The 113,910-nt window shown below is 56.5% G+C and carries 106 protein-coding genes, 9 pseudogenes and 1 riboswitch (2 of these 116 running past the window's edge); of the genes and pseudogenes, 68 read left to right on the top strand and 47 right to left on the bottom strand.

Going from position 1 to position 113,910, the window contains the following annotated elements; translation table 11 throughout:
- The 12 genes from EIO64_RS13070 to era form a co-directional block, all read right to left on the bottom strand.
- Positions 1-139 carry the beginning of a DUF6442 family protein gene (locus EIO64_RS13070; protein WP_021749030.1) on the bottom strand. 170 nt of this gene lie to the left of the window's left edge, so 139 of the gene's 309 nt are visible here — the first part of the coding sequence; its start codon is at positions 137-139; the stop codon falls past the left edge of the window.
- Between the two features lie 122 nt (positions 140-261).
- Complete coding sequence (locus EIO64_RS13065; protein WP_021749029.1) at positions 262-471, bottom strand: helix-turn-helix transcriptional regulator; 210 nt, start codon at positions 469-471, stop codon at positions 262-264.
- 5 nt (positions 472-476) lie between these two features.
- On the bottom strand, positions 477-785 hold the full coding sequence (locus EIO64_RS13060) for a DUF6442 family protein (RefSeq protein ID WP_119310552.1): 309 nt from the start codon (positions 783-785) through the stop codon (positions 477-479).
- 13 nt (positions 786-798) lie between these two features.
- Positions 799-1,110, bottom strand: coding sequence for a DUF6442 family protein (locus EIO64_RS13055; RefSeq protein WP_119310551.1), 312 nt, complete (start codon positions 1,108-1,110; stop codon positions 799-801).
- 316 nt (positions 1,111-1,426) lie between these two features.
- Positions 1,427-2,200: a uridine phosphorylase gene (udp, locus tag EIO64_RS13050; protein ID WP_025545035.1), complete on the bottom strand. Its 774-nt coding sequence runs from the start codon at positions 2,198-2,200 to the stop codon at positions 1,427-1,429.
- 56 nt (positions 2,201-2,256) lie between these two features.
- Positions 2,257-2,763, bottom strand: coding sequence for a GNAT family N-acetyltransferase (locus EIO64_RS13045; protein WP_021749025.1), 507 nt, complete (start codon positions 2,761-2,763; stop codon positions 2,257-2,259).
- A gap of 158 nt (positions 2,764-2,921) precedes the next feature.
- Positions 2,922-5,315 (bottom strand): endonuclease MutS2, encoded by a 2,394-nt coding sequence (locus tag EIO64_RS13040; protein ID WP_021749024.1) that lies wholly within the window; start codon positions 5,313-5,315, stop codon positions 2,922-2,924.
- Positions 5,312-5,794: a hypothetical protein gene (locus EIO64_RS13035; RefSeq protein WP_021749023.1), complete on the bottom strand. Its 483-nt coding sequence runs from the start codon at positions 5,792-5,794 to the stop codon at positions 5,312-5,314. The genes EIO64_RS13040 and EIO64_RS13035 overlap by 4 nt, the downstream gene beginning before the upstream one ends.
- Before the next feature lie 48 nt (positions 5,795-5,842).
- Positions 5,843-6,619 (bottom strand): DNA repair protein RecO, encoded by a 777-nt coding sequence (recO, locus tag EIO64_RS13030; RefSeq protein WP_021749022.1) that lies wholly within the window; start codon positions 6,617-6,619, stop codon positions 5,843-5,845.
- A 214-nt stretch (positions 6,620-6,833) separates the two neighbouring features.
- Positions 6,834-7,430 (bottom strand): hypothetical protein, encoded by a 597-nt coding sequence (locus EIO64_RS13025; protein WP_021749021.1) that lies wholly within the window; start codon positions 7,428-7,430, stop codon positions 6,834-6,836.
- Positions 7,415-7,930, bottom strand: a complete 516-nt coding sequence (locus tag EIO64_RS13020) for a flavodoxin family protein (RefSeq protein ID WP_021749020.1) — start codon at positions 7,928-7,930, stop codon at positions 7,415-7,417. The genes EIO64_RS13025 and EIO64_RS13020 overlap by 16 nt, the downstream gene beginning before the upstream one ends.
- Positions 7,931-7,985: 55 nt before the next feature.
- On the bottom strand, positions 7,986-8,885 hold the full coding sequence (gene era / locus EIO64_RS13015; protein ID WP_021749019.1) for a GTPase Era: 900 nt from the start codon (positions 8,883-8,885) through the stop codon (positions 7,986-7,988).
- 218 nt (positions 8,886-9,103) lie between these two features.
- On the opposite strand from era, the gene EIO64_RS13010 reads away from it, so the two are divergent.
- Positions 9,104-9,928, top strand: coding sequence for a sulfite exporter TauE/SafE family protein (locus EIO64_RS13010; RefSeq protein WP_119310550.1), 825 nt, complete (start codon positions 9,104-9,106; stop codon positions 9,926-9,928).
- A gap of 259 nt (positions 9,929-10,187) precedes the next feature.
- Here the strand turns inward: EIO64_RS13010 and uvrA are convergent.
- Positions 10,188-13,015: pseudogene (uvrA, locus tag EIO64_RS13005) on the bottom strand (excinuclease ABC subunit UvrA).
- A gap of 863 nt (positions 13,016-13,878) precedes the next feature.
- Positions 13,879-14,100 (bottom strand): helix-turn-helix domain-containing protein, encoded by a 222-nt coding sequence (locus EIO64_RS13000; protein ID WP_036630140.1) that lies wholly within the window; start codon positions 14,098-14,100, stop codon positions 13,879-13,881.
- A gap of 74 nt (positions 14,101-14,174) precedes the next feature.
- On the opposite strand from EIO64_RS13000, the gene EIO64_RS12995 reads away from it, so the two are divergent.
- A complete protein-coding gene (locus tag EIO64_RS12995; RefSeq protein ID WP_036630139.1) occupies positions 14,175-14,429 on the top strand; it encodes a hypothetical protein in 255 nt (84 codons plus the stop codon).
- Here the strand turns inward: EIO64_RS12995 and ybaK are convergent.
- From ybaK to EIO64_RS12975, 4 genes are all read right to left on the bottom strand, one after another.
- The gene (gene ybaK, locus EIO64_RS12990) at positions 14,379-14,885 is read right to left on the bottom strand and encodes a Cys-tRNA(Pro) deacylase (protein WP_021749012.1); all 507 of its coding nucleotides are present in this window, start codon (positions 14,883-14,885) and stop codon (positions 14,379-14,381) included. The two genes, EIO64_RS12995 and ybaK, sit on opposite strands and share 51 nt — an antisense overlap.
- A 10-nt stretch (positions 14,886-14,895) precedes the next feature.
- The gene (locus EIO64_RS12985; RefSeq protein ID WP_119310549.1) at positions 14,896-15,285 is read right to left on the bottom strand and encodes an MmcQ/YjbR family DNA-binding protein; all 390 of its coding nucleotides are present in this window, start codon (positions 15,283-15,285) and stop codon (positions 14,896-14,898) included.
- 310 nt (positions 15,286-15,595) lie between these two features.
- On the bottom strand, positions 15,596-17,671 hold the full coding sequence (gene uvrB / locus EIO64_RS12980) for an excinuclease ABC subunit UvrB (RefSeq protein ID WP_170180092.1): 2,076 nt from the start codon (positions 17,669-17,671) through the stop codon (positions 15,596-15,598).
- Positions 17,672-18,213: 542 nt separating this feature from the next.
- Complete coding sequence (locus EIO64_RS12975; RefSeq protein WP_021747980.1) at positions 18,214-18,891, bottom strand: JAB domain-containing protein; 678 nt, start codon at positions 18,889-18,891, stop codon at positions 18,214-18,216.
- Positions 18,892-19,107: 216 nt separating this feature from the next.
- Positions 19,108-19,270: riboswitch (M-box (ykoK) riboswitch) on the top strand.
- Between the two features lie 108 nt (positions 19,271-19,378).
- Between EIO64_RS12975 and mgtE the strand changes: the two genes are divergently transcribed.
- The 5 genes and pseudogenes from mgtE to EIO64_RS12945 all read left to right on the top strand — a co-directional run bounded on the left by mgtE (position 19,379) and on the right by EIO64_RS12945 (position 22,413).
- Positions 19,379-20,761, top strand: a complete 1,383-nt coding sequence (mgtE, locus tag EIO64_RS12970) for a magnesium transporter (RefSeq protein ID WP_136891465.1) — start codon at positions 19,379-19,381, stop codon at positions 20,759-20,761.
- 419 nt (positions 20,762-21,180) lie between these two features.
- The gene (locus EIO64_RS12965; RefSeq protein ID WP_158629790.1) at positions 21,181-21,354 is read left to right on the top strand and encodes a hypothetical protein; all 174 of its coding nucleotides are present in this window, start codon (positions 21,181-21,183) and stop codon (positions 21,352-21,354) included.
- A 71-nt stretch (positions 21,355-21,425) separates the two neighbouring features.
- Positions 21,426-21,611 carry a DUF1540 domain-containing protein gene (locus EIO64_RS12960; protein WP_136891464.1) on the top strand — a complete coding sequence of 62 codons (186 nt, stop codon included), beginning with the start codon at positions 21,426-21,428 and terminating at the stop codon, positions 21,609-21,611.
- Between the two features lie 78 nt (positions 21,612-21,689).
- A pseudogene (locus EIO64_RS19260) lies at positions 21,690-22,042 on the top strand (TSUP family transporter).
- On the top strand, positions 22,039-22,413 hold the full coding sequence (locus tag EIO64_RS12945; RefSeq protein ID WP_021747973.1) for a TSUP family transporter: 375 nt from the start codon (positions 22,039-22,041) through the stop codon (positions 22,411-22,413). Before EIO64_RS19260 ends, EIO64_RS12945 begins: the two are co-directional and overlap by 4 nt.
- A gap of 159 nt (positions 22,414-22,572) precedes the next feature.
- Here the strand turns inward: EIO64_RS12945 and EIO64_RS12940 are convergent, their stop codons facing one another.
- From EIO64_RS12940 to spoIID, 5 genes are all read right to left on the bottom strand, one after another.
- Entirely contained in the window at positions 22,573-23,844 is a 1,272-nt protein-coding gene (locus EIO64_RS12940) for a S1C family serine protease (protein WP_136891463.1), read from the bottom strand.
- A gap of 7 nt (positions 23,845-23,851) precedes the next feature.
- Positions 23,852-25,330: a sensor histidine kinase gene (locus EIO64_RS12935; RefSeq protein ID WP_021749292.1), complete on the bottom strand. Its 1,479-nt coding sequence runs from the start codon at positions 25,328-25,330 to the stop codon at positions 23,852-23,854.
- Positions 25,331-25,611: 281 nt separating this feature from the next.
- On the bottom strand, positions 25,612-26,316 hold the full coding sequence (locus tag EIO64_RS12930; protein ID WP_025545561.1) for a response regulator transcription factor: 705 nt from the start codon (positions 26,314-26,316) through the stop codon (positions 25,612-25,614).
- Positions 26,317-26,463: 147 nt separating this feature from the next.
- The gene (locus tag EIO64_RS12925) at positions 26,464-27,591 is read right to left on the bottom strand and encodes a polysaccharide deacetylase family protein (RefSeq protein WP_119310545.1); all 1,128 of its coding nucleotides are present in this window, start codon (positions 27,589-27,591) and stop codon (positions 26,464-26,466) included.
- A 69-nt stretch (positions 27,592-27,660) separates the two neighbouring features.
- Entirely contained in the window at positions 27,661-28,689 is a 1,029-nt protein-coding gene (spoIID, locus tag EIO64_RS12920) for a stage II sporulation protein D (protein ID WP_136891462.1), read from the bottom strand.
- A gap of 150 nt (positions 28,690-28,839) precedes the next feature.
- On the opposite strand from spoIID, the gene EIO64_RS12915 reads away from it, so the two are divergent.
- The gene (locus EIO64_RS12915) at positions 28,840-29,703 is read left to right on the top strand and encodes a hypothetical protein (RefSeq protein WP_136891461.1); all 864 of its coding nucleotides are present in this window, start codon (positions 28,840-28,842) and stop codon (positions 29,701-29,703) included.
- 213 nt (positions 29,704-29,916) lie between these two features.
- Here the strand turns inward: EIO64_RS12915 and EIO64_RS12910 are convergent, their stop codons facing one another.
- Entirely contained in the window at positions 29,917-30,399 is a 483-nt protein-coding gene (locus tag EIO64_RS12910; RefSeq protein ID WP_136891460.1) for a nucleoside deaminase, read from the bottom strand.
- Between the two features lie 79 nt (positions 30,400-30,478).
- Here EIO64_RS12910 and EIO64_RS12905 point away from each other — a divergent pair, with 79 nt between their 5' ends.
- Both EIO64_RS12905 and EIO64_RS12900 read left to right on the top strand, forming a co-directional pair.
- Complete coding sequence (locus tag EIO64_RS12905; RefSeq protein WP_025544947.1) at positions 30,479-30,742, top strand: DUF2508 family protein; 264 nt, start codon at positions 30,479-30,481, stop codon at positions 30,740-30,742.
- A complete protein-coding gene (locus EIO64_RS12900) occupies positions 30,733-30,996 on the top strand; it encodes a pro-sigmaK processing inhibitor BofA family protein (protein WP_119310541.1) in 264 nt (87 codons plus the stop codon). Before EIO64_RS12905 ends, EIO64_RS12900 begins: the two co-directional genes overlap by 10 nt.
- Before the next feature lie 22 nt (positions 30,997-31,018).
- On the opposite strand, the gene EIO64_RS12895 is transcribed toward EIO64_RS12900, so the two are convergent.
- On the bottom strand, positions 31,019-31,363 hold the full coding sequence (locus tag EIO64_RS12895; protein WP_207754052.1) for a hypothetical protein: 345 nt from the start codon (positions 31,361-31,363) through the stop codon (positions 31,019-31,021).
- Between the two features lie 402 nt (positions 31,364-31,765).
- Between EIO64_RS12895 and rplM the strand changes: the two genes are divergently transcribed.
- Positions 31,766-32,197: a 50S ribosomal protein L13 gene (rplM, locus tag EIO64_RS12890; RefSeq protein WP_036630356.1), complete on the top strand. Its 432-nt coding sequence runs from the start codon at positions 31,766-31,768 to the stop codon at positions 32,195-32,197.
- A gap of 15 nt (positions 32,198-32,212) precedes the next feature.
- Positions 32,213-32,617 carry a 30S ribosomal protein S9 gene (gene rpsI / locus EIO64_RS12885; protein ID WP_021749304.1) on the top strand — a complete coding sequence of 135 codons (405 nt, stop codon included), beginning with the start codon at positions 32,213-32,215 and terminating at the stop codon, positions 32,615-32,617.
- A gap of 202 nt (positions 32,618-32,819) precedes the next feature.
- On the opposite strand, the gene EIO64_RS12880 is transcribed toward rpsI, so the two are convergent.
- The gene (locus tag EIO64_RS12880; RefSeq protein WP_170180081.1) at positions 32,820-33,122 is read right to left on the bottom strand and encodes a hypothetical protein; all 303 of its coding nucleotides are present in this window, start codon (positions 33,120-33,122) and stop codon (positions 32,820-32,822) included.
- On the opposite strand from EIO64_RS12880, the gene EIO64_RS12875 reads away from it, so the two are divergent.
- The 24 genes and pseudogenes from EIO64_RS12875 (at position 33,100) to EIO64_RS12750 (ending at position 56,355) form a co-directional block, all read left to right on the top strand.
- Positions 33,100-33,921, top strand: a complete 822-nt coding sequence (locus EIO64_RS12875; RefSeq protein ID WP_136891459.1) for a ParA family protein — start codon at positions 33,100-33,102, stop codon at positions 33,919-33,921. The genes EIO64_RS12880 and EIO64_RS12875 overlap by 23 nt on opposite strands.
- Positions 33,878-34,804: a ParB/RepB/Spo0J family partition protein gene (locus EIO64_RS12870; RefSeq protein ID WP_136891458.1), complete on the top strand. Its 927-nt coding sequence runs from the start codon at positions 33,878-33,880 to the stop codon at positions 34,802-34,804. Before EIO64_RS12875 ends, EIO64_RS12870 begins: the two co-directional genes overlap by 44 nt.
- Positions 34,805-34,816: 12 nt before the next feature.
- On the top strand, positions 34,817-35,095 hold the full coding sequence (locus EIO64_RS12865) for a DUF5720 family protein (RefSeq protein WP_118481071.1): 279 nt from the start codon (positions 34,817-34,819) through the stop codon (positions 35,093-35,095).
- Between the two features lie 287 nt (positions 35,096-35,382).
- Entirely contained in the window at positions 35,383-36,261 is an 879-nt protein-coding gene (locus tag EIO64_RS12855; protein ID WP_117509620.1) for a DUF6017 domain-containing protein, read from the top strand.
- 48 nt (positions 36,262-36,309) lie between these two features.
- Positions 36,310-36,672 (top strand): DUF7768 domain-containing protein, encoded by a 363-nt coding sequence (locus EIO64_RS12850; protein WP_027644087.1) that lies wholly within the window; start codon positions 36,310-36,312, stop codon positions 36,670-36,672.
- Positions 36,665-36,976 carry a DUF5720 family protein gene (locus EIO64_RS12845; protein WP_004797476.1) on the top strand — a complete coding sequence of 104 codons (312 nt, stop codon included), beginning with the start codon at positions 36,665-36,667 and terminating at the stop codon, positions 36,974-36,976. Before EIO64_RS12850 ends, EIO64_RS12845 begins: the two co-directional genes overlap by 8 nt.
- Before the next feature lie 99 nt (positions 36,977-37,075).
- The gene (locus EIO64_RS12840; RefSeq protein WP_002592129.1) at positions 37,076-37,576 is read left to right on the top strand and encodes a PcfB family protein; all 501 of its coding nucleotides are present in this window, start codon (positions 37,076-37,078) and stop codon (positions 37,574-37,576) included.
- The gene (locus EIO64_RS12835; RefSeq protein ID WP_055224632.1) at positions 37,573-39,402 is read left to right on the top strand and encodes a VirD4-like conjugal transfer protein, CD1115 family; all 1,830 of its coding nucleotides are present in this window, start codon (positions 37,573-37,575) and stop codon (positions 39,400-39,402) included. Before EIO64_RS12840 ends, EIO64_RS12835 begins: the two co-directional genes overlap by 4 nt.
- Before the next feature lie 219 nt (positions 39,403-39,621).
- Positions 39,622-39,750: pseudogene (locus EIO64_RS12830) on the top strand (Maff2 family mobile element protein); the annotation flags it as partial.
- Between the two features lie 722 nt (positions 39,751-40,472).
- Positions 40,473-42,359, top strand: coding sequence for a group II intron reverse transcriptase/maturase (ltrA, locus tag EIO64_RS12825; protein WP_136891457.1), 1,887 nt, complete (start codon positions 40,473-40,475; stop codon positions 42,357-42,359).
- A 148-nt stretch (positions 42,360-42,507) separates the two neighbouring features.
- Positions 42,508-42,609, top strand: a pseudogene (locus EIO64_RS12820) (Maff2 family mobile element protein); the annotation flags it as partial.
- A 69-nt stretch (positions 42,610-42,678) separates the two neighbouring features.
- Positions 42,679-43,548: a VirB6/TrbL-like conjugal transfer protein, CD1112 family gene (locus EIO64_RS12815; RefSeq protein WP_024724981.1), complete on the top strand. Its 870-nt coding sequence runs from the start codon at positions 42,679-42,681 to the stop codon at positions 43,546-43,548.
- 20 nt (positions 43,549-43,568) lie between these two features.
- On the top strand, positions 43,569-44,024 hold the full coding sequence (locus EIO64_RS12810; protein WP_009272665.1) for a PrgI family protein: 456 nt from the start codon (positions 43,569-43,571) through the stop codon (positions 44,022-44,024).
- Complete coding sequence (locus EIO64_RS12805) at positions 43,981-46,380, top strand: VirB4-like conjugal transfer ATPase, CD1110 family (RefSeq protein WP_136891456.1); 2,400 nt, start codon at positions 43,981-43,983, stop codon at positions 46,378-46,380. The genes EIO64_RS12810 and EIO64_RS12805 overlap by 44 nt, the downstream gene beginning before the upstream one ends.
- The gene (locus EIO64_RS12800) at positions 46,377-46,760 is read left to right on the top strand and encodes a DUF3851 domain-containing protein (protein ID WP_007045772.1); all 384 of its coding nucleotides are present in this window, start codon (positions 46,377-46,379) and stop codon (positions 46,758-46,760) included. The genes EIO64_RS12805 and EIO64_RS12800 overlap by 4 nt, the downstream gene beginning before the upstream one ends.
- Complete coding sequence (locus EIO64_RS12795) at positions 46,753-48,489, top strand: CHAP domain-containing protein (protein WP_055224638.1); 1,737 nt, start codon at positions 46,753-46,755, stop codon at positions 48,487-48,489. Before EIO64_RS12800 ends, EIO64_RS12795 begins: the two co-directional genes overlap by 8 nt.
- A gap of 29 nt (positions 48,490-48,518) precedes the next feature.
- Entirely contained in the window at positions 48,519-48,770 is a 252-nt protein-coding gene (locus EIO64_RS12790; protein ID WP_006777886.1) for a DUF4315 family protein, read from the top strand.
- On the top strand, positions 48,760-49,518 hold the full coding sequence (locus EIO64_RS12785) for a DUF4366 domain-containing protein (protein ID WP_136891455.1): 759 nt from the start codon (positions 48,760-48,762) through the stop codon (positions 49,516-49,518). The genes EIO64_RS12790 and EIO64_RS12785 overlap by 11 nt, the downstream gene beginning before the upstream one ends.
- Position 49,519: 1 nt before the next feature.
- On the top strand, positions 49,520-49,714 hold the full coding sequence (locus EIO64_RS12780; protein WP_003526245.1) for a hypothetical protein: 195 nt from the start codon (positions 49,520-49,522) through the stop codon (positions 49,712-49,714).
- Entirely contained in the window at positions 49,711-50,394 is a 684-nt protein-coding gene (locus EIO64_RS12775; protein WP_136891454.1) for a conjugal transfer protein TraG, read from the top strand. Before EIO64_RS12780 ends, EIO64_RS12775 begins: the two co-directional genes overlap by 4 nt.
- Positions 50,381-52,489, top strand: coding sequence for a type IA DNA topoisomerase (locus EIO64_RS12770; RefSeq protein WP_136891453.1), 2,109 nt, complete (start codon positions 50,381-50,383; stop codon positions 52,487-52,489). The genes EIO64_RS12775 and EIO64_RS12770 overlap by 14 nt, the downstream gene beginning before the upstream one ends.
- Positions 52,486-52,764, top strand: coding sequence for an immunoglobulin (locus EIO64_RS12765; protein ID WP_136891452.1), 279 nt, complete (start codon positions 52,486-52,488; stop codon positions 52,762-52,764). The genes EIO64_RS12770 and EIO64_RS12765 overlap by 4 nt, the downstream gene beginning before the upstream one ends.
- Before the next feature lie 6 nt (positions 52,765-52,770).
- A pseudogene (locus EIO64_RS19040) lies at positions 52,771-56,138 on the top strand (YodL domain-containing protein).
- Between the two features lies 1 nt (position 56,139).
- Complete coding sequence (locus EIO64_RS12750; RefSeq protein WP_003526257.1) at positions 56,140-56,355, top strand: transposon-transfer assisting family protein; 216 nt, start codon at positions 56,140-56,142, stop codon at positions 56,353-56,355.
- Between the two features lie 96 nt (positions 56,356-56,451).
- Here the strand turns inward: EIO64_RS12750 and EIO64_RS12745 are convergent, their stop codons facing one another.
- On the bottom strand, positions 56,452-57,219 hold the full coding sequence (locus tag EIO64_RS12745; RefSeq protein ID WP_249390671.1) for a hypothetical protein: 768 nt from the start codon (positions 57,217-57,219) through the stop codon (positions 56,452-56,454).
- Here EIO64_RS12745 and EIO64_RS12740 point away from each other — a divergent pair.
- The 8 genes and pseudogenes from EIO64_RS12740 to EIO64_RS12705 all read left to right on the top strand — a co-directional run bounded on the left by EIO64_RS12740 (position 57,206) and on the right by EIO64_RS12705 (position 69,847).
- Complete coding sequence (locus tag EIO64_RS12740) at positions 57,206-57,562, top strand: TnpV protein (RefSeq protein ID WP_081016879.1); 357 nt, start codon at positions 57,206-57,208, stop codon at positions 57,560-57,562. The genes EIO64_RS12745 and EIO64_RS12740 overlap by 14 nt on opposite strands.
- Positions 57,490-64,220 (top strand): annotated as a pseudogene (locus tag EIO64_RS12735) (SNF2-related protein); the annotation flags it as partial. The gene EIO64_RS12740 and the pseudogene EIO64_RS12735, both read left to right, overlap by 73 nt.
- A gap of 712 nt (positions 64,221-64,932) precedes the next feature.
- Positions 64,933-66,783 (top strand): group II intron reverse transcriptase/maturase, encoded by a 1,851-nt coding sequence (gene ltrA, locus EIO64_RS12730; RefSeq protein WP_136891451.1) that lies wholly within the window; start codon positions 64,933-64,935, stop codon positions 66,781-66,783.
- Positions 66,784-66,931: 148 nt separating this feature from the next.
- Positions 66,932-67,936 (top strand): annotated as a pseudogene (locus EIO64_RS12725) (SNF2-related protein); the annotation flags it as partial.
- Between the two features lies 1 nt (position 67,937).
- Positions 67,938-68,756: a DUF3848 domain-containing protein gene (locus tag EIO64_RS12720; protein WP_118083544.1), complete on the top strand. Its 819-nt coding sequence runs from the start codon at positions 67,938-67,940 to the stop codon at positions 68,754-68,756.
- Positions 68,753-69,097 (top strand): plasmid mobilization protein, encoded by a 345-nt coding sequence (locus EIO64_RS12715; RefSeq protein WP_429835893.1) that lies wholly within the window; start codon positions 68,753-68,755, stop codon positions 69,095-69,097. The genes EIO64_RS12720 and EIO64_RS12715 overlap by 4 nt, the downstream gene beginning before the upstream one ends.
- A gap of 151 nt (positions 69,098-69,248) precedes the next feature.
- Positions 69,249-69,551: a hypothetical protein gene (locus tag EIO64_RS12710; protein ID WP_118083543.1), complete on the top strand. Its 303-nt coding sequence runs from the start codon at positions 69,249-69,251 to the stop codon at positions 69,549-69,551.
- Positions 69,548-69,847 (top strand): CD1845 family protein, encoded by a 300-nt coding sequence (locus EIO64_RS12705; protein ID WP_024739077.1) that lies wholly within the window; start codon positions 69,548-69,550, stop codon positions 69,845-69,847. The genes EIO64_RS12710 and EIO64_RS12705 overlap by 4 nt, the downstream gene beginning before the upstream one ends.
- Before the next feature lie 73 nt (positions 69,848-69,920).
- Here EIO64_RS12705 and EIO64_RS12700 read toward each other — a convergent pair whose 3' ends face one another.
- Positions 69,921-71,339: an ATP-binding protein gene (locus EIO64_RS12700; protein ID WP_118083542.1), complete on the bottom strand. Its 1,419-nt coding sequence runs from the start codon at positions 71,337-71,339 to the stop codon at positions 69,921-69,923.
- Between the two features lie 259 nt (positions 71,340-71,598).
- Positions 71,599-72,879: an IS110 family RNA-guided transposase gene (locus EIO64_RS12695; protein WP_021632196.1), complete on the bottom strand. Its 1,281-nt coding sequence runs from the start codon at positions 72,877-72,879 to the stop codon at positions 71,599-71,601.
- 288 nt (positions 72,880-73,167) lie between these two features.
- Here EIO64_RS12695 and EIO64_RS12690 point away from each other — a divergent pair, with 288 nt between their 5' ends.
- Positions 73,168-74,580: a relaxase/mobilization nuclease domain-containing protein gene (locus tag EIO64_RS12690; protein WP_136891450.1), complete on the top strand. Its 1,413-nt coding sequence runs from the start codon at positions 73,168-73,170 to the stop codon at positions 74,578-74,580.
- Positions 74,581-74,802: 222 nt separating this feature from the next.
- On the opposite strand, the gene EIO64_RS12685 is transcribed toward EIO64_RS12690, so the two are convergent.
- Positions 74,803-75,159, bottom strand: coding sequence for a helix-turn-helix domain-containing protein (locus EIO64_RS12685; protein ID WP_118083539.1), 357 nt, complete (start codon positions 75,157-75,159; stop codon positions 74,803-74,805).
- A gap of 710 nt (positions 75,160-75,869) precedes the next feature.
- Between EIO64_RS12685 and EIO64_RS12680 the strand changes: the two genes are divergently transcribed.
- The 7 genes from EIO64_RS12680 (at position 75,870) to EIO64_RS12650 (ending at position 83,710) form a co-directional block, all read left to right on the top strand.
- On the top strand, positions 75,870-76,448 hold the full coding sequence (locus EIO64_RS12680; protein ID WP_008728410.1) for an MptD family putative ECF transporter S component: 579 nt from the start codon (positions 75,870-75,872) through the stop codon (positions 76,446-76,448).
- Positions 76,448-77,185, top strand: coding sequence for an energy-coupling factor transporter transmembrane component T (locus EIO64_RS12675; protein ID WP_118083538.1), 738 nt, complete (start codon positions 76,448-76,450; stop codon positions 77,183-77,185). The genes EIO64_RS12680 and EIO64_RS12675 overlap by 1 nt, the downstream gene beginning before the upstream one ends.
- 4 nt (positions 77,186-77,189) lie before the next feature.
- Complete coding sequence (locus tag EIO64_RS12670; protein WP_118083537.1) at positions 77,190-78,725, top strand: ABC transporter ATP-binding protein; 1,536 nt, start codon at positions 77,190-77,192, stop codon at positions 78,723-78,725.
- Positions 78,726-78,819: 94 nt separating this feature from the next.
- Entirely contained in the window at positions 78,820-79,677 is an 858-nt protein-coding gene (locus EIO64_RS12665) for an AraC family transcriptional regulator (protein WP_181446410.1), read from the top strand.
- 121 nt (positions 79,678-79,798) lie between these two features.
- Positions 79,799-81,580, top strand: coding sequence for an ABC transporter ATP-binding protein (locus tag EIO64_RS12660; protein ID WP_044907619.1), 1,782 nt, complete (start codon positions 79,799-79,801; stop codon positions 81,578-81,580).
- Complete coding sequence (locus EIO64_RS12655) at positions 81,573-83,324, top strand: ABC transporter ATP-binding protein (RefSeq protein ID WP_136891447.1); 1,752 nt, start codon at positions 81,573-81,575, stop codon at positions 83,322-83,324. Before EIO64_RS12660 ends, EIO64_RS12655 begins: the two co-directional genes overlap by 8 nt.
- A gap of 17 nt (positions 83,325-83,341) precedes the next feature.
- Positions 83,342-83,710: a metal-dependent transcriptional regulator gene (locus EIO64_RS12650; protein ID WP_015518831.1), complete on the top strand. Its 369-nt coding sequence runs from the start codon at positions 83,342-83,344 to the stop codon at positions 83,708-83,710.
- A 106-nt stretch (positions 83,711-83,816) separates the two neighbouring features.
- Here EIO64_RS12650 and EIO64_RS12645 read toward each other — a convergent pair whose 3' ends face one another.
- Positions 83,817-83,978: a hypothetical protein gene (locus EIO64_RS12645; protein WP_015529866.1), complete on the bottom strand. Its 162-nt coding sequence runs from the start codon at positions 83,976-83,978 to the stop codon at positions 83,817-83,819.
- A gap of 218 nt (positions 83,979-84,196) precedes the next feature.
- On the opposite strand from EIO64_RS12645, the gene EIO64_RS12635 reads away from it, so the two are divergent.
- The 5 genes from EIO64_RS12635 to EIO64_RS12615 all read left to right on the top strand — a co-directional run bounded on the left by EIO64_RS12635 (position 84,197) and on the right by EIO64_RS12615 (position 89,322).
- A complete protein-coding gene (locus EIO64_RS12635; RefSeq protein WP_118083533.1) occupies positions 84,197-84,610 on the top strand; it encodes a sigma-70 family RNA polymerase sigma factor in 414 nt (137 codons plus the stop codon).
- Between the two features lie 537 nt (positions 84,611-85,147).
- A complete protein-coding gene (locus EIO64_RS12630; RefSeq protein WP_008728422.1) occupies positions 85,148-85,378 on the top strand; it encodes a helix-turn-helix domain-containing protein in 231 nt (76 codons plus the stop codon).
- Between the two features lie 84 nt (positions 85,379-85,462).
- A complete protein-coding gene (locus tag EIO64_RS12625; RefSeq protein ID WP_055224659.1) occupies positions 85,463-86,680 on the top strand; it encodes a tyrosine-type recombinase/integrase in 1,218 nt (405 codons plus the stop codon).
- 148 nt (positions 86,681-86,828) lie between these two features.
- The gene (locus EIO64_RS12620; protein WP_015518835.1) at positions 86,829-88,040 is read left to right on the top strand and encodes a tyrosine-type recombinase/integrase; all 1,212 of its coding nucleotides are present in this window, start codon (positions 86,829-86,831) and stop codon (positions 88,038-88,040) included.
- A 301-nt stretch (positions 88,041-88,341) separates the two neighbouring features.
- Positions 88,342-89,322 carry a putative ABC transporter permease gene (locus EIO64_RS12615; protein ID WP_025544950.1) on the top strand — a complete coding sequence of 327 codons (981 nt, stop codon included), beginning with the start codon at positions 88,342-88,344 and terminating at the stop codon, positions 89,320-89,322.
- A 49-nt stretch (positions 89,323-89,371) separates the two neighbouring features.
- On the opposite strand, the gene EIO64_RS12610 is transcribed toward EIO64_RS12615, so the two are convergent.
- Positions 89,372-90,538, bottom strand: coding sequence for a cation diffusion facilitator family transporter (locus EIO64_RS12610; protein WP_174232990.1), 1,167 nt, complete (start codon positions 90,536-90,538; stop codon positions 89,372-89,374).
- 145 nt (positions 90,539-90,683) lie between these two features.
- Entirely contained in the window at positions 90,684-91,295 is a 612-nt protein-coding gene (locus EIO64_RS12605) for a hypothetical protein (protein ID WP_021748477.1), read from the bottom strand.
- A gap of 173 nt (positions 91,296-91,468) precedes the next feature.
- Between EIO64_RS12605 and EIO64_RS12600 the strand changes: the two genes are divergently transcribed.
- From EIO64_RS12600 to EIO64_RS12560, 9 genes and pseudogenes are all read left to right on the top strand, one after another.
- The gene (locus tag EIO64_RS12600) at positions 91,469-91,933 is read left to right on the top strand and encodes a hypothetical protein (protein ID WP_119310508.1); all 465 of its coding nucleotides are present in this window, start codon (positions 91,469-91,471) and stop codon (positions 91,931-91,933) included.
- A 76-nt stretch (positions 91,934-92,009) separates the two neighbouring features.
- Positions 92,010-92,405, top strand: a complete 396-nt coding sequence (locus EIO64_RS12595; protein WP_119310507.1) for a hypothetical protein — start codon at positions 92,010-92,012, stop codon at positions 92,403-92,405.
- Between the two features lie 95 nt (positions 92,406-92,500).
- Positions 92,501-93,520 carry a stage V sporulation protein AD gene (spoVAD, locus tag EIO64_RS12590; RefSeq protein ID WP_021748480.1) on the top strand — a complete coding sequence of 340 codons (1,020 nt, stop codon included), beginning with the start codon at positions 92,501-92,503 and terminating at the stop codon, positions 93,518-93,520.
- A 217-nt stretch (positions 93,521-93,737) separates the two neighbouring features.
- A pseudogene (locus EIO64_RS12585) lies at positions 93,738-95,461 on the top strand (ammonium transporter).
- A gap of 118 nt (positions 95,462-95,579) precedes the next feature.
- Entirely contained in the window at positions 95,580-95,936 is a 357-nt protein-coding gene (spoVAE, locus tag EIO64_RS12580) for a stage V sporulation protein AE (RefSeq protein WP_021748483.1), read from the top strand.
- A gap of 306 nt (positions 95,937-96,242) precedes the next feature.
- Positions 96,243-97,481: a polysaccharide deacetylase family protein gene (locus EIO64_RS12575; RefSeq protein ID WP_119310505.1), complete on the top strand. Its 1,239-nt coding sequence runs from the start codon at positions 96,243-96,245 to the stop codon at positions 97,479-97,481.
- Between the two features lie 15 nt (positions 97,482-97,496).
- Complete coding sequence (locus EIO64_RS12570; RefSeq protein WP_025545243.1) at positions 97,497-97,841, top strand: hypothetical protein; 345 nt, start codon at positions 97,497-97,499, stop codon at positions 97,839-97,841.
- A gap of 27 nt (positions 97,842-97,868) precedes the next feature.
- On the top strand, positions 97,869-98,261 hold the full coding sequence (gene cdd / locus EIO64_RS12565; RefSeq protein ID WP_021748486.1) for a cytidine deaminase: 393 nt from the start codon (positions 97,869-97,871) through the stop codon (positions 98,259-98,261).
- The gene (locus EIO64_RS12560; protein ID WP_021748487.1) at positions 98,258-98,467 is read left to right on the top strand and encodes a hypothetical protein; all 210 of its coding nucleotides are present in this window, start codon (positions 98,258-98,260) and stop codon (positions 98,465-98,467) included. The genes cdd and EIO64_RS12560 overlap by 4 nt, the downstream gene beginning before the upstream one ends.
- A 43-nt stretch (positions 98,468-98,510) precedes the next feature.
- On the opposite strand, the gene EIO64_RS12555 is transcribed toward EIO64_RS12560, so the two are convergent.
- From EIO64_RS12555 to EIO64_RS12525, 7 genes are all read right to left on the bottom strand, one after another.
- The gene (locus tag EIO64_RS12555) at positions 98,511-99,914 is read right to left on the bottom strand and encodes a GNAT family N-acetyltransferase (protein WP_021748488.1); all 1,404 of its coding nucleotides are present in this window, start codon (positions 99,912-99,914) and stop codon (positions 98,511-98,513) included.
- 175 nt (positions 99,915-100,089) lie between these two features.
- Positions 100,090-101,115 (bottom strand): rod shape-determining protein, encoded by a 1,026-nt coding sequence (gene mreB / locus EIO64_RS12550; protein WP_021748489.1) that lies wholly within the window; start codon positions 101,113-101,115, stop codon positions 100,090-100,092.
- A 130-nt stretch (positions 101,116-101,245) separates the two neighbouring features.
- Positions 101,246-101,920 (bottom strand): ComF family protein, encoded by a 675-nt coding sequence (locus tag EIO64_RS12545; protein WP_119310502.1) that lies wholly within the window; start codon positions 101,918-101,920, stop codon positions 101,246-101,248.
- A complete protein-coding gene (locus tag EIO64_RS12540; RefSeq protein ID WP_025545758.1) occupies positions 101,917-102,165 on the bottom strand; it encodes a helix-turn-helix domain-containing protein in 249 nt (82 codons plus the stop codon). Before EIO64_RS12540 ends, EIO64_RS12545 begins: the two co-directional genes overlap by 4 nt.
- Positions 102,166-102,523: 358 nt before the next feature.
- Positions 102,524-104,740, bottom strand: a complete 2,217-nt coding sequence (gene recD2 / locus EIO64_RS12535) for an SF1B family DNA helicase RecD2 (protein ID WP_119310501.1) — start codon at positions 104,738-104,740, stop codon at positions 102,524-102,526.
- Entirely contained in the window at positions 104,718-105,089 is a 372-nt protein-coding gene (locus tag EIO64_RS12530; protein WP_119310500.1) for a hypothetical protein, read from the bottom strand. Before EIO64_RS12530 ends, recD2 begins: the two co-directional genes overlap by 23 nt.
- A gap of 713 nt (positions 105,090-105,802) precedes the next feature.
- A complete protein-coding gene (locus tag EIO64_RS12525) occupies positions 105,803-106,006 on the bottom strand; it encodes a helix-turn-helix domain-containing protein (protein ID WP_158629789.1) in 204 nt (67 codons plus the stop codon).
- 91 nt (positions 106,007-106,097) lie between these two features.
- Here EIO64_RS12525 and EIO64_RS12520 point away from each other — a divergent pair, with 91 nt between their 5' ends.
- Positions 106,098-106,307 (top strand): hypothetical protein, encoded by a 210-nt coding sequence (locus EIO64_RS12520; RefSeq protein WP_021751371.1) that lies wholly within the window; start codon positions 106,098-106,100, stop codon positions 106,305-106,307.
- 1 nt (position 106,308) lies between these two features.
- Here EIO64_RS12520 and ybeY read toward each other — a convergent pair whose 3' ends face one another.
- Genes ybeY through EIO64_RS12500 form a run of 4 tightly spaced genes read right to left on the bottom strand, consistent with a single transcriptional unit; the run spans position 106,309 to position 109,304 of the window.
- Positions 106,309-106,803, bottom strand: a complete 495-nt coding sequence (ybeY, locus tag EIO64_RS12515) for an rRNA maturation RNase YbeY (protein WP_136891445.1) — start codon at positions 106,801-106,803, stop codon at positions 106,309-106,311.
- A complete protein-coding gene (locus EIO64_RS12510) occupies positions 106,803-107,804 on the bottom strand; it encodes a PhoH family protein (RefSeq protein ID WP_021751373.1) in 1,002 nt (333 codons plus the stop codon). The genes ybeY and EIO64_RS12510 overlap by 1 nt, the downstream gene beginning before the upstream one ends.
- Positions 107,804-109,009 (bottom strand): sporulation protein YqfD, encoded by a 1,206-nt coding sequence (locus EIO64_RS12505; RefSeq protein WP_136891444.1) that lies wholly within the window; start codon positions 109,007-109,009, stop codon positions 107,804-107,806. The genes EIO64_RS12510 and EIO64_RS12505 overlap by 1 nt, the downstream gene beginning before the upstream one ends.
- Before the next feature lie 4 nt (positions 109,010-109,013).
- Positions 109,014-109,304 carry a YabP/YqfC family sporulation protein gene (locus tag EIO64_RS12500; RefSeq protein ID WP_021751375.1) on the bottom strand — a complete coding sequence of 97 codons (291 nt, stop codon included), beginning with the start codon at positions 109,302-109,304 and terminating at the stop codon, positions 109,014-109,016.
- A gap of 98 nt (positions 109,305-109,402) precedes the next feature.
- Here EIO64_RS12500 and EIO64_RS12495 point away from each other — a divergent pair, with 98 nt between their 5' ends.
- A complete protein-coding gene (locus EIO64_RS12495) occupies positions 109,403-110,323 on the top strand; it encodes a nucleoside recognition domain-containing protein (RefSeq protein WP_021751376.1) in 921 nt (306 codons plus the stop codon).
- Between the two features lie 73 nt (positions 110,324-110,396).
- Here EIO64_RS12495 and EIO64_RS12490 read toward each other — a convergent pair whose 3' ends face one another.
- The 3 genes and pseudogenes from EIO64_RS12490 to EIO64_RS12480 all read right to left on the bottom strand — a co-directional run.
- Positions 110,397-111,338 (bottom strand): ABC transporter permease, encoded by a 942-nt coding sequence (locus tag EIO64_RS12490; RefSeq protein ID WP_021751377.1) that lies wholly within the window; start codon positions 111,336-111,338, stop codon positions 110,397-110,399.
- On the bottom strand, positions 111,338-112,483 hold the full coding sequence (locus tag EIO64_RS12485) for an ABC transporter permease (protein ID WP_021751378.1): 1,146 nt from the start codon (positions 112,481-112,483) through the stop codon (positions 111,338-111,340). Before EIO64_RS12485 ends, EIO64_RS12490 begins: the two co-directional genes overlap by 1 nt.
- A gap of 6 nt (positions 112,484-112,489) precedes the next feature.
- Positions 112,490-113,910, bottom strand: a pseudogene (locus EIO64_RS12480) (ABC transporter ATP-binding protein) (it continues 84 nt past the right edge of the window).

Here is a 113,910-nt window from a genome sequence, read left to right as displayed (position 1 = left end):
ACGCCTGGTAGATCATCAACAGCAGCGCCAGGACACACATGGCGTAAAAGCCCGCGTCGTCTCCCCGGCGGTTGACCTCCTCCCGGCCCTCGTCCACGCCCTCTTGGCGGTATCTTTGCAGAATTTTCTCCTTCTCCACAGAGATCTCTCCTCTCTCCGGAACGACCGGCCGTCAGTTAGGGATGCGGAAGGATTGTGCTCCGCCGCAGGCAGGATGATTTGCCCCGGTCAGCGCCGCTGGACACCCAAACTCCTAATTTCTCACTCAAAATAGAACAGTTCCTCGAACTTCTTGTCCAAGGCGATGCAGAGAATCAGCGCCAGCTTGGCGGTGGGATTGAACTGCCCCGTCTCAATGGAGCTGATGGTGTTGCGGGACACGCCCACCAGCTCCGCCAGCTGGGTCTGGGACAGCCCCTTCTCCGCCCGGGCCACCTTCAGCCGGTTTTTCAGGATCAGCTGATCGTCCATGGCGCTCACCCCAGCAGGAACATGGCCAGGTTGCCCGCGAACACCAGGCCGCAGGCCGCCGCCAGCAACGCCAAGCCCCGCCGCCGGGTCCTCCAATACAAATGCAGCTCTACGCCCGCCAGATACAGAAACACGATGGCCGTGTAGTCATAGGCATCCTGCCCGTTCACCAGCCGTATAATGGCGAGAATGACACACAGCAGTACCATCAGGATCCCGCCGATACCAAAGGACAGCCCCAGTACCTGCTGCTCCCGCTCGTCCATTCCAATCGCCCCCGCCTGAGCCTTTTTCAAAATCTCATCCCGGTCCATGCGCTACCTCCTCTCAGGCCATTTGAAAGAATTTTACCAGATTCCAGATCAAAAACGCAAGAGAGATCAGCAGCGTCACGATGTCGGAGGTATTCCGCCGCCGGGCCAGCCGGTAGACCCGGTTGGCCACGCAGGCCGTCCAGAACATGGTCAGCACATCCTCATGCGGCAGCCCATGGACCCGCTTCCAGGTCAGCAGAATCAGGCCCATCAAAAACACGAAGAGCAGGCTGAAGGACTCCCCCTCCATGCGGATGGTCCGCTCCCGTTCGTCACCCTTCTGGTTCTCCCGCCGGCTCTTCTCCAGAATTTCCTGTTTTTCCATAGCGTTCTCCCTTTTCTTTCTTTGCCAAGCCATAGGGCCTGCCTCTCATCCCAGTACGCCCCGTACATAAACGGCCAGATTCAACAACGCGGCTCCCGCCAGCAGCAGACTCAGGATCAGAACCAGTCGCCAGCCGCCCGGCTGTGCCGCAGGATCTCCTCCCGATCCATGCCGAACCATTTTGCATAGTTTACTTTTTATTTTACCAAGTTTTCTTTACAAGCAGAGCATACCATATACCAAGTAAACTTGTCAATGGGGAATCAAAAAAGATGCCCGGAAATTTCCGGGCATCTTTTTTCAAAAACGCAGCCAATTACCGGCCCGCCTTGCGGTCCGCCTCAATCAGCAGCTTCAGGGCCTCCACAGACACCTTCACGGAGGAGGATGTGTCCTCACTCATCTTCTGGTCCAGGCCGGCGGCCTCCCGTTCCTGGTTCCACACCACATGGAAGCAGGAGCCGCACCGGCAGCCCAGAGCCGCCGCCACCACGAACAGGGCGGCGGACTCCATCTCACTGGCCTTGACGCCCAGCCGCTTCCAGGATTCCCACTTCTGCTGCAGCTCGTAGTACACGGGCGAGGCAGCGGGGTCGTGCTGGCCGTAAAAGCTGTCCTTGCACTGGACGATGCCGGTGTGCAGGGGGAAGCCCAGCTTCTTGGTGGCCTCCACCAGGGCGTTTGTCACCTGGAAGTCCGCCACCGCCGGGAACTCAATGGGGGCGTACTCCCGGCTGGTGTGCTCATACCGGATGGCGCCGGTGGCTACCACCACGTCGCCGGACTGGACGTTCAGATCGATACCGCCGCAGGTGCCGGTGCGGATGAACGTGTCGGCACCGCATTTGTGGAGCTCCTCCATAGCGATGGAAGCGGAGGGACCGCCGATGCCGGTGGAGCAGGCGGTGACCTTCTCCCCCAGCAGGGTGCCGGTCCAGACGTTGAACTCCCGGTTATACGCGATCTGCTTGGCGTCGTCAAACAGGGCGGCGATGGCCGGGACCCGGCCCGGGTCACCGGGCAGGATGCAGTAGCGGCCGATATCCCCCTGAGCACAGGCAATGTGGAACTGCTTTGCAAGCTCTTGCATAAAATCACCTCATTGTGCAATTTCCAGAATGTGTGTTTTAGTGTGACTCCAGTATATCAAATCTCATCGGTTTCCGCAACCGGAGATTCCGGTTCTGCCAGCCTCTGCAATGCCGGTCCGGTAAGGCGGTAAACGGTCCAGTCCTCCATGGTCTCCGCCCCCAGGGACTTGTAGAAGCCGATGCTGGGGGTGTTCCAGTCCAGGCACCACCACTCCAGGCGGCCGCAGTCCCGCTCCGCGGCGATGGCCGCCAGCCGCCGGAAGAAAGCCTTGCCATATCCCTTTCCCCGGTGCTCCGGCCGGACATACAGGTCCTCCAGATACAGGCCCGCCCGACCCAGGAAGGTGGAGAAGTTTTGAAAAAACAGGGCGAAGCCCACCTCTGTCCCGTCCTCCAGGGCAAAGAGGACCTCGGCTCGGCGCTTTTCAAACAGCTGGTCCCGGAGGGTGGCCTCATCGGCCACCACCTGGTCCAGCAGGTGCTCGTAGTCGGCCAGCTCCCGGATGAATTGCAGGATCAGGAGCGTGTCGGTCTCCTGTGCAAATCGAAAGGTCAGTGCCATGTCAACCCCCTCATTTCAGTGTTGCCGGGCTCGCCGCCCCCATGGGGAGCACCCCACAGGAATCCCGCATTTAATTGGGGCGGTCAGGCAGAGCCCTCACACTCCAAGGTCCCGCCGCGCAGGACGCCTGATGCCGCACCGCGGCGACAGGCTCCGGCTCACTTCAGCGTCACCACGGTGACGCCGCTCTCTCCCTCGCCGTAGACGCCCAGGCGGAAGCTCTTCACAGCCTTATTCCGGCGGAGGATGTCGTGGACGGCCTTCCGCAAGGCCCCGGTGCCCTTGCCGTGGATGATGGTTACGGTCTCCAGTTTGCCCATGACGGCGGCGGAAATGAAGTTTTCCACCACGCTCTCCGCCTCCAGTGTCTCCATCCCTCGGATGTCCAGTTCCCGGGCGGCAGAAGCCCGCAGGGCGCGGTCGGCGTTCTGGCGAATGGTGACAGAGGGCGTCTTCTTCCTGGCGGCCCGCTCGTCATCCTCGATAAGACGCACTTCGTCTACCTTGGCTTTCATCTTCAAAATACCGGCTTTCAGCTGCAAGGTGCCGTCCTTGCCCACGGACACTACCTCCGCCGGCGTTTTGACACCGGGGATCTCCACCAGATCCCCCGCCCGGATGGGGCGGCTGGGCTTGGGGATGGGCTCCTGCCGGGCGTCGCGGCGGGACACGGCCTCCTCCGCCTCGTTCAGCGTGCGGCGGAGGGCCGCACGGGCCTCATTTTCGTTCAGCATCCGTTCGGCCTTGGCCTGGGCCTTCCGCATCTCGCTGAGCTCCTGGAACACCTGGTCCGCCGCCGTCCGGGCGTCCCGGAGGATGCGCTTGGCCTCCGCCTCGCCCCGGCTCCGGGCGTTGTCCTTGGCCCGCTCCATCTGCTCCCGGAACTCCCGGGCGCGCCTGGCGTCCTCTTCCCGCTGGCGCAGCAGGCGGTCCGCCTCCTGCTCCCGCTTCTCCAGGGCCTGGCGCTTCTCCTCCAGCTGGGTCAGGATGTCCTCGAACCGGACGCTCTCGCCGCTCATCTGCCCCTGGGCGGCGGCAATGACGTCCTCCGGCAGCCCCAGCCGCCGGGAGATGGCAAAGGCGTTGGATTTGCCGGGAATGCCGATCAGCAGCCGGTAGGTGGGCGCCAGCGTCTCCACGTCGAACTCGCAGGAGGCGTTCTCCACCCCTGCCGTAGTCATGGCGAAGGTCTTCAGCTCCGCATAGTGGGTGGTGGCGGCCACCTTGGCCCCCAGCCGCCGCACGTGCTGGATGACGGCGATGGCCAGGGCCGCGCCCTCCACCGGGTCCGTGCCGGCCCCCAGCTCGTCAAACAGCACCAGGCTGTGCCGATCCGCCTCTTTTAAAATCTCCACGATGTTCACCATGTGGGCAGAGAAGGTAGACAGGCTCTGCTCGATGCTCTGCTCGTCGCCGATGTCCGCCAGCACCCGCTCATAGACGGACACGGCGCTCCGGTCCGCCGCCGGGATGTGGAGGCCGCACTGGGTCATCAGCGTCAGCAGGCCCAGGGTCTTGAGGGTCACGGTCTTGCCGCCGGTGTTGGGACCGGTGATGACCAAGGTGTCAAAGGTGTCCCCCAGCTCGATGTCGATGGGCACCGCCGTCTTGGGGTCCAGCAGGGGGTGGCGGGCCTTGCGCAGATGGATAGCGCCGTCCCGGCGGACCTCCGGCCGCACGGCGTTCATCTTGTAGCTCAGCTGGCCCCGGGCGAAGATCAGGTCCAGGTGGACCAGGGTGTCGTAGTCCCACTGGATGTCCTCCCGGTGGGCGGCAGCCTCGGCGGAGAACTCCGCCAGGATGCGGTCGATCTCCTTCTGCTCCTTGGCCTGCAGCTCAATATACTCGTTGTTAGCCTGGACCACCCCCATAGGCTCCACGAACAGCGTGGCTCCGGTGGAGGAGATGTCGTGGACCAGTCCCGGCAGGTCGCCCTTGTGCTCCGCCTTCACCGGCACCACGAAGCGGCCGTCCCGCTGGGTGATGATGGTCTCCTGCAAAATTTTCCCATAGCTGGGGGAGGAGATGATCTTTTGAAGGATCTGGCGGCTCTTGGCCTGGGCCGCCCGCATGTGGCGGCGGATGTCCGCCAGCTCCGTGCTGGCGGCGTCGGCGATGGTGTCCTCGTCCGGGATGGCCCGCTTGATCTTCTCCTCCAGAAAGCGGTTGCCGTGGAGGGAGAGGAACAGGTGGTCGATGGCGGTTTTCTCCGCCGCCTCGTCGTTGAAGTACTCCTTGGCCCGGCGGGCGGCGGTCAGCAGATCCGCGATGGTCAGCAGCTCCCGAGTGTTCAGGGCGCCGCCCCGGTCCGCCCGGTCCAGGGCCTCCGCCACCGGCTTCACGCCGGAAAACGACGGACTGCCCCGCAGGCCGATGAGATTTCGGGCCGCGTCCGTCTGGTCCAGCAGGCGCAGCACCTCCTCCGGCTCCGTCTCCGGCCGGAGGCGCAGGGCCCGCTGCTTGGCCTCGGCGCTGACAGCCTGCTCGCTCAGCAGCTCCAGCACCCGGGGCAGCTCCAGGGTGCGGATGGATTTGTCAAATAGGTCACTCATGGTTCGGTTCTCCTGTCAAGGGTTTTCACTTCATCGTCCCTGTCGTCAGCTGCTTCATCTGCCGGTTCCTCCAGCACCCAGGGCAGGGTCATGGAAAGCCAGCACTGGAAGCAGGGCTCCGGGAAGTTCCGGAGGAACGGTCCCATATCTGTGGCGAACCCGGCGGTGACGCCGGGGGCAACGGGCAGCTCTCCCTCCCCCGCTTCCAGCAGGCGGCCTGCAATGTGCCACATGGGCATATACCACCGCCCGCCCTGGCGGGGACCATACTCGCCAATATCTCCGGGCCTGCGGAGGTTAAGCCCCAGGGGTTCCAGAAACGCTGCTGCTTCTGGCGGCAGGACCCCAACTGCGGCAGCATAGTTTCGGCAGTAGGCGCAGCCGCAGCCCCCGGTAGCGTTACCGTAACGGCCATACCAGGCCCGGGTGGCCTCCACGTCCACCTCCAGCCGGTAGGAGCCGAGGACAAATTCTGTCATATTCCGCTCCGTTTCGTATAAATCAGCAAAAGAAATACAAAATGTATCTTATTTCGACAACTCTTCCGGCGGCTGGAGGCTCTTGTAAAATTCCAGCGTCCGGAATCCCCGCTCCAGCTGGGCGGCCACGAAAGCCTCCGCCGCCGCGGAGAGTCGCTCCAGCGCCGGGCCTGTCAGCCGGAACGAGTAGAGCCGCTTGGGGTCCCCGTACACGATATGCCGCAGGGCCGCCAGGGAATCCGGGCACAGGGGCATGGAGAGGGCACTCTCCTTCGCGCCGCAGCTCCGGCACCGCAGGATGCCCTGTACCACGTCCAGCAGGGGCTGCTCCGGGTCCGGCCGGCCGCAGTAGGCGCAGCTGTCCGCCAAAGGTTCATATCCCGCCAAGCACAGCAGTTTGATCTCAAAGGCGGGCTTCACCAGCGCCGGCGGCTTCTGTAAAGCGGAGAGGGCGTACAGCCCGTTCAGCAGATGGGGCAGCAGTGCCCCGGCAGGGACCTCCGGCGCCGTGACGGTCTCTGTCAGCTCCGCGAAGTAGCAGCCCAGGGCCAGCGCCTCCAGATTCGTCCGCAGGCCGTTGAACAGCTCCGCCGTGGCTCCTTCATTGGCGTAGTACCACTCGCCCTTCTGATAGAGGGTCCACTCCGAATAGACCATCTGCTGGGCGCAGGCGGCGTACTTGCAGCTCTTCCGCCGGACGCCCCGGGCGATGACGGAGATCTTGCCCCGGTCCGCTGTCAGCAGCGTCAGGATCTTATCCGCCTCTTTCGTCTCCGTCTCCCGCAGGACCACGCCCTTTGTCACGATGTAGGCCCGCTCGGCCAACGCGCTCCCTCCTTATGTACGGAGAGCGTCCGCCCTCCGTTCTATGCGCTGATCCCGCCGCCGGACTCCTGGTCCAGAGCGGCCTGATACAGCAGGTACACCAGCGGTTCGCCGGTGAGGCAGAAGCACTCCCAAAGCCTTTGTGTGTCCATTCCGCAGACCTCCTCCCAGGAGTAGTCTGCGAATGTTGTCGGATTTTTATGGCTGGAAATCTCTAGCCTCCCTCGATCTCCATGGTCCGCATCTCTCCGGCGGTGATGTTGTTTTTCGCGCCGTAATCAGTCCAGTACCGGCCGGAGGCCCAGACGAACATCCGCCTGTTCAGCGGCATCCGCACCGACAGCACCTCGCTCCGTCCCGCCCGCATACCAGCGGCCAGGCGGCGCAGGCCCCGCCGCACCAGAAAGGAAAAAGGCGTATTCAAGATCGCCTCTCCCGAGCCGATCTGCAGCGCCATCCCCCAGGGAAATCCATATCGTTTGCAGAAAAAGCGCACCATTTCTACCGCAGGCCGGGTCTGCTCCGGCTCCAGAAAGCCGCAGTTCACCAGTACGTGGATCCTGGGGCGGGCCGTTCCCCTCCATACTGCGAGTTCCTTCAGGGTCCTCATCAGCACCGCCGGTATGCCGTCTGCGTACAGGGGGAACACCAGCAGCAGATCCGTACAGTCCTCTGGGGAGAGCGGTCCACCCCTCAGCGCGGTATACTGGTCCGCCGTCTCTCCCCAACACGGAAGAAACTGTTCGATATACCTCCGGGAGTTGGAACGGGGCGCCCGGGGACTCCCATTGACGATCAGGAGCTTTCCCATGCGCGTACCTCCTCCCTAATGGCCCCGGCCAGCTCCTCTTCCCGAAGGAAGCGGACACTCCAGCTCCGAAACAGCATATTATGGGCGTTGCGGGCCGCCAGCAGACGGAAGAGCGCCTGCTCCTCGTCTCCGGTATCTCCATAGGCCAGAATCACCGCGTCTTTCTCCGCCACCGCCCGCTGTATATGGTGCGTCTCTCCGTGGTGTATCCGAATAAACGCCTGCTGGATGGGAATGGCCCGCTCCAGCATGGTCTTCATCGGTACGTCATAGGACCCGCAGAAGAGACGGCTGACATAGATCACATGGTCGCTGTGGGCAATCAGGGGATATACGCCTACAGCGTCGTCCCGGATCACGCACCGCCCCGGCGTTCTGACCCAGCAGCTGAAGCAGCCCATACAGTCCGCGATTTTCAGCTGGCTCAGGTCCACATAGTGCCAGTCCTCCCGGACCGGCAGTCCGGTTGGCAGTGCCGTGTCGCTCAATACCAGTCTCATATTCTCACTCCCCGCACGGCAGCCTGCGGAATACCGGAGACCGCACGCTTCCTCCTTATTCGTCCCGGTACCCGAAGCTCCGCACGTAGTTCACGTTGTCCCGCCAGTTCTCCTTGACCTTCACCCAGGTCTCCAGATACACCTTGGTGCCCATGAACTTCTCCATATCCTGCCGGGCCAGGGAACTGATCTTTTTCAGCATGGCCCCCTGCTTGCCGATAATGATCCCCTTGTGGCTGGCCTTCTCACAGTAGATGGTGGCGTCCACGTCGATGACGCCGCTGTCCCGCTCAGAGAACTTCGTGATCTCCACCGCCGTGCCGTGGGGGATCTCCTTGTCCAGGCACAGCAGCAGCTTCTCCCGCAGGATTTCCCCCATCACCTGCCGCTCCGGCTGGTCCGTCGTCATCCCGTCCGGGAACAGCTGAGGGCCTTCCTGGGCATACTTCCGCAGTTCCTTCATCAGATCCTTCAGGCCGCTGCCGGTGTGGGCGGAGATGGGGATGATCGCGTCAAAGCCGTCCCATGCCTGGTTGTAAGCGGCGATCACCGGCAGCAGCTCCGCCGGTTCCACAGTGTCAATCTTGTTGACGCAGAGGATGCAGGGGATCTCCTCCTCCCGGATCCGGTCGATGAGTGCCTGCTCCGGGCCGCCCACATGGGGGATGGGCTCCACTAGCAGCAGGGCGCAGTCCACGTCGGAGAGGCTGGAGGTGACGACCTTCACCATGTAGTCCCCCAGGGCGGACTTGGGCTTGTGGAGGCCGGGCGTGTCCAGCAGGATATACTGGGTGTCCTCCCGGTTCACCACGCCGTAGATGCGGTTCCGGGTGGTCTGTGCCTTGTTGGAGACGATGGCCACCTTTTCCCCCACCAGGGCGTTGGTCAGGCTGGACTTGCCCACGTTGGGCCGTCCGCACACGGTAATCATGGCGACGTTTTTGATGTTTGACATAGGTGATCCTCAACTTTCTTTGAGCATTTTCGCGGGCGATCCCGCCCCGCCTGTTTCACAGTATCACACGCCCGCCGGAAAAACAACCGTTCCGGCGGCATTTCTTCGGGGAGATGCGGGAATTTCAGCAAAATTGCGGCGCTTCTGCTCTTGCCAGGGGCCTATGGAGCTGGTATACTGATAGAGATTTTGTCGAATTTACTCCGGGAGGTGCATATATGTCAGCCTCGGTCCCCACTCTCTTCACGGAAACCACGCTGGACGGCTTCCCCCTGTGGGTGGTCCTTCTGATCTGCGGCGGCGTCTTTCTGGCCGGCTTTATGGACGCCATCGCCGGGGGCGGCGGCATTATCTCCGTCCCTGTATACCTGATGGCCTTCTCCGGCCTGCCCACCCACTTTGTTTTGGGCACCAATAAGCTCTCCTCCTGCATCGGCACCGCGTTTTCCACCGCCCGCTTCATCCACCAGGGGTACGTTCACTGGCGGCTGTTCCTGCCTGCCGCCGGGCTGGCGGTGGCAGGCTCCGTCTGCGGGACCCAGCTGCAGCTTCACACGCCGGATGTGGTGCTGAAGTATCTGCTGCTGGCGGTGCTGCCGGTGGTGGCCTTCTTCACCCTGCGGACCAAAATGTGGCCGGAGGAGCCGGCCCCCATCCCGCCCCGGCGGCAGGCGGCCATCGTCTGGGCCGCCGCGCTGCTCATCGGGACGTATGACGGCTACTACGGCCCCGGCACCGGCACCTTTCTGATGCTGGTGTTCATCCACTTGGGCAAGATGGACACCCGCCACGCGGCCGGCGGGGTAAAGGTCATCAACCTGGCCTCCAACATCGGCGGTGTGTGCTCCGCCCTGATGGCGGGGACCGTCGTTCTGGGTGTGGGGCTGGCGGCCGCTCTGGCCTCCATCCTGGGACACTATCTGGGCGCCGGCCTGGCCATCAGGAACGGCAGCAAAATCGTCCGGCCTGCGGTGGTGGTCGTGCTGCTCCTGCTGCTGGTGAAGGTGATCTCGGAGCTGCTGTTTCCGAACTTCTGGAATTGACGCCCCATAGACAAGGGCCTCCGCATACAGCGGAGGCCCTTTTTGCGCGGTCTTACCGCTCCAGCAGCTTTTTCAGGTACCAGCCCGTGAAGCTCGACCGGCAGGCGGCCACCTCCTCCGGCGTGCCTGTGCGCGTCCTCGCCTGCTCCGGATCCCGCGCCCCGGCCTTCGGCTTGCTGCCTCCGCGGCCCGTCCTTTCCCCACCGGACCCGCTTCGCTGGGCTCCGGCGGGGGCTCCAAGGGGATCGTCTGCCCCGGCTTACTTTTCCAGCACCTTTTTCAGATACTGACCTGTGAAGCTCGACCGGCAGGCAGCCACTTCCTCCGGCGTGCCCGTGCAGACGATGGTGCCGCCGCCGTCTCCCCCCTCGGGACCCAGGTCGATCAGGTGGTCGGCACATTTGATAACGTCCAGATTGTGCTCGATGACCACCACGGTGTTGCCGCTGTCCACCAGCCGCTGGAGCACCTCCAGGAGCTTGCGCACATCGTCGGTGTGGAGGCCGGTGGTGGGCTCGTCCAGGATATAGATGGTCTTGCCGGTGGCGATTTTGCTGAGCTCCGTAGCCAGCTTCACCCGCTGGGCCTCACCGCCGGAGAGCTCCGTGGAGGGCTGGCCCAGCTTCACATACCCCAGGCCCACGTCGCACAGGGTCTGGAGCTTGTTGCGGATTCTGGGCAGAGGTGCGAAGAACTCCACCGCCTCATCCACGGTCATCTCCAGCACATCGGCAATGTTCTTGCCCTTGTAGCGGACCTCCAGGGTCTCCCGGTTGTACCGCCTGCCCTTGCACACCTCGCAGGGCACAAAGATGTCCGGCAGGAAGTGCATCTCGATCTTCAGCACACCGTCGCCGGAGCAGGCCTCGCACCGGCCGCCCCGGACGTTGAAGCTGAACCGCCCCGGGCCGTAGCCCCGGCTCTTGGCCTCCTGAGTGGAGGCGAACAGGTCCCGGATGTCATTGAAGAGGCCGGTGTAGGTGGCGGGGTTGGACCGGGGTGTCCGGCCGATGGGGCTCTGGTCGATGTCCACCACCTTGTCCAGATACTCGATTCCCTCGATCCGGTCGCACCTGCCGGGGTGGACCTTCATCCGGTTCAGCTCCACGCCCAGCTTCTTGAACAGGATCTCATTCACCAAGGAGCTCTTGCCGCTGCCGGACACGCCGGTAACCACGGTAAAGGTCCCCAGGGGGAACTCCACGTCGATGTGCCGCAGGTTGTTCTCCGCCGCGCCGATGACCTTCAGGCTCTTGCCGTTGCCCGGCCGCCGGGTCTCCGGCACGGGGATCCTCTTCTTGCCGGAGAGATACTGACCCGTCAGGCTGTTGGGGTTGGCCATGACCTCCTCCGGTGTACCGGCGGCCACCACCTCGCCGCCGTGGATGCCGGCGCCGGGACCGATGTCGATCAGGTAGTCCGCCGCCCGCATGGTGTCCTCGTCGTGCTCCACCACCAGCAGGGTGTTGCCCAGGTCCCGCAGGTTCTGCAGCGTCGCCAGCAACTTGTCGTTGTCCCGCTGGTGCAGACCGATGGAGGGCTCGTCCAGGATATACAGCACCCCCATCAGGCTGGAGCCGATCTGGGTGGCCAGGCGGATCCGCTGGCTCTCGCCGCCGGAGAGGGTCCCCGCGCTGCGGCTGAGGGTCAGATAGCCCAGGCCCACGGACTGGAGGAACCCCAGCCGGGACTTGATCTCCTTCAGGATCCGGTCTGCGATCAGGTGCTGCTGGTGCGTCAGCTCCAGCCGGTCCACCCATTGGAGCTCGTCCACCACGGACATCCGGGTCAGGGCGTCGATGTCCTTGTCCCCCACGGTCACCGCCAGGGACTCCTTCTTCAGCCGCTTTCCCTTACAGGTGGGACAGGGGCACTCGGCCATCAGCTCCTCCAGCTCCCGCTTGCTGGCATCGGACTGGGTCTCCTTGTAGCGGCGCTCCACGTTGTTGCAGATGCCCTCAAAGGGCTGATACAGCACGCCCTTGCCCCGGGGCTGGTCGTAGTGGAGCTCCAGCTTCTCCCCGCCGGTGCCGTAGAGGATGATGCTCCGCACGTCCTCCGGCAGGGTCTCCCAGGGGTCGGTGAGGGAGAAGTGGTATTTCTTCGCCAGGGCGTCGAAGTACATCCGGGAGATGCCGTCCCCCGGATGTTGTTCCAGCCGCTGGCCTGGATGGCCCCCTCCAGGATGGAGAGGGACTTGTCCGGCACGATCAGTTCCGGATCCACCTTCAGCTGGCTGCCCAGACCCGTACAGGTGGGACAGGCACCGAAGGGGTTGTTGAAGGAGAACATCCGGGGCGTCAGCTCCTCGATGGAGATGCCGCAGTCCTCGCAGGCATAATTCTGGGAGAATGTCAGATCCCGCTCCTCCCGCAGGAGGTTGACGACCACCAGCCCGCCGGTGAGGCCGGAGGCGGTCTCCACGCTGTCCGTCAGCCGCTGCTGGATATCCGGACGGATGATGAGCCGGTCCACCACAATCTCGATGGTGTGCTTCTTGTTCTTCTCCAGCTTGATCTCCTCGTCCAGCTCGTACAGATTCCCGTCCACCCGGGCCCGGACGTAGCCGGACCGCTTGGCGTCCTCAAAGATCTTGGCGTGCTCACCCTTCTTGCCCCGGATGACGGGGGCCATCACCTGGATGCGGGTGCCCTCCGGCAGAGAGAGGACCTGATCGATGATCTGGTCAATGGTCTGCTGGCGAATCTCCTTGCCGCACTTGGGGCAGTGGGGGGTGCCCACCCGGGCCCACAGCAGGCGGAGGTAGTCGTAGATCTCCGTCACCGTGCCCACGGTGGACCGGGGGTTCTTGCTGGTGGTCTTCTGGTCAATGGAGATGGCGGGGCTGAGACCCTCGATATAGTCCACATCGGGCTTGTCCATCTGGCCCAGGAACATCCGGGCATAGGAGCTGAGGGACTCCACATACCTTCTCTGGCCCTCGGCGTAGATGGTGTCGAAGGCCAGGGAGGACTTGCCGGAGCCGGAGAGGCCCGTCATGACCACCAGCTTGTCCCGGGGGATGGTGACGTCGATATTCTTCAGATTGTTGGCGCGGGCGCCTTTGACGATGATCTTGTCCTGCATAATGTGTATGATTGACTCCTTTCAGGAGAGGTTTCTCTTTTCAGTGCCGGAAATGCCTCCGGCGGAGGTGTAGAGGCGCTTTTCAACCACCCGGGGAGACTGGCTCCCGCCAGGGGGCCGTTTCCACGGGGGATGCGCCCCCCATTCTCTTTTTGTCAGCGCCAAAAAGAGAACGCGCCGCGCCCGGTGTAAGAGAAAAAACGCTTTTGGTCGCAACTTTGCACGTCCGTGCAAAGTTGCTGTACGGGAGTTGACGAGAGATGGTGCCTGCGGGTTTGCGATGACCTCCCGACGGGCGCGGCGGGGTGCGGTACAGGCTTGAACGCGGATTCCCGCGGCGCGGGTGCAAAGGTCAACGGGGTGCAAGGACGCATTTGGTCTGCTTCTCTTTCCGCGCGTTCCGCTGCGCTACGCGCTGCCGGATTCTTCGCGGGAGCGTGAGCGGTAGCGAAAAGAGAAGCAGCTCCATGCGACAACCACCCCGACGAGGTCGGCGCCATCCGCCACGGGACGGCAGCAACAGGAATCGCAGAAGAGCATAGCGTGCCCGAAGGCCAGTCCAAATCGGAGCAGGCACCGATACGCCGACCCCCGTTGCGCGCGGAGGGCCACTGCACCGGAGCGCGTCCAAGCGGCCTTTTCTTTTGGACCGTGCACGGCCCGTTTTCTTTTCCGCAAGTCGGAAAAGAAAACGGGGGGTGCATCCCGGCTGGACAAGCCCCCTGCGGGAGCAGAATCCCCGTGGCCGCCGGACGGCGGCCCAAATTTCCACGGGCGGTTTGTAACCTCCCTTACACGCTCCAGGGGCGGCCATACCATCGGGCCGCCGAGGGCGGTGGCCCCTACGGGTGCACGGAACGGATTTACCCCCGCGCGTCGCTGCGCCCCAGCAGATAATCCGTGGTGACGCTGAAGTAATCCGCAAGAAAGCAAAGCGTCAGCGATGGGACATTGACCTTTCCATATTCCATTCTCTGATAATGGACAAGGGTAATTTGAAGCACTTCTGCCATATCCGCCTGCCGCAGATGCCGTTCATCCCGCAGGGCACGCAGTCTTTCTCCAAATATTTTTAGTGTTTCCATGGAGTTCTCCTTGACATATATCATTTAATGATGTATCATCAATACATCATTAAATGTTGTTTGAAGGTGATCCAATGAATCCCATCTATCTCCGCCTCTTCGACGGCTACGCCGCCGACATTCTGCAGAAAGCAGACCCCTTCGATTCCAAATCCGTGGATCAGCTGGCGGACAGCCTCTCCCTCTCCGGGGACGCCCGCCTGTGCCTTCAGGACGCCTTTCTGGCCCGCTACCTCCAGTGGTCCACCGACGCCTTCACCCTGGGACTCCACCTGGGCCTATCCCTGGTCCACGACAATGTCCGCCGTGGAGGCCCCCAGCAGGTCTAGCAGCGCCCGGGGCGCCAGCTCCACCTGGGCGCCGATCTTCCCGGCGGAGATATAGACGGTTTCGTAGTCCAGCGCCGTCCGGTGGAACACGGTGGGATACTGCTTCTTCATCCCCACCGGGGAACAGCCGCCCCGGATGTAGCCGGTAACGGCGTTGATCTCCGCCACGTGCAGCAGCTCGATGGACTTCTCCCCCACCGCCCTGGCGGCCTTCTTCAGATCCAGGTTCTCCGGCGCCGGCACCTCGAACACGTAGATGCCCTTGGACGCCCCCCGGGCTACCAGGGTCTTGAAGCCTCTGGCTGGGTCCTGCCCCAGAGCCTCCGCCACGTGGACGCCGTACTCCCGGGTGCCCTCCGGCCCCTGGCTGTCCTCATAAAACCGGGCGGTATAGGGGATCTTTCTCTGGTCCAGGATCCGCATCACATTGGTCTTTTCCTCTTTTTTCTTCGCCATTGCAAACACCTCAGCTCTCCGCGGGCTGCTCCGCCAGCTCCCGCCGGACGTATTTGGGCAGCTTCTCCACCGCCAGGGCGTATGACCGGCCGCACAGGTCCCGCAGGACCTCCTCCGGCAGTTCTCCGTCCAGCAGGCAGGAAATCCAGGTCCGCTTATCCGAATAAAATCCCGGCAGGATGTCCGGATACCGGGCCCGCAGCAGCTCGCCCTCCGCCGCCCCGCATTTCAGATTCACCAGATCGTGGCCGCCGTAAATTTTGTACTCCGGCCCCGGCGAACAGACAGCGGCAAACAGCCTGCCCCGGACCTTATAGCGGAACCACTGCCACACCGGCTGATAGTCCTTCTCCACGCCGGGAAACGACAGCAGGTATGCGTCCAGCCATTCGTAGTGCATTTACTTCTCCCCCCGCAGCTCGATGATCCGGTCACGCAGCACCGCGGCGTACATTCCCACACGGCTCCGCCGTGCGGGAGCCCTTTTCATTTTACCAACCGACCAGAAGTGAATTCTGCCCGCTTCAAGGTTTTGCCTCCGTCAAAACGCTTGTACGCCGGACTCCCGGCGATTCGAGTACGCCATACACCCCTGCTCTTTGCGGAGGTCACTTCTCCCCCCGCAGCTCGATAATCCGGTCACGCAGCACTGCGGCGTACATTCCCACACGGCTCCGCCGTGCGGGAGCCCTTTTCATTTTACCAACCGGTCAGAAGTGAATTCTGCCCGGTTCAAGGTTTTGCCTCCGCCAAAACGCTTGTACGCCGGACTCCCGGCGATTCGAGTACGCCATACACCCCTGCTCTTTGCGGAGGTCACTTCTCCCCCGCAGCTCGATGATCCGGTCACGCAGCACCGCGGCGTACTCGAATTCCAGCATCTTGCTGGCCTCGCGCATCTCCTTCTCCAGCTTGGCGATCTCCGCCGCCCGCTCCTGCTCCGTCAGCTTGCGCTTCTTGTGGGCCCGGAGGGTGTCCTCCTCCGCGGTCTTGGAGATCTCCAAAATCTCCCGGACGCCCTTGATGATGGTCTTGGGCACAATGCCGTGCTCCTGATTATAGGCGTCCTGGATGGAGCGGCGGCGTTCCGTCTCGTCGATGGCCGCCCGCATGGAGGGCGTGATCTCGTCGGCGTACATGATAACGAGGCCGTCTGCGTTTCGGGCCGCCCGGCCGATGGTCTGGATCAGGCTGGTCTCGGACCGGAGGAAGCCCTCCTTGTCCGCGTCCAGGATCGCCACCAGGCTGACCTCCGGCAGGTCCAGCCCCTCCCGCAGGAGGTTGATGCCCACCAGCACGTCGAACTCTCCCAGCCGCAGGCTGCGGATGATCTCCATGCGCTCGATGGTCTGGACATCGGAGTGCATGTACCGTACCCGGATGCCGGCGTTTTTCAGGTACTCCGTCAGGTCCTCCGCCATCTTCTTGGTGAGGGTGGTCACCAGTACCCGCTCGTCCCGGGCGGCTCTTGCACGGATCTCGTCCATCAGGTCGTCGATCTGGCCGGTGACAGGCCGGACCTCCACCCTGGGGTCCAGCAGGCCCGTGGGGCGGATCACCTGCTCCACCACCTGGTCCGCCCGCTCCCGCTCATAGGGGCCGGGCGTTGCCGAGACAAACACCGCCTGGCCGATCCGCTCCTCGAACTCCTCGAACTTCAACGGTCGGTTGTCGTACGCACAGGGCAGGCGGAAGCCGTACTTCACCAGGGAGTCCTTCCGGGCATGATCGCCGTTGTACATGGCCCGGACCTGGGGCAGGGTCACGTGGCTCTCGTCCACGAACAGCAGGAAGTCGTCCGGGAAGAAGTCCAGCAGGGTCATGGGGGCGGAGCCGGCGGGCCGGTCGGAGATGATGCGGGAGTAGTTCTCGATGCCGGAGCAGTAGCCCAGCTCCGCCATCATCTCCATGTCGTACTCCGTCCGCTGACGGAGCCGCTGGGCCTCCACCAGCTGGTTGTTGTCGGTGAAGTATTTCACCTGATCCTCCAGCTCCTGGCGGATCTCCAGAATGGCTTTGTCCATCTTGTCCTTGGTGGTGACATAGTGGCTGGCTGGGTAGATGGCCACGTGGTTCAGCACCCGGTTCACGCTGCCGGTGACCGGGTTGAAGTCGCTGATCCGGTCGATCTCGTCCCCGAAGAACTCCACCCGGATGGCGTGGTCCCGGTAGTAGGCGGGGTAGATCTCCACCGTGTCCCCCCGGACCCGGAACATGTTCCGCTCAAAGGCGATGTCGTTGCGCTCGTAGCGGATCTCCACCAGGCGGCGCAGCAGCTCATCCCGGTCCCACTCGGCCCCCACCCGGAGGGACACCACCAGGTTGGCAAAATCGTCCGGCTCGCCCAAGCCGTAGATGCAGGACACGGAGGATACTACGATCACGTCCCGCCGCTCCAGCAGGGCACAGGTGGCACTGAGCCGCAGCCGGTCGATCTCGTCGTTGGTGGAGGCATCCTTGGCGATATAGGTGTCCGTATGGGGGATATACGCCTCTGGCTGGTAGTAGTCGTAGTAGGAGACGAAGTACTCCACCGCGTTGTTGGGGAAGAACTCCTTGAACTCCGCGCACAGCTGGGCGGCCAGGGTCTTGTTGTGGGCCAGCACCAGCGTGGGCCGCTGCACCTGCTCGATGACCTTGGCCATGGTAAAGGTCTTGCCGGATCCGGTAACGCCCAGCAGCACCTGCTCCTTCAGCCCGTTCTCGATGCCCTCCGCCAGCGCGGCAATGGCCTGCGGCTGGTCCCCGGAGGGTTGATATTCAGATACGACTTCAAATTTCGGCATAGCTCTTCTCCGCAATTTTTTCTTGCTATGGTCTCCGGGGACCAGCCCCGGCCCAAAGGGCCGGCGCCGCGGCCGCGGCGCACAAGCGTTTTGGCGCAGTCAAAACCTTGGACTGGGCGGGCTTTGCCTGCCCGGTCCATCCGAATCACGGGGTCCCCGCAAAAGTGCCGCTTTTGCGGGGTTCCCCGGAGGGCTTGTATTCAGATACGACTTCAAATTTCGGCATAGCGGCATTCCCTCCACCCATCAAACAGATTTTCAGCCACGGCCATCCTATCACACCCGTCATCTTTTTGCAACATTTGTTCGACTTTTATCAAAGGAACCATGCCTTGAAAAAAGCGAAGGGACAAAAAAGGAAGGGGGGACTAGGGGAACCCCTCCGGTTTTCCCCAGTTCGTTCGCCAGCGGCGAAGGAAGAACTTGAAGTCATTTTCGCCGCGGCGTGTACGTGGCAAAATACCCCGACCCAAGCGCCTTGGGCGCGTTCGCCAGTCCACAGACTGGTGGTGGGGGTTCTAAAGGGGGCGCCTGCTCCCTCTTTACCCCAGCAGGTCGCCGCTGTCCGCCATGGAGACGAAGTCCCGGTCCGCCACCACGATATGGTCCACCAGGCGGACGCCGATGGTCCGCAGGGCCTCCGCCACCTGGCGGGTGGCGGCCTCGTCGCTGGAGGAGGGCACCGCCACGCCGCTGGGGTGGTTGTGGGCCAGGATCACCGCGCTGGCGGAGGTCAGCAGCGCCATCTCCACCACCTTGCGGATGTTCAGGTCCGCGCTGGCCACGTCCCCCTCCGCCAGCCGCTTGCAGGCCAGGAGCCTGCCCTTGCGGTCCAGGCACAGCAGGAAGACCAGTTCCCGCCGCTCGCCGGCAAATCGCTCCAGCAGATAGGCCCCCGCCCGCTCGGAGGAGTTGAGGATGGTCTCCTGGGACGCGTCCGCTATGCGGGCCTTCCGGCTGAGCCGGGAGACCAGGGACAGCAGGATGGCCGCGCTCTCCCCGATGCCCTCCACCTTCTCCAGATCCTCCACCGGGGCGTTCAGCACGCCGGAGAGGGAGTCGTACCGCTCCATCAGGGCGTGGGCGATGGGGTTGGTGTCCCGCCGGGGGATGGCGTAGTACAGCAGCAGCTCCAGGGCCTCGTGGTCCGCAAAGCCCTCCAGCCCCGTCTCCAGAAACCGCCGGCGCATCTTCTCCCGGTGTCCGTCGTGTATGCCCATGGAGGGCCTCCTCTCGCTGAAACGCCCCGTTTCGGGCACAGATTTGGAACATCTTATTATACCACAGGCCGTCCTCTATCACAAGCGGGATTCCCATTTGTAAAATGGAGTGCAGCGGTATTTGAGGGGCCTGTAAAATTGTGGGGAGTTTTTTTCTGCCGCCTTGACAGGGGGCAGAAATTGGCATAATATGAAGAAAGAGTTTCGGCAAAACTGCATACCGTCCGGTAGGTAAGGCTACCACAGGGATACGGATCGCTGCCGCGGAGTGATGGAGACATCATGAGAGGGTTTGAACAGGTGCTATCGAACACGAAGGTATCATCTAACGTGATTTCACCGCCTTGTGAGGCTAAAGCTTGAACGGCCGCAGGGTCCGCTGATGCGGCGTCCCTGTTTTGACACGGAAATTTCCGACTGCACCGGACAGGAGCGGCCGGGTTTTTTTGTTTTCTCAACCACCAGTCCCACAGAGAGGAGGACGCGCATGTTAGAGCAGGAAGAGCAGCGGGACGAGCTGCTGGAAAAGATCGAGGATCTGATCTCCCGAAAACGCTACGCCGAGCTGCGCGACCTTCTGCTGCCTCTGGAGGCCCAGGACATCGCGGGCCTGTTCATGGAACTGGACGACAAGGTGCCCATGGTGTTCCGCCTGCTGCCCAAGGAGCAGGCGGCCGAGGTGTTCGTGGAGCTGGATTCTGAGGAGCAGGAGGTGCTCATCCAGAGCTTTTCCAACACGGAGCTGAAGGAAGTGCTGGACGAGCTGTACCTGGACGACGCGGTAGACATCGTGGAGGAGATGCCCGCCAACGTGGTCAAGCGCATCCTGCGCCACGCGGACCCGGACGTCCGCAAGAGCATCAACGAAATCCTGAAATACCCCGACGACTGCGCCGGCAGCATCATGACCACGGAGTACGTGGACCTGAAGGCCACCATGACCGTGGAGGACGCCCTGAAGCGCATTCGCCGCACCGGCCCGGACAAGGAGACCATCAACATCTGCTACGTCATCGACGAGGGCCGCCACCTGCTGGGGTATCTCTCCATCCGGACCATCCTGCTGTCGGAGGAGGACGACGTGGTGGGGGACATCATGGATACCCATGTGATCTCCGCCAACACCCTGGACGACCAGGAGGATGTGGCCCAAACCCTGAACAAATACGACTTCCTGGCCCTGCCCATTGTGGACACGGAGAACCGCCTTGTGGGCATCGTCACCGTGGACGACGCCATGGACGTCCTGCAGGAAGAGGTCACCGAGGACATCGAGAAGATGGCCGCCATCCTGCCGGGCGACAAGCCGTATCTCAAGACCGGCGTGTTTGAGACCTGGCGGGCCCGGACCCCCTGGCTGATGATGCTGATGCTGTCCGCCACTTTCACTGGGATGATCCTGACCCACTTTGAGAATTCCCTGGCGGCGGTGCCCATTCTGACCTCCTACATCCCCATGCTCTCCGGCACCGGCGGCAACAGCGGCACCCAGGCCTCCACGGCGGTGATCCGTGCCCTGTCGCTGGGGGAGGTTCGATTCAGCGACCTGCTGCGCGTGGTGTGGAAGGAGTGCCGCGTGGCGCTGATCTGCGGCGTGTGCCTGGCGGCGGCCAACTTTGTGAAGATGATGGTGGTGGACTGCTGGCTGCTGGCCAATCCCACCGTGACGCCTGCCGTGGCGGCGGTGGTGTGCTGCACCCTGGTGGGCACGGTGGCCTGCGCCAAGCTGGTGGGCGCCTCCCTGCCCATTTTGGCGGAGAAGATCGGGTTCGACCCGGCGGTGATGGCCTCGCCCTTCATCAGCACCATCGTGGACGCGCTGTCTCTGCTGATCTACTTCCGATTCGCAACTTGGATCTTAGGCGTATAAATCACCTGAAAAGGCTGCGCCTTTTCAGGTGAAGGGAGATTCGCTCCGCTCTGCGCCTCGGTTGCCCGCCTGCGGCGGGCAATTCGACGCTCGCTCCGCGCGGAGTGTTTTTCCGACGTACACGCCGCCGGAAAAACGATTTCATTTGATTTCGCGCCGTGCGCGGCGCGAAACTCTGCGAGGCATCCAAATCGAAAAAGGTGGGCCGCTCAGATAGAGCGGCCCACCTTTTTATATAAAATTTTTATCACATATTTTGTGTGATAAAAGTTAACATATATTCTGCATTTTCTTTGTTATAAAATACTTTTGCACAAAAAACCGAAATCACGATATCATTTTGAAGTCACAATGCATTCTGATGATTTCATCAACTTGCAGTACAATCTAAGAACTCAATCAGAAAGGAGACACCCTATATGGATTCGTTCACCTGTTCCGACTGCGCACACTACTACCAGCACTACATCCGAACGCGCCGCCGTTTTGTAGAGATCCATGACGGCCATTGCGTCGCCGCGCCCCGCGCCAAAAACCGGACGCCGGACACGCCCGCCTGTGACAAATTTTTACCCAGGCCGGACCGTACATAACCCGGCCGCGCCTGCGCACACTAGAGGGCGGCGAAAGCCACACACTTTTTCACGCAGGAGGATCTTTTGTTATGACGAATACCAACAACGGCTGCGCCTGCACCCCCAACCAGAGCATCAAGTGCACGGTCACCAACTGCGCCCACCACTGCCAGGACCAGAACTACTGCGGTCTGAACACCATCACTGTGGGCACCCATGAGACCAACCCCACCAAGGTGGAGTGCACCGACTGCCAGAGCTTCCAGATGAAATAACCAGGTCCGACGGGCTTCGGGCGTCCTCTCCGGCTCCCGAAGCCCGCCGCTTACATCCCTGAGGAAAGGCGGGATCACATGGAACATCGCTGGCCGGCGCGGATCGCCGGCACTGCGGCGGGGCTGGCCAACGGCCTCTTCGGCGGCGGGGGCGGCATGGTCTTCCTGCCCATCCTCTCCCGCTGGGGCAGCCTCTCCCAGCGGAAGCTGTACGCCACCTGCGTGGGCGTCATCTTTCCGGTGTGTCTGGTGTCCGCCGCCGTGTACCTGTTTCGGGGGAGCTCTCCCTCCTGACGGCGCTGCCCTATCTGGCGGGCGGCCTGGTGGGCGGCTGGATCGGCGGCAAGCTGTACGGCAGAGTCTCCGTCAAGTGGCTCAAGTGGCTCTTCGCCGGTTTTCTGTTCTACGCGGGGGTGAAGTATCTGCTGTGACGGACTGGATCATTCCCTTTCTCTGCGGCCTGGGGGCCAGCATCCTCTCGGCCTGGGGCGTGGGCGGCGGCACGCTGCTGCTTCTGGTCATGACGCTCTTTCTGGATGTGGACCAGCGGACCGCTCAGGGCATCAATCTGCTGTTCTTCCTGCCCACCGCCGCCTCCGCCCTGGTCTGCCACGCCAGGGGCGGCTATCTGGACAAGCCCACCCTGAAAAGCGCCGTCCCCCTGGCCGTGGCCGCCGCCCTGGCCGGGGCCTGGATCGCCACCAATCTGGACGTGGCGGTCCTGCGCAAGCCCTTCGGCGTGTACCTGCTGCTCTCCGGTGTCAGCCTGCTGTGGCCCCAGCGCCGGAAGAAACAGACATGACACAGGCCGCGGGAGAAGTCCTTCAGGGCTTTTCCCACGGCCTCACAATGTTTTTTCCACACTACCCCGCAGGGCAGACACCCCGCTCTTCCGCCCCGGGCCGGGAGCACTTCCGGCAAGCAAGGGCGCGGCCTGCGGTGCAGGCCGCGCCCTCGTTCTTTATTCCACCGGGTCATTCAGAGTCAGCGTCACTTCCATCCGCTCTCCGTCCCGCCAGATTTCCATGGTCACCTGATCGCCCACATACAGCTGCCGCCGGATGCGCAGCAGCTCCTGACTGGTTTCCACCGGCCTGCCGCCGGCGGCGAGGACGAAGTCCCCCTCCCGGATGCCCGCCAGGTCTGCGGCGGAGCCGGGCGTGACCTCCAGCACCTGCAGGCCCCAGATGTCGTCCTCCAGCCGGGTGCCCGTCTGGAGCACCGTCACGCCGAAGGAGGGCTCCGGCCGGACCTCTCCATAGGTCAGCAGGTCGTTCACCAGCCGCCGGATGGAGGCGGAGGGAATGGCGAAGCCCAGACCCTCCACATTGGAGTAATCAGAGCTCATCTTGATGGTGTTGATGCCCACCACCTGGCCGCAGGCGTTGATTAGGGGACCGCCGGAGTTGCCGGAGTTCAGGGCCGCGTTGGTCTGAACCAGCGTCATGGTCCGGCCGTCCACCTGTACATCCCGGTTGATGGCGGAGACGATGCCGTCTGTCAGTGTGCCGCGGAGCTCCACGCCCAGCGGGTTGCCGATGGCGTAGACCTTGTCGCCCACCACCAGCTGGTCGCTGTCGCCGAAGGTGGCGGCGGGAAGCCCCGTCAGTTCCACCTTGAGGACCGCCAGATCGTTCCGCTCGTCTCCGGCCACGTACTGGGCCTCATAGGTCCGGCCCGTGTCCATGGCGACGGTGCAGTCCCGTCCCCCCGCCAGCACGTGGTAATTGGTGAGGATATAACCGTCCGCCCGGAAGATGACCCCGGTGCCCACGGAGACGCTGTCGTCCAGCTGGACCATGACCGTCACCACCGACGGGTTCACCCGCTGGTAGATCTCCTGGGCCGTCAGCTCCCGGCCGTGGTCCGTCTCCACCTCCAGCACGGCGCCCTCCCCGAACGGATAGGTGGGGATGGTAACTGCCCCGGACGCGTCCTCTTCCTCCTCCCAGCCGTGGTCGTAACGGTACTCAAAGGGATCGGCACTGCTGCCGGCCGGCAGCAGATACCAAATCCAGGAGCCCGCCGCCACACCCAGCACCACCGCCAGGCAGGCCAGGAAAATCCACAGCCCGGTCCTGCGCCGCCGGCGGGGCTGCCCGGGCGCGGCAGGCCGTCCCGGCAGGGGGCGGCTGTACCGCTCCACCACCTCCCCGGGCAGCGGCTGTCTGTATACCTCTACGATCTCTCCGGAGAGACGGTCCTCTCCGGCCAACTGCTTTTCTTCCTCCATGCACGCCTCACTCTGTGGCCAGTGAGAAGGAGAACGCGGTCACGCCGTCCTCGCTGGTCACACTGATCTTTTCCTTATGCTGCTCTAAAATCGTCTTGACGATGTACAGCCCCAGGCCGTAACCATCCTTGTCCTCGCTGCGGGACTTGTCGCTCTTGTGGAACCGCTCGAACAGCAGCGGCAGCTCCTCTGCCGGGATGGTGTCCCCCTCGTTCCGCACCGTCACCCGGGCCTTGCCGTCGATGGTGGTGACGCCCAGATAGAGAGTGGAGCCCTCCCGTGCGAACTTGGTGGCATTTTCCAGCAGGTTGTAAATCACCTGCGTAATCATGTCCTTGTCCCCCAGCACCAGAATGGGCTCCTCGGGGATATCCGCCTCCACATCCAGATTCCGGTCTGTGATCTTCCGCTCCATGGAGATCAGCACCCGGCGCATACTCTCGCAGATGTCGAAGTGCTTTCCCTCCCGCAGGGGGTCGATGGCCTGCAGCTGGCTCACGTCCAGCATCCGCCGCACCAGCCGGCTCAGGCGGCGGCTCTCGTCGGAGATGATCTGGAGATACTGCCGCTCGTTCTCCGGCGGGATGGTGCCGTCCAGAATGCCGTCTGTATAGCCGGCGATGGTGGTCATGGGCGTCTTCAGCTCATGGGAGATGTTGGTGATGAACTCCCGCCGCTGGCGCTCCGTCTGCTGCAGGTTCTCCGCCATGTTGTTGAAGGAGGCCGCCAGCTCTCCCAACTCGTCATCCCGGCCGTAGTCGTTCATGCGGATGTCGAAGTCCCCCTCCGCATAGCGGCGGGTGGCCTTGGCCATCTCCCGGATGGGCTGGATCTGCCGCATGGTGGTGATGGAGGACGCCATGAAGGAGATCATCAGCACCACGAACGCCGTCATGAAGAACAGCCCGATGAAGCCGGACCACATGGTGTCCAGCGAGGTGGTGGAGGACACGGCATAGACCATGCCGACGGGGTCGGGGGTATCCTCGCTTATGGCCGGAACGCCCACCACGAACCGCTTGTTGGAGTACAGGCCGTCCACGTCCGTGCGCCTGGAGCTGATGCCCTCCTCCAGCACCTCTGCGGTCATCTCCTCCGGCATAGTCACCACCAGCCCGCTGAGAGACGCATCCGTGGACAGCAGCACGTGGCCCTCCACGTCGCAGATCAGGAAGTCCACCTCGGACACCGTGGCAGCGAAGGAGGCCAGACGCTGGAAGTCCTCCTCGTGCTGCAGCTCCTCCATGTCCAGGTACCGCCCGTTTTCCAGATAGCTGGCGGAGAGCTGCCCCACCACCTGGGCCTGGGCGGCCAGCTCCCCGTTCTCCTGGCCCCGGGCGTAGTTGTAGCTCAGGGAGAAAAACGAAACTCCCAGCAAAAACAGCGTCAGGAGCACCATGCCGACGGTGACGAACATCTGCCGCCAGTACAGGCCCCTGAACTTGTTGTGCATCCGTTTTGCAATACGCGCGATCCGTACCTTCATGAGACCTCCCTGCCCGGTTTTCCACCTGAAAAGGCAAAGGTCTTTTCAGGCGGTTTTGTCAGCTCTCCTTTGCCCCGGGGGCGCCTGCCAGCTCGAACTTGTACCCCACGCCCCACACCGTTTTCAGCGCCCACTGGCTGCTGTTTTCCCCGGAGGCCGCAGGCCTCCGGGGGCCCCTTTCATCTCACCAACCTGCCGGAAATGAATTCCGGCAGGTTCAAGGGTCCTGCGGACCGCTTGACGCCGCTTTCGCGGCGCCGGGGCCTTCGTCCCCGGAAACGTCAGCTCTCCTTTGCCCCGGGGGCGCCTGCCAGCTCGAACTTGTACCCCACGCCCCACACCGTTTTCAGCGCCCACTGGCTGCTGACGTTTTCGATCTTCTCCCGCAGCCGCTTGATGTGGACATCCACTGTCCGGCTGTCGCCGAAGTAGTCAAAGCCCCACACCTCATCCAGCAGCTGGTTCCGGGTGTACACCCGGTTGGGGGTGGAGGCCAAATGATACAGCAGCTCCAGCTCCTTGGGGGGCGTGTCGATTTTCTTCCCATCCACGATCAGCTCGTAGGAGTCCAGGTCAATCACCAGCTTGTCGAACGTCAGCCGTTTGCTGGTGTCGTTGGGGATCTCCGTCCGCCGCAGGACTGCATTGATCCGAGCGATGAGCTCCTTCATCTCAAAGGGCTTCACCACATAGTCGTCCGCCCCCATCTCCAGGCCCTGGATGCGGTCGAACACCTCGCCCTTGGCCGTCAGCATGATGATGGGCACCTTGCTGGTCTCCCGGATTTTGGCGCACACCGACCAGCCGTCCATCACCGGCAGCATGATGTCCAGCAGGATCAGGTCCGGAACCTGCTTCTGAAACTCCTCAATGGCCTTGCCGCCGTCTCCGGCGATGCGGACGTCGAACCCCTCCTTCACCAGGTACATGTGGATCAAATCACAGATATTGCGGTCGTCTTCCACGACCAGGATGTTGCGGCCCATGGCGCTCCCTCCCATTTCGATATGTCTCTCTTCGCTGGTTCTGCCGCCCGCGGCGTCCGCCTGTTCACAGACACAGCCGATTCTTGATATCCTCTATTATATCCGCTCCCGGGGCGGTATGTTGAATATTTTGTAAATCTTGGCAGGTCAGGACACCGTCTCCGTCATGGCCAGACAGCGGTCGTCCGCCGCCTCCGCCGCAGACAGGAACGTCCCAAGCCCTGCGGCGTTGGCGCTGTCGCCCAGCCAGACAGTGACCTCGCCGCCCCGGCTGGTCACCCGCTGGAGCAGCGTGTCGGCGGCGCCGGTGCTGCTGAGGGGATACGCCGCCCGGTCCAGATCCGGGTCCAGCGGGCAGAAGCCCGCCGCCTCCGCCGCGGAGACAGACTCCTCCCCGGCGTTTTCAATCCAAGCCAGCCGGGTCTTGACGCTGGCGGCCTGGGAGAGCAGGCGGTTCCCCGTCTCCAGCTGTTCCGTCACCGGGCGGTCCGCCGCGGCGTCCACCGCCAGCCCGATGGCCTGCCCTGTGGCGGTCATTCGCCGCAGCAGGTCGCCGCCTTCCCGCAGAAACGCCTCCGTACAGTAGAAAGCCGCGTGGGCGTCATAGCGGTCCAGAATGTCCAGCAGGGACTTCACCCGCTTCGGGTCCGCGGCCTCCACACAAAGATAAATCCGCTGCCCGGTGACGGTGGAGGGCTCCGTTTCCTCCGGCGCGATGTCCTCTTCCGCACTCTGGTTCCGCAGGTACTGGTTGTACTCGTAGTCCATCCGGGACTTGGCGGCGTCGGCAAAGTACCGCTCCTCCATATCCATATCCGGATTGCGCACCCAAACCAGATAGCCCCGGTCCACCTCCACGGTGGAGTAGAGCAGGCCGAAGCACCGGGCGATCAGAGAGATGGGCAGGAAGATCACGCCACCCCGCTGGATGGGCTTCTGGAAATACAGGTTGCCCTCGTTGTCGATGGCATAGTCCTTGTTCAGGTCAAATACCAGGGAGCTGTATACCGTCTTGTCCACATACAGCAACACGGTCTGCCGGGCAATATTGGGGTAGTAGGACACGCCCAGATCCCGGCCCACGCCGGTGAAGATAGTGCTGGGCACATACAGATAGCCGCCGGACCAGAAGGGCATGGTGTCGTCCGACAGCGTCAGCACGTTTTTGTTGACTGCGGTGAAATACACCGTCTCCGCCGCCCCCGACGGGACCGGCGACAGCTGGAACACCAGCAGCAGGCACAGCAGCAGTGCCGCGAGCTTTCGTCTCATCATGTCCTCCCTTCCGCAGAAGCTCCCCTGGAAGATTGTATTTTACCACATTTCCGGCTTTTTTGTAAAGAGTCACCCTATGGCGGCAGTAGTATAGGGCTCCACGGTGACGCCGGTATAATAGTGGGTGAGGATCGTCCGGTAGTCCGCTCCCTCCTTGGCCATCTGGTTGGCGCCGTACTGGCTCATACCCACGCCGTGGCCGTAGCCAGTGACGAAGAACACCAGCTTGCCGTCCGCCGCCTCCCACTCGAAGCAGGCCGACCGCAGCCCCAGGATGCTCCGTAAAGTGCTGCCCTTCATGCTCACGCCGCCCACGTCCACCGACTCCACGCTGCCGGCGGTGTCCGTCACGGCGTTTTGCAGCCAGCCGCTGATGTCGCCGGACAGGTCCGCCTCCGGATAGGAGGTCAGGACCTTCTCCCGGAACTCCTCCGCCGTGAATTCCACACGGCTGTAATAGTTGGGGATGCTGTCCGCAGGCTCCGGCGAAGACACCGCCTGGAGATAGGGCAGGTCGCTGACCCACACCTGGCCGGAGGAGCGGGTCTGCCCGGCGGAGCAGGAGTGGAACACCGCCAGGATGGGCACGCCGCCGTACAGGATGGTCTCTCCGTCGGTCTCCCGGACGGCGGTCTCGATCTTTTCCTCATAGGCGTCCGCGTTCTCGCCCCAGTTGTTCCGGGCGTTTTCCTCCGAGATATACGCCTGGCAGCAGGTGGAGTCCGTGCAGATGTCCGCGGTGTTGCCGTGGTTGCCGCCAGTCTGCATCTTGTACAGGGTGTACGTCCGGGCCGCCACCGCCTGGGCCTTCAAAGCCTCCGGCTCAAAGGAGGCGGGCATCTCCGCCCGGACCACGCCCACCAGATACTCTCCCAGGGTCATCTCCTCCACCGCGTCCCCTGCCAGGACCTTCAGCACCATCTCTCCGTCCAGGTCCCCCGGCTGAAAGGGCTCCCGCTCCGACTCCACAGCGATGGGATCATCGGAGAAAAGCTCTGTCTGAAAGGGCACTACCACCGCCAGGGGCAGGGCAAACAGCAGCACCAGCAGCACCGCGGAGATGGCGGCGCTCTGGTGCAGATCAGAATGGCGTCTCATGGAAATTCCTCCTCTTTTGTTCCCCGTCTGCGGGCCTGTCCCTTCACTGTATGCGCCCGGAGGGCGGAAAATGAGGCCGGCATGGACAAACAGCTTTTCCCGTGGTATACTGGCTTTTGAAAATCTGTCATGATAAGGAGATCGGCTCCTATGAAGAAATACGTGCTCTGGCCCCTGCTGGCCGCCATTGGCGGCGTGGGGGCATTCCTGCTGCGGCTGCTTCAGCGCAGCACTGGGTTCGAGGTGGACACAGGCCTCCCCATCCCCGGCAATCTGTACGCCATCCTGCTGGTGGCCTGGTTCGTGGTTCTGGCGGCAGTCTGCCTGCTGGCAGCCCGGCCCCTTCTGCCTGCGGACCGGGAAGACCCGCCCCTCTTTCCCGCAGGCTTCTCCGTGGCTTCCCCCGGGCTGCTCACTCCGGCGGTGATGGGGCTCTTCCTGCTGGCAGCCTCCGGCGTTCTGGACCTGCTCTTCGGCTTCTCCGGCGCCAGCGCCCTCACCGGCAGCGGAGAGACGGTGACCGTTTTTGTGACCGCCCAGGGCAGTCAGCTCTTCTCCGGCAGGGAGCATCTGGTGGTGGGTCTGCTGTCTCTTCTCTCGGCGGCCAGCCTGCTTCCCGCTGTGCCTGCCTGCCGCATCCGGCCGGAGGGCGGGGCGCGCAAGCCCTTTCAGAGTCCTCTGCTGCTGGTGCCCGTCTGCTGCCTGGTGGTGCGGCTGGTGCTGACCTACCGGGTGGTGTCCGTAGACCCGTCCCTCACAGATTACTACACGGAGCTGCTGGCGGTGGTGTTCCTGGCTCTGGCCTTCTACCGGCTGTCCTCCTTCGCCTTCCGGGCGGGGCGGACCCGCCGCTTCGCCGTCTATGCGGCGCTGGCCATCGCCTTCTGCCTGGCCACTCTGGCGGACCGGCCGGATCCGGCCCGGCTGCTGTTCTACCTGGGCGGCGCCGTGACGCTTTTCGGCTTCCTGCTCCAGCGGACGGCGGTACTGGCCGCGCCCTGGGACAATACCTGACAGTTTATCACAAAATCCCCGCGGCCGGGAGTGCCCGCCGCGGGGATTTTCCGTTTGTTCACAAATACCGGGGAAATCGAGAAACGGACCAGCCTTTCGGCTGGTCCGTTTCCCTATTTTTTGGAAGATTGGATGAAAAGAAGTTTTGTCTCTTGCAAGTATTAAGATACTAGAGAGTTGTTAAGCAAACCAGCATCAATTGTTACAAAAGTCTTAAATCAAATCTGAGGGTCGATTTTTTTCTCCGCCCCGGAGCCCGGCAAAAAAATCCGCCAGCACCCGGCGGCAGTCCTCTCCCAGAATGCCGCCCACCAGGGCGGGCCGGTTGGGGAAGCTCTCCATAAACAGGTTGGTCACTCCGCCGCAGGCACCGAAGGCCTCGTCCCGGGCGCCGTACCAAACCCGGCGGATACGGGCATTCAGGATAGCCCCAGCGCACATGGGGCAGGGCTCCAGCGTCACGTACAGTTCGCAGTCATCCAGCCGCCAGGTGCCGAGGTGCTCGTTGGCCTGGGCAATGGCCTCCATCTCCGCATGGGAGGCGGTGGCCTGCTTCTCCTCCCGCCGGTTGCGGCCCCGGCCCACGATTTCCCCGTCCCGGACGATAACGCAGCCCACGGGCACCTCCCCCGCCGCCGCGGCCTCCGCCGCCAGCGCCAGAGCCTGGGCCATGAAGTTCTCCTGTTCTGTTGGCATGTTCTTCCTGCCTCCTTGTATGAAAGCTGGCATATTTGTCCAAACTCCCCGTAAGAATATGGATAGGAGGGACACTGCCATGAAACCTGTTTTTGCCAAGAAAGCCGCCCGCCCCGACCCGGAGCTGCTGACCCTGAAGGCCGAGCTGCTGGAGGCCCAGGGGGACCTGGCCCAGGCCTATCGCCAGTTCGACCAGGCCCTGGACCCGGAGCTGGTGGAGTCCTGCGTCTACCAGATCAGTGCCGTGAAGGCCCGGTGCAACTATCTGATCCGCGCCATCAAGGAGCGGAGTCCCGAGGCAGCGGCTGCTGCCGGGCTGGAGGGGGCGTCCACATGGACCTGAGTCAGAAGATCATCGCCGCCATCCTGGCGGGCTTCTTTCTCGTCGCTCTGATCCGGGTGTTCAGCTCCCCCTTCCGCCTGGCGCTGAAACTACTGCTGAACACCCTGTTGGGGTTTCTAGCCCTGGGGGCCGTACGGCTGACGGCGGGCCTCACCGGCATCGCCCTGGGGCTGAACCTGTGGAATGCCCTGGTGATCGCCGTCCTGGGCCTGCCGGGATTTGTGCTGCTGCTGTTGGTCCAGTGGATCTTGTAGCATTACATATTGTTTTCAAACGTCAGGGCAGTTCTTCGCCCCGGGCGTCAAAATACCGGTCCACCAGGCGCCAGCCCATGTCCCCGCCTGTAAACCGCCAGATGGTCAGGGACGGCGGGGCGGGGATGGAGACGGATTCGTCCAGGCCTGCGTCCACCCGCAGCCGGACCTCCGTCAGTTTTTCCGATTCATTCCCGATGACGTAACAGGCTTCCGTGGCCGGAATAGCCCTCATGGGCTGGGTGTAGACGCCCCGCACCGGGTACGGGCCGTACATCCACACCGGATGCCCATACGCTTCATAGTCCCCATCGACATTCTGCGGGAACCGGACGATGTAACGCTCGTCCGGTTTTCTCTCGCCCAAAAACATGGCGAAGCGGTCCGGCCCATCGTCCCCCACCGCCGGCAGTCAGATGGGGCCGGTGCCCCGGTCCGCCATCTCCCAGCAGAGATAGCGAGCGATCTCCCCAGGGCTTCTGCCATAGCAGCGGCGCAGAGAATCCGCATAAGGCCGGCCGCGCAGAAGATCCAGCGCCCCCAGGCGTTTCGGCGTACAGGGCCTTCCCCCGAAAAATTCAAAATAGAACGTGAGAAATCAGGAGATAATAAGAGGTATCAAGAGAAATTCAGAGATTTATCCCGGTTAAACGAAATCCCCGTTGACATTCCCCCGCCGCCGTGGTATAAATATCCTTGCTCCGATTGTAACCCGGAGCTCTTGATTTGTAAAGCAAAGCAAAGAATTTCAATATACGGAGGAAACACCATGTCCACTTTTATGGCAAACAAGGCCAACATTGAGCGTAAGTGGTACATCCTGGACGCCGCGGGCAAGCCCCTGGGCAAGACCGCTGTCCGGGCTGCCGACCTGCTGCGCGGCAAGACCAAGCCCACTTTCACCCCCAACGCCGACTGCGGTGACTATGTCATCATCATCAACGCCGGCAAGGCTGTGCTGACCGGCAAGAAGGGCACCCAGAAGATGTACCGTACCCACTCCGGCTGGATCGGCGGCCTGAAGGAGACCCCCTACCGCATCCTGATGCAGGAGCAGCCCGAGCTGGCCATGAAGGTGGCTGTCCGCGGTATGCTGCCCAAGAACACCATCGGCAAGGAATCCCTGAAGCGGCTGCACATCTATGCGGACGCCAACTACGAGCAGCAGGCTCAGAAGCCCGTCGCTCTGGACGCGGAATAAGGAGGAGTTTGAAGTATGTATCAGTCCAAGAAGCCCTATCTGTATGGCACTGGTCGCCGGAAGTCCTCTGTGGCCCGCGTCCATCTGTTCCCCAACGGCACCGGCTCCATCACCGTCAACGGCCGGAGCATTGATGAGTATTTCGGTCTGGACACCCTGAAGATGCTGGTCCGTCAGCCTCTGGAGGCCACCGGCAACACCGGCAAGATGGATGTTGTGGCCACTGTCACCGGCGGCGGCGTGTCCGGCCAGGCCGGCGCCCTGCGGCACGGTATCGCCCGCGCCCTGCTGCTGGCCAGCGAGGACAACCGTCCCATCCTGAAGAAGGCCGGTTTCCTGACCCGCGATCCTCGTATGAAGGAGCGTAAGAAATACGGTCTCAAAGCAGCTCGTCGCGCTCCGCAGTTCAGCAAGCGATAATCGACTGCTCAGACTATATCAAAATGGTTCAAAAACCCCGGAAAATCAAGGTTTTCCGGGGTTTTCTTATACCTAAATGGGCTGATATGGTTTGACCAAATTTGACAAAACGAGAGCCGTTTTCACCCAATTTTTAGTGGTCCGCAAGTGGTTAACCGGCCAAAAAGGGGGTAAAAAGAGGGTCAAGTGGTTCCCAAAGTGGTTAACCGAGAGCCGATTTTGGGGGTGTTTTGGGGGCGCTTTTCAGCCCTCCTTCCCCTCGTTTTTTTGGCTGTGGCAGTTTGGCATAGTTTGAGCTAATTTGAATAATTGAATATGAATTTGATGTAGCACACAGATCACATAAATGACTGGGTGCTTTTTTCATTTCAGGAACTCGTATTCCGGCGATAGAAAGAGCCGTCACTTCACTTTTTATTTTGGAGTGGCGGCTTTTTCTATTTCCAGAAGCAACAGCAACAATTAGAAATGAGGTGAAGTTAATGAACACGCAAATCATTGCCATTGCCAACCAGAAAGGCGGCGTTGGTAAGACAACGACCTGTGCCAACTTGGGAATCGGGCTGGCGCAGGCCGGAAAGAAAGTCCTGCTGATCGACGGGGACCCGCAAGGGAGCCTGACAATCAGCCTGGGCCATCCCCAGCCGGACAAGCTGCCCTTTACGCTGTCGGACGCTATGGGGCGTATCCTGATGGATGAGCCGCTTCGTCCCGGCGAGGGTATCCTGCACCACCCAGAGGGTGTAGACCTGATGCCTGCGGACATCCAGTTATCCGGTATGGAGGTATCCCTGGTAAACGCCATGAGTCGCGAGACTATCTTGCGGCAATATCTGGACACGCTGAAGGGGCAATACTCCCATATCCTCATCGACTGCCAGCCCTCCCTGGGTATGCTCACAGTCAATGCGCTGGCCGCTGCGAACAGGATCATCATTCCCGTTCAGGCGGAGTATCTGCCCGCCAAAGGGCTGGAACAGCTGCTCTCCACGGTAAACAAGGTAAAGCGGCAGATCAACCCCAAGCTCCAGATAGACGGTATCCTGCTGACGATGGTGGATAGCCGAACCAACTTTGCCAAAGAGATCTCCGCGCTCCTGCGTGAGACCTATGGCAGCAAGATCAAAGTATTCGGCACAGAGATTCCCCACTCTGTCCGGGCTAAGGAAATTAGCGCTGAGGGAAAAAGTATTTTTGCCCATGATCCCGGTGGCAAGGTGGCAGAGGGGTATCGAAATCTGATGAAGGAGGTGTTGAAACTTGAAAAGCAGCGCGAAAAAAATAGAGCTGGCCTCGGTAGATGATCTGTTCTCCACCGAAGAAGTCCGTCAGGATGCAAAGCTGGAAAAGATTCAGGAGATTCCGCTGTCTGAACTGCATCCCTTTAAGAACCACCCATTCAAAGTCAAGGATGACGAAGCCATGATGGAGACCGCTGACAGTATCAAGCAGTATGGCGTTCTGGTTCCGGCGATTGCTCGACCGGACCCGGAGGGCGGTTATGAGCTGGTAGCCGGACACAGGCGGCACAGAGCCAGTGAGCTGGCAGACAAGGAGACCATACCGGTCATTGTTCGGGATTTGGATGATGATGCCGCCACGATCATTATGGTTGACAGCAATCTGCAACGAGAAAGCCTGCTTCCCAGTGAAAGGGCCTTTGCCTATAAGATGAAACTGGATGCCATTAAGCACCAAGGAGCCAGGACGGATTTAACCTCGGCCCAAGTTGGGCCGAAGTTGACTGCGGCAGAAAAAATCGCGGAGAACAGTCCAGATAGCAAATCACAGATTAAAAGATTTATCCGTCTGACCGAGCTGATTCCCGAACTGCTGGACATGGTGGATGAAAAGAAAATTGCCTTAAATCCTGCTTATGAGCTGTCCTTCCTCAAAAAAGAGGAACAGAGAGATTTGCTGGATGCAATGGACAGCGAACAGGCTACCCCTTCTCTTTCTCAAGCCCAGCGGCTCAAGAAATACAGTCAGGAGGGGCATCTGACCCTCGATATGATGCGTGTCATCATGGGTGAGGAAAAGAAAAGCGATCTGGACCGAGTGACATTTACCTCTGACACCTTGCGGAAGTATTTCCCTAAAAGCTATACGCCCCAGCGGATGCAGGACACTATCATCAAGCTGCTGGAGGCATGGCAGAAAAAGCGTCAGAGAGACCAGGAACGATGAAAGGAGCCGCCTATGAGGGATATTTCAGCCCGTGAGCTGAAAGGACATAACATTCTTGCCGTAGAGAGGTTTTGGGATAACACCCGCTGGATGATTGAGTTTTCCGTCCTGCGTCCCAGCACAGCTTACGGTAGCCCCGGAGAGGAAATACGACTGTTTTTGACTGAGGACGGGTATCAGGCCGCCCTGCAAAGCCAGCAGCGTCGGGAGATCAAGATCAAGCGTTACGCTCGTGTGATTGAGGGACATATCCTCGATTTCAAACCGGGAAAACACCGCCGCCACTCATAAACAAATCATTACTGCGAAAGGAAAGGATTGAAATGTGTACTGTAAAGGAAATCCGGGAAGCAATCCGGGAGGATTGCCATTCCCAGCATGGTATGGAATTTATAGAGATTGACCGTGTTCTGCAAACTCTGCCATTCTCTCAGGGAAATGACCTGTTGGACAGACCGCCCATTCCCAAGCGCCCCTACCGGCGCAGAAAAAGTGAACAAAACAGCTGACTGCCACAATTCTTTTTACAGGATTGTGGCTTTTTTCATACCCTGAGAAATTTGGAAGGAGTGAGGTCAATGGCCGTATTTCGCATTGAACGAACCAGAGATTATACCGTGATGAGCAATCACCATTTACGCAACGGGAAACTGTCCCTGAAAGCCAAGGGGCTGCTTTCCATGATGCTGTCCTTACCGGAGGACTGGAACTATACCACCAGAGGGCTTGCCGCCATCTGCAAAGAGGGCGTGGACGCTATCGGCGGCGCGCTGCGGGAGCTGGAAACTGCCGGGTACATTGTCCGCCATCAGCTGCGAGACCGGCAGGGTCGGATCAGCGATACCGAGTATGTTATCTACGAGCAACCACAGCCGAAGAACCCGGATACGCCCCAGCCGGATACGGCTTCACCAGATACGGAAAACCCGGATATGGTAAAACCGGATACGGAAAAGCCCGCAGAATTAAATATAGAGAAATCAAATACAGAAAAAACAATTACTTATGGATCAAGTACCGATTCTATTCCCTTCCGGGAGCCAGCGGCAGCACAGCTGCCGGAACGGAAAGGAAGGGATGCGATGTCTGTCTCAGAGATGGAAAGTTATCGGGATTTGATTCTGGAGAACATCGAGTATGACCACCTGTGCCGGGAGTTTACCACCTATCGGGAGGACCTGGACGAGATTGTGGAGCTGATGGTGGAGACCGTCTGCGCCAAGCGGAAAACCACCCGGATCGCTGGCAGCGACTTCCCCCATGAGGTGGTCCGCTCCCGTTTTTTGAAGCTGGATTGCTCCCACATCGAGTTTGTCATGGAATGCCTGCGGAACAATACCACCGAAATCCGCAACATGAAGCAGTATCTGCTTGCGGTGCTGTTTAATGCGCCGACCACGATCAGCAACCACTACACCGCACAAGTTAACCACGATATGTACGCAGGCGGCTGGTAAACAGCCGCTTTTCTGCTGCCCGAAAACACCGGGAGAAAGGATTTTGCCATGAAACGACCTCTTGCCTACATTACGGCTCCCTGGAGCAACAGCCAGTATGAGAACGCCGAGAACGCTGCGGCCTACTGCCGTCAGGTGTACGATGCCGGGTATTCGCCCATCTGCCCGGTGCTGTTCCTGCCTACCTTCCTCAAAGACGAGATTCCCCAGGAACACAAGGACGGGCTGGATATGGCGCGGGACTACCTGCGCCGGTCCCATGTGCTGGTGGTCTGCGGCCACGGCATCGACGAGACCGTGAAGAATGACATTGCCACCGCCGAGCGCCTGCGGATCACCGCCACCACCCTGGACGGTATCCTGGCCGTGAAGGGCCAGGGACGCGGGAAAGGAGGCGCACGCCATGCCTGAGCGTAAGACCGTGGGCCAGCTGATGGAGGAAATGCGCCTCAAAGCCGGGGCGCAGAACTACCACGGCCACGAATACATGGATTTGCAACGGTTTGCCGAGGACACCCGGCACATGATTATTTTTGATGTGCTGACGAACGATTCCCCTGTTGGCTGGAAAGGCGAACGAACCCGCCTGTTCCTGTCGGATACCGGTTATGAAAAAGCACTGGATAGTCAGGAAAAGGGGCAGATTAAGATTTTGAGCCACGCAAAGGTGCGTCAGGGCAATCTGCACTATGACCGTACTGACCAGTTACGCTAAGGAGGGCGGTATGAAGCGTTATCTTCTGCGGCGGCTGGTGGTCCCGCCTTAGTATCAAGTGCCACCCCTGCAAAATCCGTGGAAAGGAGGCGATGACCTATGCAGGAGGAAGTGGAAAACAGGACTTTGACGCTGGTAGTCAGCGGAACAAAGTTTACCGGGCGGTTGATGAAAGCCGCCATCACCAAATACCTTGCCCACCGCAAGGAAAAGAAGCTGCAAAAGCAGAAAAGCCGGGATACCCCCGTGATTCCCCACGGCAAGCAGACGGTGAAACAGCTGATCGGCCAGAATCAGGGCGTTTCCAACATCGAGATCACTGACCCCTCCATCAAGGAGTTTGAGAAGATCGCGCGGAAATACGGCGTGGACTATGCGGTGAAGAAGGACCGCAGCAGCTCCCCACCCAAGTACCTGATCTTTTTCAAGGGACGGGACGCGGATGCCCTGACCGCTGCTTTTACCGAGTACACCGGGAAAAAGGTCAAGAAGGCGGAGAAATCCGAGCGCCCGTCCGTGCTGGCAAAGCTGAGCCAGTTCAAAGAACTGGTAAAACACGCCGTCGTGGACCGGAACAAGCGGAAGGAGCTGGAACGATGAAAAAGCAGCTGAACATCAAAAAGCTCATTTTGCTGAATCTGCCGTATATCCTGATGGGGCTTTTCTCCACCAACTTCGGTGAAGCGTGGCGGATGGCCGTGGGTGCGGACGCTTCGGCAAAAATGCTCTCGTTCTTCTCCACGCTGCCGGTGGCGCTGGCCAGCTGGTGGCCCAGCCTGCACCCGCTGGACCTGCTGGTGGGCCTGTGCTGCGGCGGCGGCCTGCGGCTGGCTGTGTACCTGAAAAGCAAGAACGCCAAGAAGTACAGGCACGGCATGGAATACGGTTCCGCCCGTTGGGGAACCCATGAGGACATTGCACCCTACATCGACCCGGTATTCCAGAACAATGTGATTCTGACGAAAACGGAGAGCCTGACAATGAACAGCCGCCCCAAGGACCCAAAGACCGCCAGAAACAAAAATGTGCTGGTGATTGGCGGCTCCGGTTCCGGTAAGACCCGCTTCTGGCTCAAACCGAATCTGATGCAGATGCACAGTTCCTATGTGGTCACAGACCCGAAGGGAACCATTTTGGTGGAGTGCGGAAAAATGCTCCAAAGGGGCGCACCCAAGCTGGGGAAAGACGGAAAGCCTATGAAGGATAAGCACGGCAAGGTCATTTATGAGCCGTACCGAATCAAGGTCCTAAATACCATCAACTTCAAGAAGTCCATGCACTATAACCCTTTCGCCTATATCCATAGCGAAAAGGACATCTTGAAGCTGGTAACAACGCTCATCGCCAATACCAAAGGCGAAGGCAAGGCCGGAGACGATTTCTGGGTAAAAGCAGAAACCTTGTTGTACTGCGCGCTTATTGGCTATATCCATTATGAGGCTCCGGTGGAGGAACAAAACTTCTCCACCCTCATTGAGTTCATCAACGCTATGGAAGTCCGTGAGGATGACGAGGAGTTCAAAAACCCCGTAGACCTGATGTTTGATGCACTGGAAGCCGAGAAGCCAAACCACTTTGCGGTGCGCCAGTATAAGAAATATAAGCTGGCCGCTGGAAAAACAGCCAAGTCGATTTTGATTTCCTGCGGCGCTCGCCTTGCCGTGTTCGACATTGCAGAGTTGCGTGAGGTCACGGCTTATGATGAGCTGGAGCTGGATACTCTGGGAGACAGGAAAACTGCTCTGTTCCTCATTATGAGTGATACGGATGACAGCTTTAACTTCCTGATCTCCATGTGTTATACCCAGCTTTTCAATCTGCTCTGCGAAAAAGCCGACGATGTGTATGGCGGCAGGCTTCCGGTTCATGTGCGCTGTTTGATTGATGAGTGTGCTAACATCGGGCAGATTCCGAAACTGGAAAAGCTGGTGGCCACCATCCGAAGCCGTGAAATCTCTGCCTGTCTGGTGTTGCAGGCACAGAGTCAGCTCAAGGCGATCTATAAGGATAACGCAGATACCATCATCGGTAACATGGATACATCCATCTTCCTGGGCGGTAAAGAGCCGACTACCCTCAAAGAGCTGGCTGCCGTGCTGGGCAAGGAAACCATCGACACCTACAACACCGGAGAGAGCCGTGGGAGGGAAACCTCCCATTCACTCAACTATCAAAAATTGGGGAAAGAGCTGATGAGTCAGGATGAGCTTGCTGTTATGGATGGAGGCAAGTGTATCCTCCAGCTGCGCGGTGTGCGTCCTTTCCTTTCGGATAAGTACGACATCACCAAGCACCCCAATTTCAAGTACACTGCCGACGCGGATGATAAGAACGCTTTTGACATTGAAGCATTCTTGTCTGCAAGGCTGAAACTCAAGCCCAATGAGGTCTGCGATGTATATGAAGTAGACACAAAGGGCGCTTAATTTCGTTCCGCTTTAGAAGGGAGTGATCTTATCTATTCGCCGCACCTGCCCTCTATGGGCCATTGGCGTACAAAGCGGACAATCGCGAGAAAAAATAATGAAAAAGGAGGACAGCCGGAATCATGCCCCCGGAAACCGGGCGGCAGATTGTTCCGGCTTTTGTATGCCTATGAAACATGACAAACCTATTTTTTAATCAGATTCCGGCTAACAAACTATATGGCATTTTTTGAACAGGCAATCACCGTTCTTCAGACCCTCGTTATCGCGCTCGGTGCCGGTCTCGGTATCTGGGGCGTTATCAACCTGCTGGAAGGTTACGGCAACGACAACCGTGCGACACGTTCGTAAGTGAAAAGCTTGCGCACAAAGTCGAAGGGCAATTGTAGCCCAAAACTTTGGAGAACTGATATTCCGATGGGTGAAATGAGGGGGTAACGTCCCGAAGCGCCACCCTAATACTCCGAATGGCGGGGAGCATGCAACGGCTCTCTCCAAAAGTTTATAGAGCTCGGTGAAGTCGGCAGAGAGCAACCGTAAGACTGGTTTTCAGACCAGACACGAAAGCTGTCCAGAGGTGGATGGTGTTGCCTATATGCCGGGGGTCGGATATCCATGGTGAGAATGTATGAAAATACTGACGAAATTCCGAATGTACGAGTCTAAACGTTGATGCTGTCGAAAGGCAGTACACCTTTTATGGTGGTATCTGTGGGCGAGTAAAATTGGTTGTTATGAAAGTCCATGCACCGTTACAGGCGGTGCGGTTATGCATGACCAGATACAGGCTTAGAGGAAGAACCTAAAGATATTCAATGATAGGAATATCGGAACGTGGAAAGCTGGGAACACGGAGGCGGTTGCAAGCCAATGATGTGGTGGATGGGAATACCTTCGTGAGAGGGCAATAACCATTCTTTATTCCAGTGAGAGTAGTGGCACAGTACCTGTGAAGCCGTGAATAAGTAAGCGGTGGAGGGATAGCCACAAGTCGAATTCAGCAATGAAAATGAAAACACAACAAACACAGCTTCGAGTATGACAAAGAAAATCCAAACCGAAGGGAGAGGATGCCTGTGTTGACTTCGGGGCAGCAAGAAAGGAAAAGTAAGCAGAGGAAAATCCGCAACTCAGAGTATTACGACATGGAAGGCACTTTTGACAGGCTGTATGCAGAAAGTAAGAGAAATAAAACCTTCAACCATCTGATGGAAATCATCGAGAGTGAAGAAAATATCAAACTTGCATACAGAACGATAAAGAAGAATACAGGAAGTGATACTTCGGGAGTGGATAAAAGGACGATAGCCGACCTTGCAAAGTTAAGCGAGGAAGCTTACGTCCGTCTCATACGGAAACAATTCAGTAATTATCATCCACGACCCGTAAGGCGAGTGGAGATACCAAAGCCCAATGGAAAGACCAGACCCCTGGGAATTCCAATTATCGTGGATCGGATCGTACAGCAATGTATTTTGCAGGTCATGGAGCCAATATGTGAAGCAAAATTCAGTGAGAACTCCAACGGGTTCCGTCCGAATCGTTCTGCTGAGACTGCTATTGCGCAATGCATGCGGCTGATACAGGTACAGCATCTGTACCATGTGGTTGACCTCGATATTAAAGGATTCTTTGACAATATCAGCCATACAAAGCTGATTCGTCAGATATGGGCATTGGGAATCCGGGATAAAAAGCTGTTATGCATTATAAAAGAGATGCTGAAAGCACCTGTTGTTCTGCCAAATGGGGAGAAAACATATCCCTCACGGGGTACTCCGCAAGGCGGTATTTTATCGCCATTGCTTGCAAATATCGTATTGAATGAGCTGGATTGGTGGATTGCTTCTCAATGGGAGCAGATGCCAACAAGGACAAAATTCAAAACGAGGAACAATGCGCAGGGAACAGAGATTAAGAGCCACGCTTACAGAGCTCTGCGCCGGAGCAGATTAAAAGAGATGCATGCAGTTCGGTACGCAGATGATTTTAAAATTTTCTGCGCATCACATGAGGATGCTGTCAAAGCATACAAGGCAACAGAGTTATGGCTAAAGGACAGGCTGGGGTTGGAAATCAGCCCTGACAAATCCAAAGTAGTTAATCTCAAAAGACAGTATTCTGATTTTCTCGGGTTCAAGCTGAAAGTCCGTAAAAAGGGTAAGAAGTATGTAGTTCGGTCTCATATGAGCGATAAAGCATACAAAAAGGCTCATGGAAAAGTCTCGGAAGAAGTAAAGAAACTGGCTCATTCGTCAGATGATAATGCTCAGTTCATGCAGCTTCAGAAATATAACGCTGTAGTTGCCGGACTTCATGAATACTATTGTATTTCTACAGAAGTATCCCATGATTTCAGCAGACTTGCCTTCAGTATCAACAAACAGCTCAGAAACAGACTGAAAGGTGACTTATCCAAAAAGGGACAGCTCAGAAATGGGTTTATTAAAGAAAAGTATGGAGCAAGCAGACAGATGAGGTTCCTTCATGGACGTCCGGTGATTCCACTGGGATATGTCCAGCCGAAGAATGCCCAGCATAAAAGGAAATCCATCAATAAGTATACGGTCAAAGGTCGGGAACAGATTCATAAGAATCTTGCAATCGATACAGCGACAATGTTATGGCTGATGAGAAATCCTGTAAAGGGCAGAACCATTGAATATGCGGATAACCGTATTTCCTTGTATGCGGCACAGTATGGTAAATGTGCAGTGACGGGAATTCTGATGGATTCTCATGATATTCACTGCCACCATAAAGTGCCCGTAAGCAATGGTGGTTCGGATGAATACGCAAATCTTATTCTTGTCAGCGAAGCAGTTCATATCCTTATCCATGCTTCTTCAGAACCTACGATTGAGAAGTACTTGAAATCCTTAAATCTTGACGATAAACAAATAGAAAAGCTTAACAAACTTCGTACTATGGCAGAAATGCCACCTATTATTCTTTGAATTTAATGCTGTAACGAAGTGTGTAAGTTGTGTTTAAAACCCTGGACGGCTGAATTCGATGGAGCGCCGTGTGCGGTGAAAGTCGCATGCACGGTGTGGAGCGGGGGAAAATCTGGAGATAACTTCAAAGGATTACCTATCGCTATCCGGCGCCAAGAGCCAGGGCATGAAGCAGCTCATGGCCGGTGCTGGTGTAGCCGTAGTCGGCATGGTCCTTGTACCTCTGCTCTCCGGGCTTTTCTCTGTCTAAGCGTCTCCGTATGAAATCCTTGCCGCTCCCGCAGTTTTGCGGGGGCGGCGGAAAGGAGGTTGACACCGTATGGATTTCTTACTTGAAGCCCTGACAAATTGGCTGAAAGAAATGCTGGTGGGCGGCATTATGAGCAACCTTTCGGGGATGTTTGACAGTGTAAACCAGCAGGTCGCGGATATATCCGTACAGGTAGGCCAGACCCCACAGGGATGGAATGGCAGTATTTTCAGCATGATTGAGAATCTGTCCAACTCCATCATGGTGCCGATTGCAGGCGTGATCCTGGCTATCGTGATGACCGTAGACCTGATCCAGATGATTGCAGACAAGAACAACCTGCATGATGTGGATACCTGGATGATTTTCAAGTGGGTGTTCAAATCAGCCGCTGCCATCCTCATTGTCACAAACACATGGAATATCGTGATGGGCGTCTTTGATATGGCGCAGAGCGTGGTGGCGCAGGCGGCAGGGGTTATCAATTCGGATGCGTCCATTGACATTTCCTCAGTTATGACCGATCTGGAACCGAGGCTGATGGAAATGGATCTGGGACCGCTGTTCGGACTGTGGTTCCAATCCCTCTTTATTGGCATTACTATGTGGGCGTTATATATCTGTATCTTTATCGTTATTTATGGCCGTATGATCGAGATTTACCTTGTGACTTCGGTGGCTCCCGTTCCAATGGCTGCAATGATGGGTAAAGAATGGGGCGGTATGGGACAGAATTACCTCCGATCCCTGCTGGCGCTGGGCTTTCAGGCGTTTCTCATTATCGTCTGCGTGGCAATTTATGCTGTGCTGGTGCAGAACATCGCTCTGGAAGATGACATCATCATGGCAATCTGGAGCTGCGTGGGCTACACCGTACTGCTATGTTTTACGCTGTTCAAAACCGGCAGTCTCGCCAAATCAGTCTTTCAGGCGCACTAAAACGGAAGGAGGTTTCCACATTGGCTTATGTACCCGTACCCAAGGACTTAACAAAAGTCAAAACAAAGGTCATGTTCAATCTGACCAAGCGGCAGCTTATCTGTTTCACGGGCGGAGCGCTTATTGGCGTACCGCTTTTCTTTTTGCTCAGAAAACCTACCGGAAACAGTGTAGCGGCTATGTGTATGATGCTGGTTATGCTGCCCTTCTTTATGCTGGCTATGTACGAAAAGCATGGACAGCCCCTTGAAAAGATCGTGGGCAACATTCTCAAAGTAGCTGTGATCCGTCCCAAGCAGCGTCCCTACCAGACCAATAACTTTTATGCCGTATTAAAGCGGCAGGAAATGCTCGATAAGGAGGTGTATGACATTGTTCACCGCAATAAAAAAATGGCTGCATCGGATGTTCGGGAAAACCGAGGAAAAAACTGTGCAGCCGGTAAAGACAAAGAAAAAGCTGTCCCGCGCCGATAAGAAGCAGATCGAAGCGGCCATTGTCCGCGCCAACCGCACGGACAAAAAAGGAAAATCTGCGCAGGACAGTATCCCTTATGAACGGATGTGGCCGGACGGGATCTGCCGCATATCGGACAGCCACTACACAAAGATCATTCAGTTTCAGGACATCAACTATCAACTCTCCCAAAACGAAGATAAGACGGCAATCTTTGAGGGTTGGTGTGATTTCCTCAATTATTTTGACAGCTCGATTCATTTCCAACTGTCTTTTTTGAACCTTGCGGCATCGGAGGAGACCTTTGCTAACTCCATTTCCATCCCGCCCCAAAGGGATGCCTTTGACAGTATCCGCGAGGAATACACCACAATGCTGCAAAATCAGCTGGCAAGAGGTAACAACGGTCTCATCAAGACCAAATACCTGACCTTTGGTATCGACGCAGACAGCATCAAAGCCGCCAAGCCCCGTCTGGAGCGTATTGAGACCGATATACTCAACAACTTCAAGCGTCTTGGTGTAGCTGCCAGAACGCTGGACGGTAAAGAAAGGCTTTCTCAGCTTCATGCGGTATTCCACATGGATGAACAGCTCCCGTTTCAGTTTGAATGGGACTGGCTGGCTCCTTCCGGTCTGTCCACAAAGGATTTTATTGCACCAAGTTCCTTTGAGTTCCGCACCGGCAAGCAGTTCCGTATGGGCAAGAAATACGGGGCTGTTTCTTTTTTGCAGATTCTCGCACCGGAGCTGAATGACCGTCTGCTGGCTGATTTTCTGGATATGGAAAGCTCGCTCATTGTGAGTATGCACATTCAGTCGGTGGATCAGGTGAAAGCCATCAAAACGGTAAAGCGCAAGATTACCGACCTTGACCGCAGTAAGATTGAGGAACAGAAAAAAGCAGTCCGCGCCGGATATGACATGGACATCATTCCCTCTGACCTTGCCACATACGGCAGTGAAGCGAAAAAACTCTTGCAGGATTTGCAGAGCCGCAACGAGAGAATGTTCCTTTTGACCTTTCTGGTGCTGAACACAGCGGACAATCCCCGTCAGCTTGGCAACAACATTTTCCAGGCAGGCTCCATTGCCCAGAAGTATAACTGTCAGCTGACCAGGCTGGACTTCCAGCAAGAAGAAGGGCTGATGAGCTGTCTGCCCCTGGGACTCAATCAGATCGAGATCCAGCGAGGACTGACCACCAGTTCTACGGCCATCTTTGTACCGTTCACCACACAGGAATTATTCCAGAACGGCAAAGAAGCTCTGTACTACGGCATCAACGCCCTGTCCAACAATCTCATCATGGTGGATCGAAAGCTGCTGAAAAACCCCAACGGCTTGATTTTGGGTACGCCGGGTTCCGGTAAGTCCTTCAGCGCAAAACGAGAAATCGCAAACTGCTTTTTGCTTACCAGTGATGATGTTATCATTTGTGACCCGGAAGCGGAGTATGCACCTCTGGTGGAGCGTCTGCATGGGCAGGTCATCAAGATCTCGCCTACCTCCACCAACTACATCAATCCGATGGACCTGAACCTGGACTACTCGGATGATGAAAGCCCGCTGTCCCTCAAGTCTGACTTTATTCTCAGCTTGTGTGAGCTGATCGTGGGCGGTAAGGAGGGCTTGCAGCCGGTGCAGAAAACCATCATCGACCGCTGTGTGCGTCTGGTCTATCAGACTTACCTCAATGACCCGCGCCCGGAGAATATGCCCATACTGGAGGATCTGTATAACCTGCTTCGGGAACAGGAGGAAAAGGAAGCTCAGTATATCGCTACGGCCCTTGAAATCTATGTAACCGGCTCCCTCAATGTGTTCAACCACCAGAGCAATGTGGACATCAACAACCGCATTGTCTGCTATGACATCAAGGAACTGGGCAAGCAGCTTAAAAAAATCGGTATGCTGGTGGTACAGGATCAGGTGTGGAACCGCGTTACCATTAACCGCGCTGCCCACAAGTCTACCCGTTACTACATCGACGAGATGCACTTGCTTTTGAAGGAGGAACAGACCGCTGCCTATACGGTGGAAATCTGGAAGCGATTCCGTAAATGGGGCGGTATTCCGACAGGTATTACCCAGAATGTCAAAGACCTTTTGAGCAGCCGCGAGGTAGAGAACATCTTTGAAAACTCCGACTTCGTGTATATGCTCAACCAGGCAGGCGGAGACCGCCAGATACTTGCCAAGCAGCTGGGCATTTCCACACACCAGCTTAGCTATGTGACCCACTCCGGTGAGGGCGAGGGCCTGCTGTTCTATGGCTCCACAATTCTGCCTTTCGTGGACCACTTCCCGAAGAATACCGAGCTGTACCGCATTATGACCACCAAACCCCAGGAACTGAAAAAGGAGGATGAATGATGATGAACCCCAACATTTTGAATCAAAACCCGTTGATGTTTTTTGACAGGGCGGTAAATGCCCAGCGCAGCCAGCTGCTTACGGTCATGGCCGATGCGGTAAGTGAGTGCCGCACGGCGGCAGATCAGGCAGCCGAACTGAATGAGACCGGTCAGGTGGGGCTGCTCCGTCTGGCAGAGGTCTGGAGCACCATCCGTGCCAAGGAAGGTATGGGTGGTCTGGTTCTGGAAGGAACCGAAGCGAAAATCCTGTCCGATGTGGTGGCACAGTTTTACGCCTACCTGTCCGGTTGTATGTTCAACGATCCTGTGGGAATGGCCATTTATGCAGAGCTGCACTACATGATGTCCTCCCTCATGCTGGGAGAATGGTTTGAATAAGGAGCCGCGCCTGCGCTTTACTGATGAGGAACGGTCTGACCCTGCACTGGAAAAGCCGATCCGTAAAGCGGAGAAAGCTGCGGCCAGAGCAGATAAGGCGCAGGCCAATATCCCAAAGAAAAAGGTCAGGCAGACGGTCATCGACCCGGATACCGGGAAAAAGACCTCGAAGCTGACCTTTGAGGACAAGAAAAAGCCACCCTCCAAACTTTCTCAAGGGGTCAAGGAAGCTCCCGTCCATCTGGTTGCGGGCAAGCTCCACAAAGAGATCCGGGAAACAGAACAGGACAATGTGGGCGTGGAAAGCGCCCACAAGTCCGAGGAAGCGGTGGAGACCGGCGCTTATCTGGTGCGGGAGGGCTATCGCAGCCACAAGCTGAAGCCGTACCGCAAAGCAGCACAGGCAGAGCGCCAACTGGAAAAGGCAAATGTAAATGTTCTGTACCAGAAATCTTTGCAGGAAAATCCCCAGTTTGCCAGCAATCCACTTTCCCGCTGGCAGCAAAAGCAGGCCATCAAAAAGCAGTATGCCGCCGCCAAACATGCCGGTCAGACTGCTGGAAATACCGCCCAGGCTGCATCCAAAACAGGAAAAGCCGCAAGGACGGTAAAAGAAAAGGTACAGCAGGCAGGGGCATTCGTCATGCGCCACAAGAAGGGTTTCCTGATGGCAGGGGTTTTGTTCCTCATTACCTGTATGCTGATGAATACCATGTCCTCCTGCTCCATGATGGCGCAGAGCATCGGTTCCGTTCTCTCCGGCACCACCTATCCGTCGGATGACTCGGAAATGCTGGCGGTGGAGGCAGATTATGCAGCCAGAGAAGCCCAGTTGCAGGAGGAAATCGACAACATTGAAAGCAGTCACCCAGGGTATGACGAGTATCGCTATGACCTTGGTATGATCGGCCATGACCCTCATGAGCTGGCGGCATTTCTCTCTGCCGTCTTGCAAGGCTACACCCGGCAGAGCGCTCAGGCTGAGCTGGCGCGTGTGTTTGCAGCACAGTATCAGCTGACGCTTACTGAGGAAGTGGAGATTCGCTACCGCACGGAGACCTCAACCGATCCGGAGACCGGCGAGACCACCTCAGAAGAAGTTCCCTATGAGTATTACATTTTGAATGTGAAACTCGCCAGCAAGCCCATTTCCGCTGTGGTGTCGGAGCTTCTGACCCCGGAGCAGATGAAAATGTATCAGGTTTACCGGCAGACCATGGGCAATAAGCCGCTGTTGTTTGGCGGCGGCTCCCCTGATACCAGCGGCTCGGAAGATCTGTCCGGTGTGCAGTTCATTAACGGTACCCGCCCCGGCAATCCTCAGCTGGTGGAACTGGCCAAGCGTCAGGTGGGCAATGTGGGCGGTTATCCCTACTGGAGCTGGTACGGCTTTGACTCCCGTGTGGAATGGTGCGCCTGCTTCGTATCCTGGTGCTATAACCAGGCAGGAAAAAGTGAACCGCGCTTTGCAGGCTGTGAGTGGCAGGGCGTTCCGTGGTTCCAGTCCCATGGACAATGGGGTGCAAGAGGCTATAACAATCTGGCTCCCGGAGATGCAATTTTCTTTGACTGGGATTTGGATGGGACAGCAGACCATGTAGGTATCGTGATCGGTACGGATGGCAGCCGTGTTTATACCGTGGAGGGAAATTCCGGCGATGCCTGCAAGATCAAAAGTTATGACCTGAATTATCAAAGCATTAAGGGCTACGGCCTGATGAACTGGTAACAGAGATTTTTAAGAAGGAGTGATAGACGATGGCAAAGAACAAAATTGAGCGCATTGACCAGGAGATTACAAAGGTCCGCGAGAAGATCGCAGAGTATCAGGAAAAGCTCAAGGCGCTGGAAGCACAGAAAACCGAGGCAGAAAATCTGGAGATCGTCCAGATGGTGCGCGCCCTGCGTATGACCCCGACCCAGTTGAGCGCCATGCTGTCCGGTGGCACAGTTCCCGGCAGTTTGGCTGATGACAATAACGAACAGGAGGAAAACAGCTATGAGGAATAAACGATTGCTCCGAACACTTTCCGCCCTTTGCCTGACAATGGTTGTGGCATTTGGCTTTACGATCCCTGCTTTTGCACAGGGGTCAGAACAGGCTCCGGCGGCACCGGCAGAGGATTCTACCAATGACAGCAATGTTACTGTGGAAGAAACAGAACCAGCACCGGCACTTACACCGGAGGGGAATGCGGCACTGGTGGATGATTTTGGAGGCAATAAGCAGCTTATTACTGTTACGACCAAAGCTGGAAATTACTTTTACATCCTGATTGACAGGGCGAATGAGGATAAAAAGACTGCTGTTCACTTTCTGAATCAGGTGGATGAAGCGGATTTGATGGCACTGATGGAAGATGGAAAAGCAAAAGAGGAGCCGCCTGCGGTATGCAGCTGCACGGCAAAATGTGAAGCAGGGGCAGTCAATACGGGCTGTCAGGTCTGTGTAACTGATAAGAGTAAATGTACGGGCAAAGCACCGGAACCTCCGGCAGAAACACCGGAGCCGGAAAAAGAGAAGCCTGCCGGACTAAATCCGGCTGCGCTGATTCTTCTGCTGGCTCTGCTGGGCGGCGGTGGCGTATTTGCCTACATGAAGCTCATGAAGAATAAACCTAAGACCAAGGGCAATGACAGTCTGGACGATTATGATTATGGCGAGGAAGATTCCGAGGAATGGGAAACCGAGGATGAGGAGTCGGACGAACCGGACGCTGATGGGGCAGCACAGAAGAAGATGACGAGGACAGCGTGAAATGACCCGTTTCACAGACAGTCCCTATGAACGCATGATGACACGCAGGCCGGAGGGCGGGAGGGAAACTTCCCGTCCTCATTCTTTATCCCACAACCACCCCTGCTATGGTTGCGGGAGTTATGGAAGTCCCTGCGTAGGTATCTGCCATCGTGAGATGGAACGCTGGCTCAAAGAAAGGAAACGAAAAAAATGAGTGTTCTGATTATATTTATCAAGCTGATTGCTGTTTTTGACCTGCTGGTAATTGCTGTGTATTTTGGCGGCGACATTCTTTCTACCATGTTAAACAAACTTTGGAGAAAGCCAAAGCAAGATGACCCCTTTGATTTCTCCTTAGATACCATGACAGTTTCATTGTCCATAGATTCTATCCGTCAGCTTTGTTCCGACGATGCGGCAGATTTTGTGGAAGAAAAGATCCTGCCAAATACGGAGAAAACAATGGCCGTGCTGACGGAACAAGAACAGACGGCGGCTCGTCTGCTCTTATCCGCTTTGATCGGTTTTCTTGCAGCAGAAGCTCCTATGGATGAACAGAGCTTTCCTTTGATGATGGAACTTCTGAACTGCATGGAAGGGGAAAAAGAAGATGGTTGCCAGGATGCAGTAGATAGTTTACTTGAAGATGCCGCCTGCAATACCCGCCGTCACGAAGAATATTACAGCAATTATCAACGCTACCAACTGATGCAGGTGGATAAAACCCGTGTCATTTTGGCTTGCCGCATCATCATCAATGACCTGCTGGGGAAACTGTACCGCTATGACTACCGGTTTGGTTATAACCTGCTACTGGATGAGGAAAACAGCATAGAGAAAAAACTGCACACGCCTGTGCGGGAAGAATGGGAGGCTGAAGATGATGAGATATAAGCTTGTAATCGCTGAAAAACCATCGGTTGCACAAAGTCTGGCCGCCGTGATCGGCGCGACTGCTCGTAAGGACGGCTATCTGGAGGGAAACGGCTGGCGTGTCAGCTGGTGCGTGGGCCATCTGGCCGGTCTTGCGGATGCAGACAGTTATGATCCCAAGTATGCCAAGTGGCGATATGATGACCTGCCTATTCTGCCGGAGCATTGGCAGATGGTAGTGGGAAAGGATAAGAAAAAGCAGTTTGATATTCTCAAAAAGCTGATGAACGCCCCGGATGTGACGGAGGTAGTAAATGCCTGTGATGCCGGACGCGAGGGCGAGCTGATCTTTCGCAGCGTCTATGAGCTGGCAGGCTGCCAAAAGCCGATGAAAAGGCTCTGGATTTCTTCGATGGAGGACTCCGCCATAAGGGAGGGCTTTGCAAACCTGCGCCCAGGTGTAGATTATGATGGACTTCGGGATGCTGCTCTCTGCCGTGCCAAGGCCGACTGGCTGGTGGGGATCAATGCCACAAGGCTTTTTTCCGTGCTGTACCACCGCACCCTCAACATCGGGCGCGTGATGTCTCCAACGCTGGCACTCATTGTCCAGCGAGAAGCTGAAATCGACACCTTTAAGCCGGTTCCTTTTTATACCGTGGCGCTGGAGCTGCCCGGTCTTACCATATCTGGGGAGCGCATAAGTGACCGAGCAAGCGCAGAGCAGCTGAAAGAAGCTTGCCAGGATGCAGCTGTCACAATCAAAAAGGTGGAGTGTAAGGAAAAGCTCGAAAAGCCACCTGCCCTTTATGACCTGACTACTCTGCAAAGAGATGCCAACCGCCTGCTTGGATTTACGGCCCAGCAGACCCTGGACTATCTGCAAAGCCTGTATGAAAAGAAGCTCTGCACCTATCCCCGTACTGACAGCCGCTATCTGACCGGTGATATGGCAGACAGCCTGCCGGTGTTGGTGAATCTGGTTGCCAATGCTATGCCGTTTCGCAAAGGGATCGCCATTACCTGTGATCCGCAGACAGTCATCAACGATAAGAAAGTAACCGACCACCACGCAGTAATCCCTACCAGAAATCTCAAGGATGCAGACCTTTCTGCCCTTCCTGCGGGAGAAAAAGCGGTGCTGGAGCTGGTGGCCCTGCGTCTGCTGTGTGCCGTGGCCCAGCCCCATATCTATTCGGAAACCGTTGTGATTGCAGCGTGTGCCGGTGGGGAATTTACCGCCAAAGGAAAAACGGTGAAGCACCCCGGATGGAAAGCACTGGAGGACGCTTACCGTGCCAAAACGAAGGATGCAGAGCCGAAAAAAGAGGGTGCAGAGAAAGCCCTGCCGGAGCTGACTGAAGGACAGACCCTTTCGGTTTCTGCGGCAATCGTCAAAGAAGGCAAAAGCAGTCCGCCCCAGCACTTTACGGAGGACACCCTGTTGTCCGCGATGGAGACTGCCGGAAAAGAGGATATGCCGGAGGATGCCGAGCGAAAAGGTCTGGGGACACCGGCCACCCGTGCCGGTATTTTGGAAAAGCTGGTATCTGCCGGTTTTCTGGAACGAAAAAAGAGCAGGAAAACGGTGCAGCTTCTCCCTTCCCACGATGCAGTTTCCCTGATCACCGTTCTGCCGGAACAACTGCAATCGCCGCTTCTGACTGCCGAGTGGGAGTACCGACTGGGAGAGATCGAGCGCGGGCAGCTTGCCCCGGAGGAGTTTTTGGACGGGATCAGCACCATGCTGAAAGATCTGGTAGGAACTTATCAGGTCATCAAGGGAACTGAGTACCTGTTCACTCCGCCCCGTGAGGTGGTGGGCAAATGCCCTCGCTGCGGCGGTGAAGTTGCAGAACTGCAAAAAGGCTTCTTCTGTCAGAATGATTCTTGCAAATTTGCAATCTGGAAAAATAACAAATGGTGGGCTGCCAAGAAAAAACAGCCGACCAAGGCTGTGGTGTCTGCACTGCTTAACGATGGCCGTGTCCGTGTGACGGGCCTATATTCGGAGAAAACCGGAAAGACCTACGATGCCGCTGTGGTTTTGGAGGACGATGGACAGTACGCCAACTTTAAGCTGGAATTTGACCAGCGGAAAGGAGGCAGCCGATGAAGCTCTCTTTAGTGGAACGGGAAACCATTCTCCTCTATAACCAGGCAGAACCAATGGCTGAGGTCTACACCCACGATCCCCGTCTGATGGAGAAGCTGGAACTGCTGGCAAAAAAGCACCCCGACCAGATCACCCGAAAGGACGCCCATAACTTTACCGTCCCCAAGCGGTGTGTATCACTCAGGGAACCATACAGCGCAGAACGCCGCAAAGCTGCCAGTGAGCGTGCGAAAGCTGCCGGATACCAGCCTCCTGTGAGAAAGTCCAGCAGTTAAAGGCACATGGCAGAGAATGTATTTGAAGCAGTCAAGCAGTCGGTCAGCACCAGAGATGCGGCAGCGTTTTATGGGATCGAGGTCAAACGAAATGGTATGGCCTGCTGTCCCTTTCACGATGATAAGAACCCCAGCATGAAGGTAGACCAGCGGTTCCACTGCTTTGGCTGCGGTGCAGATGGGGATGTGATCGACTTTACCGCAAAGCTCTTTGACCTCTCCCCAAAAGAAGCGGCGGAGAAACTGGCACAGGACTTTGGCCTGGTCTATGACAGTCAGGCCCCTCCCCGCAGGAGGTATGTCCGGCAGAAAACCGAGGCACAAAAGTTTCGGGAGGACCGGCAGCGGTGCTATCGTGTACTGTCCGATTACTACCATCTGCTGAAAAAATGGGGGATTGACCATTCTCCCCGGACACCGGAGGAAGAACCGCACCCCCGCTTTGTGGAAGCAATCCAGAAGAAAACCTATGTAGAGTACCTGTTGGACCTTTTTCTTTATGAAAGTGAAGAAGAACAAAGGGCATGGGTTGCAGAACACACAGCAGAAATCACACACTTGGAAAGGAGATTGAAAATCATGGCTGAGAACAAACCCACCAACCGAGAGCGGCTAAGGGAAATCACAGATGGCATCGAGCAGGGGATCAAGGAACTGTTTGAGAGTGAAAAGTATATGCGCTATCTGTCCGTCATGTCCCGCTTCCACCGCTATTCGGTAAACAACACCATGCTCATCTATATGCAGAAGCCGGACGCTACATTGGTAGCCGGATACAATAAGTGGAAAGACCAGTTTGAGCGTCATGTAAAAAAGGGCGAGCATGGCATTACCATCATCGCCCCCACACCGTATAAGAAGAAAATCGAGGAGCAGAAGCTGGACCCGGATACCAAGGCTCCGATTCTGGATAAAGACGGAAAGATCGTCACAGAGGAAAAAGAAATCGAAATCCCCATGTTTCGTCCGGTCAAGGTCTTTGATGTAAGCCAGACCGACGGGAAACCTTTGCCGGAGCTTGCTTCCTCCCTTTCCGGCAATGTGCCAAATTATGAGGCATTCATGGAGGCTCTGCGCCGCAGTGCGCCGGTGCCGATCACTTTTGAAGCAATGGCCGCCGATACGGACGGCTATTTTTCTGCCGATCATCAGAAAATCGCCATTCGCCAAGGCATGAGCGAGGTGCAGACGGTTTCGGCCACGGTTCATGAGATTGCCCACAGCAAGCTCCACAATCAGAAAAAGATTCAGATTGCCAATGACGAGCAATATCAGGAAATCGAGCTGTTTGATAAATCCGGTCTGTTCTCCAATGGGCGGATTGTCCGTGATAATCTGCCGGAGGGCGTTTATTGCTATGACCTGCGCGGTTCTGACTACGACCCCGGAGAGCCGGTCTGTGTAGAAGAACAAGTGGTTGCAAACCATGCAGGTTCCGTTCTGCTGACAGAGCCGCTGGAGCTGGCGGAAGATGGACGCCTGATCCTGACCGAGGAAGAAGGGCTGAATTTTGTTGGCGGCTTTTCTACCCTCACCCAGTTTTTACAAGAACAGAGGAAAGACCGCCACACGGAGGAAGTGGAGGCTGAAAGCATCTCCTATGCGGTCTGCAAATATTTTGGCATTGAGACCGGAGAAAACAGCTTCGGCTATATTGCAAGCTGGAGTCAGGGCAAGGAACTGAAAGAGCTGAGAGCCAGTTTGGAGACCATCAATAAGACCTCCGGCACTTTGATCTCTGACATTGAGCGCCACTATAAGGAAATATGCAAAGAGCGTGGGATTGATCTCCATGCAAAGGCAGAGCCGGAAACCGCCCCGATAGAGCAGCCAACCGGCAATCTGACTTACTATGTGGCAGAGTGCATGGAGTTTTCAAACCTTGGAGAATATCACGATAACCTGTCTTTGGAGGAGGCGGTCCGCATCTATCAGGAAATTCCGGCAGAGCGAATGAACGGGGTCAAAGGGATTGGGTTTGAGCTGAAAGACGGAAGCGACTATGAAGGACCGTTTCCGATTTTGACCGGACAGACCATTGACCTGGACACCATTCAGGCAATCGACTATTACCGTGATAATCCGTTGGTGCAAAAAGCGGTAAAGGAACTGGCTGCGGCCATGCCGGAAATGGAAGTGCTGGGGCGGATGCCAACCAGCAGGAGGCTTTGTTTCTGATCAACGATGCCACCTATCTTCATATCCAGTCCTGTGACAGCGGATGGGACTATACCCTTTACGATGCCGCATCCATGAAAGAGCTGGATGGTGGTCAGCTGGATATGCCGGAGCTTTCCCGCAAAAATGCAGTTCTCCAGATTTGTGATGACAACAATCTGGACAGCACTTCGCTCAGACACGCTCCTATGTCCATGATTGAGACCTTGCAGGAAGCGGCCTATCAGCAAATGCAGGCAGAGACCAGTCAGATGATTGCTTCTTCCCAGTTGCCGGAGGCACAGGAGCAGGCACTGGATGAATACCCCATGCCGGATGAGCAGGTCTCCACACCGGATATGCAGGAATATGGCTACTCCTATGATGGGATGCTCCCTGTTACCAGAGAACGGGCGCTGGAACTGGATGCCGCCGGTTTGACCGTCTATGTGCTGCATGAGGACAATACGGAGAGCATGGTGTTTGACCCGCAGGAAATCATGGATCATGGCGGTCTTTTCGGTGTGGACCATGAGGAATGGGAGAAAAGCCCTCAGTTCCACGAAAAGGTCATGGAGCGTCAGGAACATCAGCAGGAACGCGAACAGGCATTTCTCTCTCAGAACAGAGATTGCTTTGCCATCTATCAGGTGAGCCGTGACGATCCGCAGAATGTGCGCTTTATGAATCTGGATTGGTTAAAGTCCCATGACATTTCCATAGACCGCAGCAATTATGACCTCATTTACACAGCTCCGCTAAGTGCGTCTGGCACGGTGCCGGAGCAGTTGGAGAAACTCTATCAGCAATTCAATCTGGAAAAGCCCGTGGACTTTCATAGTCCCTCCATGAGTGTCAGCGACATCGTTGCGATCAAGCAGGATGGTAAGGTATCCTGTCATTACTGTGACAGTGTTGGTTTTACCCAGATCCCCGGATTCCTGCCGGAAAATCCGCTGAAAAATGCGGAGATGGACGTGGAGGACGATTACGGCATGATCGACGGTATCATCAACAATGGCGCAAAAGAGCCTACGGTGGCAGAGCTGGAACAGCAGGCCCGCAGCGGTCAGCCCATTTCCCTGATGGATCTGGCTGCCGCTGCCCATCGGGAGGAACGGGAAAAGAAAAAGTCCGTCATGGAGCAGCTGAAAAGCCAGCCCAAGGCAGAACACAAAAAGACAGCACCCAAAAAGAGTGCGGAAAGGGAGATTTGATATGGGAAACTTTACTTTTGAGGAAATGAACCTGATGTGCATTTACAATACCGGCAGCCGCACCGGGCTGATTGACAGTTTGCGTGAGATGCGCGGCGAGCTTTCGCCGGAGGAAACGGAGCTGAGAGAGTTGACCGACAGCGCCCTTACGAAGCTCTGTGCGATGACCGATGAGAAGTTTGCCGAACTGGAGCTGTACCCGGATTTTGACCAGTAAACAACATAACCGCAGGGATGGGGTGGCGATCTGCCACCCCGCCTTTTTACCCCAAAATTGAAAGGAGGACAGAACACTATGCCAACCAAAGCTGAACTATATGCGCAGATGGCGGACAAGGTGGCAACACAGCTCACGGGGAGCTGGCAGGAATGGGCAGGGTTTCTCACTACTGCTTCCCGCCTTTACAAGTACCCGTTCCATGAGCAGCTGATGATCTATGCCCAGCGACCGGACGCCACCGCCTGTGCGGAGTACGATTTGTGGAATGAAAAGATGGGCCGTTATGTAAGGCGCGGTTCCAAGGGAATCGCTCTGGTGGATGATTCCGGGGACAGACCTCGCCTGCGTTATGTCTTTGACATTTCCGACACCGGAACCCGTGAACATTCCCGCACTCCCTGGCTGTGGCAGTTGGAGGAGCGCCATCTGGATTCCGTGCAGGCCATGCTGGAGCGCACCTATGATGTTTCCGGTGATGACCTTGCCGGACAGCTCACGGAGGTAGCCGGAAAACTGGCCGAGGAATACTGGACGGAGCATCAGCAGGACTTCTTCTATATCGTTGACGGTTCCTTTTTGGAGGAATATGATGAGTATAACATCGGAGTGCAGTTCAAGGCAGCCGCCACCGTCAGCATCACTTACGCTTTGATGTCCCGCTGTGGACTGGAGCCGGAACGCTACTTCGACCACGAAGATTTCATGGCGATCTTTGATTTCAATACCCCGTCCACCATCGGGGCGCTGGGAACAGCGGTCAGCCAGATCAACCAGCAGGTGCTGCGGCAGATCGGCGTTACCGTCCGAAATGCAGAGCGCGAAGCCAACCAAGAAAGGAGCAAACAAGATGAACAATCCCATGACCTATATCCAGAACGGAGACTATCTGATTCCCGACCTGAAGTTGAGCCAGCAGCCGGAGAAACCCTTGGGCAAGTACGGCAGGATGAGGAAAACCTACCTGAAGGAACATCGTCCCATCCTCTACAACCAGATGTTGCTGAGCGAGAAGTTGTACCCGCACCTTCTGGAGATCGACGAGACCGCCCAGAGCAGACTGGAGCAGATGATGCCCCAGCTGGCGAAGGAAGCGGGAGCCACCGAGGAACTGAAAGCCAGCGATCCCATGAAGTGGGTGGGGCTGATGAACACCTGCAAAGCTCAGGCCGAGGAAATCCTGATGGCGGAGCTTATCAACAGCTGACCCTAAACCTGTTCCTCTCCGAAGCGGAGCAGATCCAATCCATAGATGAAGCAGAGAATGTAGCGCATACATCCTCTGCTTTTTCTTTTGCCCAAAATGATATTGACCATGTGCTGCGTTTGGGAGGCAATACAGATCGTCAGAGGGAGCGTGTGGTTGCAGCATTTGAAAAGCAGAAAACCACCGCTGAGATTGCCGAGATACTGAAAACGCTGTACCACGGCGGCAACGGCCTTGGCAGCGTGAGCGTATGGTATGCCGAGGATGGTATCCATCTTTCCCACGGGAAGTCTGTCCGTTATGACAGGTCTGCCCAGGTCATTTCCTGGGAGAGTGCCGCAGAGCGCATCGGGGAACTTTTGGAAAGTGGCCAGTTTGCCTCCAATGTGGAGCTTGCAGAAGCGGCAGGCTATGAACGCTCCCTCCTTGCAGAAAAACTTTGGCATCTGTACCACGATTTCAGCGATAAAGCCAGAGATTCCGGGTATCTGTCCTGTCTGTCCGGTATTCAGAGAACCGGGTTCCCGGAAGAAACTGCATGGCTTGCCGAGCAGCTGAGTGACCCGGCTTTCCGCCAGACCCTCAAGGAAGAATACGCCGCCTTCTGGACTGCCTATCAGCAGGACCGTGACCTGTTGCGCTTTCATTACCATAGGCCAAGGGAAATTTGGGAGAACCTGAAGGATCTTGACCTGCCACGCAGAACTTTTCTTCGGATCTTTCCCAAGTGCCAACCGTCCAGCATTTCATTACCGAGGATGAGATCGACGCCGCCATGACCGGCGGCAGCAGTTTTGCCGGAGGAAAGGGCCGTATCTATGCGTTCTTCATGGAAAACCATACGGATAAGGAAAAAGTGAGATTCCTTAAAGACGAGTATGGCATTGGCGGACGCTCTCATGCCCTGTCCGGCGCAACACACAGCGGCGAAGATCACGATGGGAAAGGACTGCACTATAAAAAGCAGGACTGCCCGGATGTTCACTTGAACTGGGAAAAGGTTGCCAAGCGCATTACTTCACTTGTCCAGAAAGGCCGCTATCTTACCGAACAGGAACAAGCGCAGTATGACAAGATCCAGGCTGAAAAGGATCTGGCAGAAGAAGATGCCATTCATGCCCAGCAGCCGGAGATAGAGGAAGAAACGCCAAAGCCTACCCTTCGGGAGCAGTTTGAGCAGTATAAGCCTGTGGTGACTGCCGCCATATCTGAGGATGTGGCATATCGAAATGCCTGCGGTCATTCCGACCGTGAAAATGCTGTCATCGAGGGCAATGCCGCTGTGCGCCGTGCGGTTCTTGGCTCTAAGGATATGGAGCTGATTCGGCTCTATTCCGATGTGCCGGAGTTCCGTCAGCGTCTGCACCGGGAAGTGATCGACGAAACCTATCCAAAGCTCCATGAGCGTCTGCGCCCTCTTTCTCAGGAGGATATTGATACCGCCCTTTGTGCATGGAACGGCAATATTGAGAGTAAACACGCTGTTGTCCGCTATATGAAAGACCATGCAAGAGAAAAAGATACCGCCGCATGGCTGGCTCAGGAATACGGCGGCAGTAACAGCAACAGCCTGTTCGTTGTCCGTGCCGGCAGCCCGGAGGAAACGCAGCTGCCCTGGCCGAAGGTACAGCGCCGGATTGCCCAGCTCATTCAGGAGGACCGGTTCTATACCGAAGAAGAACAGAACCGTTTTGACGACATCGACCCTATCGCCATCCGGGAAGCCCTGGAGGAAAGAGGGATCGTCAACGGACAGGTGGCAGACCCGGAAAAACTGGACAATGACCCGTTTATCCAACAGGTGATGTCGGATGCCGAGCAGATCGCAGCTGCCGAGACAGAACAGACTTCCGAGGTTTCCATTTCCGATGAGGAATATGATGCAGTTCGCCGCCCGACTCCGCAAAGAACCTCCTATGATCCTGCCGCCCCGGTTTATGCCGTGGGCGATACCGTGTATATCGAGGATGACGCCTATCAGATCACCGAGCTACGGGAGGACACCGTACAGCTTCTGCCCACCGGGATGGTATATCCCATCTACCGGGCAGAGCGCAAAGAACAGTTCGAGCAGCTGCTTCGGGCAGACCGCCGCAATGCTTACTATACCGAGTTTCTTCCTATTGACCCGGACAAGGCAGATCAGGACTTGCGGGATGTATTGGCTCATGGACTGATGGATGAAGCAGATAAAAAACAGGTTTCCACGCTGCTGCAATCCGGCAGGAGCAACAGCGAGATCGCCTACTGGCTGAGCAGAGCCTATTCCGGTGAGATCGAGACACTGAATCTGGAGACCGGCGATATTGCCGATTACCGTACCACGGCACAGGGCATAGAACTGGAAGTCATGGATGCAGAGGAAAAGCGTCTGGCTATGCTGTATTTTCGCTGGGATGAGGTTGCACCTTTGCTGCGCGGGATGTACGCCCGTCAGCAGGACGGTTTGGGACAGGAACAGCCCCAACCGGCTGCCGAATCCCCGACCTTCCATTCCGAGACCATGGCCGTCTATCCGGGCGATAAGAACAATCTGCCTTATGATGTGGTGGTGGAACGACTGCATATCGAGGAGCCGGAGCCACCAGCGCCTGTGACAGAGCCGGAGAAAACCTTTGAGGAAGTGCTGGACGAACACCCGGTTTCCATTCAGGTCAATGGCCAGTGGCAGACCTTCCCCAATGCCGAAGCTGCCGAGGAAGCCTCCTATGAGGAATACAAGGCTAACCTGCGCCGCAATGCAAAAAACTTCCGCATTACCGATGAGCATTTGGGCGAAGGCGGTCCGAAAGCCAAGTTCCAGGCAAATGTCAATGCGATTCGTTTGCTGAAAGAGCTGGAAGCTGCCGGACAGCAGGCAAGCCCCGAACAGCAGGAGGTTCTTTCTCGATATGTGGGCTGGGGCGGTCTCTCTGATGCGTTTGACCCGGAGAAACCGGTATGGGCTTTAGAGTATGCCCAGCTAAAAGAACTGCTGACCCCGGAGGAATATGCCGCCGCCAGAAGCTCTACCCTCAACGCCCATTACACCAGCCCTACGGTCATTCAGGCCATCTACGAAGCGGTGGACCGTATGGGATTTGAGACAGGAAATATTCTGGAGCCGTCTATGGGTGTGGGCAATTTCTTTGGTATGCTGCCGGAGAAAATGCGAAACAGCCATCTGTACGGCGTGGAGTTGGACCCGGTTTCCGGGCGCATCGCAAAGCAGCTTTATCCCAAGGCAGACATCACAGTAGGCGGCTTTGAGACCACCGACAGGCGTGACTTCTTTGACCTTGCCATCGGCAATGTACCTTTCGGTCAGTATCAGGTCAATGACAAAGCCTACAACAAGCTAAATTTCAGTATTCACAACTACTTTTTCGCCAAAGCACTGGACCAGGTGCGTCCCGGCGGCGTGGTGGCTTTTGTAACCTCTCGCTATACTATGGACGCCAAGGATTCCACCGTGCGCCGCTATCTTGCCCAGCGTGCCGAGCTGCTGGGAGCTATCCGTCTGCCGAATGACGCGTTCAAAAAGAATGCCGGTGCCGAGGTGGTATCGGACATCATCTTTCTCCAAAAGCGGGACCGTCCGCTGGACATCGCGCCGGAATGGACTCAGACCGGACAAACGGAGGATGGGTTTGCCATCAACCGGTATTTTATCGACCACCCGGAAATGGTGCTGGGCAGACAGGAACCGGTAAGCACTGCTCATGGTATGGATTACACCGTGAACCCTATCGAGGGACTGGAGCTTTCCGACCAGCTGCATGATGCTGTGAAGTACATTCATGGCACTTATCAGGAGGCAGAGCTGCCGGAGCTGGGCGAGGGCGAAGCCATTGACACCTCCATTCCTGCCGACCCCAATGTGAAGAACTATTCTTATGCCATTGTAGACGGGCAGGTGTACTACCGGGAAAACAGCCGCATGGTGTGCCCTGATCTCAACGCTACCGCCGAAGCCCGTGTGAAAGGTCTTGTGGGACTGCGTGATTGTGTGCAGGAACTGATCGACCTTCAGATGGATGCAGCGGTTCCAGACAGCATCATTACCCAAAAACAGGCGGAACTGAACCGACTCTATGACAGCTTTTCTGCCAAATACGGTCTCATCAACGACCGTGCAAACCGGCTGGCCTATGCAGATGATTCTTCCTATTACCTGCTCTGTGCGCTGGAAGTTATCGACGAGGACGGAAAGCTGGAGCGCAAGGCGGACATGTTCACCAAACGGACCATCAAGCCCCATCAGGCAGTGGCTACTGTGGATACGGCAAGCGAAGCACTGGCGGTGTCCATCTCGGAAAAAGCCTGCGTAGATATGAGCTATATGAGTCGGCTTACCGGAAAAACAAAAGAAGCACTGGCCGGAGAACTGCAAGGCGTGATCTTCCGTGTGCCGGGACAGCTGGAACAGGACGGCACACCCCATTATGTGACTGCTGATGAATACCTTTCCGGCAATGTACGCCGCAAACTGCGTCAGGCGCAGCGGGCGGCACAGCAGGACCCTTCTTTTGCAGTCAATGTGGAAGCTCTTACCGCCGCCCAGCCCAAAGACCTGGATGCGTCGGAAATTGAGGTGCGTCTGGGCGCTACCTGGATTGACAAGGAGTACATCCAGCAGTTTATGTACGAGACCTTCAACACCCCGTTTTATCTCCAGCGCAGCATTGAGGTCAACTATTCCTCCTTTACTGCTGAATGGCAGATCAAGGGGAAATCTTCTGTATCCTACAACGATGTGGCAGCTTATACCACCTACGGAACCAGCCGCGCCAACGCCTACAAGATTCTGGAGGATTCCTTAAACCTGCGGGATGTCCGTATCTATGACACCATAGAGGACGCAGACGGAAAAGAGCGCCGCGTACTAAACGCCAAGGAGACCACTCTGGCTGCCCAAAAACAGCAGGCTATCCGGGAAGCCTTTAGGGACTGGATCTGGAGAGACCCGGAGCGCCGCCAGACTTTGGTGCGCCAGTATAACGAAGAAATGAACTCTACCCGTCCCCGCGAGTATGATGGCAGCCATATCACTTTTGGCGGCATGAACCCGGCCATTACCCTGCGGGAACACCAGAAAAGTGCCATCGCCCATGTGCTGTATGGCGGAAATACCCTGCTGGCACACGAAGTAGGCGCGGGCAAAACCTTTGAGATGGTGGCCGCTGCGATGGAAGCCAAACGCCTGGGCTTGTGCCAGAAATCTCTCTTTGTGGTTCCCAACCACCTGACTGAGCAGTGGGCATCGGAGTTTCTGCGCCTCTATCCTTCTGCCAACATCTTAGTCACAACCAAAAAGGACTTTGAGACCCATAACCGCAAGAAGTTCTGCGCCCGTATTGCGACCGGTGACTACGACGCCATCATCATGGGACACAGCCAGTTTGAGCGTATCCCCATCAGCCGGGAGCGTCAGGAAAGGCTTCTCTATGAACAGATCGACGAGATCACCGAGGGGATTGCAGAGGTGCAGGCCAGCGGCGGCGAGCGTTTTACTGTCAAGCAGCTGGAACGCACCCGCAAATCTCTGGAAGCCAGATTGGAAAAGCTGCAAGCCGAGGGGCGAAAAGACGATGTGGTGACTTTTGAGCAGCTGGGTGTGGACCGGTTGTTTGTGGACGAGGCCCACAACTATAAAAACCTGTTTCTATACACAAAAATGCGGAATGTGGCTGGTCTTTCCACATCGGACGCGCAGAAATCCTCCGATATGTTTGCCAAGTGCCGCTATATGGACGAGATTACCGGAAACCGTGGCGTTATCTTTGCAACCGGAACCCCGGTCAGCAACTCCATGACCGAGCTTTACACCATGCAGCGTTACCTTCAGTATGAACGTCTGCAAGAGTTGAACATGACCCACTTCGACTGCTGGGCTTCCCGATTTGGGGAGACCGTCACAGCATTGGAGCTGGCACCGGAAGGCACCGGCTACCGGGCAAGAACGAGATTCAGCAAGTTCTTTAATCTGCCGGAGCTGATGAACCTGTTCAAAGAAGTGGCCGACATTAAGACTGCCGACCAGCTGAATCTGCCTACCCCGGAAGTGGAATACCACAACATCGTGGCGCAGCCTACCGAACATCAGCAGGAAATGGTCAAAGCTCTTTCGGAGCGTGCATCGCTGGTACACAGCGGAACTGTTGACCCGTCCCAGGATAACATGCTCAAGATTACCTCGGATGGCCGTAAGCTGGGGCTTGACCAGAGGATCGTCAACCAGATGCTGCCGGACGAACCTGGCACAAAGGTCAATCAGTGTGTGGACAACATCATGCAGATCTGGCGGGACGGCAAAGCTGACAAGCTGACCCAGCTGGTGTTCTGCGACATTTCTACACCACAGGCCAAAGCTCCTGCAAGCAAGGCGGCGAAAACGCTGGATAATCCACTGCTTCACGCATTGGAAGGCGCTGTGCCTCTGCCGGAGCAGGAACCGGTCTTTACGGTATATGACGATATTCGTCAGAAACTCATTGCCCAGGGGATGCCTGCCGACCAGATCGCTTTTATCCATGAAGCCAATACCGAAGTGCGGAAAAAGGAGCTGTTCTCTAAAGTCCGTACCGGTCAGGTTCGTGTCCTTTTGGGCAGCACCGCCAAGATGGGCGCAGGCACCAATGTGCAGGACCGTCTGGTGGCACTTCATGACCTGGACTGTCGTGCGACACGTTCCTAACTGAAAAGGTTAGGCGTAAAGCACATTAAAAATATATTCTGTGGATTGAAAGGAGCCGCAGGACTATGCTTTATAGAACTGATAATTCGATAGGTAGAATGACGGGGTAACGCCCTGAAATGCCTACTCTGATACTCCGACAGGCGGCAGAAATGCGGTCTGAAGCTCGGTGAAGTCGGCAGAGAGTCACCGTAATTGCGGCTGTGATACAACGCAAACGAAAGGTCTCCAGAGGTGGAGGCTGTGACCTATATGCCGGGGGTCTACAAAATATATATGGTGAGAATGGTAGAAATACCTGACGAACTTACGAATGTACGGGTCTAAACCGAGGAGCGTATAGAAATGTGCGCCGGTCTGAAAAACGGCAGCCAGCGAGGTTTAGTAGAAATGGCAGTTACGAAACACCTTACAGTGTTACAGGCACTGTTGGACTGGCAGGCTCAGAGCAAGCACCTAAGTATATATGTATAGATAGAATTATCGGAACGTGGGAAGCAGCATAACGCATGATTGCGGTGGTGACGAAGAAAATAAGCACCTTTAATTGCTGTGAAAGTGGTGGCACGAGCAAAGATGCTCCTGTAATGGGAGCGGAGCAACAGCCACCAGTCATTACAAAAAATAGTTATAGGTAAGAACATTCATAGCTTCGAGTATGACAAAGAAAAACAGCCCAGAGGGGGTGTTGCCTATGACAAAGCAAAAGAAACTAAGGCACTCAGAATACTACGATTTGCAGCCAGTATTTGACCGACTGTATGCGGAAAGCCAGCAAGGTAAAATCTTTACAAAGCTGATGGACATAATCAGCAGCGAAGAAAATATCCGGCTGGCATACCGAAATATAAAGCGGAATGGTGGCAGCTATACAGCCGGTACAGACAAGCAAACTATCAGGGATATTGAAAAACTTCCTGTAGAGCAGTATGTCCGTATCGTGCAGAGAAAGCTAATGTACTATAAGCCAAAGCCTGTCAAGCGGGTAGAAATCCCAAAGCCCAATGGCAAAATGCGTCCTCTTGGAATCCCGACAATCGTGGGTAGGTTGGTTCAGCAATGTATTTTGCAGGTAATGGAACCAATTTGCGAAGCTAAATTTTATGAGCGGAGCAATGGCTTTCGCCCAAACCGGTCAGCCGAGAATGCGATTGCACAGTGCTACAAGATGATAAATCTGCAAAAGTTATATTTTGTGGTCGATGTAGACATCAAGGGTTTCTTTGATAATGTCAACCACACAAAATTGATACAGCAGATTTGGCATATGGGTATACGGGATAAAAAGCTATTGTGCATCATCCGAGAGATGTTAAAAGCACCGATTATTATGCCAGACGGAACGGTTGAGCATCCAGTAAAAGGAACGCCACAAGGAGGCATTCTCTCACCGCTCCTATCGAATATCGTACTGAATGAACTTGATTGGTGGATTGCCTCCCAATGGGAGAATATGCCCACCAAATATGAGTATAGCTGTGAAGTACGGCCAAATGGCACAATCAATAAAACGGCGATTTATGGTGCTTTCAAAAATACCACTAAACTCAAGGAAGTGCATATTGTCCGCTATGCAGACGATTTCAAGTTATTTTGTCGGAAACGCAGTGATGCAGAAAAAGTATTCATTGCTGTAAAACTGTGGCTGCAAGACCGGCTCAAACTGGAAATCAGTGAAGAAAAGTCGAAAATCGTTAATCTGAAACGGCACTACTCCAAATTTCTTGGATTTGAAATGAAAGCAGTCAAGAAGCGGAAACGGTATGTGGTTAAATCGCATATGACTGAAAAAGCCATTTCAAAAGAAACAGCCGCTCTTATTGAGCAGGTCAAGCAGATTGCCCATGTTCAAGACCGAGATGACGAAGCCAGAGAAATTACTCTGTACAATTCGATGGTATTCGGAATTCACAACTACTACCGCTATGCAACCATGATTGCAACGGATTGTGAACAGATACACCGGGCAGTGTCTACAGTGATGAAGAACAGACTTTATGGCAGGCTTACGAAAAAGGGGCAAATCAATGAGGTCTATATCCGCAAGAATTACGGTGATAGCAAACAAATTCGCTTTATCAGCAGTAAAACCGTAGCACCTGTCGGATATATTCAGACCAAAACCCCATTGTTCAAGAAGAAAAAGGTTTGTAAATACACACCGGAGGGTAGAGCGGAAATTCACAAGAACCTTGGCATCAACACTTCGATTATGCTTGCGCTGATGCGCATAAAAGAGCCACGACGAAGTGTTGAGTACATGGACAACAGGATTTCCCTTTATGCCGCACAATACGGGCGTTGCGCTGTGACTGGAAAAGAGCTTTGGCTTGATGAAATACATTGTCACCACAAACAGCCATTGTGCAGGGGCGGCACAGACAAGTATATGAATCTGGTAATTGTCCACCGGGATATTCACCGACTGATTCATGCTACAGACCCAAATACCATTGTCGTGTACTTGAACCTTTTCCAACTTGATAAAAAGGCATTAGCAAAACTGAACGCCCTGCGAGTTCTGACAGGACAGCCTGAGATTTAATACAGTTTCTTAGCTTTGAAATTCTTACTATTCTAATGATTCTTTTGTAATGATGGAACGCCGTGTGCGGGGAAACTCGCATGCACGGTGTGAAGCGGGGGAAAAGGTGGAAAGCGGTGCTGGCGCACCGCTCAGACCTTACCTATCGCTATCGTGGAGACCGGGAGACCTTGCCCAGCGCAAGGGCCGTATCGAGCGCCAGGGCAACCAGAATCCTCTTGTCCATGTGTACCGCTATGTGACCGAAGGAACCTTTGACGCATACCTCTGGCAGACGGTGGAGAATAAGCAGAAATTCATTTCCCAGATCATGACTTCTAAATCGCCGGTGCGCTCCTGCGATGATGTGGATGAAACGGCGCTTTCCTTTGCCGAGATCAAGGCTTTGTGTGCTGGAGACCCCCGTATCAAGGAGCGTATGGATTTGGATGTGGAGGTATCCCGCCTGAAACTGATGAAAGCCGACCACCAGAGCAAGCAATATCGTCTGGAGGACCAGCTGCTCAAATACTTCCCGGAGGAGATTGAAAAGCACAAAGGTTTTATCAAGGGCTTTGAATCCGATCTGGAGGTTTTGGCAGCTCACCCGCACCCGGAGGACGGTTTTGCTGGTATGGAGATTCGTGGAGACCTGCTGACCGATAAGGAGAACGCCGGTGCAGCCCTTTTGGATGCCTGCAAGGAGGTCAAAACCTCCGATCCGGTGCAGATCGGCAACTACCGGGGTTATGCCATGTCCGTGGAATTTTCCGCTTGGAAACAGGAGTATACGCTCCTGCTGAAAGGACAGATGACCCACCGGGCAACCCTTGGTACAGACCCTCGCGGAAATCTTACCCGTATCGACAATGCCCTCGCCCAGATGCCCCAGCGTCTGGAGGCGGCAAAGGCCCAGCTGGATAACCTCTATCAGCAGCAGGCTGCCGCAAAGGAGGAAGTCGGAAAGCCATTCCTTTATGAAGAAGAACTGAGAAGCAAAAACGCCCGTCTGGTGGAGCTGGATACCCTGCTCAACATCGACGGAAAGGGGCAGGCACACACCGAGTCTGTTGTTGCCAAAAGCACACGGCCTTCGGTGCTGGATAACCTAAAACGCCCGGTGCAACCCCGCAGTACAGACAAGAAACCAAAGCAGCATGAGGAGGTGCGATAACATGAATACTAACGATCTGAATACAGCTCTTTATGAAAAGATGGCTGCCGAACAGGACAAGTTCCGGGACTGGCTGAAAAGCCAGCCCCCGGAAGAAGTCTTAAACCATGCCTATGAGTACACCATCCGGGAGGACATCGTGATGGCAATGGAGGAGCTGGAGCTGACCGACGCACAGGCCCAGGCGCTTTTGGAATCTCCCTCGCCGCTGGCGGATGTGTACCGTTATTTTGAAAAGCTGGAGACCGGCTATATGGATGTGATCCGGGACAGCATTGAGAACCGTGCCGACGATGTGTGCAGAGCTAAAGAGGAACTGCGAACAACACCGGTCTATCCGCATTCTGCTGCCTATGCGAGAGAACATGGGGAGCTGGAGCAGTACCGAGCTTCCAACAATGTAAATCTCCAATGCAAGGAGTCCATTGAAGCGGCGGTGCGGGAACACTTCGACGGAATGTATCTCAGCCACGATGCGGCAAAGGGTGTGATCGAGACCTATGGCATGGAGCGTGTATCTATGGTTCTGTCTAACACGGTCCAGCTTCAGGACTGGGATGGGCGCTACTCCCGACGCAACAAAGAATGGGCCAAGACCATTCCTAATGATAATCCCGAAACCGTCCGTTGTGGTTATGCCTTAAACAGCCACCCTGCTGTGCTGGATGGTTTTATTGATCTGGTGCGTGAAGAACAGCAGCGCAGCCGTACCCAGAGAGAAAAACTGGAACCGTCCCGTCCCTCAGTACGGGATAAGCTCAAACAAGAGCTGCCCGCCCATAAGTCTGCCGCCCCGAAAAAACGGGAGCTGGAGCGATAACCATGGCAAAGCGCAAGCGGGATGTGCCGGTTTTGTTTTGGGTGTCAGCAGAGGAACTGGAGTTGATCCATCAAAAGATGCAGCAATACGGAACAGAAAATCTGAGTGCCTATCTGCGGAAAATGGCACTGGATGGGTATGTGGTCAAACTGGATCTGCCGGAGCTGAAGGAGTTGGTTTCCCTGATGCGCCGAAGCAGCAACAACTTAAATCAGCTGACCCGCAAAGTGCATGAGACCGGGCGGGTTTATGATGCTGACTTGGAGGATATATCCCAGCGGCAGGAACAGCTATGGGAGGGTGTGAGTCAAATCCTTACTCAGCTTTCTAAACTTTCATAACAGGGATAGATACTCCATTTGCGGAGGGAGGAACGGCGTTTCTTCGCCGCACCTTCCTCCGCTTTTTCTTTTTGGCGGTATCCTTGTTTTTTGACTGTCCGTACCGGATAATATGAGTAGAATAAAAAGTGAAGCAAAGGAGTGAAAACAGATGCTGACCTTTGAAAAAGTGTTGGAGATTTTTGCGGATTACCTGACCGCAGACGAGACCATCGAAGTTTATATCAGCCGCCATGGATGTGTAAGGGTTGAATTTGACCAGGATTTTCACTATTGCTCTGGCGAGGTGTGCCATACTCCCAAGGAACTGTTCAATCTCTTAGCTGATGATTACCGGACTTATGTGGAGATTGAACTGACCAAAGGCAGACGGGAGTTGACGGAAGATGATGAGAGAGAAGCGGATGTCCTGTGCAAACGGTATCTGGAGCGTTGGAGGGGAGAACTGGAATGAAGATTTTGAAATGCCTGCTGATGATTGTAACTGCACCGGTCATTTTGGTGTTGACGCTTTTTGTCTGGCTCTGCATGGGGCTGATCTACATATCCGGTCTGGTGCTTGGTCTGCTCAGCACGGTAATTGCTCTGCTTGGCGTGGCTGTGCTTATTACCTATTCCCCGCAGAATGGTGTGATTTTGCTGGTTATAGCTTTTTTGATTAGCCCGATGGGGCTGCCGCTGGCTGCGATCTGGCTGCTGGGCAAGGTACAGAGTTTGAAATTTGCAATCCAGGATTGGGTGTATGGGTAAATGATGTGAATATAATTTAGAATGAAAAGTAGCAGGACAATGGGAGATGAGACCCAATGCCCTGCTTCTCTGTTTATTCGGAACGAACTGTAATATATTTTTGTTTTCGACTGTTTGGCTTATCTGGAATAGTCATTTTAAGCTGGCCACTTGCCAGTAGAGGATTCAAATATTTTCTTGTAAAATAAGTGAGATTTCGATAACCAATAAACGAGCAAATTTCTTGTTTGCTTTTTTCTGTTATACAAAAATCCAAGACTGCGTGTAGGATGTCCTGTGATTTATCTTGATCACTAACTTGGTCACAATCTTGGTCACTGACTAAGTCTTTCTGACTAAGATGGTAATTCACATTTTTCAAAATAACTCTGAAATCTGTTGCTGTTGAGGAAAATTCAGGCTTATATGCCGCTGTGTATCCAGGCAGCTTTTCAGTTTCACTGACGATTTTGCGTAGGCCACTTCCACGGCGTTCCATGTACTTCATGCGGTGGAACAGGTCAGCAATCACAGGGTTTCGTCGCATGGAACGGATACTGTAAATATCGTATTCCTGAATTGAGCCGCCGCCAAACATACCGCCCGGAGATGTGATTTCCACCCGATCATCAAACATATCAATATGGATTTCGCTGCCAAGCACAATATAATCACGATGGATAAGCGCATTAACAAGAGTCTCTGTCACAGCTCGTTCAGCATAATCCGGCTTGTCTACACGATACTGTGCCTTTTTGACAAAACGGACTTTGGAATTATTGCGAATAAATTCACTGCCGCTGTTCAGTAAATAAATCAAATTTCCCTCGTATTCTTTATCGTCCAGCGCATCATCAAAGATAGAGCCTTTTTCCAAGCCATTCCACCGGGTACAGAACATACGGGAGTTATAAACCGTGTGCTGATCGGTCATGAGTTTTCCGGCATTGGTCAGGAGTCCATTTTTATCAGTCAAACCGAAGGAAACATAATCGGATGGCTCAAAGCGGAGACCGGTCCGTTCCAGATAGGTTGCTTCCAGAAGTGTAAAGCTGTAATCCTTTTTTACCGCGTCTGTTGTTAGGGTATCAAAGGACTGATTGGTTCCCTTTAAGATCAGTTCATTCACAATGTAATCAGGGGCAATTACGCTTTCATTTCCAACACGGATATATGCTTCCATCACGCCGTCTGCCTTGTAATAATATGGGGTGCTGCGGCCGGGAGAAACCTCCAGAGCTAATAGATTTTTACCATCTTCCTGTAATGGTTTTAAGATGAACTGAGGTAATGGTGTGATTCGTTCTTTGATTAAGCGGCTGATCGCTTCAGCATCCTTTTGAACATCTGACAAGCCGATAGGCTCCCGGTCATCAGAGACTCCGAAAAACAGAGTGCCGCCGATCCCATTGGAAAAGGCACTGACACTTTTTAACCAGCTTTTTGGCTTTTTTGTTTCGAGAGCAACTTTGAAATCACATTCGGTTGCTTCAGCAATGAGCTGTTCTATCATAAAATCCCTCCTTTGAGGTATTGGTAGTTTCTTTATATTATACCCATAAGGAGAGTTTATTTCAACGATAGGCACAAAGAGTTCAGAGAAAATATTTTGAAAGTCCAATGGTATGAAGTCAAGTAGGTGATGCAAGAAAATTTTAAGCGAAACAGAGTAAAAAGCACTGTGTAGACAGCAAAAAGGCAACACCAACCAAAGCCCTGTCCCTGAGAAATTTTGAAACAGGGCCTATGAGTCAGAGTGGCAAGCTGCGCTCTCAGCCCTCCGGCGGGATATACAGGCGGTTGTCCTTTAGCAGCCGAAAGACCAACCGGACCAGTTTTCTGGCAGTTAAAGCGAGTGCGCGTTTATGCTGGTACTTGTTGACCTCTTTGAATTTGAGGTCATAGTAACGCCGGAACTCGGAGTCGCATCTTCTCACGGAGTTGGCGGCTTCCAGCAGGTAGTAGCGGAGATAGCGGTTGCCGGATTTAATCATTCTGGAGTGTTCGGCCTCGAAGTCGCCAGACTGGCTCCTGTTCCAGACAAGGCCGGCGTATTTGGCAACCGAGGCTTGGGAATCAAAACGGTGGATATCACCAATCTCAGCAATGATACCGGCGGAGTAGACCTTGCCAATACCGGGGATGGAGGTCAAAGTGTTCGGAATGATTTCAAACTGCTGTTCAATGGCCTTATCTAATACTTTGACCTGCCCTTTCAAGGCGCGCATGGAGGCAATAGAAACAGCCATTGCTTGGTTTACAGTGTCGTTTACTGTTTTGGGCAGCCGATAGGAGCCTTTGGCTGCAGCCCGAACTGCCTTGGCGGTAGCATCCGGGTCAGCAAATTTGCCACGGCCTGTTTCAGTAATAAAGGCAGTCAGTTCCTCCAGGTCGGCATTCGCCAAGTCATCCACGGTTTCAAAGTGTTCCATGAGTGCGATGGTGGTGGCGCTGGTGTTCTGAATGTCTTTGTCCTGGGCCATGCCGGAGCATTTGAGGAATAAGTAGTTGGCGAACCGCTGCTTCTCCCGGGTCAAGTTTTGGATGACATCAAATCTGGCTCTGGTAAGGGTTTGCAGGGCTTTGTAGCGGTAATCGTCCATGTAGACCTCCCTGTTGATTCTGCCGAAACGGAGATGGTCGGCAATCACAAAGGCGTCCACCCAGTCGTTCTTTGGCAGGTCAGAATAGGCTTCCTTGAATTTCCGCACCTGCTTTGGATTTAGAACATGGATTTTCCTCTGAAACCGCCCCAAGCGGCCATCCTCACGAAGAGCATAGACTAGGCTGTCCCCGTAGATGGAGGTGGCCTCCAGGCCAATCACCACACGCTCAAGCTGCATGGAGCCAAGTGCCGATACGATTCTCTCTGATAACAGTTTAGCACCGCCAAGGTTATTCTGCACGGAGAAGCTGGAGTGTTTGCTGCCGTCCGGTTTCATCAGGTAGGCCACATTGTTCTTGCTGCTCACATCAATGCCAACGAATAGTGGATTCACAATTTTCACCTCCCCGCATGGAGATTTCAGGCCAGCAGGCTTTGAGATACCCATGATAACCGGAGCATCTGGCACCCTCGCTTATCAGAATCATTCCTGGGCAGACCAATGCGATAGCCCTCACTGCTGAAAGGGCGGTCTTGTCCCAGGCAAACAGCCAATGAGTTTGCAGCTAACTTCCGGTTCAGGGGAACAGACTTTCAGTGAAGTAGCCTTACGGCTCAACCGGAGGACTCAGAACTTGACCCTGCTGTCCTACAGCTATTGTATCACGGGCACCTCAAAGCCTGCTGATACCTGAAACTATTAACTTTGAAACTTATTATACGAGGAGGGCTTTTTATGGCAACTACAAGAATCATGCCGCTTCATGTCGGCAAAGGCCGCACAGAGAGTCGGGCGATCAGTGACATCATCGACTATGTAGCAAATCCACAGAAAACAGATAACGGCAAACTTATTACCAGTTATGCGTGCGACAGCCGGACTGCGGATGCAGAATTCCTTCTGGCAAAGCGGCAGTACATTGCCGCTACCGGACGGGTGCGCGGCGCAGATGATGTGATAGCCTATCATGTGCGCCAGTCCTTCCGCCCTGGTGAGATTACCCCGGAAGAAGCAAACCGGCTGGGCGTAGAATTTGCAAAGCGTTTTACTAAAGGCAAACATGCCTTTGTGGTCTGCACTCACATAGACAAGTCGCACATTCATAATCACATTATCTGGTCATCGGTCAGCTTAGAATATGACCGGAAATTCCGAAACTTTTGGGGCAGCACCAAGGCGGTTCGCCGGTTAAGTGATACAATCTGCATTGAAAACGGACTGTCCATTGTAGAGAATCCGAAACCTCACGGAAAAAGCTATAACAAGTGGCTGGGAGATCAGGCAAAGCCCTCTCATCGAGAGCTGCTGCGTGTGGCGATTGACAACGCATTATCACAAAGTCCTGCTAATTTTGAGGAGCTGCTGAAGCTGCTGCAAGAGTCCGGCTGTGAGGTATCAAAGCGTGGAAAATCGTATCGTCTGAAGCTCCCCGGTTGGGAGAAAGCAGCCCGTATGGACAGCCTGGGCGAAGGATATGGATTGGAAGATTTACAGGCAGTTCTTTCTGGGAAGAAAACGCATACCCCACGAAAGAAAACGGTCACACAGGCAGTGCCGCCGAAGGTCAATCTGCTGGTGGACATTCAGGCAAAATTGCAGGCTGGAAAAGGCGCTGGCTATGCTCGATGGGCTAAGGTGTTCAACCTCAAACAGATGGCGCAGACCATGAATTACCTGTCAGAGCATAACCTGCTGGAGTATGCGGTTTTGGAAGAAAAGGCTGCGGCTGCCACGGCACATCACAATGAACTTTCGGCGCAGATCAAAGCGGCTGAAAAGCGCATGGCAGAGATCGCTGTTCTGCGTACTCACATCGTAAATTATGCCAAAACCCGTGAGGTCTATGTGGCATACCGCAAGGCGGGTTACTCTAAGAAATTCAGGGAAGAACATGAGGAAGAAATTCTGCTCCACCAAGCTGCTAAGAATGCCTTTGATGAGATGGGCGTCAAGAAGCTGCCAAAGGTCAAAGAGTTGCAGACAGAGTATGCGAAATTGCTGGAAGAAAAGAAAAAGACCTATGCCGAGTACCGGCGTTCCCGTGAAGAAATGCGGGAGCTTTTAACGGCAAAGGCCAATGTGGATCGGGTCCTGAAAATGGAGGTAGAACAGGATGTTGAAAAAGAAAAAGACCACGGCCAGCGGTAAGCTGGTCCTGGTCAAAAGCGTTCGCAGAACGCGCAGCCACAGAATGAAATTCTGTGTTCAAAGGGGCTTGGGGGTGCTGCCCTCAACAAGCAAGCGGAGAGGAAAATCACAAAGGGATTTTCTTCTCTGCAGGTCGGTGTGTATTAACACCGGCATTGCTTGCCTCTTTTCTCTGGAAATAAAAAGAACCAGTGAGAAAATCGTTAAACTTCACTCACTGGCTCAATTCATTTCAAATTTCTCGGACAACTCTGTTAGCTCTTTCATCGTTTCCTGGGTGTGATGCAACAGGGTGTCACGCATTTCTGGCGGACAGCTGGAATAAAGCATTTTCATCTGATTGACACCCTCATCCTCCAGAGAAATATCTGGATTTATAAGCGTATCTAAAGAGATGTGCAGGACTTTTGCCAATGCTCTCAAAATCAAATAGGACGGGTTCATTTTCCCTTTTTCGATATTGGCAATTTGCTTTACAGAAACATGGCTTAGATCGGAAAGTTCCTGTTGTGTCAGTTCTTTATTCTTTCTGGCTTCCCGCATTTTTTGCCCTAAAGCAGTTAAATCATCAATCGGCATAATCGTTCACCTCAAATATATTTTATCGTTCCGATTTGCACAAAGGAATAACCTTATTGTGCTTGAGAACAGGACTGATTATGCCGATTCCTTTTTGATAACATGGTTGCTCCATGATTATGGCGTTTCCGGCTACTAATTGAACTATGAGGATGAATTGCAGATTTCAGCTTTTAGTTCGTTGCCAAACGAGAATGATATAGAATGCGGTAGGGAGGCTATCAGTTTTATCCGCTCATCTATGAGCCGTTTTTTATTCTCTGTGACATAAAAATTCATCTGGATATTCCGTTTTCGGTTCGCCATGCGCTGCCTCCATTCTTCATAAGAGTTTGAGATTATCCCAACAAACATTTTTCATTTTCGGGCAAGGGACCTGAAAATCCGAAAAATCGCAAGCGGGTACTCGCTTGCTGTGCTTGCTATCGAAACCCTACCTTCTATTTCTCCCTCTACTAATACTACAATTTGAAGCGGTGATTTTGGCTGTTTCCATTTCAAATTATGCAAGAACCGCCTCTGTTCAATGTTGAATAGTTCTATGCTCACGCACACACGCAGGCAATCACTCCCCGTAAAGATAGCAAAAGCAAAGTAATTGTCTATTTGGAGCGAAAATGCCTTTTTGGAGAAGAAACATACTGACATATCTGCTATACTGAAATGCGGTTAGTTCGTGCTAACACAAAAGCAAACAGGAGGACCAAATAATGAATAAACTACAAGGAAAAGACCTTATCAATGTTGGAATCTTCACTGCGATCTATTTTGTGGTGATGATGGCGATTGCCATGCTGGGATTTATCCCTATTTTTCTTCCGCTTCTGATCGTGCTGGTTCCGCTGATTGGCGGAATCGTAATGATGCTGTATTATTCTAAAGTCCAGAAGTTTGGAATGGTATCGCTGACAGGACTGATCTGCGGTATTTTAATGTTGCTGACCGGCATGGGGTATTGGAGCATTATTACCGGTGCCGTGTTCGGTGTCCTGGCTGATCTTGTTTTGAAATCCGGCGATTATAAGAGTGCAAAAAAAGGAATCATATCGCATGGTGTTTTTTCTATGTGGATCATCGGAAACTACATCCCCATTGTTGCAACACGGGACAGCTACTATCAGCAGCTAATCAGCGGTTATGGACAAGAGTATGCAGATTCCATTATGAGCTATATCTCGGCATATACGCTCCCCCTTCTTTTGATTGCCGGGTTCGTTTGCGGCGTGATCGGCGGTGTGATCGGCCAGAAAATTTTCAAAAAGCACTTTAAGCGTGCGGGTATTGCATAATGCGCCGTGAATTGTTAGCAAGCAAAAAAAAGGAAACCGGCCTGTCGTTAGACCCTCGGACAAAGTTGGCATTGCTTGTCACGATTGCCCTCTTTGTCTTGAGCGGCGGAGGTGGGGCTGTTTCTAAACAGTTTGCTCCTATTTTGGCTGCTGTTCCATTGATCCTGCTGCTCACGGAAAAATCGTGGAAGGGATCGGTTATCTATTTTGTTTTATATGGCGGCAGCTATATATTGCAACTATGGGCGCTCCCCCACCTGTCCGGCCTTCCTAACTTTCTTGTTGTTGCAATCTGCGGTTTCTTTATGCGGTTTGTGCCGGGGATTATGATGGGATACATCACGGTCAGGACAACGACGGTCAGCGAGTTTGTTGCCTCCATGAAGAAGCTGCATTTACCGGAGCAGATCATCATTCCTATGTCCGTGATATTCCGATTTTTCCCTACTGTTGTAGAAGAATATAATGCCATAGGGGACGCTATGAAAATGAGAGGAATCCGTTTTGGCGGGGGCAAAGCCAGTGCAATGCTGGAATACAGGCTTGTCCCTGTTATCATGTGTTCCGTCAAGATCGGGGAAGAATTAAATGCAGCAGCCCTGACAAGAGGATTGGGCGGTCCGGTCAAGAGGACAAACATCTGCGAAATCGGCTTTCATGTGCAGGATGTTTTTTTCCTGCTGCTATGTGTGGTGGCTTTTGCAATTCCTATTGTCACGATGATTACAGGGAGGTAGGCCTATGATCGAATGTAAAAAAGTTTCTTTTTCCTACCCTCCAAATGAAACTGACATTGGGGACAGGAAAGGACACGGAACATTAAGAAATATTGACCTGTCTATTAACGACGGGGATTTTGTACTGCTCTGCGGAACATCGGGCTGCGGTAAAACCACACTGACACGGCTGTTTAACGGACTGATTCCTCATTATTACGATGGAAAGCTGGAAGGCACTGTCATGCTTGATGGAGAAGATATGAGCGGGCTTTCCCTGTTTGATATATCAAAAAAAGTGGGTTCTGTTTTTCAGAATCCACGTTCTCAATTTTTTAATGTGGATACGACCAGCGAAATTGCCTTTGGATGTGAAAACCATGGATTGGAAGAAGCAGAAATCCGAAAGCGGGTAAAGCTGGTCTCAGAGCAGTTGAACCTTACAAATCTGCTGGACAGAAGTGTTTTCTCCCTTTCCGGTGGGGAAAAGCAAAAAATCGCCTGTGGATCTGCCGCCGCTGTGGAACCGGATGTATTTGTTTTGGACGAGCCATCTTCCAACCTTGACGCCTATTCCATCGCTGATTTTCGGAAACTGTTAAAAATATTGAAGTCACAGGGCAAAACAATTATTATTGCGGAGCACCGGCTCTACTATCTTTATGATCTGGCAGACAGGATCATATATTTAAGCGACGGGGAAATACAAGGGGATTATACTTTGCCGGAATTTCAGTTGATTCCGGCGGCGGAAAAAGCTAAAATGGGATTACGGCCTCTTGGCCTGGGTGAGTTTGCAGACATTGAGCCTGCCAGTCTACATTCAGGGCAGGGGAAATGGAAACTGAACCACTTCCATTTCGCATACAAGAAACAGCCGGAAACGCTTTCTCTGGAAAATATAGAGCTTCCTGCCGGAAATGTAACGGCGGTCATCGGGCACAATGGAGCCGGAAAAACGACACTATCCCGTTGCTTATGCGGATTGGAAAAAAGATGTAAAGGTATCCTCCAAAAAGATGGTACTTCCTATTCAAGCAAACAGCGACTGAAGCTATGCTATATGGTCATGCAGGATGTAAACCATCAGCTTTTTACAGAGAGCGTTTTAGAGGAAGTCCTGTTAAGTATGCCGGGAAAAGATTCGGATGAATCGCCTGAAAATGTGGCAAAGGCAGAGGCTATCTTGACAGAAATGGATTTGCTTCCGTACAAAGCCTGCCATCCCATGGGGCTTTCGGGAGGGCAAAAACAACGTGTGGCGATTGCTTCTGCGATTGCCTCTGAACGTCCGGTTATACTATTTGACGAACCTACCAGCGGCCTTGATCTTTTTCACATGAGGCAGGTAGCCGATTCAGTCAAAGAACTTGCCGATTCAGGAAAAACCATTGTGATTGTGACCCATGATCCTGAATTTATACTCAGGTGCTGCAATTATGTGATCCATCTGGAAAACGGCAGATTGGAGGAAAGCTATTTCCTCCAGAATACGGAAGGACGGGAACGGTTATTTAATTTCTTTATGATGGAAGGAGGCGGCGGAAATCAAACTGTTTGATGGTAAAATAAACTGCGGCTCAAATGTTAAAAATGTCATTGAAACTGAGGATTGCGTTGTCCTGCAGCTTTTTGACGAGAGCGGCGAGGGAACCATGACAGCCCACAAAATTTTTGATGGCGCTTTTGTGATGTATAGCGATATGCACCTGAAAGAATGTACCTCCTACTTTCAGAGTAGTACGGACAGTTCGCTTCTCTATATAGACCATTGCAGGGAGGGACGGATCGAAAGCGAGATTGGCAATAATGCGTATAGCTATTTGCAAGAGCATGAGATGCGTGTGGATGACCGGCGTTCCCATTCGGGACGGTTCTGCTTTCCACTCTGCCACTATCATGGGATGACCCTGGGATTTGATCTGGACATTGCTGTGCCGGCGCTGAAAGACTTTTTTGGCGGATTTTCTGTTGATTTGTACGAGCTTCAAAAAAAGTATTGCAATGACAAGAAACCGTTTGTGATTCATAATGAGCCAGGAATTGAACATATTTTTTCAGAGCTTTACTTTGTCCCGCAGCAGATCAAAGGTGACTACTATAAAGTAAAAGCCATGGAGCTGCTTTTATATCTGGACGCTTTGCAGTTTTCTGATTCCAAAGAAGATCGCCCTTATTTCTATAAAGGGCAGGTAGAAAAAATCAAAGCGATCCATGATCTTATTACGGCAAATTTGCAGGAGCATTACACGATGGATGAATTAGCTGAACGATTCCAGATTTCATTGACGGGGATGAAAACCTGCTTTAAGGAAATATTCGGAGATTCCATGTATTCCTATCTTCGCCGTTATCGGATGAACGTTGCTGCCACAATGCTCCGGCAGGATTCCCAAAAAGGGATTGCGGAAATTGCCGGAGCTGTGGGATATGAAAGCCCCAGTAAATTTGCAACAGCTTTCCGGCAGGTGATAGGGCAGACGCCGATGGAATACCGAAAATCTTTTTTCTAAACGGTGCATAAATGCCGTTTTGGAGAGGAAAGAAGAATTGAATACTGCTACAATGAGGATGGTTAGCAAAGACTACCCATCCTTTTTTCTTTGCTGACTAAAAAGAAGGAAGGTGATTGTAATGAAGCAGCAAAAAGATAATTGGGTGAAAATTCTGTTTTCCTTCGCTGCACCATGCAAGGGGAAAATGGCTCTTTCGGTATTCTGCGCCATTCTGAGCGTTGCAGGAGGGTTTATTCCTTTTTGGGCTGTATATGAAATCCTGCTGGCATTTATCAATCAGAATGTGACCCTGAATGGCATTCTGATTTGGTGTCTGGTTGGAGCAGCGGGCTACCTGCTGCGGGTTGCCTGCCATGGAATCTCTACGATCCTGGCGCATATTTCAGCCTATACCATTTTGGAAGGAATCCGGCTTAAAATTGCAGACCGGCTGATGAAAGCTCCCCTTGGCGAAGTGATGGGGCGGCGGATCGGCTATCTGAAAAATATCATCATGGATAAGGTTGAGGACTTAGAGCCGCCTTTGGCACACATGATCCCGGAATTGACCTCTAACCTCCTACTCCCTGTTGCAATTTTTATCTGGATGCTGGTTATCGACTGGCGCATGGGATTGGCGGTTCTGATTGCTCCGGTGCTGGCCATGATTCCTATGTTTTTCCTTATGAGGAACTATAACAGCCAGTACGCCGCTTATATGGAGGCAAATAACCACGTCAACAGTATTATTATCGAGTATGTGGAAGGTATCGAGGTTGTAAAGGCCTTTAACCAAAGCACAAGCTCCTATGAAAAATTTGTTAATGCTGTCCAGTCGTTCAAAGAGTTTACCTTGGCATGGTTTAAGAGTACATGGAAATCGATGAACCTTATGATGGCGATTATGCCCACAACGCTCCTGGGGGTTCTTCCTGTCGGCCTTTTGCTGGTGCAGAATGGAAGTATCTCCCCTGCGGAGCTTGCAATGGGGATTATCCTTTCCCTCAGCATTGTTGGACCGTTGATGAAAGCAACCACTTTCATTAACGAAGCAAAGTCTATGGAATATGCAGTAGAGGCGGCAAATGAACTTTTGAACCTGCCTGTACTGCCGGATTCAGGGAAAATCGTATCTATTCCTCACAATGATATTGCGTTGAAGCATGTAACCTTTTCCTATGACGGTTCCGAGCAAAATGAAGTGTTGCATGATGTGAACCTGGAATTGCCAGAGGGAAGTTTTACGGCACTTGTAGGACCGTCTGGCGGCGGTAAATCAACGATTGCCCGTCTGATTGCAAGGTTTTGGGACGTGACAGGCGGCAACATTACCATTGGGGGGAAGAATATCAAAGAGTTGTCTATACGCCAGCTTTCCGAACTGGTCAGTTTTGTGACGCAGGATAACTTCCTGTTTAATTGCTCCCTGAAAGAAAACATCCGTCTTGGAAATCCAAACGCCACAGATGAAGAAGTATATGCGGCGGCGAAAGCGGCCTGCTGTGATGAATTTATTGTGCGTTTGGACAAAGGATATGATACCCCTGCCGGTGATGCCGGAAAGAGGCTGTCCGGCGGCGAAAAACAGCGAATTGCGATTGCGAGGGCGATCCTCAAAAATGCCCCGATTGTTATTTTGGATGAAGCGACAGCATTTACTGACCCGCAGAACGAAGATAAAATTCAGAAATCTATCATGGCGTTATCAAAGGGTAAAACTCTTCTTGTGATCGCCCACCGCCTTTCCACCATTCAGAACGCAGATCAGATTGTCGTGTTGAAAAAAGGCCGGATTGTGGATTGCGGAAAGCAGAAAGAATTGTTGAAGCGGTGTCCGCTTTATGCGGATATGTGGAAAGCCCACATCGGGGCGAAGAATTGGTCTGTGAGTGAAAAGAAGGAGGTGGCCGCTCATGTTTAAGTCTATGAAACGGATCATTAAATGGGCGGAGAAATATAAGGGACGCCTCTATCTTGGCTCTGTTTTTTCCTTTTTCAGCAGCCTGTCTACGGCGATCCCTACAATGGCTGCCGCTTATGCCCTTGATAAAGCAATCGCAGCTTATTGGGCAGGCAACACAATAGAATCCTCCCTGATCTGGCAGACGCTTTGGATTATTGTTGGCTCGATTGCGCTTAACTTTCTACTCTCTTATTTGCGGGCGGTGTTGCAGGAAAGCATTGGTTATGAAGTAGCCGCAGGGCAGCGAATCCATTTAGGCGATGTGCTGAAAAGGGTTCCTCTGGGATATTTTTCTAAAAACAGCGTGGGCGATATTCTGACAGGTGTTACCACGGAGCTATCCACACTTGAATTGCAGGGAATGAAGATGGTTGACATCATCATCAACGGACATGCAAAGTTTATTGCAATTCTCCTGTGTTTCCTTTTCCTGAGTCCAGCCGCAGCAGTGATTTCTGTTGTCGGCGTTGCCTTTTCCTCATTGGCCTTACATGGTATCAGCAGGCATAGTGAAAAGACCGCTGCTATCACGCACCAGGCCATGGAGGATATGTCTGGCTCTGCGATTGAATATATCCGCGGGCTGTCCATCGTTAAATCGTTCGGACAGGAAGGGGCTTCTATCGAAAGTTTCCGCAAGGCAAATACGGATTTGAAAAATATTCATATCAAAGTAGAAAAAGGCTATACGCCATTTAACTGCTTGCATCTGTTCTCCTTAAAACTGGCATCTATGGGGATTGTGTTTATCTGTGCATGGCAGACACTTAACGGGCAAATGAGTCTTGCTTATTTCCTGATGTTTGTTCTGTTTTCTTTCGTAATCTTTGGAAGTGTGGAAAACATTAACGACGCGGCTCACATGCTGGGTCTTATAGATTCCGCTATGAATAAGCTGGAAGCTCTGGAAAATGCAGAATATATCGACCAAGACGGAAAAGATATTACACCGACCTCGTATGACATTACTTTTCAGGATGTATCCTTTGGTTACGATAAACGGACTGTATTGCACGATGTGAATTTCACGATTCCGCAGAATACCACAACAGCGATTGTAGGTCCCTCCGGGAGCGGCAAGTCTACCCTGTGCAGCCTGATTGCACGCTTTTATGATGTTGACGCCGGAAAAATCACTTTAGGAGAAACAGATATTCGAGAATTTACCTGTGACAGCTTACTAAAAAATATCAGTATGGTGTTCCAGAATGTATATCTGTTCCGGGATACAATCCGTAACAATATCAAATTCGGCAGCCCGGACGCTTCGGAGGAACAGATGATTGCCGCTGCAAAAGAAGCGCGCTGCCATGACTTTATTATGGCCTTGCCAGATGGATATGATACCGTCATTGGGGAGGGCGGTTCTTCTCTTTCCGGCGGTGAAAAGCAGCGGATTTCGATTGCCAGAGCCATGCTGAAAGATGCGCCGATTGTTATTTTGGATGAGGCCACGGCCAGCATTGACCCAGAGAATGAGCATTTGATTCAAGAGGCTATTTCCGCACTGACACATGGTAAAACAATCATAACGATTGCCCATAGACTGGCGACGATTGAAAATGCGGATCAAATTCTTGTCATTGATGGTGGAACCGTCGTGCAGAAAGGAACCCATAAGGAATTGCTGGCTCAAAGGGGAACCTATCAGGAATTTATTAAGATTCGGGAACAGGCTGAGGGGTGGAGGATTCAACAATAAGCATAAAGGAGGAACTGATGAAGATTCATGCGTCTGGGGAGGATTATCTGGAGGCTATCCTTGTTCTACAAAAGAAAATGGGCATGGTCCGCTCCATTGACCTTGCCCGGCACATGGGCTTTAGCAAACCGAGTATCAGCCATGCGGTAGGCGTTTTGAAAAATGGAGGTTTTCTGACCGTGGATGATGATGGGTTCCTTCATCTGACCGTCATAGGTCGGGAGATTGCCGAGAAAATCTATGAACGCCATTTGTTTTTTATGGAGCAGTTTATCGCTGCTGGCGTCGATCAGGAAACAGCGGAACAAGACGCCTGCCGGATTGAACACGCCATCAGTGATACATCTTTCCGAAAGCTGAAGGAGAAAGTACAAGGAACCGATTAGCGCACATCGGCTCCGCTCTGCATAATAAGTTATCTGCCCCGTCCGGGGAAAGAAAAAAACCGTTGACTGGGGCAGATAATTTCGTGCGCTATTTTAAGGTTTGAACTCAATCGGCGGTTTTGAAGGACAATTTCAGAGCCGCCGTTTCTTTGCGTTTACACAAACTAATGACGACTTGCAGGGACACGGTAGCCGCTTGGAGGTTAATTTGCCGTGTCTCTTTTGCTTTTTCAAAGCTCCCATGATCTACATCAATTAAAAAAAGCATTGCCCCTCCTCCGGGCAAGTATAGCATTGCATCGGCATTATCGTTCCATGTGATTCAGCATAATAATGACTGTTCTTGGTGCGCCAGTTTCCCATTGCGGAAATCTGGCGTTTTTTGTTGCCTTTTTTTCGGAGATGATCCGGTTGTCTGCCGGTGTCGGTCCCCGCCTCCATTCGATTCACCCGTCAATCACCCGTGAATCGAAATGGAGGTACATAATGAAGAAAATTAACCTTCGGGAACTTTATCCTGATGTTTATCCAACAGACTTTTTTGTAGATGTGACAGAGGAAGTAATGGAGACTATTCGAGCAGCTGAACGTGCGGAAGCTGCTTATGACCGGAGGATGTATCGCTATAAGGCGTACTACTCCCTGGACTGCGACAACGGCATTGAAAATGCGATTCTGATGAAGCCCCAGACACCGGAGATGCTTCTGGAGGAAAAACAGTTTCAGGAGCAGGTCTATGCCGCTGTGATGAAGCTGCCGGAGAAACAGGCAAAGCGAATTTATGCCCGATACTATCTGGGAATGACGGTAAATGAAATTGCCGAAGTAGAAGGTGTAGACCCAAGCCGTGTTCGAGACAGTATCCGCCGTGGCTTAAAGCAGCTCGGAAAATATTTTTGATAAAGTTTCATTTGATGCGCCTGTTTTTTGCCTTTTTTGTCAGTGTTAATAAGAAGGACAAGTTTTCCTCCTTCATCTGCACATTGACAATCGAATAGACAGCACAACAGGTACATAAACCCATGTATGAGCGAATATGAAACGCCGCGAGGATGGAGCAGTCAGGGAGGTGATGAAAGCACTGCTTCGGAGCGATCTACGATTTCATAAAAGAATGGTGGCAGATTTGGCGCGATGACTACATGGGGGCTTAAAGATACTTCCTCACGGCCCGCCAAAGACTTGGGGGGAACCCTGCGGCACACGTTACGAACGATGCTGCGGAGTTATGACATCCGCGCCAGCGGAGACCTATTGTGTTCCCATCGTCAGGGGGCGTGGCAAATGTGACGAAAGCTGAGAAATATAAATAGGAAGCGTTTGCCGCTTTCTGTTCAAAATCAGATACCATGCGCTGGTGGTTTCGGCTGCCAGCGTATTCATGTGATTTTGAACAAACACGATGACAAACTTGACGGATTGGAGGAAATATGCTTTATGGAAAAACTTATTACGCGAAAAGAAGCAGCAGAAATTTTGGGTATCAGCATTGCAACGCTGGACGCGGCCCGTAACAATGGCCTTATTTCTTATGTGCAATATGTGCAGAATGGCTGTGTGTACTTTACCTCGGCGGGCCTTCAGGAGTATATCGCAAAATGCACCCACAGAGCAAAGCCAGCAGAAAAGAACGCAACATATCGTAAACCTCGCAGAGCTGGAGTGTGAGCCGGTCCGTATCCTTGTCGAAATCATAATGGTCTGATAAAACATAGATACAGCGCTGGAGTATATTCTTAGGAGGTGGAGGAATTGGCAAATAGGAAAATAATGCTTCCTCAATATGGCACAGTTATGAAAAGAGGTGTCCTATATTATAGGACCAGAATCAAAGACACGAATGGTAAGCTCGTAGCTATCTACGCAAAAACACCTGAAGAACTATACAACAAAGAAACGCTTGCGTTGGAACAGATTGAGAATGCCACTTTTCATCGGAAAACGCCCACAGTTGCAGAGTATTGTGAAAAGTGGCTGCTGATGCAGTCGGTTCATGTACGAGCTACTACTTTGACGGATTACACCTCAAAGGTCAGGCGGCATATTATAGCGGAATTGGGAGATAAACGGATGGGTGAGGTTAGCCTGGATGATATTCAGCTTGCCCTTGTTCCGGTTTCCAAGAAATCTGCATCGGTTTATAAATCTGTGGTAATCCTTTACAAATCTATCTTTCGCGCAGCGATGGAAAGCAGGATCATTGACCATAACCCGACGATTTATCTCACGACAAAAGGTGGCGGTGTTCCACAAGAGGATCGTCAGGCTTTGACAGATGAACAGGCAGCACGCCTTTTGGATGCTATCCGAGATTTGCCGCCTTATGTCTTTGTCATGATTGGTTTATATGCAGGGCTGCGCCGGGAAGAAATTCTTGCTCTGCAATGGGATTCAGTATATCTGGATACGGATACTCCATATCTGACGGTAAGGCGGGCATGGCACACAGAACACAACAGACCGGTAATCTCAGACGAATTGAAAACCAAGGCTGCGGAGAGAAATATCCCTCTTCCTGTTTGCTTGGCTGAGTGTTTGAAAGCAGCAAAGGAAACATCGACTTCGGAGTATGTGGTTTCAAACCGGGACGGCGAACCGCTGTCCTACACGCAGTTTAAGCGACTTTGGCAGTATATTGTTACGAGGACGGTCAAGGAGCGGAGCTATTATCGGTATGAAGATGGAAAAAGAGTAAAGCATACTGTCACACCTGTCTTGGGGGAAAAGGCTGCTCATAACGGAAAAGTGGTTTACAGTCTGGACTTTGAAGTAACACCCCATCAGCTGCGGCATACTTACATTACCAATCTCATTCATGCATCGGTAGATCCCAAAACGGTTCAATACCTGGCAGGCCATGAAAGCAGCAAGATTACCATGGACATTTATGCAAAGGTTAAGTACAACAGACCAGATGAGCTGGTCAGATCAATGAGTTGCGCGTTTGCAAGCTGGGACGCAGCACAGTAATAATAAAATAGGAAGTAAAGCAGGAGCGAGGCAAGGATGTCTCGCTCTTTGTTTTACATCAGCCGTATCTTTGATTAAATCGAGGCTTTCTGATAAAAAGAGAGTGTAGATACGGAGACTACACATTATCAAGAAAGGACGATCAAAGATGGCAAAAAAGAAAACACAGATCCCGAAGTATGGGACCATTACATTGAAAGGAATTCAGTATTACAGAACCAGGATTACGGATGCAGATGGCAAAGAGTTGAGTTTGTATGCCGCTACTTGTGAAGAATTGTATGAGAAGCAGTTAGAGGCCCGGAAGAAGGTGGAAGAAATTATCTTTCACCGGCAGCACCCGACAGTAGCTGAGTATGGAGAGAAGTGGCTGCTGATGCAGTCGGCAAAGGTGTCTGCGTCTACACTCAGAGGTTATACGAGGGATATGACAAACTATATCATCAAACCTCTGGGAGAGATGTATATGGAAGAAGTGACTGCTGACGATATTCGGCTGGCTCTTGTTCCATTGTCAAAGAAATCGGAAGGCTTATACAATAAGGTCAATATGCTGCTCAAGTGCATTTTTTATGCGGCAGAGAGAAACCAAATTCTTGAACACAATCCCTGTGCGGGAATATCCGGTAAAGGCGGAAAACCGACAAAAAAGAAGGAGGCATTGACAGATCAGCAGGTAGCCGTGCTTCTGGATACAGTCAAGGGGCTTCCTCCATATTTGTTTATTATGCTCGGTTTGTATTCCGGTCTGCGTCGGGAAGAAATTCTTGCACTGCAATGGGATTGTGTGTTTCTGGACGAGGATACACCTTATCTATCGGTGAGGCGGGCATGGCGTACAGAGCATAACAGACCCGTGGTTTCTACGGTGCTAAAGACTCCGGCAGCAAAAAGGGATATTCCGATACCGAAGTGTTTGGTGGACTGTCTGAGAGAAACGAAAGAAAATTCCATATCAGATTATGTGATCGCTGACAGCAAAGGAGAGCCACTGGCTGCCTCGCAGTTCCAAAGAGTGTGGCAGTATGTCGTTGTCCGCTCCACTAAGCCCCGGAACTATTATAAGTATGTAAATGGGGAGAGTATCAAATATACGGTTACTCCAACGCTGGGTATGACCCAGAAGAATCAACCCCAAATCAAATATACGCTGGACTTTGATGTGACACCTCATCAGCTGCGGCACACTTACATCACCAATCTTCTCTATGCGGGCGTTGATCCAAAGACAGTACAATACCTTGCCGGACACGAAAACAGCAAAACAACTATGGACATCTATGCAAAAGTGAAGTATAATAAACCAGAGGAGTTGTTTGGGGTAGTAAATGGTGCGTTTCATCAGGCTATCGCTGAATGAAAAAAGGCCGTTTTTTATGGTCCGCACACCGGATAACTGAGAAGCAGAAAGCCGGAAAAGCCCGGAATATCAAGGAAAAACAGCTCAAAAACTCGCGCAATACGGCCTCAAGGCCGCCCGTCGGGCTCCCCAGTTCTCCAAGCGCTGATTCTTCGATTGCACTTTCAAAAATCCCGCCACAGCAATGTGGCGGGATTTTTTCTTGTACTCCTGCAGCCCCTGCACAACGGAGCGGCACTTGCCTTCACGCCCTCCGTGTGCTACTATATCCCACAACGGCAAATTTCGACAGGAGGTTTTTATGCAGACAAAGGATCTATTGGATTGCAGTCAGGACGTCCTGCGTGCGGAAAAGGCGCTGGAAGTTCAGTATGAGGAGTATTACGAACAGCTGGCCGACCAGCAAAGCCTCTCTCCGGAGGAGCAAGCCGCCCTGCGAAGCGACGTGACCCGGGAGGTGGAGATGCTGGAGGATGCCTCCTCCTGCCTGCGTCAGGCCCATCAGTGGGCCTCCGACAAGGCCGACGAGCTCACCACCCGCCTGCGGGAGGGGCAGGAGAGCTCCCAGCGCAAGGGCCTCTTCCGCCGTGCCCCCGCCAACTCCGTTATCGACCTGGAGGAGGAGCAGGCAGATAGCTTTGCCTCCGGCGTCAACTTTTACAAGGTCGCTTTGATCTGCATCGCCGGCAGCTTTGCGGGCGTGGTGGTGGAGATCCTGTGGTGCCTCTTCCGCAACGGGTATATCGAAAGCCGCTCCGGCCTGGTTTACGGTCCCTTCAACCCTGTCTACGGTATCGGCGCAGTGGTGATGACCCTGGCCCTGTACCGCTATCGCAACCGCAGCTCCTCCATCTCCTTTTTCGGCGGAGCTGTGGTGGGCAGTGTCATTGAGTACCTGCTCTCCTGGGGGCAGGAGACTCTCTTCGGCTCCACTTCCTGGGATTACAGTCGGATGCCCTTCAACCTCGACGGCCGGATCTGCCTGCTCTACTCTTTGTTCTGGGGCATTCTGGGCGTCCTGTGGATCAAAAGCCTCTATCCCCGGGTCGCTCAGGTGATTTTGAAGATCCCCAACCGGTTCGGCAAGGTCCTCACCTGGGTCCTCACCATTTTCATGGTCTTCGACTGCGCCATGAGCCTGCTGGCAGTGGACCGCTGGTCCGAGCGGGTCCGCGGAGAGACCCCCGTCTCCGCCGTGGATGTGTTTTTTGACGAGCATTTCCCAGACAGCCGCATGGAGCGCATTTACGCCAATATGGAATTCGGCACGAATCCAGCCTGATCGGCGCAGCAGAGCGGCGGGCGCTATGCGCCCGCCGCTCTGCTTTCTCTTACGTATAGGACCGCTCCACGTTCACCACGGCGTAGTAATTGCCGTCCAGCGCCCGCACGGCGCTGCGGATTTTCTGCTCCACCTCCTGGTCCGTGAGGCGGAAGCCGAAGGGCACCACCGCGTCGAAGATCAGGTTCGTATGGGTGGGTCCCGCTACCATGCGGAAATCGTGGATGTCGATGGCGTCGTCGATGCAGTGGATCAGGGTCTGGACCCGCCGCCGGGTCTCCTCGGTGACGCCGTCGTCCGTCACCACCGGGTCCATGTGGATCACTGCGTCGCAACCCAGCTTCTCCCGCAGCTCCTTCTCCACGTTGTCGATCTCATCGTGGAGGGCCAGCACGTCCTCGTTGGCGGGCACCTCCGCGTGGAGGGAGATCATCACCCGGCCGGGGCCGTAGTCGTGGACGATCAGATCGTGGATGCCTAGAATGGTGCTGTGGGCCATCACCAGATCCCGGATGCGCTGGACGAACTCATGGGTGGGCGGCGTGCCCAGCAGGGGGTCCAGCGTGTCCCGCACCGCATTGATGCCGGACCAGAGAATAAAGGCCGCCACCAGCACGCCGCACCAGCCGTCGATCTCCAGGCCCGTGAAACGGCCCACCAGCGTGGCGATCAGCACCGCGGCGGTGGCCACACTGTCGCTGAGGGAGTCCATGGCGGTGGCCTCCATGGCGGGAGAGGCCAGCTTCTTCCCCAGCCGCCGGTTGTAGAGGAACATATACAGCTTCACCAGAATGGACGCGCAGAGGATCGCAAAGATCAGCGGGCTGGAGTCCACCGGTTCCGGATGCAGGATCTTCTCAATGGACGTCTTCCCCAGCTCCAGGCCCATCAGCAGGATCAGGACCGATACCGCCAGGCCGGAGACGTACTCCATCCTCCCGTGGCCGAAGGGGTGTTCGGAGTCCGGCTTCTGCCCCGCCAGCTGAAACCCCACCAGTGTCACGAAGGAGGACCCGGCGTCCGACAGGTTGTTGAAGGCGTCCGCCGTGATGGCGATGGACCCGGAGAGGGTGCCCGCCAGAAACTTTCCGGCGAACAGCAGCACGTTCAGGCAGATGCCCACAATCCCGCAGAGGACGCCGTAGGCCCTGCGGGTCTCCGGCTCTTCCCGGGCCGGGTCCGGTTTGATAAACAGCCGCGCCAGCAGTGAGATCAAAGCAGGTTCCTTCCTTTCCATGGGGCCGCGGCCCCGGTGTCTATATCCAGCCGGGCATCTCCGGCCAGGAAAAAGCCGCCCTGCGGCGGCGTGGTTTTGGGCCAGGGTGCGCTTTTCCGTCCCATGGCCGGACCGGTGGAGCGGATCAGTTCCGCTTTCCGGGGATCACCAGCTTCATGTGGCAGCAGAGATCGTCCAAGTCCCGGTCCGTGGCGGCCGGGATCCGAAGCTTGGCCCCGCAGTCCCGGCAGATGAGATCCACGGCGCTGCGGCGGATCTCCATACCGTACCGTCCGCTGCCGCAGGCGCAGGTGATTCCATCCGGCCGGGCGGCGATATCCTTCAGCTCAGACAGGATCTCGTACATGATGACGTTGTCCACAAATGCCTCTTCGCCGTCCTCCTGCTGCTGGTGCTCCTTCTCCGCCAGCACCGCCAGATCCCGCAGGTTTTTCTCCACCGTCCCCTCCGGGCCGATAAAGCAGCAGAATTGCCGCGTCTTGGCGCAGCCCAGGGCGGTGGCGCCCCGGAGCACCCGCTCCGGCGGGCAGTGGGCCTCATGGGTCTCCCCGCAGATGCCGCAGGGGACGTAGATGTGGTACTCTGTCCCGTCGAACTCCACCTTCAGGGCAGACTTGCCGCAGGCGCACTCCACCTCGGCGTTGGATGCCTCCAGCGCAAAGACAGATCGGGTCCCCATGACGGTTTTGCCGCACTGGGGGCAGAGGTATCCAAATGTCCGCATCTCTTCTTTCATGGTATGCGCCTCCTGACCGGGATGTTTCCATTAGATGAAGATTATACCACCACGCGGAACAGTTGTACAGAGTTTTTTGAACATTAGCAGAGGCTAACTGCCCGTTTTCTCTGAAAACAGGTCTGTTCAAGTCGTTTTTTCTGTGCTATGATGGGGCAAAAGGAGGGAGCTGTATGTATCATCTGCTGTCCGTGTCCTCTGCAATGCTCATCTCCTTTTTGATCGGCCTGCTGTTTGCCGCTATGTGTGCCATTGTGGGCCGCCAAAAAGGGTATTCCACTGCATTGTGTATCCTGCTGGGCTTTTTTGGCAGGCTCATTTGCTTGCTTATTCTGATTCTTCTACCAGATCGGATGCAGGAGCAGTACGAGTCCGACCATCTGAAGCAGGAGCTGTCCTCTCTACGCCAACGGATGGCCGAACTGGAGCAGGCTTTGGAACCAACGCCCGCCCCGGAGCCTGCCGCCCCGGCAGCGGATGCTCAAGCAGCGCCCCCCAAGCGTCCGCCGGACGCCCCTGCCGTCTTTCCCGCCCGGACGGAGGAGGTCATCGCCTGCCCCCGGTGTGGCCGCCACCAGAAGGGCAATCGGGATTCCTGCTACGCCTGTGGCCTGCCGTTTCAATATGAACATGAATAAGTACAGGAGGTGCCGCTATGTTTGCTGCGCTGAACCTTGATGCGAACGACGCCTCGATCTCTCCCTCCTGATCGTCATGGCCTGGGCAGTCATCAGCTTCTTCTGTGGCCGTTATGGCCGGGAAAAGGGCTACTCCTTCTGGTTCAGCTTCCTGTTGTGCCTGTTGGGGCAGCTGATCGGTCTGCTGGCAGTGCTCCTGCTGCCGGACATCGCCCGTATCCGTGCGGACGCCGTAGGACGTGACCGCGCCCAGGATCAGGAGATCGCCACATTAAAGGCGCGCCTGGCTGTTTTGGAGAGCGGATCTGGCACACCTGCTGGCACCCGAGTTGAAAGCCCGCCTGCCGCCCCCGCCGTCTTTCCCGCCCGGACAGATGAGGTCATCGCCTGTCCCCGCTGCGGCCGCCGCCAGAAGGGCAATCGGCATTCCTGCTACGCCTGTGGCCTGCCGTTTCGATATGAACAGGAATGACCTTTCAGAGGTCCGGCTTCCGCCGGGCCTCATATTTTTGCCTCTTTGGGACAATCTAGCTACGAAAACTTTCTTCAATTGCGAGGTGGCGCATCATGAATGACAAGCGTCTGGGCCGCCAGACCGTGGCCCTGGCCCATCCCCCCTCCGTCCTCTCCTTTTCCAATATTGGGGGGAAATTCGAGGGCCAGGGCCCCCTGGCGGACTTTTTTGACGAGATCAGCAACGACTCCTTCTTCGGGGAAAAGACCTGGGAGAAAGCAGAGTCCGCCATGCAGAAGACGGTCCTTCAGCGAGCGCTGGAGAAGGCGGAGCTGACGCCGGAGGACCTGGACTATATCCTGGCCGGAGATCTGTTGAACCAGTGTATCGGCTCCTCCTTCGGCCTGCGGGACTTCCGGGTGCCCTTCTACGGGCTCTACGGTGCCTGCTCCACCATGGGAGAGAGCCTGAGCCTGGCGTCCCTGCTGATCGATGGCGGCTACGCCGACCGGGCCGCCGCCCTGACCTCCTCCCACTTCTGCACCGCCGAGCGGCAGTACCGGATGCCGGTGCCCTACGGCAGCCAGCGGACGCCCACCGCCCAGTGGACGACCACTGCGGCTGGCTGCACCATCCTGGGCAGCGACGGCCCCGGCCCCTACGTCACCCACGTCACCTGCGGCCGGATCGTGGACAAGGGCATTACGGACGCCAACAACATGGGCGCCGCCATGGCCCCCGCAGCCTACGACACCCTTTCCGCCTTCTTCCGGGACACCGGGTACAAGCCCGCGGACTTCGACCTGATCCTCACCGGTGACCTGGGAGAGCTGGGCCACGCCATCGTCCGGGACTTCTTCCAGCGGGACGGTGTGGACATGGGCCCCCAGTTCCAGGACTGCGGCCTGCTGCTGTATGACCGGAAGCACCAGGATATGCACGCCGGAGCCTCCGGCTGCGGCTGCTCTGCCTCCGTGCTCAACGGCTATCTCCTGCGCAAGATGCGGGAGGGCAAGTGGAAGACCATTCTCTTCGCCCCCACCGGGGCGCTGCTCTCCCCCACCTCTTCTGGCCAGGGGGAGTCCATCCCCTCCATCTGCCACGCCGTGCGCCTGAGCGCCGTCCGGGAGTAATTGGTCAACCTATATAAATTTCGGATAAATTTTTGGCGGATTCAGCAGATTTCTTGTGAAGAACGTGTCTTGACGCTGTCCGTCTACCGTGGTAAAGTGTTCTCCATCAAAGGCAAGGGCGCCTGTGAGACCATCTCACAGACGCCCTTGCCTGTATTTGTTCCAAGGCGCGGCGTGACGCGCGGCCGCCGCCCGTGGTGATTTAGGAGGGAACACGATGTATTCATCAGTCAACACCATCTGGGTCCTGCTAGGCGCGGCGCTGGTCTTTTTGATGCAGGCGGGCTTCGCCATGTGCGAGGCCGGCTTCACCCGGGCCAAGAACACAGGCAACATCCTCATGAAAAATCTCATGGACTTCTGCATCGGCACGCCGGTCTACTGGCTGCTGGGCTTCGGCCTGATGTTCGCCAGCGGCGGGGCCCTGATCGGCGGCCTGGACCCTATGGTCCAGGGGACTACTCCGCCATCCTGCCGGAGGGCGTGCCCCTGTTCGCCTATCTGATCTTCCAAACCGTTTTCTGCGCCACATCCGCCACCATCGTCTCCGGCGCCATGGCGGAGCGAACAAAATTCCTCTCCTACTGTATCTATTCCTTCTGCATTTCTGCCTTCATCTATCCCATCTCCGGCCACTGGATCTGGGGCGGCGGCTGGCTCAGTGATCTGGGCTTCCACGACTTTGCCGGCTCCACGGCGGTCCACATGGTGGGTGGCATCTGTGCCTGTATCGGCGCCGCCATCCTCGGCCCCCGACTGGGCAAATACGACAAGGACGGCAAACCCCGGGCCATCCTGGGCCACAGCCTCTCTCTCGGTGCCCTCGGTGTGTTCATCCTGTGGTTCTGCTGGTTTGGGTTCAATGGGGCCTCTACCGTCTCCATGACCGGAGACAACACCCTGGTCTCCGCGGGGCTGATCTTCGTCAACACCAATATGTCTGCTGCCGTCGCCTGCTGCGTCACCATGCTGTACACCTGGCTCCGCTATAAAAAGCCAGATGTGGGCATGACGATGAATGCCGCCCTGGCGGGACTGGTGGCCGTCACCGCCGGATGTGATGCGGTTTCCATCGGCGGCGCCGCCATCATCGGCATCGCAGCCGGCCTGCTGCTGCCTATCTCCGTGAACTTCTTTGACTCTGTGCTGAAGATTGACGACCCGGTGGGCGCCATCTCTGTCCATGGCGTCTGTGGGGCCGCAGGTACCTTGCTCACCGGACTGCTGGCAGTGGACGGCGGTGTGTTCTACGGCGGCGGCTTCCATTTCTTCGGCGTTCAGTGCCTGGGTGTAGCGGCCACGGCGGTCTGGACCATTGTCACCATTACCATTGTGTTCCAGGTGCTCAAGCATACCATCGGTCTGCGGGTTTCACCCGAGGAGGAGGTCAAGGGACTGGACATCACCGAGCACGGCCTGCCCACCGCCTATGGCGGCTTTGCCTTTGCCTATGACGATACCCCAGACGGCGCTGCTGTACTGAATCCTGCCGCCCCGGCCGCCGCGCCGGTCCCGGTGCAGGAGGCGGTGCCGGTGGAGGTGGTCACTGCCCCGGCAGATGCGGTATCCGCTTCCCCCGGCGTCAAGATGACCAAGGTAGACATTCTCTGCAAGATGGAGCGGTTCGATGCCCTGAAGCGGGCCATGTTCGACATCGGCATCACCGGCATGACTGCCATCAACGTCATGGGCTGCGGCGAACAGCGGGGCAAGACCGAGGGCTACTTCCGGGGGGCCAGGGTGGAGGCCACTATGCTGCCCAGCATTCAAGTGTCCATTGTGGTGTGCAGGCTGCCTGTGCGCCTGGTGGTAGAGACCGCCAAAAAAGTTCTGTACACCGGCCATATCGGCGACGGCAAGATCTTTATCTACGACGTGGAGAACGTCATCAAAGTCCGAACCGGAGAAGAGGGATACGGCGCACTCCAGGATGCGGAATAAACATCTCTTTTCGCCCCATGGTTTCATCACGGCCCGGAGATCTGTGTCTCCGGGCCGCACTGCATAATCCCGCCGGAACCGGGCACACTGCTCTTATGAAAAGAGGGGGAGACATCTCATGGAATATCTCAACGCGTTTCTCTGCGGCGGTATCCTGTGCGCCGTGGGACAGATCATCATCGACAAGACTCAGCTGACCCCCGCCCGCATTCTCACCGGATACGTGGTAGTGGGCGTGCTGCTCAGTGCCCTGGGGCTGTATGAGCCCCTGGCCCAGTGGGGCGGCGCCGGGGCCACGGTCCCCCTGACAGGCTTCGGCCACACGCTGGCCAAGGGCGTCCGGGAGGCGGTGGCCTCCGATGGCTGGATCGGCATCTTCACCGGCGGGCTCACCGCTGCGGCGGGGGGCGTCACGGCCGCCGTGGTGGCGGGCGTGCTCATGGCGGCCATCTTCCGGCCGGGGGACAAGCGGTAAGGGAACCGGGGCCGCCGCGGCATTCGTGCCCGCAGGCGCATCAAATTCTGGGTTCAGCCGCCTCCTGCGCACGGCCGAAACCACTTCCCGCCCCATCTGTGCAAGACCTGTCCGTCTCCTATGGCGGGCAGGTTTTGCGCGCTGGGTCTGCAGCTCTAAAAGAGTGGCTGCAGCCACTTTTTTGCGGTCTCAGGGCAACCGTTGCCGCCCTGTTCTTATTTTGTCATTTTTTTGTTGTTCTTTCCTGTCCGGTTTCCTGCTATACTATGGTCACCGACAAAAATCGACAGAAAGGAACATCCGATCATGCGCCGTTTTACCGCACTGCTGCTTGCCGCGCTGATGCTGCTCTCCCTGGCTGCCTGCGGGCAGGGAGCCTCCGCTGGCGGCTCCGCTCAAAATGCCGCCGGAGACCCGACTCCGGAAGAGGAGGCCCCGGAGTTGCCGGAGCCGGAACCCTATGAGATTTCAGACCCCACGGTCATGCCGGAGGGCGGCGTTCGGGACGGTGTCACCTACGCGGCCTATGACGGCATCGTGGAGCACCTGTTCTTCCATCCAGTGGTGGCCTATCCGGAGCTGGCCTTTGACGGAGACGCCCAGGCCAACGGCATTGACGATTACATGGTGACGGTGGATGAGTACAACAAAATCCTCCAGAGTGTCTATGACAAGGGCTACGTGCTGGTGGACATCGGCGATGTGTGGAGCGAGACCACCGGCGAGGACGGTCAGCCTAAGATGGTTCGGAACACCCTCTACCTGCCGGAGGGCAAAAAGCCCCTGATCCTCTCCTACGACGACACCAACTACTATGAATATATGCTTGCCAATGGCTTCACCTACAAGCTGGTGATCGGGGAGGATGGCAAGATCGCCTCCTGGGGCAAGGACCCCCAGGGCAATGAGGTGACCTCCCGGGACCTGGACGCCATCCCCATCCTGGACAAGTTTGTGGAAGAGCACCTGGACTTCTCCCCCTTCGGCGCCAAGGGCTGCCTGAGCCTGACGGGATATCAGGGCATCCTGGGCTACCGCACCCAGACGGATCAGGATGTGGAGTGGACCGCGGAGCGGGAGGCCAACCGCCAGAAGGAGATCGAGGCGGTGAAGCCTATTATCGCAGAGCTCAAGCGCACCGGCTGGACCTTCGGCAGTCACACCTGGGGGCACATCCGCCTGGGCACCAAGAGCCTGGAATCCATCCAGGCGGACACCCAGCGATGGTTTGACGAGGTGGGCAGCCTGGTGGGTCCCACTACCATCCTGTTTTACCCTCACGGGGAGCGGCCCGACGGCAACGACTGGCAGAACACCGGCCCGGTGTTCCAATACCTCCAGAGCCAGGGCTTCCGAGTCTTTGCCTCCGTGGGCATTGAGAGCTTCAGCTATATCAAGAAGGATCTCTGCGCCGTCATCTGCGACCGGCTCCACCCGGACGGCACCACCCTGCGCCATTCCAGAGACCGGTACTTGCAATTTTACGACGCAAAGGATATCATGGATGTAACGGTTCGTCCCCAGCGGGAGATCGACTGGGCGTAAGGGGGGAGAGCCACCGTGAAAAGGTGTGTCTATTTGTTTCTGCTGTCCATCCTTCTGGTGGCCGGGCTGACGGCCTGCGGCTCCGGGAAAGCAGAACAGGAGGTTCCCTCCCTGACTGAGATCGAGGGCATGACGAATGATGAAGCCGCTGAGGCCCTGTCCGGTTTTTGCCGCCAGGACATTCTGGACGCCTGGGGAAAGCCGGGCGGCGGCCTGTCCGGCCTGTTCGGGGACATTTATGATGCCCCCACCCTGGGCGGCTGGGTGATCGTCCAGTATGATATCCCGGCCACCACCAGCACGGACACCGACCTGAATGCTCTGCCGGTGAGCTGGGTGTCGCTTCCGGCCGTCAGTTGAGCGCATCTTGCAAAGGAGTGTATTTCCATGACCCGTGAAGAACTGAAGGCCGCGGCCGTCGCCATGCTGGACCGGGCCTACATCCCCTATTCCCACTTCCCCGTGGGCGCCGCCCTGGAGTGCAGCGACGGTACGGTGTTCACCGGCTGCAACATCGAGAACGCCTCCTTCGGTCCCACCATCTGCGCCGAGCGGACCGCGGTGGCCAAAGCCGTCAGCGAGGGGCACCGGGACTTTGTCCGCATCGTGATCGCCGGGCGGAGCCGTGAGCTCTGCGTCCCCTGCGGCGTGTGCCGCCAGGTGCTGCGGGAGTTTGCCCCCAACATCGAGATCATCTGTCTCAACGGCGCCGGAGAGGAGCGGACCTTCACCCTGGAAGAACTGCTGCCCCACAGCTTTGGCCCGGAGTACCTGCAGTGACGGCTCCCGCCGAAGGGGCGCTGCGCATCCTGAAACTGGAGCCGGTGGACTTTTGCTGCGGGGAGGTCCTGGCCGAGTCCCAGATGTGGGTGCTGGCAGAGGACCGGACCGGAAAGCGCCTCTCCCGCCGGATCCCAGCCACCAAGGCCGCGGAGCTGGGCCTTCTCCCAGGCGGTTTCTGCCGCCGGTCGGATCTGCACATCTGAATCAAAACATGCCGCCGGTGCTGAGGCACCGGCGGCATGGGCTTTATACCAGCTTTTCAAAGTAGAAGAAGGTGTCGTCCTCCCCCTTCTTCCGCATACAGGCCGACAACATCTTGTAGGACGCCTGGTTCTCCTTGTAACACTTGGCCACCACCCGGCTCAGATGGATTTTGTACAGGCCCCACTCCGCCACAGCAGCGAAGGCCTCGGTGCCGTATCCGTTTCCGGCGTATGCCTTGTCAATCCGGCAGCCCAGCTCCGCGCCGCCCCGGCAGTCGAACCGGTACAGCACCGCCTCGCCGATGAGCTTCCCATCCAGCCGGACGGCAAAGTTCACCGCCTGCCGGTTTTCAAAATCCCGTTTCGCCACGTCGAAGAAGCTCCGCTCCTCCACCCGGCCGCCCAGGCCGCCCACATCGTCATAGCCCCACCAGCGGTTCCGGTCGGCGTCCAGCACCAGGGCGTTGTAGGCGGGGATATCCGCCTCTGTCAGGGCGGAGAGGGTCAGCCGCTCCGTCTTCAGCTCCGGAATGGCCTGCACGTGGTTCAGCAGCTCATTCTGGGGATCGAACCGGTACTTGGGCGCCAGCCTGGCCGGGCCGTACTGGAGCTTGGAAGTCCTGAGGCCCTTGTCCGCCGCGTCATCCTCCCGGTTGATCCACTGGCAGCCATCGCCAAAGGCGTCGGCGAATGCCTGGACCAGCGCAGGATATACACCGGTATAGGAGTAGAGGGCCTTTTCAATGTGGATGATCAGGGTGTCCCCACACTTTTCCGCCAGGGACAGGGCGATCAGCTTCTCCCCGTCAAACATGCCGCCGGTGAAAAAGTAGGGCTTGCCGGTCATCTTCAGCATCTTTTTGGCCAGCTCCAGCTCATTTTTGGCCTTGGCGTTGCTGTCCTTGGGGAACTCCGCCTCATAGTCCTGCCAGAACTGCTCGATCACCGGTGCGTCCGCCGCCGTCAGGGGGCGGAACTGCGCATCCGGCCACTTGGACCGGAACTTGTTGATGTGGTTCCGCTGGCCGGAGTACCGCCGCCCGGCGAAGAACTGCAAATCCTCCCGGTAATAGACGTAGTCCCGCCAGGTCCGCACATCGCTGACCCGCACATAGGGATACCGGCCCAGCAGCTTGGCGGCCCTGCACTCCGGCACCACAGAGATCACCGGGGGGATACCCCGCTCCAGACAGTCGTTCTCAATGGCCTCCAGGGCCGCATCCTCGTCCCCCTCCGGGCCGGGAACCGGGTAGTCGAAGACTACCTGGCCGTCGATCTCATTGCGGACCACCAGGCATCCGGCAATCTCCGCCCAGGCCGGGTGGAGCGCGGCCTTCCACATGAGCTTGGTGCCCACGGAATACTCACACAGGCCGAACTCACAGGTCTGGTAATACCGCCGGAGGCGGGGGGCCTCCTGCTTTGTCACTGGTTTGAACTCTAGCATACTTTCATTCCTTGTCCTTGATCGTAAAGCACGGGATATGCCTGTGCCGTTTCCTACTCTTCCCGCAAAGTATATGCCCCGCTCCGCAGGGGTGCAGTCGTTTTCGCAACAGCTCTCCGGGCTGTCAGCGGAGAAAACGGCCGCGGGTGCCAGCCCGCGGCCGCTGCGTCACACATCAGTTCATCTGCTTGCGGCGGCTGAGATTCATCGTGCCGTCCTGCATGGCGTTCAGGGAGTCCAGACTCTTGCCGGTGCCCAGCGCCACACAGCTGATAGCGTCGTCGGCAATCACTGTGTGAATGCCGGTCCGGGCCGTCACCAGCTTATCAAAGCCGGAGACCAGGCTGCCGCCGCCCGTCATGACGATGCCGTTGGTGGAGATGTCCGCCACCAGCTCCGGCGGCGTCCGCTCCAGTACGGAGTGGATGGCCTCCATGATCCGCTCCACCGGCTCCTCAAAGGCATCCATCATCTCCGTGGAGCTGACGGTGACCACCTTGGGCAGGCCGGTCAGCAGGCAGCGGCCCTTCACGTCCATGGTCTCCTCCTCGTCCTTGGGGAAGACACAGCCGATCTGCTTCTTCATCTCCTCAGCGGTGCGCTCGCCCACCAGCAGGTTGTGCTTGCGGCGCATGTACTTGACCACGGCCTCGTTCAGCTGGTCGCCGGCGATCTTGATGGAGGCGCTCTCCACCACGCCGGACAGGGAGATGACAGCGATGTCCGCGGTGCCGCCGCCGATGTCCACCACCATGTGACCGTCGGGCTGGGTGATGTCGATGCCAGCGCCGATGGCTGCGGCCACCGGTTCTTCAATGAGGTAGACCTTCCGGGCGCCAGCTTGGATGCCCGCGTCGATGACGGCGCGCTCCTCGACCTCCGTAATGCCGGAGGGCACGCAGATGATGACCCGGGGCTTGAAGAAGGACACGCCCGCCACCTTGTGGATAAACTCCCGCAGCATCCGCTCCGTCATGTCGTAGTCGGAGATGACGCCCTCCCGCAGGGGGCGGATGGCGATGATGTTGCCGGGGGTCCGGCCCAGCATGGCCTGAGCCTCTGCGCCCACCTTCAGCAGCTTGCCGGTTGTCTTGTCCATGGCCACCACGGACGGCTCGTTCAGGACGATTCCCTTCCCCTTTACATATACCAAAACCGACGCGGTACCCAGATCGATACCGATATCCTTCGTCATGGACATACTGACTCCACCTCATTTGATCTTTCTGTCTTATAGTATAAGCGGTTTTCCCGCGAACAATCATACAGTCTTTATTATACTGGCAGTTTCCTGGGAATGCAACACTAATTTGTGAACAATTTCCACCGATTCAGGCCTTTTTCCCGCTGTCCCTCTCCAGCGGCGTCAAGGCCGCTGCGGCGCAGACCACGTCTGCCGCTCCGGCCTCCCGCAGCACCCGGGCGCACTCTGCCAAGGTGGCGCCGGTGGTGCAGATGTCGTCCACCAGCAGGATACGATGCCCCGAGATCCGCTCCGGGTCCACCGCCTCATAGACCCCCAGCACATTGGCCCGGCGGGCGGCAGCTTCCTTCAGTCCCGACTGGGCGGGGTTGTGGACGGTCTTGCGCAGCAGCGGCAGCGGCTTCGTCTCCCACAGGCGGCAGGCGCTCTCCGCCAGCAGGCGGGCCTGGTCATACCCCCGCTGACGCAGGCGCCTGGGGCTGACAGGTACCCAGGTCACCGTGTCGAACGCTCCGGAGAAGTGCTCCGCCGCGCACCCGGCGATCAGCTCTCCCAGGGGCGCCGCAGCAGAGGACATCCCCCGGAACTTGAAGCGGTGGAGCCCCTCTCGGGCCAGGCCCTGGTACCACAGAGGCGCCGCGCAGAGAAAGCCGCCGGGCCCCCGGCGCAGGGCGTCGGCTCCCTCCGTCCAGGGAAGCTCCCCGCGACAGGTGTCACAGATGCCCGGTCTGTCCAAAACACGGCCGCAGAAGGGGCACTTGGCTGGGAAGATGAGGTCCAGGAGGGCGGACAGCAGGCTCATCGTTTCTCTGCCTCCGCCAGCAGTTCGTCATACGTGGTATGCAAAGCGTCACGGATACCCCGGAGCTGGGAAGCCTTGATATGCTGAGCCCCTCGTTCAATCTTCACCAGCGATTCCCGGGTGATTTCCACGCCCTCCAGCTGGAGCAGGCGGACCAGTGCCATGGGCTTGATGCCTCGATTTTTTCGGATCCGCCGAATATTGGCTCCAATCCGGATGTCCTGCTTGATCTTCTGCTCCTCCATAGACGCCTCCGCAACAGGACCTGTTTCGGTCCGATTTTGCTTTATTCTATGGAGGAAAGGTAAAAAAATGGGACCCATATGGGTCCGTGTTGCACGCCTGTTCTATGAAACCGTTGGCGTCAGTTTCCATCTGCAAAACTCAGCCATGACGGCTGGGCGGATACGCAGGGGACGCCGGATGGCGGCCTCGGGGTGTCTGCTCCCGCAGGGGCTGGTCCAGCAGGGATACAGCCCCCGTTTCTCTTTTGTCTTTCCAAAAGGGAAACGGGGGTGTATCTGCCCAGCCAGCAGCATAACTGCCCGTCCCGCGTCCAATGGGACGCACCCCATCCTCCACCGGCAGCAAACCTGGCGGCCTTTATCTCTCCGCCGGATCCGCAAAATGTGCCAGCCTCCACCGGAGGCCGGAATACCGCCGCTGCTGACGGTCGTTGGCCGCCATGGCCCGGATGGCCGCGTCGTCCCCCACCACGATCAGAAGCTCTCTTGCACGGGTCAGGGCCGTGTACAGCACTCCCCGCACCATCAGGGACGGCGCTGCCGGCATGGCCGCCAGCACCACGCACTGGTACTCGCTGCCCTGGGCCTTGTGGACCGTCATGGCATAGGCCAGATCGATCTCATTGAGCATATCCAGCGTGTACGTGGCGATCCGGTCATCAAAGTTCACCACCAGCAGCTCTCCGGACGGGTCGATCTCCACGATCCTTCCCACGTCTCCGTTGAACATGCCGGTGCCCACGGTGCCGTCCGCCTTTTCCCATACCACGTTGTAGTTGTTTTTCGTCTGCATGATCCGGTCTCCGGTGCGGAACAGCCGCTCTCCCCACTGGATCTCCCGTTTGTCCGCCGCCGGCGGGTTCAGCGCCGCCTGAAGACAGCGGTTCAGATTCTCCGTGCCGCTGGGCCCCTTCCGGGTGGGCGTCAGCACCTGGATCTGGTCCGCCGGGATGCCCATGTGGTCCGGCAGCCGGGTTTTGCACAGCTCCACCACCGTGGAGAGGGTCCGCTCCCCATCCCGGCGGCAGAGGAAGAAGAAGTCTCCCTGGTTGTTGGCCAGCTGGGGCGGCTGGCCCAGGTTCACCGCGTGGGCGTTGCGGATGATGGCCGACTGCTCCGCCTGGCGGAACACCTCCCGGAGGAACACCGTCTCCACCCTGCCGCTGCGGATCAGGTCGGAGAACACGTTTCCCGCCCCCACGGAGGGCAGCTGGTCCGCATCCCCCACCAGCACCAGCCGGGTGCCGGGCCGCAGGGCCCGCAGCAGAGCGGAAAACAGCGCCAGGTCCACCATGGACATCTCATCCACGATCACCGCGTCCGCCTCCAGCGGCTCCTTTTCCGTCTTTTGGAACGTCACCTGATGGGTGACGTCGTTCCAGCTCATCCCCAGCATCCGGTGGACCGTCTGGGCCTCCATGCCGGTCAGCTCGCTCATGCGCTTGGCCGCCCGCCCGGTGGGGGCCGCCAGGACGATCTCCAGGCCCATCCGCCGGAACAGGGCCACGATGCCCCGGACTGTGGTGGTCTTGCCGGTGCCGGGGCCTCCCGTGAGGACCAGCACCCCCGTCCGGGCGGCCAGCTCCACCGCCTGCCGCTGCAGGGGCGCATAGGTGATGCCCTGCTGGGCCTCCAGCTCGTCCACCGCCCGGCCCGCCTGGGCACTGCGGTCTGTATCCGCAGCCAGCAGCCCCGCCAGGCGGATGCAGGCGGAACACTCCGCCTCCCACAGCCGCCGGAGGTAGCAGGCCTCCACATGGGCCACCTGTTCCTGGACCACCGCGCCCCGTTCAATGAGGCTGTCCAGAGCCTGCTCCACCAGCTCCGCCCCGCTGTCCAGCAGCTGGGTCGTGGCGGAGATCAGCTTGTTCCGGGGCAGGAACACGTGGCCGTTGTTTTCATTGTGGCTCAGCTCAAAGGTCACCGCCGCCTGGAGCCGCTGGTCGCTGTCCGCAGCCAGCCCCATGCCCATGGCGATCCCGTCGGTGACGGAGAACTCCACCCCGCACGCCTCGCCGGAGAGGAGGTAGGGATTCTCCCGCACCTTCTCCAGCGCCGCGTCGCCGTACTGCCGCCGCAGCTCCATAGCCAGGACAGGAGGCAGCTGGTACTGGGCCAGAAAGGCCATCAGCCGCCGCAGGCCCATGTGCTGGCGGAAGCTCTCCGCGATCTCCTGGGCCTTGCGGGCGGTGACGCCTTTGAGCGTGGTCAGGCGCTCCGGCTCCCGCTCCAGAACGTCCAGGGTCTCCGCCCCGAACCGCTCCACAATCCGCCGCGCGGTGGCGGGGCCCACCCCCTTGCAGATGCCTGAGGAGAGATAGCTGAAGATCTCCTCCTCGTCCTCCGGCAGGCTCCGCTCCAGCTCCACCGCCCGGAGCTGTTCCCCGTGCTGGGGGTGGGTCTCCGGCACGCCGGAGACCGCCAGGTGCTCTCCCGGCGCCACGCAGGGGATACAGCCCACCACCGTAATCACCTCACCCTCCTCCGTCAGGAGGCGCAGGACCGTATAGCCGTTCTCGGCATTTTGAAAAATGATGCTATGTACCGTTCCCTCACAGGTGACCAGCTCTTCCATGCTCTTCCTCTTTCGTATGCTCGTTTTCGTCCAGACGGATCACAGCGCCGTCCGTCAGCGCCACCCCCGGATCCCGGTCCGCCAGATAGGCCGCCAGCGCCCGGGCGTCCCGGGTTAGCCCACAGTCCGCCAGCACGATTCTGGCCCCGGGCAGGCGCCCCCGCAGGCGCCGCAGCTCCCGCACGTCCGCCTCCATGGCCAGGGCCTCTCCCCGCAGGGGCAGCACCAGCAGCAGCCCCGGCACCGCCGGCCGCCCCGCCCGGAAAAAGGCCCCTGCCACGATCCACACCAGGGTGGTCACGCCCACCGCGGAGAAGAACGCGATCAAACCGTCTTGCAGCAATGTCATCCCAAATCACCTCGGGATAGTGTATGCAACGGGGCAGATTCGGTGTTCCGGGGCGGGAGTGTTTGGGGTGCGTCCCATTGGACGCGGAATGGCAGCTATGATGATAGCTGGGCAATGCACCCCCATTTTCTTTTCGGTCTTGCCGAAAAGAAAACGGGCCGTGCACGGTCCAAAAGAAAAGGCCGCTTGGACGCGCTCCGGTGCAGTGGCCCTCCGCGCTGACGGGGGTCGGCGTACCGGTGCCTGCTCCGATTTTGCCTAGCCTTCGGGCACGCTTAGGTCTTCTGCGGTTCCCCCAACTGCCGACCCGTGGCGGATGGTGCGGAGGTCGTCGGGGTGCAAGATCGCATTTGACCAGCTTCTCTTTTCGCGCGTTCCGCGTCGCTACGCGCTGGCTGGTTCTCCGCGGAAGCGTGAGCGGCAGCGGAAAGCGAAGCAGGGGTATCCCTGAACCTCCCCGGGCCTAAGGATTCCCCAAGGGCGGTGCGTTTCCGTCCCTGACTTCTGCAAGGGAGTGCCAACCATCCCCCGCCGGCGGCAGGAGGTCTGCGCTGGCGCAGACCGCCCCGCCGAAGCGCTTTTTCTCTTCCACCGGGCGCGGCGCATTCTCTTTTTGGCGCAACCAAAAAGAGAATGGGGGGCGCATCCCGCCGGACAAGCCCCCTGCGGGAGCAGAGATCCCCGAGGCCGCCGCGACGGCGGCCCATCTCATGTTACCCCCGCTTGTCGCTTCGCCCCACCAGATAGTCGATGGTGACGCCGAAGTGGTCCGCCAGCTTCCAGGCGTTTTCCAGGTTGGGGAGGTTAACACCACCCTCAAATTTCTGGTAGTGCTGCTCAACAATCCCAATCGCCTCAGCTACCTGAACCTGTGTCTCTTTTTTCTCCTTGCGCAATTCTCGCAGTCTTTCTTTCAAAAGCATTTTGTTCCTCTTGACACCGCGAATTAACTGTGTTATCTTTTCATCATAGCACAGTGAAAATGGTGTTTTTTGAAAGGTGGTTTCTATGTCAGACTTTATGATATGGCTTTATCTCCACTACATCAAGCCCTACCTGGACACTGTCCCAGCGGACGACTATAACTTCCACATGGATATGATTCATAACGAGTTGGGTTATCACGCCTTGGAAAGCTATGAAAAAAACCTGGAGTTCACCGCCATCCACGCTTTCCTGCTGGGCCTGCGCACCGGCCGGGGCCTGCCCCGGGAGTGATTCACCGCCCGATGCCCAGCTCCCCCAGGATGGCTTCCTCTCTCGCCCGCATCTGGGCCTTCTGGGGCCCCTCGTCCAGATGGTCGTACCCCAGCAGGTGCAGAACAGAGTGCACCACCAGATAGCTCAGCTCCCGCCGTTTGGCGTGGCCGTACTCCCTGGCCTGGGCCGCCACATGCTCCATGGAGATCACCATGTCCCCCAGGGGCACCAGGCCGGTGCCCGGGTCTGCGTCCTCCGGTGCGGGCAGCTCCCCGGGCCGAAGGTCGAACTCCGGAAAGCTCAGCACGTCCGTAGAGGCGTCCACCTGCCGCATCTCCCGGTTGATTTCGTGAATGCCGCTGTCGTTCGTCAGCAGCACGTCCACCTCACAGGGAACGTCCACCCCCTCCGCCGCCAGGGCGGTGCGGATCACCTTGCGGATCAGGGCGCAGTTGCCCTCACTGGCGGCGCCGGGCACGTCGGCGGTGACGGGGATATAATGCCGCTTCGCCATCACTTCCGCCCCTTTCCGCCGTTTTTCGCGGTCTCGTACCGCTCATAGGCCTCCACGATCCGCTGGACCATCACATGGCGGACCACGTCGGCGTTGGTCAGCTCGCAGATGCCGATGCCCTCCACGTCCCGCAGGACCCGCATGGCCTCCTTCAAACCGGACGCCTTGCCGTCCGGCAGGTCGATCTGGGTCACGTCGCCGGTGATGACGATCTTGGACCCGAAGCCCAGCCGGGTCAGGAACATCTTCATCTGCTCCCGGGAGGTGTTCTGGGCCTCGTCCAGGATGATGAAGCTGTCGTCCAGCGTCCGGCCCCGCATATAGGCCAGAGGGGCCACCTCAATGTTGCCCCGCTCCAAATACTTCTGATAGGTCTCCGCCCCCAGCATGTCGAAGAGGGCGTCGTACAGCGGCCGCAGGTAGGGATCCACCTTTGATTGCAGGTCCCCGGGCAGGAAGCCCAGCCGCTCGCCGGCCTCCACCGCCGGACGGGTCAGGATGATGCGGTTCACCTGCTTGTCCCGAAACGCCTGCACGGCGGCGGCCACGGCCAGATACGTCTTGCCGGTGCCCGCCGGGCCCACGCCGATGGTGACGGTGTTCTTCAGGACGGACTTGATATACTCCTTCTGACCGATGGTCTTGGGCTTGATGGGCCGGCCCTTGGCGCTGATGCACAGTACGTCGCCGGTGAGCTCGGTGATCTGGGACTCCTTGCCGCTGCGCACCAGGCCGATGACGTAGCGGACGTTCTGCTCCCCGATGGCCTCCCCCCGCGAAGAGAGGGTCAGCAGGGCCTGGATGGCCTTGCAGGCCAGCATGGTGTCCTCCGGCTCGCCCTCCACCCGGAGCTCCCCGTCCCGGTTCACCACCGTGACGGAGAACTCCTGCTCCAGCAGGCGGATGTTCTCGTCAAAGGAGCCAAAAATATTCACGGCCTGCTCCAGCCGCTCAATGCTGATTCGCTGTTCCAAGGTATCACTCCTGTATCTCCCGGGCATCAGCCGCCCGATTCTTCTGTGGGGTCTGTGTAGATGGGCACGGCCCGGCCGATCTCCTCCACACACTCCGCCGTCAGTGTCACCAGCAGTCCGTCCCCCTCCCGGCGAGAAGTGCACAGGGTAGAGCTGACGGTGCCGTAGGGGTCCACCAGAGTGTGGAGGTAGTCCGTGAGGATCGCCTCACCCCGGCTCTCCGCCTGGGCGGCGGAGACCTCGGCGGGGACCGTCTCGTAAAAACGAAAGGTCTCCTTCACAAAGGTGACCGGCAGCGGCAGCCCGAACAGGGACCACTGGGTCCTTTCGGTTATTTTATCATAGTTTCCCGTCCCGATGCTACTGTTTAAAAAGAATTTTACCCGATTTGTCCCAAAGACCAGGGAGTAGCCCTGTTTCTCCTCTCCGGTGTACTGCTTTTCCGCCACCGTCAGAGGCATTACTGTGGAGAGGGTGTACCAGGTCCGGGCCTCCGCCTTTCCCATGCCGGTCAGGACCCGGGCGCCCACGGTCTCCGTGTCCTCCACGCCGGAGATCAGCAGCTCGCCCGCCTCCACCGACGTCCCCGGCAGCACGCACCGGACCCCATCCATCGCCTGGATGTCCAGGATCAGCCCGTCCCGGCGGGCCACCACGTTGGTGGGCTCCCGCTCGTCCACCGGCTCCGGCGCCTCCACCCGCTCCCGCACCTCTACATAGGCCCGGCAGCCGGAGACGTTCACTGTGATCCACAGCAGCTCCGGAATCTCCAGCAGCACATGGTTGCGGATGTCCTCCGTGTCCAGGGAGATGCCGAAGGTCCCGATCCCCACCCCCTGCCGCTGCAGCGCCCGCAGGATCTCCTCGTCTGTGACCCGCTGGTTCCCCTCCACCGTGAAGTCCCAGATGAAGAAGGAGCCGAAGAACAGCAGTGCGCTGCACAGGGTCAGTCCCGCCAACAGCGCGTGCCGCCGCCGGAACCGGCCCAGGAAGAAGGGTACCCCCTCCTTCCGCACCACGGTCAGCCGGCAGTCCAGCTGTTTCACCGCCCGGCGCAGGGCGTAGTAATCCCGCCGGTTCAGCCGGCAGGTGAAGGCAGTCTCGGACTCCCACTCCATATCCCAGAAGGCCAGGTTCCGGGCGCCGCACAGATTCAGCACCCGCTCCGGAAAGGGGGTCTCCACCCGGATCCGGACCTGGCCCTGGAGCCGGTTGACGATCTGATTCAGCATGGTGTCACCTCACCCACTCCACGGCGGCAATGTCCCCGCCGATCCGCAGCTCCTCCGCCGTCATGGCCATCAGGGCCAGGCGGGCGCCCCGGACCCGCAGCACGCCGCCGGTGGTGTTTACGTCGATCTGCTCGTCGCTGTACGCCAGGATGCCTGTGTGGTGCTCCAGATACAGCTGGCGGCTGCCCATCATCTCCAGGTGGGGCAGGCCCGCCACCAGATCTGCCGGCAGGTCGAACAGCTCCGCCACCGTGTCCAGCACGCCACCGTTTCGGTCCTTTCGATTCCGCTCCATACGTTCACCTCTTCCCGACTGTATGCACAAACGTCCCGCAACATGCCGGGGGCATAGTGTCCCCCGCTCCGGCATAGGGTGTGGAGAGGTGATGCGGGATGCGGATTCGATGGCGGATACTGGCCTGCCTGTGCCTCGGCGGCCTGCTGGTGTGGTTTCTGGCGGACGCCGGGGCCGTGCGGGACAGTGTGGCGGAAGCTTTGGCCCTCTGTGCCCGTTCCGTGGTCCCCTCCCTGTTCCCCTTCCTGGTGGCCTCCTCAGCGCTGCTGGCTCTGGGGTTCGGGGAGCTGGCCGCCCCCTGGCTGGCGGGGCTGATGGAGCCGCTGTTCCGGGTCCCCGGTGCTGGCAGTGCTGCGCTGGTGCTGGGGTTGGTGGGGGGCTACCCCATCGGCGCCAAGACGGCAGCAGACCTCTACCGGGAAAATCTGGTCTCCCGGGAGGAGGCGGAGCGGCTGCTGGCCTTCTGCAACAACTCCAATCCGGTGTTCCTCATCAGTGTGCTGGGCGTGGGGGTGTTCGGCAGTGTGCGGGCCGGGGTGTGGCTGTGGCTGATCCATGTGCTCTCCGCCCTTCTGACGGGACTGGTGTTTCGGGGCAGCGGAAAATCCGCTTCCCGGCAGGAGCTGACAAGGCGTCCTCCTTTCCGGGCTGTCAGCTTTGCGGAGGCCTTCACCGGGGCTGTCCGGTCCTCGCTTGCCGGGATTCTGTCTGTGTGCGCCTTCGTGGTGTTCTTCTATGTGCTGGCGCAGCCTCTCACCGCCGTGGGCGGCCGCCTGGGGGCGGTCCTGGTGGCGGCGCTGGAGCTCTTCTCCCTGACGCCACTGCTGACAGCTGATGCCTTCGGCTTTCTTCTGGCGGCGGCAGCAGCGGGCTGGGGCGGCCTCTCGGTCCTGTGTCAGACGCTGGCGGTGCTGGAGGGCAGCGGCCTGCGGCTGCGGAACTGCTTCCTGGGCAAGGTGGTGCAGAGTGCCTTCTCCCTGCTGCTGGCCGCTTTGCTGGTGGGCTACGTGCTGGGATAAAAACAGCCTCCCTGTTGTCGAAGCCGATAACAGGGAGGCATATTTTGTCGTGAAATTCCGTTTTGTGATGGAATTACCGCTGGCCCTTGTCGTAGGGAATGCCCTCCGCCTTGGGGGCGCGGGACTTCTGAGATGTGAAGGCCAGCACCACCAGGGAGATGACATAGGGCAGCATGTTATACACGGAGCTGGGCAGGTTCAGATTGCTCAGCAGGTCGAAGCCGCTGTACACATTGCCCAGGGCCCGGAAGAAGCCGAACAGCAGCGCCGCCAGGGCGATGCGGGTGGGCTTCCACTGGCCGAAGATCATCACCGCCAGGGCCAGGAAGCCGAAACCGGCCACGCCGTTTTCAAACTTCCACTCGCTGACGCCCGCGATGATATACACAATGCCGCCCAGGCCGCCCAGCACGCCGGAGATCAGTACGCCGGCGTAGCGCATCCGGTAGACGTTGATGCCCACGGAATCCGCTGCCTGGGGATGCTCGCCGCAGGCGCACAGCCGCAGGCCGAAGCGGGTCTTGTACAGCACCACATAGGCGATTACCAGGGCGATCACCGCCAGCAGCATGCACCAGTTGAACTCAAAGCCGCCGATGTTCACCAGGAATGCCTTGCGGCCGTCCAGGTACTGGATGGTGGAGGACACGTTGTCCGGATCGGCGGCGGTGTTCATGGCCTTCACGAACACGGTGGCCGCGGCGGTGCCCAGCAGGTTCATGGCCGTGCCCACCAGTGTCTGGTCCGCCTTGAAGTTCACGGCCGCCACCGCCAGCAGCAGGGAGTAGATCATGCCCAGCAGGATACTGGCCAGCACCGTCAACAGCACCACCACAAAGGCGGAGGTGCCTGCAGGCAGGAACTTCATCATCAGCGCACCGCCCAGGGCGCCCATGACCATGATGCCCTCCAGGCCGATGTTGATGACGCCGGAGTGTTCAGAGAAGCAGCCGCCCAGCGCCACCAGCAGCAGGACGGAGGCGAAAATCAGCGTGTATTGCAGCAGCAGTAACATTACGCCTTCCCTCCTTCCTCAGAGCCGGGCCGGTCTTCCTTTGCCCGCCGCTTTTCATCCCGCCGGTCCAGCCGGCTGTTCATAAAGACCTTGAAGAACAGTACGAAGCCGCACAGGTAGATAATCAGGGCGGAGATCAGATCAGAGATCTGGGCGGAGTACATGGTCTTGTCCACATACGCGCCGCCGTTGGTGATGTGCTGAATGAAATACGAGGAGAAGATAGCGCCGATGGGATTCAGTCCGCCCAGGAAGGCGGCGGCGATGCCGTTGAAGCCCATGGCCGGCACCGCGGACTGTGTGACCTGCCACTGCTCGAATCCGGTGAGGAACAGCGTGGCCGCGCCCATACCGGCAAGGCCGCCGGCGATGGCCATGGTGAGGATGATGTTTCGCTTCTCCTTCATGCCGCAGTACTTGGCCGCAAACTTGTTGCAGCCGGTGGCCCGCAGCTCATAGCCCAGCTTGGTCTTCTCCAGCAGGACCCAGATGCCCACGGCCACGATCACCGTCAGGGGGATGGCGATGGTCACATACTGGTTGTCGGAGAACAGGGCGCCCAGGCCCAGAGAGGGCAGGATGGCGTCGGGATTCGTGCTGCTCAGGGTGAAGGTGTAGGGACTGGCTGTCTCCTTCACCTGGGACAGCAGGGCGTTCACCAGATACAGGCTGATCCAGTTGAGCATGATGCAGGAGATGACCTCATTCACATTGCGGTACGCCTTCAGGAGCCCGGAGATGGCGCCCAGCACCGCACCGGCAGCAATAGCCGCCAACAGGCACACGTACCAGGGCAGCCCGAAGCCCAAGGCGCAGTACAGGCTGGCGCCGGCGCCGATGACGTACTGGCCGGCGGCGCCGATGTTGAACAGGCCCACCTTATAGGCGAACAGCACCGACAGGCTGCACATCAGCAGCGGCGCGGTCTTCACCAGCGTGTTGCCCAGATACCGCAGCCGGGCCGCGGCGCTGGGATAGTACAGGAAGTTCTCCACAATGGTGCGGATGGCCTCTCCCGCGCCGGCGGGGTTGATAATCAGCAGCACGATATAGCCGATCAGCAGGCCCAGCACGATGCACAGCAGGGATGCCAGCAGGGACTGGAATCCCTTGTTCCGCAGGAGGGATGATTTTTCTTGTCTCATGGTTTCTCAAGCCCCCTTCCGCTTGGCGCCGGCCATGTACAGGCCCATCTCTTCCGCCGTGGTGGTCTTGGGGTCCAGCTCGCCCACGATCTCGCCCTCATAGATCACCAGGATACGGTCGGACAGGGACATGACCTCGTCCAGCTCCAAGCTCACCAGCAGCACCGCCTTGCCGGCGTCCCGCTGGGCCACGATCTGCTTGTGATATCGATGGCGCCCACGTCCAGGCCGCGGGTGGGCTGCACGGCGATCAGCAGCTCCGGGTCCTTGTCGATCTCCCGGGCGATGATGGCCTTCTGCTGGTTGCCGCCGGACATGCTGCGGGCCACTGTGACAGGCCCCTGGCCGGAGCGGACGTCGTACTGCTCGATCAGGCGGTTGGCGTACTCGCGGATGGCCTTGCGCTTCAGGAAGCCCGCCTTGCTGACGAACTGAGGCTCAAAGTACCGCTGGAGCACCATGTTGTCCTCCAGGGTGTAGTCCAGCACCAGGCCGTGCTTGTGGCGGTCCTCCGGAATGTGGCTCATGCCCAGCAGAGACCGCTGCCGGATGGGGGCGCGGGTGATGTCCTGGCCGCAGAGCGTGATCTTGCCGGACTCCAGGGGCTCCAGGCCCGTCAGGCCGTAGATCAGCTCCGTCTGGCCGTTGCCGTCAATACCGGCAATGCAGACAATCTCTCCCGCCCGGACCGTAAAGGAGATATTCTTCACAGCATTGTTGTTATGGAGCTTGGAGGCCACGGTCATACCCTCCACCACCAGGATGGGATCCTTGGGCTTGGAGGGCTCCTTGTGGACTGCGAACTCCACGTCCCGGCCCACCATCATGCGGGACAGCTCTTCACGGCTGGTCTCGGCGATGTTCACCGTGCCGATGTATTTGCCCTTCCGCAGGACCGTGCAGCGGTCCGCCACGGACATGATCTCATTCAGCTTGTGGGAGATGAACAGGATGGATTTGCCCTCTGCCGCCAGGTTCTTCATGATCTGCATCAGCTCGTCGATCTCCTGCGGCGTCAGCACAGCGGTGGGCTCGTCGAAGATCAGGATCTCATTGTCCCGGTAGAGCATCTTCAGGATCTCCGTGCGCTGCTGCATGCCCACGGTGACATCCTCCACCAGTGCGTCCGGGTCCACCTGCAGGCCGTACTTCTCCGACAGGGCCAGGACCTTCTCCCGGGCCTCCTGCTTCTGCAGGAAGCCGTTCTTGCAGGGTTCCACGCCCAGGATGATGTTGTCTAAAATGGAAAAGCATTCCACCAGCTTGAAGTGCTGGTGGACCATGCCGATCCCCAGTGCGTTTGCATCGTTCGGGTCCTTGATCTGCACCACCTGGCCGTCTTTTTTGATGACGCCCTCCTCCGGCTGGTACAGGCCGAACAGCACGCTCATCAGCGTGGACTTTCCGGCGCCGTTTTCTCCCAACAG

Origin of the sequence: Dysosmobacter welbionis (assembly GCF_005121165.3) — a bacterium.
GTDB classification, from domain to species: domain Bacteria; phylum Bacillota; class Clostridia; order Oscillospirales; family Oscillospiraceae; genus Oscillibacter; species Oscillibacter welbionis.
This window is presented reverse-complemented; position numbering and strand designations above follow the sequence as displayed.

What these genes read in the sequence shown, in the direction of transcription:
- EIO64_RS12840 (WP_002592129.1), top strand. Translation starts at nt 37,076, where the DNA reads ATGCAGGAGGAAGTGGAAAACAGGACTTTGACGCTGGTAGTCAGCGGA.
- EIO64_RS12495 (WP_021751376.1), top strand. Translation starts at nt 109,403, where the DNA reads ATGCGGATTCGATGGCGGATACTGGCCTGCCTGTGCCTCGGCGGCCTG.
- EIO64_RS12850 (WP_027644087.1), top strand. Translation starts at nt 36,310, where the DNA reads ATGAAACGACCTCTTGCCTACATTACGGCTCCCTGGAGCAACAGCCAG.
- EIO64_RS12930 (WP_025545561.1), bottom strand. Translation starts at nt 26,316, where the DNA reads ATGGGCCGCAACATCCTGGTCGTGGAAGACGACCGCAATATCTGTGAT.
- EIO64_RS12905 (WP_025544947.1), top strand. Translation starts at nt 30,479, where the DNA reads ATGAAACCTGTTTTTGCCAAGAAAGCCGCCCGCCCCGACCCGGAGCTG.
- EIO64_RS13035 (WP_021749023.1), bottom strand. Translation starts at nt 5,794, where the DNA reads ATGACAGAATTTGTCCTCGGCTCCTACCGGCTGGAGGTGGACGTGGAG.
- EIO64_RS12545 (WP_119310502.1), bottom strand. Translation starts at nt 101,920, where the DNA reads ATGAGCCTGCTGTCCGCCCTCCTGGACCTCATCTTCCCAGCCAAGTGC.
- EIO64_RS12615 (WP_025544950.1), top strand. Translation starts at nt 88,342, where the DNA reads ATGCAGACAAAGGATCTATTGGATTGCAGTCAGGACGTCCTGCGTGCG.
- EIO64_RS12650 (WP_015518831.1), top strand. Translation starts at nt 83,342, where the DNA reads ATGAAGATTCATGCGTCTGGGGAGGATTATCTGGAGGCTATCCTTGTT.
- EIO64_RS12935 (WP_021749292.1), bottom strand. Translation starts at nt 25,330, where the DNA reads ATGAAGGTACGGATCGCGCGTATTGCAAAACGGATGCACAACAAGTTC.
- spoVAE (WP_021748483.1), top strand. Translation starts at nt 95,580, where the DNA reads ATGGAATATCTCAACGCGTTTCTCTGCGGCGGTATCCTGTGCGCCGTG.
- EIO64_RS12710 (WP_118083543.1), top strand. Translation starts at nt 69,249, where the DNA reads ATGCTGACCTTTGAAAAAGTGTTGGAGATTTTTGCGGATTACCTGACC.
- EIO64_RS12705 (WP_024739077.1), top strand. Translation starts at nt 69,548, where the DNA reads ATGAAGATTTTGAAATGCCTGCTGATGATTGTAACTGCACCGGTCATT.
- ybaK (WP_021749012.1), bottom strand. Translation starts at nt 14,885, where the DNA reads ATGGCGAAGAAAAAAGAGGAAAAGACCAATGTGATGCGGATCCTGGAC.
- EIO64_RS12680 (WP_008728410.1), top strand. Translation starts at nt 75,870, where the DNA reads ATGAATAAACTACAAGGAAAAGACCTTATCAATGTTGGAATCTTCACT.
- EIO64_RS12750 (WP_003526257.1), top strand. Translation starts at nt 56,140, where the DNA reads ATGGGAAACTTTACTTTTGAGGAAATGAACCTGATGTGCATTTACAAT.
- spoVAD (WP_021748480.1), top strand. Translation starts at nt 92,501, where the DNA reads ATGAATGACAAGCGTCTGGGCCGCCAGACCGTGGCCCTGGCCCATCCC.
- cdd (WP_021748486.1), top strand. Translation starts at nt 97,869, where the DNA reads ATGACCCGTGAAGAACTGAAGGCCGCGGCCGTCGCCATGCTGGACCGG.
- EIO64_RS12770 (WP_136891453.1), top strand. Translation starts at nt 50,381, where the DNA reads ATGATGAGATATAAGCTTGTAATCGCTGAAAAACCATCGGTTGCACAA.
- ltrA (WP_136891451.1), top strand. Translation starts at nt 64,933, where the DNA reads ATGACAAAGCAAAAGAAACTAAGGCACTCAGAATACTACGATTTGCAG.
- EIO64_RS12695 (WP_021632196.1), bottom strand. Translation starts at nt 72,879, where the DNA reads ATGGGTATCTCAAAGCCTGCTGGCCTGAAATCTCCATGCGGGGAGGTG.
- EIO64_RS12685 (WP_118083539.1), bottom strand. Translation starts at nt 75,159, where the DNA reads ATGCCGATTGATGATTTAACTGCTTTAGGGCAAAAAATGCGGGAAGCC.
- EIO64_RS13060 (WP_119310552.1), bottom strand. Translation starts at nt 785, where the DNA reads ATGGACCGGGATGAGATTTTGAAAAAGGCTCAGGCGGGGGCGATTGGA.
- EIO64_RS12655 (WP_136891447.1), top strand. Translation starts at nt 81,573, where the DNA reads ATGTTTAAGTCTATGAAACGGATCATTAAATGGGCGGAGAAATATAAG.
- EIO64_RS12975 (WP_021747980.1), bottom strand. Translation starts at nt 18,891, where the DNA reads ATGGGCATACACGACGGACACCGGGAGAAGATGCGCCGGCGGTTTCTG.
- EIO64_RS12855 (WP_117509620.1), top strand. Translation starts at nt 35,383, where the DNA reads ATGGCCGTATTTCGCATTGAACGAACCAGAGATTATACCGTGATGAGC.
- EIO64_RS12605 (WP_021748477.1), bottom strand. Translation starts at nt 91,295, where the DNA reads ATGAAAGAAGAGATGCGGACATTTGGATACCTCTGCCCCCAGTGCGGC.
- EIO64_RS12845 (WP_004797476.1), top strand. Translation starts at nt 36,665, where the DNA reads ATGCCTGAGCGTAAGACCGTGGGCCAGCTGATGGAGGAAATGCGCCTC.
- EIO64_RS13025 (WP_021749021.1), bottom strand. Translation starts at nt 7,430, where the DNA reads ATGGGAAAGCTCCTGATCGTCAATGGGAGTCCCCGGGCGCCCCGTTCC.
- EIO64_RS13010 (WP_119310550.1), top strand. Translation starts at nt 9,104, where the DNA reads ATGTCAGCCTCGGTCCCCACTCTCTTCACGGAAACCACGCTGGACGGC.
- EIO64_RS12965 (WP_158629790.1), top strand. Translation starts at nt 21,181, where the DNA reads ATGGATTCGTTCACCTGTTCCGACTGCGCACACTACTACCAGCACTAC.
- EIO64_RS13000 (WP_036630140.1), bottom strand. Translation starts at nt 14,100, where the DNA reads ATGGAAACACTAAAAATATTTGGAGAAAGACTGCGTGCCCTGCGGGAT.
- EIO64_RS12520 (WP_021751371.1), top strand. Translation starts at nt 106,098, where the DNA reads ATGTCAGACTTTATGATATGGCTTTATCTCCACTACATCAAGCCCTAC.
- EIO64_RS12785 (WP_136891455.1), top strand. Translation starts at nt 48,760, where the DNA reads ATGAGGAATAAACGATTGCTCCGAACACTTTCCGCCCTTTGCCTGACA.
- rpsI (WP_021749304.1), top strand. Translation starts at nt 32,213, where the DNA reads ATGTATCAGTCCAAGAAGCCCTATCTGTATGGCACTGGTCGCCGGAAG.
- rplM (WP_036630356.1), top strand. Translation starts at nt 31,766, where the DNA reads ATGTCCACTTTTATGGCAAACAAGGCCAACATTGAGCGTAAGTGGTAC.
- EIO64_RS12960 (WP_136891464.1), top strand. Translation starts at nt 21,426, where the DNA reads ATGACGAATACCAACAACGGCTGCGCCTGCACCCCCAACCAGAGCATC.
- EIO64_RS12595 (WP_119310507.1), top strand. Translation starts at nt 92,010, where the DNA reads ATGGCCTGGGCAGTCATCAGCTTCTTCTGTGGCCGTTATGGCCGGGAA.
- EIO64_RS12575 (WP_119310505.1), top strand. Translation starts at nt 96,243, where the DNA reads ATGCGCCGTTTTACCGCACTGCTGCTTGCCGCGCTGATGCTGCTCTCC.
- EIO64_RS12925 (WP_119310545.1), bottom strand. Translation starts at nt 27,591, where the DNA reads ATGATGAGACGAAAGCTCGCGGCACTGCTGCTGTGCCTGCTGCTGGTG.
- EIO64_RS12670 (WP_118083537.1), top strand. Translation starts at nt 77,190, where the DNA reads ATGATCGAATGTAAAAAAGTTTCTTTTTCCTACCCTCCAAATGAAACT.
- EIO64_RS12775 (WP_136891454.1), top strand. Translation starts at nt 49,711, where the DNA reads ATGAGTGTTCTGATTATATTTATCAAGCTGATTGCTGTTTTTGACCTG.
- EIO64_RS12780 (WP_003526245.1), top strand. Translation starts at nt 49,520, where the DNA reads ATGACCCGTTTCACAGACAGTCCCTATGAACGCATGATGACACGCAGG.
- EIO64_RS12815 (WP_024724981.1), top strand. Translation starts at nt 42,679, where the DNA reads ATGGATTTCTTACTTGAAGCCCTGACAAATTGGCTGAAAGAAATGCTG.
- recD2 (WP_119310501.1), bottom strand. Translation starts at nt 104,740, where the DNA reads ATGGAAGAGCTGGTCACCTGTGAGGGAACGGTACATAGCATCATTTTT.
- EIO64_RS12690 (WP_136891450.1), top strand. Translation starts at nt 73,168, where the DNA reads ATGGCAACTACAAGAATCATGCCGCTTCATGTCGGCAAAGGCCGCACA.
- EIO64_RS12900 (WP_119310541.1), top strand. Translation starts at nt 30,733, where the DNA reads ATGGACCTGAGTCAGAAGATCATCGCCGCCATCCTGGCGGGCTTCTTT.
- EIO64_RS12645 (WP_015529866.1), bottom strand. Translation starts at nt 83,978, where the DNA reads ATGCTTTTTTTAATTGATGTAGATCATGGGAGCTTTGAAAAAGCAAAA.
- EIO64_RS13065 (WP_021749029.1), bottom strand. Translation starts at nt 471, where the DNA reads ATGGACGATCAGCTGATCCTGAAAAACCGGCTGAAGGTGGCCCGGGCG.
- EIO64_RS12635 (WP_118083533.1), top strand. Translation starts at nt 84,197, where the DNA reads ATGAAGAAAATTAACCTTCGGGAACTTTATCCTGATGTTTATCCAACA.
- EIO64_RS12910 (WP_136891460.1), bottom strand. Translation starts at nt 30,399, where the DNA reads ATGCCAACAGAACAGGAGAACTTCATGGCCCAGGCTCTGGCGCTGGCG.
- EIO64_RS12630 (WP_008728422.1), top strand. Translation starts at nt 85,148, where the DNA reads ATGGAAAAACTTATTACGCGAAAAGAAGCAGCAGAAATTTTGGGTATC.
- EIO64_RS12555 (WP_021748488.1), bottom strand. Translation starts at nt 99,914, where the DNA reads ATGCTAGAGTTCAAACCAGTGACAAAGCAGGAGGCCCCCCGCCTCCGG.
- EIO64_RS13055 (WP_119310551.1), bottom strand. Translation starts at nt 1,110, where the DNA reads ATGGAAAAACAGGAAATTCTGGAGAAGAGCCGGCGGGAGAACCAGAAG.
- EIO64_RS12915 (WP_136891461.1), top strand. Translation starts at nt 28,840, where the DNA reads ATGAAGAAATACGTGCTCTGGCCCCTGCTGGCCGCCATTGGCGGCGTG.
- EIO64_RS12720 (WP_118083544.1), top strand. Translation starts at nt 67,938, where the DNA reads ATGAATACTAACGATCTGAATACAGCTCTTTATGAAAAGATGGCTGCC.
- EIO64_RS12500 (WP_021751375.1), bottom strand. Translation starts at nt 109,304, where the DNA reads ATGGAGCGGAATCGAAAGGACCGAAACGGTGGCGTGCTGGACACGGTG.
- EIO64_RS12675 (WP_118083538.1), top strand. Translation starts at nt 76,448, where the DNA reads ATGCGCCGTGAATTGTTAGCAAGCAAAAAAAAGGAAACCGGCCTGTCG.
- EIO64_RS12490 (WP_021751377.1), bottom strand. Translation starts at nt 111,338, where the DNA reads ATGTTACTGCTGCTGCAATACACGCTGATTTTCGCCTCCGTCCTGCTG.
- EIO64_RS12765 (WP_136891452.1), top strand. Translation starts at nt 52,486, where the DNA reads ATGAAGCTCTCTTTAGTGGAACGGGAAACCATTCTCCTCTATAACCAG.
- EIO64_RS12995 (WP_036630139.1), top strand. Translation starts at nt 14,175, where the DNA reads ATGAATCCCATCTATCTCCGCCTCTTCGACGGCTACGCCGCCGACATT.
- EIO64_RS13020 (WP_021749020.1), bottom strand. Translation starts at nt 7,930, where the DNA reads ATGAGACTGGTATTGAGCGACACGGCACTGCCAACCGGACTGCCGGTC.
- udp (WP_025545035.1), bottom strand. Translation starts at nt 2,200, where the DNA reads ATGCAAGAGCTTGCAAAGCAGTTCCACATTGCCTGTGCTCAGGGGGAT.
- EIO64_RS13040 (WP_021749024.1), bottom strand. Translation starts at nt 5,315, where the DNA reads ATGAGTGACCTATTTGACAAATCCATCCGCACCCTGGAGCTGCCCCGG.
- uvrB (WP_170180092.1), bottom strand. Translation starts at nt 17,671, where the DNA reads ATGCCGAAATTTGAAGTCGTATCTGAATATCAACCCTCCGGGGACCAG.
- EIO64_RS12530 (WP_119310500.1), bottom strand. Translation starts at nt 105,089, where the DNA reads ATGACATTGCTGCAAGACGGTTTGATCGCGTTCTTCTCCGCGGTGGGC.
- EIO64_RS12510 (WP_021751373.1), bottom strand. Translation starts at nt 107,804, where the DNA reads ATGCCCGGGAGATACAGGAGTGATACCTTGGAACAGCGAATCAGCATT.
- EIO64_RS12790 (WP_006777886.1), top strand. Translation starts at nt 48,519, where the DNA reads ATGGCAAAGAACAAAATTGAGCGCATTGACCAGGAGATTACAAAGGTC.
- EIO64_RS12835 (WP_055224632.1), top strand. Translation starts at nt 37,573, where the DNA reads ATGAAAAAGCAGCTGAACATCAAAAAGCTCATTTTGCTGAATCTGCCG.
- era (WP_021749019.1), bottom strand. Translation starts at nt 8,885, where the DNA reads ATGTCAAACATCAAAAACGTCGCCATGATTACCGTGTGCGGACGGCCC.
- mreB (WP_021748489.1), bottom strand. Translation starts at nt 101,115, where the DNA reads ATGTCCATGACGAAGGATATCGGTATCGATCTGGGTACCGCGTCGGTT.
- EIO64_RS12865 (WP_118481071.1), top strand. Translation starts at nt 34,817, where the DNA reads ATGAGGGATATTTCAGCCCGTGAGCTGAAAGGACATAACATTCTTGCC.
- EIO64_RS13045 (WP_021749025.1), bottom strand. Translation starts at nt 2,763, where the DNA reads ATGGCACTGACCTTTCGATTTGCACAGGAGACCGACACGCTCCTGATC.
- ybeY (WP_136891445.1), bottom strand. Translation starts at nt 106,803, where the DNA reads ATGGCGAAGCGGCATTATATCCCCGTCACCGCCGACGTGCCCGGCGCC.
- EIO64_RS12620 (WP_015518835.1), top strand. Translation starts at nt 86,829, where the DNA reads ATGGCAAAAAAGAAAACACAGATCCCGAAGTATGGGACCATTACATTG.
- EIO64_RS12660 (WP_044907619.1), top strand. Translation starts at nt 79,799, where the DNA reads ATGAAGCAGCAAAAAGATAATTGGGTGAAAATTCTGTTTTCCTTCGCT.
- EIO64_RS12505 (WP_136891444.1), bottom strand. Translation starts at nt 109,009, where the DNA reads ATGCTGAATCAGATCGTCAACCGGCTCCAGGGCCAGGTCCGGATCCGG.
- ltrA (WP_136891457.1), top strand. Translation starts at nt 40,473, where the DNA reads ATGCCTGTGTTGACTTCGGGGCAGCAAGAAAGGAAAAGTAAGCAGAGG.
- EIO64_RS12485 (WP_021751378.1), bottom strand. Translation starts at nt 112,483, where the DNA reads ATGAGACAAGAAAAATCATCCCTCCTGCGGAACAAGGGATTCCAGTCC.
- EIO64_RS12880 (WP_170180081.1), bottom strand. Translation starts at nt 33,122, where the DNA reads ATGGCAATGATTTGCGTGTTCATTAACTTCACCTCATTTCTAATTGTT.
- EIO64_RS12800 (WP_007045772.1), top strand. Translation starts at nt 46,377, where the DNA reads ATGATGATGAACCCCAACATTTTGAATCAAAACCCGTTGATGTTTTTT.
- EIO64_RS12600 (WP_119310508.1), top strand. Translation starts at nt 91,469, where the DNA reads ATGTATCATCTGCTGTCCGTGTCCTCTGCAATGCTCATCTCCTTTTTG.
- mgtE (WP_136891465.1), top strand. Translation starts at nt 19,379, where the DNA reads ATGTTAGAGCAGGAAGAGCAGCGGGACGAGCTGCTGGAAAAGATCGAG.
- EIO64_RS12540 (WP_025545758.1), bottom strand. Translation starts at nt 102,165, where the DNA reads ATGGAGGAGCAGAAGATCAAGCAGGACATCCGGATTGGAGCCAATATT.
- spoIID (WP_136891462.1), bottom strand. Translation starts at nt 28,689, where the DNA reads ATGAGACGCCATTCTGATCTGCACCAGAGCGCCGCCATCTCCGCGGTG.
- EIO64_RS12700 (WP_118083542.1), bottom strand. Translation starts at nt 71,339, where the DNA reads ATGATAGAACAGCTCATTGCTGAAGCAACCGAATGTGATTTCAAAGTT.
- EIO64_RS12985 (WP_119310549.1), bottom strand. Translation starts at nt 15,285, where the DNA reads ATGCACTACGAATGGCTGGACGCATACCTGCTGTCGTTTCCCGGCGTG.
- EIO64_RS12665 (WP_181446410.1), top strand. Translation starts at nt 78,820, where the DNA reads ATGACAGCCCACAAAATTTTTGATGGCGCTTTTGTGATGTATAGCGAT.
- EIO64_RS12875 (WP_136891459.1), top strand. Translation starts at nt 33,100, where the DNA reads ATGAACACGCAAATCATTGCCATTGCCAACCAGAAAGGCGGCGTTGGT.
- EIO64_RS12740 (WP_081016879.1), top strand. Translation starts at nt 57,206, where the DNA reads ATGAACAATCCCATGACCTATATCCAGAACGGAGACTATCTGATTCCC.
- EIO64_RS12745 (WP_249390671.1), bottom strand. Translation starts at nt 57,219, where the DNA reads ATGGGATTGTTCATCTTGTTTGCTCCTTTCTTGGTTGGCTTCGCGCTC.
- EIO64_RS12940 (WP_136891463.1), bottom strand. Translation starts at nt 23,844, where the DNA reads ATGGAGGAAGAAAAGCAGTTGGCCGGAGAGGACCGTCTCTCCGGAGAG.